Raw genomic sequence first — 115,343 nt, forward strand, 5'->3', positions numbered from 1 at the left:
TTTTCGGTCCGGAATTACCATACTTTCGATCTTCAATATACCTTCCCGGAGGGCGCCGATACCCTCGCTCCGCGTTTCGCCGAAAGCAAGCGACTGACTACGAAACTGATCACGGCCAATTTGGCTCAAAAAGGTTTGGTCAAAAGCCAGAGTCCGGAACTAATGGTAAACCTGTCGGTACAATTGCAGGAAAAAACGCAGACCCGCACCACCGATTTCCGGACGGACGGTTTACCAAAATACATGGGGCAGCGGCGCTACTCCTGGAAGAGCGAGGAAATCGAGGTAGGAAAGTACCAGGAGGGCACGCTGATCCTCGACATCATCGACACTAAAAACGACAAGCTCGTGTGGCGGAGCGGCGTGAAGGGCATTCTGCCCGAGAATACCGCCAAAGCCGAAGCCGGCCTTAAAGCGGCGATTAACGATCTCCTGGGCAAGCTCCAATAGCACGATCCCCAGGTCAATTCAGGCCCGGACACCAGATAGGTGTTCCGGGGGCCTGATGTCGGCGGTTACTTCCTCACACAATGTACCACCAAGTTTCCGAGGGCATAAAAAAACCCGGACTCAAGTATCAGCACCTTGGCGTCCGGGTAGAAATCAACAACAAAAAACCAAATCTCTCGACCGAAGCTACTAAGTAAGGAACGAGGTCGTGAAATTTTATAATCCTGCGGCACGAATGGGATTTCTAACGGCAAAGGCACTATATTGGTGCAATCCGCGACCTTGTTATGTTTATGAAGAAAATCGCATTGTTCCTTGCTTTGGCCGTGGCCGGGGCCGCCTGCCGCCAAACATCCGGAAAGAAAACCGAGATTGCCGTACGCGATACCACTATTACGGTCGAAAACTCTTTCACCGAGCTCTTTATCGACACGACGGCCCTCGCTTCCTACATCACCGCCCACTCGCTCGGTGATAGCCTGAATGCCAAGCTGCGAAGCTTTTATAACCACCGGAATTACCAATATGCCTGGTTTTTCCCTGACGGCATGGCCGAATTTGTGCCGATTTTCCAGAGCCTGCGGAACGACTATATCCATTACTCGGGAGATAGCACACTCTACAATCCGACGCTCGACAAGACCATCGACTCGCTTTCGCACCTGAAAAAAATCAGCCCGGATAATGCGCTGGTCGTCGATGCGGAGCTTGCTCTGACGGAACAGTTTTTCCGCTATACCGACCTCGCCTATTCCGGCGACCACAAAATCAATACGCAGGAACTCAACTGGTTTATTCCCCGCCGGAAGCTGAACCCGGAGGTCTTCCTGGATTCACTTTTGAAGAATAAGGGGCAGAACGTCGCGGCATACGAGCCTGTCAACAGGCATTACAATTTATTGAAACAGAAAGTATTAGAATATTATGCACTGACAAAAAATGGCGAACCGGATACGGTCGCAAGCGCCCGAAAATTCCGCGAGGGTGACCGCGATACGCTACTCGTAGCACTGAAAAGCCGCCTGCATTTGCTCGGCGATCTTCCGGAGCCGGACAGCACCCCGACCTTCGACTCCACACTGGCTAACGCCGTTAGGCATTTTCAGCAGCGCGTAGGTCAAAAACAGACGGGTGTTACCGGCCCTGCATTTTTCAAAGAGCTGAATGTTCCCATAGCGAGTCGCATCCGCCAGATGCTGATCAACATGGAACGCATTCGCTGGATGCCGGCCGCTCCGCCTACCGATTACATTCTCGTAAACATTCCAGAATTCACTTTGCACGCTTATGAAGATGGCAAATTGTCATTCGACATGGTGATAGTAGTAGGTTCCGAGGCCAATAACACTGTCATTTTTTCAGGCACATTAAATCAGATCGTTTTCAGCCCTTACTGGAACGTTCCAACGAGCATTTTGAAAAAGGAAGTTTTACCGGGAATCAAGAAAAACCCGAACTACCTGGCGCGGCATAATATGGAATGGAACGGCGGCTCGGTGCGGCAGAAACCGGGCAAATCCAATTCGCTGGGACTTGTAAAATTCCTCTTTCCGAACAGTTACAGCATTTATTTCCACGATACCCCGAGCAAAAGTTTATTCAACGAAAGCCAGCGGGCTTTCAGCCACGGGTGCATCCGCCTTGCTGAACCTAAAAAATTGGCGGAGTGGCTCCTGCGCCGCGACAGCACCTGGACGAGCGAAAAAATCACCGCAGCCATGCATGCCGGAAAGGAGAAATATGTGCGGCTCCGCGGCAAAAATGAGGTCCCCGTTTTCATAGGCTATTTCACCTCCTGGGTAGATCAGCATGGTAATTTACAATTCCGCAAGGATGTATACGGTCATGACCGCAAGATGGAGGAAAGGCTGTTCGGCCACACGGAAACGCCTCTCGCCCAGGTTGTAGCTCGCTGACACATTGCCCGGGACAGGCGCTCCGGGCACGGTTTTAGTCTTTGAAATTTCCGGAAGCAGAGGTTACCTGCAGGTAAGCGGGTGGTGGTTGATATTCTGAAAAAGCCGCCTTACCTTTGCTAACATCGTTAGGTAAATCTTGAATTACCATGGGAATCCTCGAGCGAAAAATTCGGCAAAAAGAAAATATGCGGACCAATATCCTGGCGGTAGCTATGCAATTGGTCAAAGAAGAAGGCTGGCAGTCCCTGTCAATCAGGAAAATAGCTGATGCCATCGAGTACAGTGTACCGGTGATCTACGATCACTTCGAAAATAAAGAAGCGATCCTCTTTGAACTTTCTATGGACGGTTTCCGGTTACTCGATAGATTACTGGAAAAAGACAAGCGCAAATATCCGGATCCGGAAGAACGGCTGAGGGCCCACGCCGAAACTTACTGGAACTTTGCTTTCAAAAATCCCGAATACTATCAGCTCATGTACGGTTTGGGAATGCCCTGTTCAAGCCCGGGCAAAGCGAAGCCGGAGTTCAATAGCTTCCGTGATCACATCGGCGAGGCCATTGAGGGAATCGTTAAAGATAAAAAATCTTCCGATGAGGAAACTTGCTTTAAAATTCATGCGTTCTGGTCAGTACTCCACGGCCTGATTTCGATCGTAATGATGCGCTGCTCGGATATCGACGACTCTCAAATGAACAAAAAAGTAATGGACGATTCTGTAAACGCTTTCATTAAGAACCTGTAATTTTTTTTCATTTTTGGTTAACACCGTTAGTATTAATAACTTCACTACCTATTCACAAACAACTGATTATCACCGCAAAAAGTCCACATCCATGAAAACCGTTCAACTAAAAAAAGCAAAAGGGCTAGCCGCATTCCTGCTACTAGCCGCGGGCTCCGCAGTCCTATATAGCTGTGGTTCCTCTACCGCCAACGCACCCGCTTCAGCACCGCCCGCTCAGGCACTGCCGGTTATCACCGTTAGCGATCACCAAGTGACCGCACACCGTGAATTCACCGCATCCATCCAGGGCAGCCGCGATATCGAAATCCGCCCGCAGGTGGATGGTTACCTCGACCGCATCTCCGTAGACGAAGGCGCATACGTACGCAAGGGACAGGTTCTGTTCCATATCGACGCCCGCCCGTACACCGAGCAACTCAACACCGCAAAAGCCAGTCTGCAATCGGCGAAGGCCGCATTGGAAAGCGCATCGATCAACGTTGAGAAACTGACGCCGCTCGTTGCCAACAAAGTGGTTTCCGACGTTCAGTTGAAAACCGCGAAAGCGGCTTACGACGCGGCGAAAGCCAATGTAGCGCAAGCGCAGGCAGCCGTAGACGCAGCGAAGATCAACCTCGGATACACTTCGGTAACGGCCCCGGCCGATGGTTATATCGGCATTATCCCTTTCAAAACGGGTAGCCTAGTGGGTAAGAATACCGTAGAAGCACTGACCGTCCTCTCGGAAACGAAAGACATTCACGTGTACTTTTCGATGAGCGAGCTCGATTTCCTGGATTTCAAGCAGGAATTTGAAGGGAATACCATTGAGCAGAAGATCAAGAACATCCCGCCGGTGGAACTCGTCCTGGCCGATAACAGCATTTATCCTCAAAAAGGAAAGGTACAAGTTGTTGAAGGGCAATTTGATAAAACGATGGGCGCTATCAACTTCCGCGCGACGTTCCCGAACGGAAACGGATTACTGCGCTCGGGTAACACGGGTAAGATCCGCATCCCGCGCCAGCTCGCGAAATCGGTGCTGATCCCGCAGGAAGCTACCTTCGAGTTGCAGGACAAGGTGTTGGTATACACCGTGCTCGACAGCAACAAGGTGGAAGGCCGCCCTGTGACCGTTGCCGATCGCAGCGGACGTTACTATCTGATTTCCAAAGGCCTGAAACCCGGAGAGAAGATCGTATACTCAGGACTTGACAGGTTGCGCGACGGAATGGCCATTGCTCCGCAGAAAATGTCTATGGACAGTCTGCTGCACGCCAATCCGATCTGACCAGCCGGGTGTAAAAGGTTCACGAATTCCACACCAACGAGCAGAGCACCATCGCATTACCCAATGCGATGGACAGCTCCCGCTTTGCCAAAACACTCGATCATGAGCCCCGTGAACGGGGACAAACTCTAATAATATGTTTCAGAAATTTATAGAAAGGCCCGTCCTTTCGACGGTAATATCCATCCTGATATTGCTCCTGGGGATCATATCGCTCACTACGCTACCGATTACGAAATTCCCCGACATCGCGCCGCCGACGGTCCAGGTGACCGCCGTATATCCGGGAGCGAACGCCGAAGTAGTTGCCCGCGCAGTGGCAACACCCATCGAAGAAGCCGTGAACGGGGTTGAGAACATGACATACATGACCTCCTCGTCCAACAATGACGGTACCATGGCCCTGAATGTGTATTTCAAACAGGGTACCGACCCGGATATCGCGGCGGTGAACGTGCAGAACCGCGTTTCCAAAGCCGTAAGCCAGATTCCGCAGGAAGTTGTACAAGCCGGTATCTCCACGCAAAAGCAACAGAACTCGATCATCATGTTCGTGGCGCTTTCGAGCGAGGACAGCACTTACGACGAGACGTTCCTTTTGAACTACATTAAAATTAACCTGGTACCCCAGCTGCAACGTATACCGGGGGTCGGTCAGGCACAACCATTCGGTACACGTGATTATTCGATGCGCATCTGGCTCAAACCCGACCGCCTTGCAGCCTATGGACTTTCACCTCAGGAAGTAACAGGGGCCATTCGCGAGCAAAGCCTTGAAGCGGCCCCGGGTCGTTTGGGTGAAGCAAGCAAGGAGGTTTTTGAGTATGTTTTGAAATACAAAGGAAAACTCACGCAGAACAAGGAATACGAGGACATTATCATCAAAGCCAATAGTGATGGCTCTGTAATCCGCCTCAAAGACGTAGCACGGGTTGAATTCGGTTCTTATACTTATTCTTCCAATGGTAAACTGAATGGCAATGCGTCGTCCGGTGTGGCTGTGTTCCAGACTGCCGGTACAAATGCGAACGACATTCTGATCCAGGCCGAGAAACTGGTGGAGGACTTTTCCAAAACACTACCCAAAGGGCTGAAAACGACCATTATGTACAACTCGAAGGACTTCCTCGACGAGTCGATCAACCAGGTGCGTTCGACGCTTTTCGAGGCATTCATCCTCGTGTTTATCGTCGTGTTCATCTTCTTGCAGGATTTCCGTTCTACATTGATCCCGGCCATTGCGGTTCCGGTGGCGATCATCGGTACGTTCTTCTTCATGCAGCTTTTCGGCTTCACGATCAACTTCCTCACGCTCTTTGCCTTGGTACTCGCGATCGGTATTGTGGTCGACGACGCCATTGTGGTCGTCGAGGCGGTGCACTCGAAGATGGAACGAACGCGCCTCGGAGCCAAGAGCGCGACGATCGAGTCCATGAATGAGATCTCCGGCGCGATCATTTCGATCACCCTTGTGATGGCGGCGGTATTCGTACCGGTCGGATTTATGCAAGGTCCCGCGGGGGTATTCTACCGGCAGTTTGCATTTACATTAGCCATAGCCATTTTGATTTCCGCTCTTAATGCGTTGACGCTCAGTCCCGCGCTGACCGCACTTTTCCTGAAAAACCCGCATGCCGAAGAAGGTCATGACGGCAAACGGAAAGGTTTTGGCGCGCGCTTCTTCGCCGCTTTCAATGCGGGTTTCGAGTCGATGACCGGCCGTTATGTAAAAAGCCTTCAATTCCTGATCCGCCAGAAATGGGTAACCATCATCGGGCTGATCGTGATCTCGGGAACGACCTTCTGGCTGACCAAGACGACGCCTACCGGCTTCATCCCGACCGAAGACCAGGGCTTCCTCCTGTACGCGCTCAACACGCCTCCGGGCAGCTCGCTCGATCGTACGTCGAGAGCGATGGCGCAGGTAGACAGCATTGTGAAAAAGTCGCCTATCGCCGACCAGCGCTATATTGTAGAGGGGATGAACATCATTTCGAACTCCAACGCATCGCCTTACGGGGTAGGATTCATCCGCATGAAACCGAAAGAACAACGCGGGGAGGTGCAGGATTTCAACCAGATCGTGGGCATGATGTCGCAGCAGGTACGTTCGGTGAACGATGCGAATGCGTTCTTCTTCACCTTCCCTACCGTGGATGGTTTCGGTAACGTCAGTGGTTTCGAGTTTATGTTGCAAGACCGTGGAAACGGCTCTTTGGAAAAACTCAGCACTACTACCAATGCATTCATCGGCGCATTGATGCAACGGCCTGAAATCGCCTATGCATTCACCACATTCGCGACGGGTAACCCGCAATTCCAGCTTGAAATCGACAATGCGAAGGCGAAGCAGCTGAATGTACCCGTAAACGAATTGCTGCAAACGCTGCAAATCTATTACGGTTCCAGTTTCGTGTCGGATTTCAACCGGTTCGGTAAATACTACCGCGTGATGGCGCAGGCCGATCCGCTGTACCGTCAGAACCCGGCTTCGCTCGATGGTATTTATGTTAAAAACACCGAAGGCGAAATGGTACCGGCCAACCAGCTGGTGACCTTGAAACGTGTGTTCGGACCTGAAACCGTGACCCGCAACAACCTGTACAATGCGGTAATGATCAACGGAACGCCAAAGCCGGGTTACAGTACTGGTGATGCCATCCGCGCCGTGCAGGAAACTGCGGAGAAGGTCCTTCCGAACAATTACAAAACCGAATGGACCGGTATGACACGTGAAGAAATCAACTCGGGCTCGCAGATCATCCTGATCTTCGTATTGAGTTTGGTGTTCGTATACTTCCTGCTGGCCGCTCAATATGAAAGCTACATCCTGCCGCTGGCCGTGATCCTGACGATCCCGCTGGGTGTGTTCGGGTCGATGGTGTTCATTAACTGGATGGGTATTGAAAACAATATCTACGTGCAGGTGGGCTTGATCATGCTTGTGGGGCTCCTCGCGAAAAACGCGATCCTGATCATCGAGTATGCCGTTCAGCGGCGCGAGGCGGGGATGAGCATTGTCGAATCGGCATTGGAAGCTTCACGCCTGCGTCTGCGCCCGATCCTGATGACCTCGTTCGCATTCATCGTCGGTCTGTTGCCGCTGATGCGCGCCACCGGTGGTTCAGCGCTCGGAAACCGTTCGATCGGTACCGGGGCGGTAGGTGGAATGCTCACGGGGGTAATCTTCGGGGTATTCGTGATCCCGGTGCTGTACGTGATCTTCCAGTATTTGCAGGAAAAAGTCGTCAAAAAGCCCGCTAAGCCGGAGCTCGTTGAAGCAGAAGCCTGATAGTGGCACCTGCTTCGGCACCGAATTGCGATGACTATTTTATTTAAGATTAACATCATGAAAAATACATTCAGATTAACGCAAATACCCGTTCTGATCCTGCTGGTAACTTTGCTCGCCTCTTGCAAGGTGAGCAAGGACTACCAGCGCCCGGAACTGGCACTGCCCACCGGGTACCGCAGTGTGCCTTACGGCGACACCGCCACCATTGCGGACATGGGCTGGAAGGAATTCTTCCCCGATACCACGCTGCAGCGGCTCATCGAGCGCGGCATTGCCTACAATTATGACCTGCAAATTGCCCTGAAACGCATCGATATTGCACAGCAGCAAGTAAAACAGGCCAAAATGCTGCAACTCCCGCGCCTTGACCTGCGCATTGCAGGCACGTACAACCGTCCTTCGAGCAATAGCTTGAACGGGATCAGCGCAAGCAGTTTCCTGGGAGCTAAACACATCGAGAACTATATCACAGCGGTGGATCTGTCGTGGGAAGCCGATATCTGGGGCAAGATCCGCCGCCAGCAGCAGGCGACCATGGGCCAATACCTGCAAACTTATGAAGCCACCAAAGCCGTACAAACGCGCCTGGTAGCCGATATTGCCAGAGGCTTTTTCAATCTGCTGATGCTGGACAAACAGCTCGAAGTAGCGAAACACAACCTCGAACTAAGCAACAATACGCTGAAACTGACGACCCTGCTCAAAGACGCCGGCGAAGTCACTTCGCTCTCGGTGCAACAGGCGGAAGCGCAGCGCGAGGCCATTGCATTGCTCATTCCACAGCTCGAACAGGATATTGCCATTCAGGAAAACGCATTGCAGGTCCTGACCGGCCAAATGCCGAACGCGATCGAGCGTAAAGTGAAACTGGCGGATTTCAAAGCGAACGACAGCCTGGCTACCGGTGTACCGGCTGCCTTGGTAAGCCGCCGTCCCGATGTACGGGCGGCCGAAATGTCGGTACTTGTCGCGAACGCGCAACTGGGCGTGGCGCAGGCGAGCATGTACCCGTCGCTTATTATCTCGGCGAGCGGAGGGATTGAATCGTTCAAATCGAGCAACTGGTTCAATATTCCAGGCTCATTGTTCGGCATCGCGGCCGGTACCATTGCCCGCCCGATCTTCGCGAGACGCCAGTTGAAAACCAACCTGGAAGTAGCCAAAATCGAGCGTGAGCAATCGGTATTGGAATTCCGTCAGTCGGTTTTGAATGCGGTAGGAGAAGTTTCGAACTCGCTCGTTCAAACCCAGAAACTGAAAGAACAGGAAGCCATCGCCAGCAATCAGGTCAACATTCTGACACAAGCCATTTCCAATGCGCAGCTGCTTTACCAAAGTGATATGGCCAATTATTTGGAAGTGATCACCGCACAAGGCAATGCGTTGCAGGCGGAACTCAACCTCGCATTCATCCGCAGCCAGTCGCTCGTAGCGCGCGTAGACCTCTATCGCAGCCTCGGCGGCGGCTGGAAATAAGATTCCAATCAGACCTACATACACTATGGTTAGCGTCTTTGTTAAGTGTAGTTAAGCACAAAAAGCCGTTGGACTCGATCCGACGGCTTTTGTATTTTCAATTAAGTGCGGTTCAGGACTTCGTGAATATCTCGGTAGTTTCATCCACGCCCATAATCACTGTCGTTGCGATATCAATAAACAACCCGTGCTCCACTACCCCGACAATTCGGGTCAGTTGGTCAGCCAGCGATGCCGGATCCTGAATTAATCCAAAATCGCCGTCGATCAACACATTACCTTGCTCGGTGATCAACGGCTTGCCATCCACCAAGCGTATTTTCCCCGAGCCATTCAGCTTCCTGATCTGTGCTAAAACATAGTTTTGCGCATAAGGGATCACCTCGATCGGCACTGTAAACTTGCCCAGGAGCTCCACTTTTTTGGTTGAATCCGTGATAATGACCTCCTGCTTCGAGAGCGAAGCGACCACCTTTTCTTTCAGCAGGAAGCTCCCGCCGCCTTTGATCAGCTGCAAATCGGTGGTGAATTCGTCGGCACCGTCGATGGTAACGTCTATTGAATCTACATCTTCAATTTTAAGCAGAGGAATATTCAATGACTCGGCCAACTCGCGGGTCTTTTCCGAGGTAGGCACGCCTTTAATATTCAATCCATTCTTCACCAGTTCGCCAATTTCGGCAATGGCAATATAGGCCGAGCTCCCGGAGCCGAGGCCTACAATCTGGCCATTGGAAAGGTATTTAACCGCTTCTCTGGCGGCTAATGTTTTTTCGTGTTTGAGGTCTTTCATATGTGTCGTCTACCTTAACGGCAAAGAAAATCTATTTTTCTGATAGGGAAACCCAATTATAGGGCAAGGTTTTTGCATAAAAGCTGGCAAAGGGAGTCCCTTTACCAGCTTACGGACACATTTTTTAGATAAATCACATATAACAACAGCCTTATGCCCAAATATATGCTCACCATATCGGCGAAAAAAGATGGGGTAATTTTAACCAATTCGTACAATTTCGAAGCAAAAATGCGCTTCTCCGAAGATACGCTGATCAACGATTTTCATGAATTTCATCCGGGCCACGAAGATATTCGTGTAATCTCTTACATTGAAATTGCCACCGACCTTCGGATGACGCCCATCATCGATAATTCGTCCATCCTGGGCAAGCTCGCTTACGCGTAAGGCAGTGACCGGAAAGTGATCAATGCGAAGGTACGTTTCACCACTTCGCCCGCTCATACTGCACCGGCCATGCAATGCTTTCTTTCAAGTCTCGCGCAGCCTCCAGCGGAAAGTAAGGATTCCGCAAAATCTCCCGTGCCATGATAACCATATCCGCATCGCCATTGACCAGGATAGTTTCTGCTTGAATAGAATTGGTAATCATCCCCACTGTGCCCGTCAGAATGCCGGTCTCACGTTTGATGCGAGTGGCGAATGGTAATTGATAGGCCGGGCCTACGGGAATTTGCTGGTGCGCCGCCAAACCACCTGTCGATACGTCGATCAGGTCGATGCCTTTCTCTTTAAGAATATGGGCGAGTTGTACCGATTCATCGGCATTCCAGCCGCCTTCGGCCCAGTCGGTGGCGGAAATGCGGGTAAATAGCGGTAAGTCAGCCGGCCATACAGTTTGGATGCTGTCGATAATGCGGAGCAGGAGACGAATGCGGTTTTCGAAGCTGCCGCCATATTCGTCGGTGCGGTGATTGCTGAGCGGCGACAGGAACTGATGCACCAGGTAACCGTGCGCGGCGTGGATTTCGATCACTTTGAAACCGGCCTGCAATGCGCGTTTGGCAGCAGCGGTGAAGTCCGTAACCACTTTATCAATACCAATCAGATCCAGGGCGACGGGTTTGGGATAAGTATCCGAAAAAGGAATAGCCGATGGCGCTACCGTTTGCCATCCACCTTGGCTTTGAGGCACTTCGACACGCCCTTTCCACGGAACCGCCGTACTCGCCTTCCTGCCCGCGTGGGCGAGCTGTACGCCCGGTACACATCCCTGAGCACTGATAAATGCGGTGATTTGCGAAAGTTTTTCAATATGCTCGTCCTTCCAGATACCCAGATCTTCGGACGAAATCCGGCCCTCGGGCGATACGCCGGTAGCTTCGGTGATGATCAGCCCCGCTCCACCCACAGCACGACTGCCGAGATGGACCAGATGCCAGTCGGTAGCAAAACCGTCGACCGACGAGTACTGGCACATGGGCGAAACTACGATCCGGTTTTTGAACTGGACACTTTTAATAGTAACAGGTGAAAATAGCTTTGACATGCTTGCAAGATTAGAATAGCCTAATATAGGATATCAACCCACATTATCCTGCAAACGTGCGATATTCCTGAACAGGATTGCCTTATCCGACTCCGAATGTGCTAGCTGGATGGCCGTTTCGTAATGTGCCACGGCCTGCACCTTGTCAATGCCGGTGTAGAGGTTACCAAGCAGCGAATAGTAAAAATGGTTGCCGGTCAGGTTCAAATGCTTCGCTTCGGCAATCCCGGCTTCCTTCCCGTGGACTTTGGCAAAGGCATAAATGCGGTTCAATGCCGCAACGGGTGAATATTCGATAGCCAGCAAATGGTTATACAGGTCGAGAATGCTCTCCCACTTTTCAGACGAATCTTCCTTATGTGTATGCCAATAGGCAATGCCGGCTTCGAGATGGTAGCGGCTGAGTTTTTCGCCGGCAGAAGCACGACTGAGATAATAGGCCCCGCGTTCGATAAGCTCCCGATTCCATAGCGATTCGTCCTGGTCTTCATAAAGCACCATTTCACCGTTCTGATTCGTACGGGCTTCGAACCGCGACGAATGGAAGCACATCAACGAAAGCAACGCGCTCACTTCCGGGCGGTCGGTCAGCTCGCTTTCCATTAAAAGAAAATTCAGCCGCATGGCCTCCGCGCAAAGTTCCTTGCGTAACGTGGTATTCTGGGAAATGGAATAGTAGCCTTCGGAATAAAGCAAATAAATGGTCGTCAGCACGGTTTCCAGCCGGTCGGTGATTTCGGTCGCGCTCGGCGGCGCGATGCTGATCTCCCCTTCTTTCAGTTTTTCCTTGGCGCGCTGAATGCGCTTGTACACTACCTCCTTATTCAGCAAAAACGCGTCTGCAATTTCCTGGACACCAAAACCGCAAAGCAGGTTCAACGCGAGCGCCACCTGTGAATCGGCCGGGATCAGCGGGTTGCAAACGGCGAAAATCATGGCCAACTGGCTGTCTGTAATGTTCCTGGGCGACATATCGATCTCTATTTCCGCCTCTTTGTCAGACGAATAGCGGATCTCCTCCGCCACTTTCTGCTCGAACAGCGCATTACGCTTCAAATGGTTCTTTGTCCGATTTTTAGCAACGGTATACAGCCAGGCAGCCGGGTTTTCGGGGACGCCCTTGATAGCCCACGTTTCCGCAGCGGCCAGAAATGTGTCGCTCGCAATGTCCTCGGCAATCTCGACATGCTCGATCCCGAACAGGTAGCACAGCACGGCAACGATTTTACGGTATTCGGTCCTGAAAAGGTGTGGCAGCAGTTCGTTTTCCCCCATGATAGTAAGGCCCGGCGGGAAAGCCGGACCTTGCAAATATCAAAAAGGATCAGCAAACTGCCATCAGAGCGCCTTCCGGATTTCCACATTTCCACCGAATTCCAGAATAGGCACAGCCTTGGCCAATTCGGCTGCCTCTTGATAATCCGCCGCGCGGATGATCACCGCCCCGCCGATCGTCTCCTTGATCTCGGCATAAGGGCCATTCAGCACGGTCTTTTGCGCATTCACCACCAGGCCTTCTCCATCCCACCGCCTCCGGAGCACAATCCGGTCTTCGGCGGTCATTTTATCATACCACGCATGCCATTTTTCAAAATGCGCCTGCAACTGTTCGGGGGATGGCTGAATTTCCTTGTTCTTGAAATCGCGCCGGAATACCAATAAGAACTCGTCCATAATGCGGTAATGTGTTAAAGTGTCTGAATCCGAAAGCTAATCAGTTTTGGGCAAAATCAACCAAACTGGCCGACGCGATAAGTTCCAATTGCTGCGGGGAATGCAATATTGATGCTGTTCCAGCTCCTGATTGCCGAAACGACCATCGTCAGGTCTACGATTTCCTCTTCTGTGAACTGCGACGCAACTTCTCTGTACACTTCGTCGGTTACGTGCAATGCATTCACAGCTTCGGCCCATGCAAATGCGGCGCGCTCACGGTCGGTGTAGTAAGGAGCCTCGCGCCATGCGCTCAACCCGTACAGGCGTTGCTCGGTTTCACCCATCGCCCGCAGCTCTTTGGAGTGCATATCCAGGCAGTAAGCGCATCCGTTGATTTGAGAAATACGGAAGTCGATCAATTCCACCAACTGGCGTCCAAGCGTCGATTTTTTGATATAGCCGTTAAGATTGAAAAGCGGCTTCACTGCATTTTGTCCTTTTTCGAAAAAACTAAGTCTGGTTTCCATTTCTGAGATTTTTTTGAGTTAAAAAACCTAATGACAACCGGGTTTTCAGATCTGGACAGAAATTGGAAAAAATTTTTAAAAAAAATCTCCGGCCTCTATTCCAGCCAGAGAAAACAACTCACTATCAATTAATTAAGTCACAGAATAGCAATCCTTTGTTTTTGCACCAATCCATTCTGCCTCGTAATCTGAACCTGATAAGTGCCCGCAGGCAGGCCTTTTATGGGGACCGCTTCTGGTACTTTGGCCGCCTCGTACACCTTTCTCCCCTCTGCGTTGAGAATCCGGAACAGGACAATTTCTTTGCTATTTTCAACAATCAGCACATCTGAAACCGGATTGGGATAGACCGCAGCGCGAGCTTTGCCGTCAAATGCGAGACTTGCAATCTGGCTGTAAGAATAGGAACCATCGAGGTCTTTCATTTTAAGACGATAGTAGTTCCGTCCAGCGGCAGGCGTGAGATGCACCCATTGATATTGTACGAGGGCATTGCTCTCTCCTACCGCATTCTGTTCGCCTGCCTTATACCAAGTTACTGCGTCAAAGCTATGCTCCACTTCAAAAACGGCAACACTGCGTTCCTCCGCAGTTGTCCACACCAAAACAGCAGTACCTACCTCCGCCTTGGCCGTAAAATGAGAAAGCGTCACCGGCAGCGCAGAGCAGCCCGCTTGCACTGCCGTCTGGCTACCACAGCCAGCGCCGTTTCCACTGATGGTGGCAGTGTTGGTATTCACAAAATCACACACAGCAGCAATGGAACAGCTAGTCAGCTGGATATTATCCCTGATAACCAACCCTCCCAGTGTAAGTGCGGCCACTCTTCCGCCGGCACTAACCCGTCCGGCGTTCGTGCCCGTTCCCAGGCCTGAAAGGCTCGTCAATGCCGGATTATCGCTGATCTGCAACCAACCGACGCTGGTAAGGCCCTCCAATCCCGACAAATCGGGCAACAGGTCATTGCCCCGTATGATAAAATTGGTTGCCGAAGTAAGGTTGTGCAATCCTGCCAGACTGGTAAGACCGCTATTTTCGCCCACCACGAGCCAGTAGACAGAGCTTATGTTGTCTAAGCCGGACAAGTCGGTTAGCAGATCATTATTGCTAATGTAGGCCTCACTTAAATAATTGAGGCTCGTCAGGCCATTCAGGCTTGTCAGGTTTTTGTTGGAAGTGATATTCATCTGATAGCTGACAGACGTTAATTGCTCTAATCCCGAGAGGTCTACCAATCCATCGTTTTCGCCGATATTGATCCGACTGACAGCATTTAATTTGGTCAATCCGTTCAGGCTGGCAAGGCTCTTGTTCGAGCCGATCGCCAAAATATCACTCACTGTTTCGAGGCTGCCCAACCCCGACAGGCTGGTCAGCGAATCATTGTTGGTAATGTAAAATGTGCTCGCATTGGCCAGGCTATCCAGGCCTTTCAGATTAACCAGCCCCTTATTATAGCGGATATGAGTCGTTCCCCAAATCGACTTCAATTTCTCCAATCCGGTCAGGTCGTTCAGCAGATCATTATAGTAAATCAACACGTGCTGCGCTACGGCCAGGTTTTTCAATCCGCTAAGACTCGCCAAAGCCGGATTATTCTGTATCGTCAGCCTTCCATTCATGGTTTCGATATTCTGCAAAGGGGTAAGGTCCGTAATATCCGCGCCTGAAACAGTGATATTTCCATTGATCGTCTTACAGGAAGAACTGAATGAATTAACGGCCGATTGGGAGTTCAGGCGCAGGTCTGTAAAGGAGCATGTCTGGGCTTTCAGCGCGGGAAAAATAAGGGAATTGAGCAGACAAATCTGCAAAAACCTGCATAGAGCTGTTTTCATGAGTAGTAGTGATTAACGTTGAGTATACTGAGATGAATATAGTTGATTGATAGGGAAATAGCCATACCAAATAGTAAAATTCCCAGTTTCCGAAAATGGGGCGAAACAATAAAAGACAAAAAACTCCTTTATCAATTCCTCAGTGCTTACCTTTGCAGCTGGTAAGCGGCGAAATACCTGAATCAATCCATGGGAATATTTTCAAAAACATGCGAGTATGCGATGCGGGCGGTGTTTTACATCGCTCAAAAGTCGGAGGAAGGCCAGAAAGTCGGAATCCGCGAGATTGCTTTGCATATCAACTCGCCTGAGCCATTCCTGGCCAAAATCCTGCAAAAGCTAAGTAAAGACGGGCTTATCCTGTCCTCGAAAGGCCCAAACGGGGGATTTTATGTGGATTCGGGAGGCTTGCAACGCCCGCTGGCCGACATTGTCCAGGCCATTGAAGGCGACAGCATTTTCACCGGCTGCGGAATGGGCCTCAGCTATTGCTCGGAGGCCAATCCGTGTCCACTGCACAACGATTTCAAAAAAATCAGGAGCCAGATCGTGGTCATGCTGCAAAACACTTCGATCGGTAAGTTCAATGAAGGGCTCCTCGCCGGGCATCTTACCCTCAACAAATAATATTTTTTTACCTAAATAAAGGACAAAAATATCCTTTATTTTTAAACTTCAAATCTATGTCCCCACTACAAAAAGAGCTCGTACAAGCCACAGTACCAGTCCTGAAAGAGCATGGCGTATTACTTACCACCCATTTTTACAACCGGATGTTTACGCACAACCCCGAGTTGAAGCACCTTTTCAACATGGGTAACCAACAAAATAAACGTCAGCAAACCGCCCTTGCCATGGCCGTACTGGCCTACGCAGAACATATCGAGGACCCGTCGGTGCTCCTGCCGGTGATCGACACCATCGGGCACAAGCATGCGAGCCTGCACATACGCCCTGAGCATTACGCGATTGTGGGCCGGCACCTCATCGCCTCCATTGCCGAAGTGCTCGGCGAGGCGGCCACGCCCGAGCTCCTCGACGCGTGGACCGTCGCCTATGCCCAACTGGCAACGCTCATGAGCGGGCACGAGCAGAAGCTGTACGACGAAAAAGTGAACGTGCCGGGCGGCTGGTCGGGCTGGCGCCCATTTGTGGTGCGCAAGAAAGTGAGGGAATCGGATGAGATCACTTCTTTCTACCTCTACCCGGTCGATGGCGGCACGGTGGGCGATTTCAAGCCGGGCCAATACATCAGCATACGCCTGTTTCTTCCCGAAATCAACCTGCAACAGCCAAGGCAATACAGTCTTTCGAGCGCGCCGAATGGTGAATACTACCGCATTTCGGTGAAGCGTGAAGCCGGTAGCCAGCACCCCGACGGCATGATCAGCAACCGCCTGCACGATTTCGTAGAGCCGGGCGATGTGGTCGACCTTTCTGCACCGTCCGGAAATTTCACCTTGCAGGCGGAGGATGGCAAACCGCAGGTATTCATCAGCGGCGGCGTGGGCCAGACCCCGTTAATATCCATGCTCGAAACTCTCGTGCGCACCGAGGCGACCGTGCCTATCACTTGGGTACACGGGTGCCGCAACGAGCAGGTACACGCATTCAAGGCCGACTTGCATGCCATTTCCGAAGCCGTGGCCAATGTCGAAAAACATTTCTTCTACGACTCCGCCGATAAATTGGCCGCGAACGAATACCTGGGCTGGGTATCCCTCGACCAGCTTCCCGAAAACGCGCTGCATCCCGACGCCAAATACTACATCTGCGGGCCCGGTCCGTTCATTCGCCAGCACTACCGCTACCTGATCGACCGCGGCATCGAGCAATCGAACATTCATTTTGAAGAATTCGGCCCGCTTTCATTGTCGGTCAACTAACCAGCAAAGGGAGGCGGCCCCTTCCTGCCTCCCCCACGCTACCCATGCGGCAAGCGCACCGAAAACAATGCTGAATACGGGCGACTCACCTCTAGAAAGGTGAAAAACCATCGCACAGACCATGAGGAGAACTACGCCGGCCGCTGCAACAAAAGTTAATGCCGGCCGGATATTCGTCAATGCGGGTAGTACCAGCCCGATGCCGCCCAGCAAATCGGCAACGCCCGTCAACTTCACCACCAACGGCGGTACCTGCCCCGTCCACGGCCACATAGCCGACAGCGCTTCTGCGGGTTGAAACAGTTTCATCCAGGCAGCCCAGACAAGTGTTACCGATAACAGTACCTGCGTCAGCCACAATGTGATATGCAGCCCCTTCGAAAATTTCCTGATTGCCATAAAAATGATGTTTTGTGAGGAAGCAAAAGTATTTATCTTCGCTTTCCGTTCGATAGTACTTTCCCGATCGGATAGTACTTTCCAATCGGATAGTAATGCAACCTATCACCCACAAATACCTGAAATGCTGACAGGAAACGGCTGCCCTAAAACCGCACTATCGATCCGCGATGCGCTCGAAGCGCTGGAAGGACGATGGAAACTGCTGATACTCTTTGCGCTATCGTCGGGGCCTAAGCGATTCAGGCAACTCTCCGCCGAAGTTACCGGCATTACCGACAAGGTTTTATCCAAAGAACTGAAGGCATTGGAGATGAACCAACTTATAAACCGGCGCGTATTTGATACCTTCCCTCCTACGGTGGAATACTCCATTACCGAGCATGGCGCTTCACTTGAAAAAGTGCTGGAAGAGCTGCATTACTGGGGTTTGGCGCATCGGGCGAAGATTATCGAGGGCAATTAAAAGGCGTCCGCGAACCTCGCGAACGCCTTTTGCATTACATGTAAACCAAATGTATGAGGTCTTGTGCAATTATCTGCGTATCAGTATTTGACGGGTGGTATGGGAGCCGTCCATTTTCGTGATGATCAGGAAGTAAGTGCCTTCGGAAAATTGGCTCACATCGACGACTGACCGGAATCCGTTTGATTGATATACCTCCGACCCGCTTGCTGTGAGGATTTTCAAATTCAGCACCCGGTCATTGTCCTTGAAATCGATATTCAACCGGTTGGAAACGGGGTTGGGATAAATAGTAGCCAGCTCCGATGCTTTACCCTCATCTAAACGGATTGCTTTCTTTTCGATAGTTTCTGATAAATCACCTCTTTCTTCCTCTGGCACGGGCGCAGTGCTATTTCCCATCAGATAGGCCGGTAAATAGCGCCATGGCCCATAGCGTTGCCCGGTTAATGCTAAAACGGGATCATATTTGACACGCACCCGCACCTTGGTGCTCGGCCCTTGCTTGTCAATCACATTTTTCAGTTCCAAACCAGTGGTACCCAAGTTCGAATAGGAACTTTGTGAATTTGTGGATTGGGTACTGTTGGTAATGCGGTTGTTGCTGCCTTTGGAAAAGCCTTGTCCTGTCGGCTTGGTTTCCCATACCAGCTTGCCTTTGTTTCGCCCGGTGAAGGATTTGGCGAACAAGCCCGCGCCGAAGTTGGTTTGGGGGAATTGGGAATGGTTGATGGGGGTTGTGAGGTCGGTGTTGTAGAGGCGGAGGTTGTTGCGGGTATTAAGACTACCACCTGCGTCATAACAAACAAACGCGATTCCCTCATTTGATTGACCATTATTGTATCCATACGCCCCGATGATTATATCGCCATAACCATCGCCATTGACATCACCGGCACTAGCTACTCCGCTGCCTAGATATGCGCTATCCTGATTTGCTTCGATTTTGATGTCATAGCCGTTTGCAATCCCGATAGCAGAGCCAAGATACACATTATAGATTCCCTCTTTATTTTGACCATTAGAGTATGCGGAACCTCCAACTAATAGATCACTGTATCCATCGCCGTTAACGTCACCGGCTGATGAAACGTGGGCAAAGTAAGCCGCCCAGTTGCCAATATTACCTTCTAAGACTTTCGGGTTATCTATAATACCGAAAGTTGAGCCATAGTAGATATGAGCTGCCCGTTTTTGCCCATTTTGATTGTAATATAGACCAGCTGCAATGTCGCCAAATCCGTCTCCATTGACATCGCCTGCACTAGCAACAGTCATGCCAAGCCAGGAAATCGCAATATTACTCTGCAAAATGAGGGGGTTTGTCGGATTTATTCCGTTCGCCGTTCCGTAGAAGACAAATACCGCGCCTTCCCATGTTTCGACGTCGCTGTAGTAAGGGTCACCCACGATGACATCGTCATAACCATCTGCATTAAAATCTCCGCCCCCTGAGACTGAGGCACCAAAATAAAACCCAGTTTGTGGTCCATCAATTGTTAATGCCATATTCTTGATCCCATTAGACGTCCCATACAATACGTGCGCACGACCTTCATTTTCATTGGATGGATCCCAATCATATTCGGGCTCACCGATGATAATATCGTCATATCCGTCACCATCAACGTCTCCCGCAGATGCAACATCTGAACCAAATTTTGCTTTGGCTTGCGTTCCGTTAATTATTAAGTTAGGAATCTTCGAAACACCTTGGGACGAACCATGAAATATCATGACGGCGCCCTCGTCTGCGGCTGGTTGTGCTACGTCGTAAAGCGGTATACCGACAACTATATCATCATATCCGTCACTATTAACATCTCCCGCGGAAGACACGGAGCTCAACTGCGCCAAGTTTTGGTTACTTTCTAGAATTGTTGCGGCAACTGCCGATATTCCATCGGGCGAACCGTGGTATATAAATGCCGCTCCCTCATCAGACTGACCATTGTCAAATTTGTTTGCTGCGACAATTACATCATCAAACCCATCAGCATTCACATCTCCCGCACCTGCTACCGAGTAACCAAATTGAATTTCTGCTTGATTGATCTCCAAAACATTTGTTGCGTATTGTTTAACACCTCCCGCTTCTCCCATCCAAACAAACACGCTCCCCTCATCCTTCTGCCCATGATCAAATGCATAACTTCCCACCAATACATCGCTAAACCCATCCCCATTCACATCACCGGCCGGTGCCACCGCGCTGCCGAGCCATGCATCGCCCTGATCGCCTTCCAGCGTTGAAACAGGCATTGCACTTAAACCATCTTTCGATCCCTGATAGATGAATGCCGCCCCTTCATTATTCTGCCCTTTGTCGAAGTATCGCGCGCCAACGAGCAAATCTGCAAATCCATCCGCATTCACGTCACCTGCGCAGGCGACCGAAATGCCAAATTGCGCTTCCGTCTGGTCGCTTTCCAGCGTTTGAGAAGGGATGGTATTAACGCCATTGGCCGAGCCGAGATATATCATAACAACACCTTCATTGCTGCTGCCCTTGTCATATTGATACGCACCGAGGGCAATGTCAGAAAACCCATCCCCGTTCACATCACCTGCGGACGAGAGCGCATGCCCGAGCCGGGCATCCACTTGATTGCTTTCAATAATTGTCGGATTAGCCGCTATCAACCCATTTGCCGAGCCTTTGAAAACAAAAGCGGCACCTTCCAGGACTTGCCCATTGCTGTAAAGCCGTGCACCGGCCATTACGTCACTGAATCCATCTCCATCCACATCACCCGCACCAGCCACCGCAAAGCCCATCATGGCATTGGCCTGGTTGCATTCCAGGAACGTTACCGACCCCAAGCCATTTGGGGCACCCGGGATCAGCACGCCTACGCCTTCATTGGACTGACCATTATCAAACTGATGGGCACCGGCCAGCATGTCCGAGTAGCCGTCCCCGTTGACATCGCCTGCCATGGCTACGGAAATGCCCAAGTTGGCTTCTGCCTGATCGAGCTTGAAAACATAAGGGCTGTTCGTGACCAATCCGTTTGCAGAACCCTTGTAGAGCATTACAACACCCTCATTGGACTTGGAAGCGTCGTAGTAAGGTGCGCCTACCATAATGTCGGAGAAACCATCGTTGTTGATGTCCCCGGCATTGCTCACCGAATATCCCATTTGCGCATTGGCCTGGTTGCATTCCAGAACAGTTGCCGCCAGACTGATTCCGCCGGCTGTGCCGGGGTATAAGAAAGCCGCGCCTTCGTCGGCCTGGCCGTTGTCGTATTTGGGAGCGCCTACCAACACATCGCTGTATCCATCGCCGTTTACATCGCCTGCGGTCGATACCGAAAAGCCCAGCCATGCAGAGGTCTGGTTGATTTCCAGTGTCTTGTCGGCATTGGCGGGACTTCCGTTGGCGATGATCGGGTCGATGGTAATCGGGTAGGCTGCATTAGCCACGTCGACGTTGATTTCAATTTGTTTTCCAAGGAGCGCCATGCTCGCAGTAAGAGGCTTGCCTTCTGCATCCCAGCATTTCAAATCGCTGTATGTGAGGCGATCGGTTTGCTTGCCTCCGTTACCGGAATAGAATACTAAATGATCGGTATCCTGCTGTCGCGCATGCAGCCCGTATAATGACAGACGTACGGACAATTCCCGCGTATGCGCAGGTGCCTGGGTGACGATGAAGTTCTGCCGGATACCCGCCTGGTTGTTAATGAATTCTTCGGTAAAACCCTCGTGTGTGATTGTCAGCGTGTCGTTACTGTTGTGGGGAACAGCGTCCGACCCGGCTTCGGCGATCAGGGATCCGTCGGCATAGATCCCTTCATTGATCAGCGCCATTCGGAAATTCTGACCTGCCGAGTCGATCCGGTTTTGAATGGAAAGTTTACCGGGATGGTAATAAGCCCGAAGGTTATGCTGTCGGTTTGGGCTTTGCAGCACGTGATGCGCCGAATCGTAGGTAATGTGGTACTCCCTCCTGGCAATTTCGTTTTGAATGCTGGTCAATGTGTTGCCCGTTGGGGTGTTTATCAATAAAGGCTTAGCCGTCTCCGGCGGCATGGAAGGAGTCTGTTTCTCCTGATTGCGGATTATCATTGCCAGAATCACAAGGATTGTAAGGGCGGCCATTCTTACCTCGCTTCCAATGATCGTGTAGTGCTTTTTCATAGAATCATCGTGTCTTATTTGAAGGGATATTATGCTGATTCAAACTACAAGTTGATGCCGAGCAGGTTACGAAGAAGAAAGCAATGTCCGATCGGTTGGGATTCATTGACCTTTCGGAATAAAAAATGCTTCCCGGAATTTCAGGGAAGCATTTGAAACATGATACTGGTATTAAATGGGACATTCGGTAAGCGGTAACGCACCGCTACCAACGCTCCTCAGCAATCTCATCCGCTATTCTTCGATTAATATCAATCCGCGCGTTACGAAAGACGAAAACCGTCGTGCCCCATTCCCTCGAATAGCGATTGCTCACCGAATCCGCAGCGAAACCGGTGGTAAACAAAGGGCCCGTTTCTTTCAGTTCGGTTCCGCTATTGTGCCATTCTTTGACGCGGATCACGTGTCTGTATTTTCGGGTCAGGTCGAACCAGTTTAAGTAATCGGCGTTGAATGCGACCGCGCTGACGCCTTCCTTGGTATAGTAATTAATGGCCCCGGCCTGGCCATAGTTGTCGCAAAGCACCAGCGTGACGGCACGGTCGGGCATGGAGGCGTAGGCAGCGTCTACTTTGGCAGCCAGCTCGCGCCAGCCGAGCATATCGGCAAAATCCTGCGGCAGCTGATGATCCCTGCCATCCTCCCAGCGCAGCATGCCCAGCTTCCGGTAAGGCTCCGGATCGGCGATGATCTGCTCAGGGGTTTTATTGGGGAACGCCACATTGAACAGCGGAATGAATAGCACCACGGGGATCAGCACAAATACTGTCCGCAGCCAGACCGCACTGACTTTTTCGGCAATGTAAACAGCCCCGAATGCAATGTAAACAGGGTAAATACCAATGGCATAATAGCCTTTCGCACGCAGGTAGGTAAAAACAGCCAGGGTAATAATGATGGCAAAAAAGAACAAACGGTAGGGTGCAAACGGCCGGTAAGTGAGTAGCCCGTAAAGCCCCGCGACGATCACAAACAGCGCGCCCATGAAGTAGAGCAATTGCTCCTTCAGGAAATCCGCGCGGTTCATATTGACGAGCTGCGTTTCGGCCAGCAATTTCATGTGGTGAAAAACGGGAAAATTGTTTTGGTACTGCCAGATCAGATTAGGCGAAATGAGCAGTAATGCAAGCAGCAGGGCAAAATAAACATGCTTGTTCAGCAGCAGCTTGCGCTGAGGCGTCAGCAAAATGGCGGGCAGCAGCCCCACGACGGCAAACACAATGTTGTATTTATTCAAAAAACCAATAGCAAACACCACCGCCAAACCATAAAGCCACCGTTGTTTTTGGGTACTAATATAACCGATCAGACAGAAATAGAGTGTCGTCCAGCAAAGCACATCGACGGAATTGGGCTGAAAAAGCTGGTTCAACCGCAGCAAAACCGAAAACAGCACGCAGGAACCGGCTAATATGCAGGCAAATAAGCTCCCTCCAAGCCTTTCCACGGCCCTCCATACGACCAGGAGCGTCAGCGCTCCGAACAGCACCGGGAAGAACCGCACGGCCCATTCCCCGTTACCCAACGCACGGATCACCCAGGCGATCCAGGAAGTAACGGGCGGCACCGACATGAACCCCCAGGCCAGGTGATTACCCTGGTCGAGGTGCAGGTACTCATCCCTGTGAAGGTCATAGCCGGGGATGATAAGAAAATATTGGAGCAGGAATTTCAGGACGATAAAAGTCAGCAGCAGGGTGGTTCTCCGGTTCATAGATGTTTGTGATGTGCTAGGAAAAGAATGGGTAATTAAGCCATTTACTTTATTTTCTGAAACCCATTTTCACAGCAGCGTTGTCCGCCAGCCTCCTGCACCTGTCCGAAATCGGACATAGCGCCTCATTAAAACCAACATCAAAATATTGATTCACAATTAAATACATCAAAATCACAAACATGGAACGTATTTTTAGACAACACCCGTTCGACCTTTAACTGTCTTAATCCGGCCTGCCATGCTTCGCAACTATTTTAACATCGCCATCCGCAGCCTGCTCAAAAACAAGCTGTTCTCCTTCATCAATATCTTCGGCCTCGCGCTCGGTATGGCTTGCAGCCTGCTGATTTGGCTGTGGGTTAAAGACGAGTTATCTTTCAACCGCTTCTATCCCGGGATTGCGGATATCTATTACGTCCGCTCTGCCTATAATGAACACGGCCAGACCGGCGTGAGCGACGTTACACCAAGCCCATGGCAGGAAACCCTGGAAAAGAATGTTACCGATGTCCGGGCCGTCACCAAAATCACTTTCGAGCGCGAACTCCTGGTACAGGTCGGGGAAAAATCCACAAAAGAAACCGGCATTTACGCAAGCAGCAGCTTTTTCAAGGTGTTCCAGACACCATTCATCGAAGGCTCAGCCAGCAAGGCGATCGAGCAACCAACGTCCATTGCCATCTCGCGAAAAATGGCCGAAAAGTATTTCGGGAAAAGCAGTGCGGTGGGTAAAGCACTGAGGCTGAATAATGCCTCGGACATGATCGTCAGCGCAGTGTTTGAGGACATTCCGCATAACTCGTCCGTCCGCTTCAACTGGATCGTCAACTTCAAGGCCCAGGAAGCCGACTGGATGAAGTGGTGGGGCAATTCCAGCTTCAAAACGTATGCATTATTGGCTCCGGGCGCGGATCCGGCGAAGGTAGAAAAAGTCATGCGACAGGTCATCAAAAAAGCCGCTCCGCCTCAGCTCACGTCTTTCCCGTTGCTGCAAAAGATGGCCGATACTTACCTCTACACCGAGTACGCTAACCTGAAACCCTCCGGCGGGCGGATCGAATATGTACGCATCTTTTCTGTCGTGGCGGTGTTCATTCTGCTGATAGCCTGCGTAAACTTCATGAACCTGGCTACCGCCCGCTCGCTCAAACGCGCCCGCGAAGTGGGCGTTCGCAAAGTAGTGGGGGCCGAAAAGAAATTCCTGGTGATGCAGTTTCTGGGTGAATCACTGATCGTCAGCACATTGGCTTCGATATTGGCGACATTCCTGGTGTTGCTTGTGCTCCCGGTATTCAACAAAATCGTCCTGAAAAACATCGAACTGCATTGGAACGACCCGTTCCTGTGGAGTTCCATTATCGGTTTGACACTCATTACCGGGATCGTTGCAGGCAGCTATCCGGCGCTGTACCTCTCGGCGATGCAGCCGGTGCGGATATTGAAAGGCAAAATGACGTTTTCAAACAGCAGCCTCCATTTGCGGAAAGGACTTGTCGTATTCCAGTTCAGCCTCTCCATTTTCCTGATCGTCGGCACGCTGGTCATCGGCAATCAGATGAATTATATCCAGAATAAACGGCTTGGCCTCGACAAGGAAAATATCGTATATATTCCATTGGAAGGTGAATTGAATAACCGGCTGGAAACCTTTCGCCAGGAAATCCTCGCATCCCCGACAGTCTCCGCAGCCACTACCGTCGGTGAAATACCTACCAATATCTACGGCAACTCTGGCGATCTCGACTGGACCGGTCGCGACCCGGACACCGACAATACCGTATTTGCCACTTATGTGGGTTATGATTTTACCAAAACTATGAATATCCGCATGGCTGCGGGAAGGGATTTCTCCAAAGAATTCGCTGCCGACACTACCAATTACATCATCAATGAGGCAGCGGCCCGCCTGATGAAAATGCAGGATCCCGTGGGAAAACAGGTGAAATTCTGGATGGGTAAAGGCACTATTGTGGGTGTTATGAAAGACTTTCACATTACCTCCCTGCACACGGCAATCAAGCCGCTGATCCTGGTCCACTACAAGGGACTCAATACCGAACACATGATGATCCGCATCAAGGCGGGCGAGACCTCGCGCGCATTGGCACACATCGAGCAGGTAACACACGCATTCAACCCGAACTATCCTTTTACTTATCATTTCCTCGACGAATCTTTCGAGAAAATGTACCGTTCCGAGCTGATCGTGGGCATTCTAATTCGCTATTTCGGGATCATGGCGATTATCATATCCTGCCTCGGGTTGCTCGGACTGGCCGCATTCACGGCCGAGCAGCGCACGAAAGAAATCGGCATCAGAAAGGTTCTTGGTGCCAATGTCGCCAGTGTGGTGACGCTCTTGTCGCGGGATTTTATCAAACTGGTGTTAATCGCCATTATGCTGGCTACCCCGCCCTCCTGGTATGTGATGGATCGCTGGCTGAGCGACTTTGCTTACCGCACCGAGCTTTCCTGGCAAATATTTTTGCTCGCCGGACTTATCGCTACCGGCATTGCATTGCTTACAGTCAGCTTCCAGAGCATTAAAGCTGCGCTGACCGATCCCGTCCAATCGCTGAAGACCGAATAAACGGCATCAAAATAAAGGCGGTCCGGTTTTCCGGACCGCCACACACAAACCCATGCAAGGCGATAACGCTACTGAGCCGCCGATGCCAGCACTGCCTGTGCACTCATAACAACCATCAGACTGCCGGAAGATTTCGAAGGGTTTACAAAAATCATATATACGTCATGCGGCTTGCCGTCCGATGCCGGAAGTTTCACAGGAATATCGAGGGTCGATGGCTTAAAATCCAGCTTATCCGACGGTTCGAGGTACGCCGACTCCCCTATCACCTTGCCGGTAGGGCTATCAAGCCGAAGTTCTACCTTGCCCCCCAATGCATTCAGCTGCGGCTTCGGTGCCATCGCCATGACGCGGAATGCCGAAACGCCATTCAGATCGACTTGCTTCAAGCCCATATAAGCCCCCGTTTTCGATGGAATAGCAAGGTTGTTGCCACCATAGGACATTTTATTGACATTGTCATACACGTCGAAGCCGTGCACGTCCAGGTTCGAATTACGCAAGACGAACGTCTGCTCGGAACGTAGCGCAGGCAGGCCTTTCGCGCCCTTGTCCTCGTACGCTGCGCGCACCACGAACACCCCCTTGCCTTTATCGCCGCTAGGCAATGCGGCTGTGTAGCTGCCTTTGACCGGCAAGGCGGCATTTGCCGCGGCGTCTCCCGAAAGGTTCAGGATATATTTAACCATTTCCGAAGCATCCGCTGCCGAAAGCTGCGGGTGTGCGGCCATAGCCGTTTCGCCCCAAACGCCTCCCCCGCCATTGATCACCTTCTTCGTCAGAGTCTCCACCGCCGAGCTGTTGCCTTTGTATTTACGGGCAACATCGGTATAGGCCGGCCCTATCGATTTCTTGCTGATGGCGTGGCAAGCCTTGCAATCGCTCGCTTCTATCAGCTTCTTGCCGGTCGCAAACTGGGCAGCCGCATCGGCGGACCGGTGTCCCTGGGCAATGGCCACCTTGTCGAAGCCTTCGGGTAGATAGTCGATATTAACCGCGACGCGATCCTCGTCAATTCCGCTTCCCAAAGTACCATCTTCCTTATCCTTCACTTTCACATCATACTGGAACGGCTTGCCCGGCACGAAAAACGACTTGTTAGCACCCGGCATATCCAGGCTCAGCACCGGCGCTTCATTACCGACCGTCACATCCACCGATTGCGTCGAAATACCACCTTTGCCGTCGTTTACAGTCAATGTTGCTTTGTAAACGCCCGTTTTGGCGAGTGTCAACTGTGCATCCTGGGAATTGATGGTTTTGGTAAAACCGTTTTTGGAAGTGATTTTCCAGGAATAGGTCAATGCATCCCCATCTGCGTCGTCGGTACCGGCCGCTGTAAGTTTCAATGCAAGTGGGGCGGAACCACCCTGTTTGTTGGCGGCCATTTCGATCTTTGGCTTGCGGTTACCGCCATTGTATTCAATGCGGATCAGGCGGGCGTCGTCATTGGCAGAGAACCAGCCAGAGCCATATTCGAGCATGTACAGGTCACCATTTTGTGCAAATTCCATATCCATCGGATTCGAGAACTTGTAACTCGGCATAAAGCGCTCCATCGACGTGTAATTGCCTTCCTTATCCATCGAAACGGCCATAATCCAGCCGCGCATCCACTCATAGGCAAGCAGCTTTCCATTGTAGTATGCGGGAAAGGCGCGGGACGCATTCTTGAAATCATCCGAATAGAACACCGGGCCGGCCATGGCGTTACGTCCGCCTGCCCCCACGAGCGGAAACTCGGGCGAAGCGTCATAAGGATACCAGATAAATGCTTTCTGTGCCGGCGGCAACACTTTCAAACCGGTATTGCTGGGTGAATTGTTGGTGGGAGCAGCCGCGTCCCATTTCTCTCCCGACTGGTTGGCCGTGAAATCGTATTTATTGTAAGCCTTGTTGTCGCCCACAAAATGCGGCCAGCCAAAGTTTCCTGGTTTCCGGGCCTGTCCCACCTCGTCGTGCCCTGCCGGGCCGCGGTTAGGGTCCGGCTTGGCGGCATCAGGACCAACCTCTCCCCAGTATACGTAGCCGGTGTGCTGGTCTACCGAAATGCGGAACGGGTTGCGGTGGCCCATCGTGTAAATTTCCGGGCGCGTCTGCGCCGTGCCTTTCGGGAACAGGTTGCCATCCGGAATGGTATAAGTGCCATCCGGCTGTGGTTTGATGCGGATAATCTTGCCGCGCAAGTCGTTCGTATTCGCCGATGACTTTTGCGCATCCCATGCCTCACGGCCTGCACGTTCGTCACTCGGGCTGTAACCGTTGGAGCCGTGCGGGTTGGTATTGTCGCCGGTCGAGAGATACAGGTTACCGTCCTTATCCCAGGCAATAGAGCCGGCAGTATGGCAGCATTCTTCGCGCTGCGTAGGCACATCCAGCAATACTTTTCGCGAAGCCAGATCCAGCTCGTCACCTTTCAGCTCAAAGCGCGCCAGTACGTTCTTCGATTCGCTCGGGTCGGAATAGTAGAGGTAAATCCAGTGGTTTTGTGCAAAATTCGGGTCTTTGTTCAACCCCAGCAGCCCATCCTCTCCCATCGACTCCTTACCTTCCTTGCTCACATACTTTGTGCTCACAGGCAGCTTCGCAATGGTTTTGAGTTCTTTGGTTTTGATATTGTAAAGCAAGATCTCGCCTTTTCGCTGGATAAACAGGATTCGACCGTCGCCCAGTACACTCAACTCCATCGGTTCGTCCAGTTTTTCAGCCAATATGACCTTCGAAAAACGGTTTTCCTCAGGACGCGCCTTGGCAAAATCGACCGGTTTGGGCGTGTCGCCACCCGTGGTGTAGCGAATGCCCGCCCAGAGGTGATTCAGGAAGAGCGGCTCTTCGAAAGTTTCGTCGGTATGCCCCATTGCCGTATAAAACGACCGGCCTCCATCGAACTCCTGGTACCAGCTCATTGGGTGAAAATCCGGGTTTTTACCGCCGGTATAGCTTTTCTCGTCGATTTTCAGGACGACGTTGATTCTCGGGGAAATATTTTTGAAACTGTAAAATTCATCGCTCCGCTCAAACTCGTCGGGCATTCCCTGTGTCGCCCAATGGTTTTTCTGGGTCACGATAAACTTCCCTTTCTGTACATTGTTGGGCATTGGATGGTCTAGAAACCACGCACCGGCCAATGCGCCGTACCACGGCCATTCGTATTCCGTGTCGGAGGCGGCGTGAATGCCCACATAGCCGCCACCCGCCTGGATATACCGCTCGAATGCGCTCTGCTGCTCCGCATCGAGGATATCCCCGGTAGTATTCAGGAAGATCACCGCATTGTATTTTTTCAGGTTGCTTTCTTTAAACTGTGCGGCATCCTCCGTAAAGCTGACGCCAAAGCCTTTCTCAGTCGCCATTTTGCTCAATGCCTTTTTCCCCGCCTCGATCGACGAGTGCCTGAAAGCCGCGGTCTTGCTGAAAACCAGCACCTGCATTTTGGGCGCCTGCGCCATTACGTGGCCGACGAGGAGCCACGCACAGCCAAGCAGCACCCCCTGTAATTTTTTCTTCATCTGGTTAGGTCGTTTGAATTAGTGACCATCAAATGTACAGTAAAAAGCACTATTGTCTATCTTTGAGACAATAAATTTCATTCTATTAATTATTTCAACAATACAATAAATAGTCCTACCCGCACCTACGGAGGTATTGTGCTAAACGGCTTGGAAAATGTTTCTCTCCGTAACTTTGGGAGGGAAACCCTTATCAGCGATATTGCCGGGCTGAAATCGGGCAGCGATTTCAAAGCAATTATTCCATAGCGACTATTCCTAGCGATTACCACATGAAGGACATCCATTCACCCAGCGAACAGAACTATATCCAGCAACTTTCCATCGACTGCGTCATTTTTGGCTATCAGGATTCGCAGCTCAGCGTTTTGGTACCCAAATTGAACTTTCGGGGTGATTTTTGGGCTTTGCCGAGTGGCTTCATTTACCAGAACGAGGGTATCGATCAGGCTGCCCGCCGGATCCTGGAAGACCGCACGGGCATCAAAGACATTTACCTTGAACAGTTCAGGGTGTTTGGCGATGCGCCGCGGTCCAATATCCGTTTTCTCGAACGGCTCATCGAACTGAATGGCGACAAGCTTGGCGACAAACGATTTGACCGAAAGGAGTTCGACTGGATTACCCGGCGGTTCGTTTCGATCGGATATTACGCTTTAGTGGATATTAACAAGGTAATACCCCGGAAAACCGAGCTCGACGAATCCATCGACTGGTACCCGGTCCGGGATCTGCCGCCAATGATCATGGACCATCATGAAATGGTCAACTGTGCGTTGAAAACCCTCCAACTGAACCTCGATCAGAAGCTCATTGCATTCAATCTCCTGCCCGAAACTTTCACCATGCGCGAAGTACAGGAGCTTTACGAGTCCATTTTCGACCGCGCCTTTGCCCGCAATAACTTTCAGAAAAAGATCCTCGACCTGAACGTGCTCGAACGGCTGGAAAAGAAGTTCACCGGGGCTGCCAACAAAGCGCCGTTCTTGTACCGTTTCCGGAGTGAGGGTACCCGGGCCTTGTAATAGAACCATGTGGCTGTAAAGCTACAAACGGGTCGGCGGAGAGCCACCGCAAAACATCCGCGGTTGGTGAATCTTTGCACTGTGAAAACAGACCGCCCCGTTACAATGAAACAAGAGAGTACCCTGAAAGTATTAGTATTCGATTTACACCCGATTTCGCGTAAGGGAATCCGGCTCATGCTGGATACGATGGAGCTGCGCATGAAAGTGACCGAAGCCGCCCGCGAGCGCCAGTTCTACAAATTAATCACCTCGCAACGCTTCGACCTTGTGATACTGAGCGTCAACGATGTCGACAACCTTAGCAACGACGTGATCTGCCCGATACTCCCTAAAACCGCGGTACTTTACACCGAAGAAGGCGCCGAAATCGCGATGGACCTGATGGCCCTCGGCGGCGGCGCGTGCATGTCGAAGAAATGTAACGATACCGCATTGAAGGAAGGTATTTCGGCCGTGCTGCAGCAGCGGCGCTATGTGTGCGCTACGACGCAGGCGCACGTGAACGCGGAGTACTGGCGGTTCAGGGCAATCCGGAATGGCGCCGGAGCCTATCGTCCGCGCGTACGCCAGCTCACCAGCCGGGAGTCGGAAGTAGCATCATTGCTCAAAAACGGCCTGAAAACGGGTGAAATCGCCGACCGTCTTCAGATCCAGCATAGCACCGTGAGCACCCTGAAAGCCCGTGCATTCCGCAAGCTTTCTGTGACCAATCTCGTGCAGGCCATTCAAACCCTGGACTAACGTATACCAAACACCGCATTGCCGGGATACCCTTCGCAGAACCGCATCATTATGCTCCACGTAATTTTATACGACTCCCACCCGATTATCCTGAGAGGTCTTAAAGAGTTTTTCAAAAACCTCGGAAATGAGTTTACATTTTTAGAAACCAGTACAGTTGCCGGCGTTTCGAAATATCTCACAAGCCACAAAATTGATCTGGTAGTGGTGGGGGTGAATGAAAAGACCGGGATAGATGCGAAAATCATACAGAGACACAACACCATTCCGTGGGTGATCATGTACAACGACAATCTTTACAAAAAGGCATTGTCACTCGTACTTTCGGGGGCGAGCGCGTGCATTTCTAAAGGATGCTCCGACCAGGAAACAGAAAAATGTCTGCGAGAGGTACTGGCCTCGCGCAGATACATATGCGAAAGCACGCTGCAAAAATTCGGTTATGAATTCCTGTTCGATCCCGGCAATCAGTCGCAGATACGCAACTTCCTCAAATATAACCTGCAACGAAAACCTAACAAGCTATCCCCGCGCGAACAGCAGGTGGCCGGGCTGTTGGTGAGCGGGATGAAGACTTCTGAAATAGCGGCGACGCTCAACGTAAGGCACAGTACGGTGAGTACCATCAAGCGGACCGTCATGTTAAAGAAAAACGTCATCAATATCATCGAATTAGCTTCGGTTTTATCAAACTAATGCCCCGCCGCTGTTTTGTAATTCAGGTTGAAATGCGTTAATTTCAGTCATTACGATCAAAACAGTAGTACTGAAAGGACCCGTTGCCCATATGCCACTCTCTATTCTCATAGCCGACGATCACCAGCTTGTCCGGAAAGGACTTCAGATGGTCGTCAAAGAAGTCCTGGGATTCAGCGTGGCCGTAGAATTTGCCGAAACAGGGCGGGAAGTGATCGAGAAGATCACCCAGCAGGAGTTCGATATGCTCATTACCGACCTGAACATGCCCGAGACCAATGAACTCGCGCTGATCCCCGATATTTTACGCATCCGGCCGAAGCTCAAAATCCTGGTCGTCACCATGAAGCCCGACAAGGTATTTGCCGCTCGCTTCTTTCGCGAGGGTGCGCTCGGGTATGTAAACAAAACCGAGCCAGACCAGGTCCTCGCCGAGGCAATCCAGGTAGTAAGCCAGGGGCGGAGGTACATTTCAAGGTCCCAGAGCGAAATTTTCTCCAATGCATTGATCGGCAATGCCGCCAACACGCCGTTCGACAAGCTCTCGAAACGGGAATTCGAAGTAGCCCTACTCCTGCTCAAAGGATACGGCGCCCTGGAAGTGGCTAATGCACTGTCCATCAGCGCCTCCACAGCCAGCAGTTTCCGCTGCCGCGTTTTCGACAAGCTGGAAATCAAGAACCTGCTGGAACTGAACCATCTTGCACAGATGTATCAGATTGAACCAGATTTTGAAGGAGAATCGTAAACGTGCTGCCCTTCCCGGGTCGGCTCTCGATCGAAATGCGGCCGTGAATGTAATCGAGCATCGTGTGGATCAGCAGACTGCCCGTACCTCGATTGCCTGTTTGCCGGTCGCGGCTCATAAACAGGGCAATCTGCTCCTCGTTCAACCCCTGGCCGGTGTCGCTGATCGAGATCAGTAGTTGCCCGTTCTCCTCCCGGCATGAGAGGGTGATTTCCCCGTCGGTTGTATTTTTGTTGGCATTATCGATCAGGTTGCGGATGATCACCGAAAGAATCTGATAATCCGAAATGCATTCCAGATCGGTTCGCACAATAGTGAGCCGGTTATGGTTTACTTTGAAGAGCTCCTTGTAAAGCGAAGCAATCTCCTCGAACAACGCATACAGCGGAAACAGGTTCTTGCTGATCTTGAACCCTTGCTGCTGTGTGCTGATCCACATGAAAAACTGCTCGGTAAAGCCCAGCAGATTTTGTGTACCCATATGCAGGTCGCCAAGGTAAGCGTCGAGGTCCGACGACGTAATATCTTTATGGTTTTTCAAAAGATTGCCGCTGATGAGCGAAATAAACCGCAACGGCGACCGCATATCATGAAGCACCATCGTTATCACATGGTCCTTGAACCGGTTGCTTTCCAACAAAGCCATTTCCGATTTGGCCAGGTCATCAACCGCGCTTTTCAGCTCGCGTGTCCGTGCGGAAATGATATTTTCAAGCTCCTGGGCTTCCTTTTGCAACTTGGTGAGCCTTCGTTTAAACAGCAGATAGCCAATCCCAACCGACAGGCAGATACAGAATACGTAAAACCACCAGGTGTTATAGAACCACGGCTGCACCTCAACAGGTAAAATCAACTGCGCCTTACTGTCAGGGGTATATGCGCCGTTCCTCCTTACCAATAGCTTGTAATCTCCGGGTGGGAGGCTTGCGATCGTTACCTCCCCATTCTTCTCTACTTTATGCCAGTCGGCGTCCAATCCGGCGACCTGGTATTCAAGGTCAAGATTCTCCGCGTTGCCGAAATATGGGGATGAAACATGAATGGAGAGTCGCTTAAAGTCGGGCGACAGGGTGATACCATTGACATTGAACGGGATCGAACGGCCTTTTACCGTCAGGCTATCGGCAAAAATAGCCTTGTCCGGATAATAGGGTTTGATTTTATGGGGATAAAACCAGACAAGCCCTTTGATGGAAGGAAGCGACAGGAGGCTATCCTTTAACCAAAGGTAGGAAGGGTCGCAACCGCCGTTGAACTCATTCGTAGGAAGGCCGTCGGTACGGTCGAAGCGGAAAAAATTGACCTTGTCCAGCCGCCTTTCAGCGAATGCTTGCAACTCGGTTTTCCTTACTTTAAAGAGACCATTATTGCTCGGCAACCAGAAAAACCCGAGGCCATCTTCGATAAATGAATGAACCGTGGTAAGCGCCTGCCGCGGCCCGGCCGGCATGTGATAAAGCTTTTTGTTTTGTAAAAGATAAAACCCCTTTCCATAACTGGATATCCATATTTTATCGCCCGTTTCCGCGTGCACCGTCCGTATGGGCATGGATTCCAGCACCGACTTATCGATCCGGTTCCGCTCGTAATCATACCATTTCAGCCCTTTTTCAGTACAAACCAGGAAATAGGACGGGCGGATCTGTTTGGCAAACAGGATATTGGCCTTTTTTTGAGGAAATTTCTTGTACCCCACGGCATGGTCGTTCACGAGCTTGCCAAATCCATTGGCCGTCGCAAAAAAATACTGCCCTCCCGAGGCATGGCTCATATGGATCACCGAGTGTTCTGACGCAACGACCTGGCTTCGTCCGCTTGCAATGTCCAGCTTGCGAAGTTTATAATCTTGCTCAAAATATAATTGCCCGTTACCCGGAGCGAAAAACCAGGAGCCAATACCAGGATCGAATGGCAATACCCGGGGCGGACGCTCGGTCGATATCAGCATATTTTTGACAATGAGCTGGTCATCGCCCACCCGGGCCTGGGCATACAGGCTCTGGTCGAGGACCTCAGACGAAAACGGTGGTGCAATAAACTGCTTTTTACGGACGACAAACAGTCCGTCGGTTATCGAACCGAGGTAATAGGCTCCTTGCTCAGGCACAAAACGAACACAACTCAGAAAGGGGACATGTATGCCTTCCAGCTGGATTTCTGAATTGAGGTGGCCATTTCGAAGAACTACCTTATAGAGGGTCTTCCCGGCGTAGGCGTAAAATCCATCAGGACAAGGAAAGGTGACAAAATCGCCGGCAAGAAAGCGGTCATCCGAAGCCAGTGGCCCGCTAATGGAGGTGTAACGTGGCATCAGACGGCCATCCTTCCACGCCTCAACCTGATTCCCCGTCAAAATGCACGCCAGAAATTTTCCGGCAAACAAAGCATATTGCGGTTTCCGACCGGTGTAATCCCGGATCTTCGACGGCGCTTTCAGATTTGCCGACAAATAAAGCAGGCTTTCCTCATTCCTGAGGTAAACTTCGTTGTTCGAAATGCTCGATGAAAAAAGGAACAGTTTAGGCCCCAGATGATTATAAAAGTGGGCCAACTTGCGGCACATCTCGTTATCCGTCACCGCCACCCCTTGCCGCCCTACATGCACCGACCATGCCGGGCGTAAAACGGGTGCCGGTCCCATGTGATTGGCCAAAACCGCTACCTTGACAATCTGACCTCCATATAGTCTCGCAAAGAGTGTGCCGCGTGCGTCGCTCGTGAGCCCTTCTACCCGGGCTGATTTCGATCCCGGCAACTCGGAGGTACCGTATGTGACAAAACGCTGCCCATCGTAGCGCACCATCCCCATTTCCGTCGCAAGCCAGCAATAGCCCCATTCATCGAAAGCAACGTCCTTGACGCTGTTTTGGGGAAGACCATTGTCCGTATTATACTGTAAAACAATGTAGTCGTCCTGCTGCGCGAAGGCGGGAAAATCATGCAGTATGAGAGAAATCAACGCGATCAGGAGGATTCTCATAGTTCAATTGTTGCGGGTCGAGGGCTGACAACCCTTTAAATTACTAAAATATACGTTTTCCTGACAATTACTACTTTTATCCATAGAAGTACTACGTCACTCCATTGTTTGTCTTCAATAGAACAATATCCATATTGAATCCACAGCTGCAAAAAACTATCACATGTTTTTTGTAGAAATTTTTCTAGTCTCGCCATCTTCATCGGGTACCGCAAATCCATCCCCAAGTCCTGACCTTTCGGTTAAGGAATATTTCGATTGCCTCTTCACCTCGGCCGTTGGTCGAGGCCGCCTTTTTCAGCGTTACCTTCTAAATATTCTTACCTATGAAAATCAAACTATTACAAATTGCAAAATTATGCCCCGCGTCCGTATTCGGGCTGAGCCTCCTGGCCACAGCTCGACAAGTACGGAGGCAACCAGCCGGTTCTTCCTTAGGAAATAAAACAAAAGAGGTCTGTAAGCAATCTTGCAGACCTCTTTGATATGACCGTTTTAACCTACTGCCAATTAATTTTTACTGAATCGGGTGTTTTGCACCACACCGTCGGCCGATTCTACTTCCACCACATACATTCCCGCACGCAACGGGCGGATCCCGGGCACCGAAATCACTTCCGCCGGATTGGTGTAGCTTCTGGAAAGCAGGCATTTGCCATTCATATCCACGAGCCGTACCATCACTTTTCCTTCCACCGACTCGCCGAGTTTGATATTCAGCTCATCCGCGCCCGGGTTGGGGTAAATGTTAATACGCGATTTGGCATCGTCCGCATCCCGGTAATTCACGGTTCTAATGGCCGACCTCTCACTTCTGCCATCAAAATCGACCTGTTTCAAACGGTAATAATTAATAGCCCCCATCACCGGCGCGAGGTCATGATAAGTATAAGATTGTTCTTTGGAAGAATCCCCCGCGCCAGCCACTTTCCCAATCGACTTGAATGTCTTCCCGTCGGTGCTGCGCTCGATCACAAACTCCTTGTTGTTGGTTTCATCGGAAGTTTTCCATTGCAGTAATGTGCCTGTATTCGACTTTTCGGCCATAAAACCGATGAGCGTCACAGGCAGGGTGGTGTTGCTAAACTCGACAATGGCGGCATCCGCGGCTGGTATGGTGATTGAAAATGTGCCTTGCACCCGGGTAGCCATTTGGCGAGCGCTCTGGGCGCCACTGAAAAGTTCACGGGCCGAATAGTTATCGGACCCGCTCATGCCCGCCCGCTGCAAATCGATATTGAACGTTTTAGCTGAACCGCCGTAATTGAAAATAGCCAGATATGATTTATTTCCCATATTTTTCACAAACACCTCATTGGCCTGATTGCCAGTGTTGCCTTCCAAAGGCGTAAATACGGTACCGCTGGCCGCCAGACTGAGCAAGTCGTCGTTTTGCAGGAGCGTTTGTGCCTTGGTCGTCCATGCACCGGAGGTCGAGAAATCGTCGCCGGTAATGAGCGTGCCCGTCACGATGCCGGATGCAAAGCGGGCGCGGTTTTCACCGTCGGTCTGTGTCCCGAACACCAGGTGATCGGCGTCGAGGTAATTGTAGATGTGCTTCTGCCACCAACCGTAAGTGGTGCTGTTCAACGTGTAGGCGGTTTCGTTAATGTCCTTGTACGCATCGCACGCGATCCTGCGCATATGTGCGTAGCGCCCGGTGGCGAGGTTAGGCGAAATGGCGGCATACACGAGCATTTTACCGTCGAGCTGGTCGGTCAGGTACTCCATTCCTTTGCGGTAGGCCTCCATACCGGTATGAATGGTGTTATCATAGTAGCTGTCCGCTTCGAGCGACGCGTGTCCGAGGAAATCGATTTTAATCATTTCGAAACCACAGGCAATGAACTTCCCGATCACCATTTGCAGACGCGCTTTGGTACCCGGGTGGGTAGGGTCCAATGCATAGGCCCCGTCCAGTTCGACGGGACTGCCATTCACTTTCGTCCAGGCGTCCTGGTAGTTGTAGGTACTGCCTTCCATTTGCCGTGCAAATTTGCCCCAATCCACAAACGGGGCCCAGTAAATGCCTGGTTTAAAACCCTTGCTTTTGCAGTAATTGGCAAATTCGGTCAGTTCCGAAAAGTTGCCGTTCAGGCCGCCGCCGGACATATTATCCCAATACGAATCGAGGTCGATGTAAAGCGTATTGTCGCTGTTTCGGAAATCGGGCACACCCGTAGAGAAGAAATCCACGACGGATTTGGCCTTTGGTAAATTAATCGACGACTGAATGGCGCCCCAGCTGTTCCAGCCGAAAGGCGTGCCGGCGGTCCAGTTGAAAATGTAGCGCGGCTCCGCCAATGCATTCGCTTGCCCATAGACATCGAAACCTGCACGCCAGTCGGCGCCGTAGCTTACGAGAATGCGCGGCGAACGGCAGGCGATTTGCCCTACCGATACCCATCCGTGGCCCCGTTTGTCGCGGGTAACGCTCTCCTGCGTCCAGCCTGCCACCACCGCCACATAGTTGGTCGTGCCCCTGCCCTCACCCACCAGATTCACGCCCGTTTTCCAAACCGAATGCTCCACCGAGCCGATTACCAGGCCCTTCCGGTTGGCATTATCATAAATTGCTCCGGCTTCGGAGCTGAAAAAGTTGGCATACCGGACTTCTTTCGCATCATAGCGCACCCACGCATCGTTATCGAACGGCACAAATAATGCGCGGCGGTCGATATTCGACTGAATATCCACATAATTGGACACCAGCGGGGCCATTTTGTAAGAATTGGACCCGTTCCCGGTCAGTACCAGCTCGGTAAAGAAATGCTCCTTGCCGGGATAAGTATAAAACACCTGCTGCATGCCAATCGCGCCGCTTTTAGTCATCGTAATCACGTGTTTCGTCCCGCTGCCGAACGCGTCGGTTACGGGCGTAGACGAATAGGTACGCCCCGTAAAGCCGGTGCTCTGATGCACCTGGTCCGAATAGGCCATGGCAGTAGCTTCGCCGATCACCTTATTGTTATTAAAATACACGGTATAATGCCCGTTCGCCAGGTCGTAATCGATCCGGTTGTTAGTACCGAATGCTATGCTCTGGATATTAGGCGTATTGATCGGCGAGAATGCGATCTTGTCGATATTCGGACCGTAGTTATTCGGATTATCGAGGCGGATGCTGTTGCTGCCTGCATTCAATACGATACTTACGGTAATGTCCGCGGGGATAGACCACCCTCCCGACGCCGGGCAGGAAACCGCAATAGCCGTGCCTCCATTCGGAGTGACGTTGATCGTGCGCGGATCACCCGTGCTGTAAGTGACAGTAAGGTTGTAGGTACCCGCCGCGGGCACATTCACCGGGATCACCACAGCCCCTTTGCCGAGGTTACCCACCTGGCTTCCGCCCGAGCAGCTTCCGCAACTCTGAACGTCGGCGCCATTGGATAGCACGCCGCTTTCCGCTTCAAAGCTTTGCGCGGACGCAGTCGCCTGCACGAGCAGCCATGCACCGAGGCAAAGTGCCAGCCCGCTGCCGAAGGGGCGGCGTAGCGCCGTCCCGTTCAGCATTGAAAATAATTTTCTCATACTGAATATTTTTCAGGTTAATATTTTTCAAAAACAGCGGTTAATACCCGGCATTCTGCTTCAATGCCCCGCCCGAAGCCTGGATTTCACTTTGCGGGATAGGCTGCCAGTAGTTTTTGTCCTGGAACTTCCTCCCCTCCAATGCGATGATCTTCACATACTCAATGGAGCCGTCGGGCTTCTTCTCAGGCCGCACGCCGTAAGCAGGCACGTTTTCCGTCACATTAGCGATTTTCCAGCGGCGGACGTCGAAGAACCGGTGCTCCTCGAATGCCAGCTCCACGCGGCGCTCGTTGCGGATGCGTTCGCGCATGGCCGCCTGCGTGAGACCGGCCGGCAAATCGGGCATCCCGGCACGCTTGCGGATCTGGTTAATGGCACTGTAAACGGTCGCGTCCGGGCCGGACGCTTCGTTGCGGGCTTCGGCATAGTTCAGCAAGACTTCGCCATAGCGAATGTACTTCCAGGGCTGGGTGGCCGTCTGGTTCGCATTACGGATCGGATTTTGGTCATTGATAAATTTGTATACATAATAACCTGTCTTGCTCGTATTCCAGTTTTCGTTACCATCCTTGCTATCCTGGCCTCCCGGTACGAATGTCTCCACTTTGCGCTCACGATAAGCTGCGCCATTGTACAACACGGTCATAGTCAGACGCGGGTCGCGGTTTTTGTAAGGATCTTTCGGGTTATATCCCGATTTCGGATCGGTGATTTTCGTACCGTCCATCATCTCATAATCGTCCACGAGGTTCTGTAAAGGCGTGTTACCCGCCCAGCCGCCATAGCCGTTCGGGCCGTTCACGAGTTCTAGGTTGGTGTGCTCGTTGGTCGGGGAATAAAGGCGGATGAAAATGTCCTCCGAAGTATTGTTGGTAATAAAAAGCTTGCGATAGTCATTATACAGCGAGAATGCATTCTTGTCCATCACCGCCTTGGCGGCGTCGGCAGCCTTCTGCCATTTCGCGGCATCGTTCTGGCCGTTGTTGTACAACGGGCTTGCCGCATAAAGCAGTAACCGCGCTTTCAATGCCAATGCGGCATTCTCTGAACCACGGCCGGGCGTTACAGTGGCCCCAGCCAGACCAGCGGCAGCAGCATCCAGCTCGGTAACGGCGTAAGTAATGCTTTCCTCAATACTTTTGCGCTGGTAGAGTTCGGTATAATCACGGTCTTCCAGGGTATATACTTTGTCGCCGATCACCGGAATACCGCCGAAATTGCGGATCAGGTCATGGTAGCGATAAGCCCGGATAAAGCGCAGTTCGGCTTTCAGCCGCTTCTTGCCCGCTTCGCTCATAGGCACTTTGTCGAGGTTTGCGAGGCCGTAGTTGCACTCACGGATGCTGCGGTAGCTGCGCGTCCAGGTGTTCGAAATCCAGCCGGTGCGGTCGGGAGCGGCATTGCCCTGTTGCACGAAATAGGTGTCATTATCAAAATTACAGATCGACTCGTCGGTCACGGAGCTCATCCAGGCATCCTCGAAACCACGCCCGAAGCCTGGTTTATCCCCTTCGGTCGAAAGCTGCACGCCCACGTAACGGCCTACTACATACGCATCGGCCAATGCGGAGTCGGCCCAGATGGCCTGGTCAGAAATAATATCGGTCGGTTTGGTATCCAGGAATGCGTCGTCGCAGGCGATAATGCACGCCGCGACGCCGGCGAACAAGGTTAGTATCAGTTTATTCAATCTCATGTCTTTGTCAGTTTTAGAATGTCACGTTCACGCCCACATTATAGATCTTCTGCTGCGGATAAAAGAATGCATTGCCATTGTCCCCTTCCGGATCGAAGTCCTTCACTTTGGTGAATGTGAGCAGGTTAAATCCATTGGTGTAAATCCGCAAACCGCCCAGCCCGATTCTTGAAATAATCTTCTGCGGCACATTGTAGGCCAGCTCCACGTTTTTCAGACGAAGAAAAGCGGTATTCTGAAACCAGAACGTGTTTTTATAGCTGCCATTCACGCCCGTTCCCGTGCGCGAATCGATGCGCGGCGAATTGCCGTTCGGGTTGGAGGGGCTCCACGCATCCTCGGCGCGCGACTGCATCACACTACTGAACTCGCCCGCTTCCACTACCACATATTGCGCTACACGCGCCTGGCCTTGCAACAAGACATTCAAAGTGAGATTTTTCCAACCTCCGCCCAGATTCACGCCATAGGTAATCTGAGGCACATTGCTGTACTGCGAGCGGATTCGGTCGGCGGCGTCGATCTTGCCGTCGCCATTGTAATCTTCATATTTGAGATCACCCATTCCTGCGCCCGAAACGTGCGGATAGGCATCAAGCTCCTGCTGCGTTTTGAACACGCCGATAGCACGGTACATCAGGTCGGCATTCGGATTACCAAGGTCCGAACCGAGCGGCATGCCGGTGGCGCGCTGGTAATCGAGCGTGTTAGGGGCCTCGTCAATGAAAACCACCTCGCTTTTCGCGAATGCGAAGTTACCACCGATGTTGTAACTGAAATTGTTGTGGCTGCCTGCGTACTGGATCTGCGTTTCCAGACCGCGGTTATGCACCTCGGCAATGTTCTCTTTCGGGATTTGCGAGCTGCTGATCCCCGTCAGCGCAGGGATGCTCACATTGCGGCTGGCGAGGATATTGGTACGGTTCTCGAAAAACAGGTCGAGATCGAAGGTCAGCTTTTTGAAGAGCGTCGAATTGAGCCCCAAATTGTATTTCTTGGCCACTTCCCAGGTAATGTTCGGATTGGCGAGCAACGAGTACTGAATGAGCGGCACGTTGTCGGCATTGTTACCGGTTGAGAATGCGCCATTGCGCACCTGGAAATTGTCGCGGAACTGATTGGGATTCACGCGGTCGTTACCCAGCTCACCATACGAAGCCCTGATTTTGAGGTCGTTGATGGCATTACCTGTCTGAAACCAGGGCTCCTGCGACACCCGCCAGCCCAACGATATGCCCGGAAAAAAACCATAGCGATTGCCCTTCGGAAACACCGACGACCCGTCGTAACGCAGCTGTACTTCCGCCAGGTACCGTCCCAGGTAGTTGTAATTTACCCGTCCGAACACATTCCTGCGCGAGGTACGGTAGCTGCTTCCGCTGTTGCCGAAATCCACCGGCTGCGCGCCGCCCTGGCTCAGGTCGGGTAGTTGCGTGGTGATGAAGTTGTTCCTCGACGCGCTGAAAAACTCCTGCGTCTCCCGGCTCTGCTCGTAGGCAATGAATGAAGACAATGCGTGGTCGCCGAAGTTCTTTACGTAATTCAGTTTGATATTCCCCGTCAACAAAGCCTTATTTGTCTGGCTTTCGTACATCTGCGCCTTGGCGGGTCCCCCCAGCACGGTGTTGTATTGCTGGGTGGTCTTGTTGTATTGATAAACGATCCAGTTGGTTCTCATTTCCTTGGTAAATGCGAAACTCTGATCGGCGGAAAAGAAGCCGTCGACCGAAAGCCCGTCGATCGGCAACTGGTAACTTGCCCGCAGAATACCGTTCGAAACCGTGGTAGGACTGTTGTTCGTCCCCGCCAATGTCGCCATGGCGATCGGGTTCTTACCTTGCTCCACCCCTGCTCCGAGCTTTCCATCAGGATAGCGTGCAGGAAGTGTGGGATAGGTTCTGTACAAAAACTCGAACACATTGCTCGCCCCGAAACCGGCAATATAGCTGCGGTTCTCACGGCGCGTCGCGAGCTGGATCCCAAAGCTCAGTTTCTCATTTACATTTACATTGATATTCGACCGGACGCTGTACTGGCGGTATTTATTCACGCCGTCGCGGTAGAGGCCGTCCTGGTACAATGTCCCGGCCGACACGAAGTAGTTGATCTTTTCAGTCCCGCCGGAAACGGAGAGATTATGCTGGTTCTGGCGCGCAACCGGCTTCATCAATTCCTTCACCCAGTTGGTGTTGGGATAGTTGATCGGGTCGGAGCCGTCGCGGAATTTCTGGATCTCGGCATCGCTGTACCGCTGGTTCATCCCTCCCGATGGGTTACGGTAATAATCGATCGTATTCAGGATTCCCGCATACGTAGGCGCGTCCACGAACCTGGGCAGGCGCGTGGGCTGCACGAAGCCCTGATTGAAGGAATAGTCAAAGCGCGGCTTGCCTGCGAGGCCCTTTTTGGTAGTAATCAAAATAACCCCGTTCGCAGCCTGTGCCCCGTAAATGGCTGCGGAAGCGTCTTTGAGTACCGAAATACTTTCAATGTCGTTCGGATTAAGGCGATCCAACCCTCCTATTGCATTGGCGATACCGTCGATGACGATGAGCGGGTTACTGTTGCCTGTCGTAGCGCGGCCGCGGATCAATATACTCGACCCGTCCGACCCAGGCTCGCCGGACCGGTTATTGGCGATCAGGCCAGGCAAACGGCCGGCAAAAGAGTTGGAGATGTTGGCCTGCGGGCTGCGGGTTATTTCCGATCCCTGCACGGTCGCCACCGAGCCGGTAATATTCTTTTTAGACTGCGTACCATATCCTACCACTACCACCTCTTCCAGCGACTTCGAATCCACTTTCAAAGTCACATCCACCACAGTTTGCGTGCCGACCGTCACTTCCTGCGAAAGGTAACCTACGAAGGAAAATATCAGCACCGCCGGTCCGGCGGCAGACTTATCATCCGGAATATCCAGCACATAGCTACCCTGTTCGTCGGTAACCGTGCCCCGCTGGCTGCCTTTCAGCACCACGCTCACGCCGGGCAGCTTATCGCCCTTGTCGTCGGCGACCGTGCCCGTGAGCCGGATGTCGGCAGTACTCGCCGCGCCGATCGTCTGTGCTTCGCCGGGAACCAGCGGTTCCTGTAAAAACGACACTTTGCGGCTGCGTTTGAGGATAATCTGGCCATCGCCGGGCTGGTATTCGATCTGCAAAGGCAGCAGAAGCCGGTCAAGCACGGCGGAAAGTTTCTCATTGCTGGCGTTCAGGCTTACGCGGGTACGTACGGGGATAATGCTGCGGCTGTACGCGAAACGCACGCCGGCGAGGTTCTCCAACCGGTCGAGGGCAGTGCCGAGCGGGATATTTTCCGCCTGGATGCTCACGTTTTTGGCCAGCAGGTCCTGCGCATTGATGTCCCTCGCATAACCGCCCGCCGTGATCATTCCAATCAGGAAAAGCTGTAAAATCGATAACCGCATAATATGGTATGCCGTCTTGCTTTTTAGGAAAAAATACATAAGTTTGAAATGGTTAATATGAACAATAGGAAGCCTTGCATCACCGGCCAGTGATGTTCCATCAAGGTCTTCGTTCAGGATCAGGGGTGGCTCCAACACTCCTGATTTTCTTTTGAAGCAGGTATTATTTCGGTTGGTTGAATTTCGTCATAGGGCGGCTGTTAGGTGTCTGTTTTAATTGATATTGAATAGAATCGCATTTACTCCGAAACGGCGCATCCTTCCCCTCGGATCACGATCTCGTCATTTTGCATCACATAGTTCGCATCCACGATCTGCATTGTCATTTCAAGTATTTCTGAAAGCCGGTTCTGGTCGAACGTGGCTTTTACCCGGCAATTTTCAAGATTAGGATTTTCAAGACGGATCTTTACATCGAATTTATCTTCAAGCCTTTTCATCACTTCTCCCAGCTTCGCATCGGTGAATGTAAGTGAAACAGGCTGCCATAACGGCGCTTTCTCGGCCACGTCGGGTACCTCTTCGCTGACGAGCTCCCCGGAGGCCACTTTGAAAACCGCCTGCTGGTGCGGAAGGAGCATTACTTCTTTGCCTTTGTCAGCCGTTACGGAAACCTTGCCTGTCACCACCGAAACTGCATACTCCGCCTCGCCCTTGTTGGCACGCACATTGAAACTTGTACCCAGCACTTTCACCTGCACCGACTCCCCATGCACGAAGAACGGCCTTGAAGGGTCGTGGGTTACCTCAAAAAATGCCTCGCCTTCGAGGGAAACCTCGCGGGAATCTTCATTGAAATCTTCCTTCGCATAGGTAATGCGCGTACCTGGATTCAACCACGCCTCGCTGCCATCGGGAAATACATGCTTCCGCACCTGGCGGGTCTTGTTGATGGTAGAATAAGTGTGCTTTCCGAACCTGAAAACCGATTTATTCTGGGATAAAAAATACCTCATACCCAGTCCGGCAACCAGCAGGATCATCGCCGCGGCGGCGTAGCGCAGGTATTGGCCGAGGGTCCGGTGCCGCAATGGTACCGTACGCGACACGCCGGGCGTGTCCACGCGGGACGTATCCACGCCGGACGACAGTCTCCGGATTTCGTCCTGCACTTTGCCTAAATGCCGGGCTTGGTCGAATGCAGCTTTCTCACCAGTCTCCTCCGACAACGACGCGTACCATTCGTCGACCTGAAACGCTTCCTCAGGAGTACATAGTCCTTCGACATAGCGTTTCAAAAGCTCCGGCGAAATGTTGTGATTGTTCATAATGTGTTTGTAGTGACCTATTATTTCAGTCCCTATAAACAGGACGCGCCGTACGCCGGTATCCCTAGTGACTTTTGAAGAAATTTTATGACAAATACTATTTGAATCCTTATTACTTTTGATCGAAGTTGAAGAATGCACCTCATGAGTAAGGATTACCGCGGTAACGACGACCTGGAATTATGGCAGCTTGCAAAGGTTTCGGACGATTCGCTGGCCTTTGCCGAGCTGCATCGCAGGTATTCGCCCCGGCTTTACGCACTCGCATTACGGAAGACGGGCAGCAGTGAGGTGTCGGAAGATCTCGTTCAGGATCTCTTTGTGCATTTATGGCTGCAGCGGACGGGCATCGCCATTGAAAAAGCATTCAATTTCTACGTTTTTTCCGCGCTTAAAAACCGCATTATCTCCCATTTACGGAAACAGCTCGTTCACCACACAGTGTCGTTGAACGACATCGACCTGGAAACATTGTCGTCGCAGTCGGCCAACCTGGTGCAGGAATGGCTGTCGTTGAAAGAAGTGCAGGAGATTTACTCGCGCGAGCTCGCGAACCTCCCCGAGAAGAGCAAACAGGTATTTGAAATGAGCCGCAGCGGCGTCCCCAACAAGGAAATTGCCCAAATGCTCGATCTCTCCGAGAAAACGGTCGAGTTCCACATCAGTAAATGCCTGCGGGTACTGCGGGCGAAGTTCGGCTATGTGGTGAGCGTCCTGGTGTGGGTGCTGGCAGCCGGAATGTAGGCGTCATCTACCGGCACGCATTTTGCACGTATAGTGATAAAATGCTCTTCCCATGTTTGAAGTTTCTGAATTAAGAAAAATCCTCATGCACGATCATCCGTTCGGCTTCCTCCTGGAAGTGGTGCTGCGGACAGTCGTTATGTTTATGATCATACTGGTTGCGCTGCGAGCGTCCGGCCGGCGCGGGATCAAACAACTTTCGATCTTTGAACTTGTCCTTATTATCGGATTGGGCTCCGCCGCCGGCGATCCGATGTTTTACGACGATGTAGGCATTTTGCCCGCATTCGTCGTTTTTCTCGTCGTCATTACACTCTATATTACCGTTACACGACTTTCGGACAGGTTTGTCAAGATCGAAAAACTGCTGGAAGGCGAGCCATTGTACGTGATCCGCGACGGCAATCTGCTGATGGACGCATTCCGGGAATCGGGCCTGTCGCAGGACGAATTCTTCGCCGAACTCCGCCTGCGTAATGTGGAACATCTAGGCCAGGTACGCACTGTACTCATCGAAACCTCCGGCGAATTCAGTGTATTGTTTTATGCGGAAAAAGACGTCCGTTACGGCCTGCCCATTTTCCCCAGCGAGCTGCAAAACAAACTCTCCGGAACAACTCATGAAAACTGCGAGTACATCGCTTGCGCGAAATGCGGCAGCGTGCGCAACGCCAGGGACTTCGACCAGCTACCGACATGCCCCGAATGCGATGCCTGCGAATGGATCGAAGCTTCGAATGCGAAGCGGGTAGGGTGAGTTGCTGCGTATTGGTATACCTGACAGCTTAATTCTCCGGTGCTATCGGCAACGGCAGATAATCCCGGTTCAAAATCATCCATTCCTGCAAGCGCGTTTTCAGATCGTGCTCAATCGCAGCTATTTCCGCTTTGCCGGATAGGTTGTTTGTTTCGTCGGGATCGGCCTGTAAATCGTAAATTTCGAACATTTTGCGACGCTCGGCGAACAGCAGCTTGTCGTATTTCTCGTCCAACCTACCCTCAGCATGCTGCTGTTTCAAATCGAGCCAGAAAGGTTGTCCGGCGAAATCGACCGGATGGTAGGGAATCTGCCAGATCGCATTGTAGATCAGCTTGTACTTTTTATTAAAAATAGTCCTGCCCAAATCGAAATTGGAAGAATTGGTAGGCAAGCCCTGCCCGTGCGCACCACGGACGGCAAAAATGTATTCGTGGCCGCCATGCTGTGGATCGGTAAATGCAGGAGTGAGGCTTTTGCCGGTGATCTCTTTCGGCACAGGTATACCCGCAACGGCAAGAAATGTGGGTGCGATATCGATACCGGAAACAAGCGCATCGCTTACCTGCCCGCCCTTGATCAGCCTGGGATGGCGGATGATCAGCGGCACGTGGATGCCCAGGTCGTACAATGTTCCTTTACCACGCAGCAATGCGCCGCCGTTATCCCCGATGAAGACAACAAGCGTATTTTCTTCCAGCCCACGCTTTTTCAGGTCATCCAACACACGGCCCACGTCGCTGTCGAGGCGTTGGATTTCGCCGAGATAGGCGGCGAAATCAGCCCGCACACCTTTGGTATCGGGCCAATGCCCTGGCAATGTGAGCGATTGCGGGTCGGGTTCAAAATCTTTGGCATTGAAGATCCGGTGCGGATCGCTATACCCGACTTGTACGAAGAACGGCTTGTTTTTAGGCGCTTTGTCCAGGAACTCGGTGTACTGCTGGAAGATACTGTCGCGGTTACCGGTCGTTTTCAGGTAGTCGACCCGGTTTTTAAAGGTTTCCAGGCCATATTTCTCCAAAACCGCTACCGTTTCGGGCACTCGGCGGTTGCCGTCGAGGTGGAAGCTCCGGCCGAGAATACCGGTATGGTAGCCGCCTTTGCGAAGCAGCTCGGGATAGGTCGTCACGGAGGCATCGAGCGGGGCCGAAAAGCGGGTCATCTGCACGTCGAGCGTATTACGCCCGGTCATGATCGCCGCCCGCGAAAGCACGCATTGCGGCGCGGTGGTGTAGGCACGCGTGAAGCGGATACCTTCCTGCGCGAGTCGGTCAATATTTGGTGTTTTGATCTGGGGATAGCCATAGCTGCTCAAAAACGGCGCACTGTGGTCGTCGGACACGATGAGTACGATGTTGGGACGTTTCTGCTGGCCGGAGGCAGTCGATGCAATAAATGCATGAACAATCAGAAGAAGAGTGATCCGGTGTTTCATTTCGCGTCCTGCTTTTTAGGATACACCTTGTCGATAGACGCCCCTTCATCCCCCTGCTGCCTCATCCAGGCCTCGAGTTCTCCGCGCAAGGTGGCAATGCGTTGCGCATATTGCGGGTCTGCCGCCAGGTTTTTCAGTTCAAAAGGATCTTTTTCGGTATCATAAAACTCGACGGCAGGCCGGTGCTCGAAACGGTCGGTGATCTTTTTGGCATTCGCATCAGCCTTGTCATCTACCCATGAAAACCACACAGTATTGCGGTCTTTGCGGTTGCGGTCCATCATGAAGCGGTTGTAATATGGCTTGTCGGACGCGAGGTTGAGGATCAGCTTATAGCGGTGGTCGCGGATGCTGCGGATGGGGTAAGGATCACCCTCCGGAATATTGTTATGAATTCCGTAGGCGTAGTTTCTCGCCTCTTTGTTCTTGCCTGAAATGACGGACAAAAAGCTGCGCCCGTCGAGACCGGCAACGGGCTTCCCACCGGCAATGTCGATCAGCGTCGGCGTAATATCTTCATATTGTACCAAGGCGTGCGTCTCAGTCGAAGGCTTTACTTTCCCCGGCCAGCGGACGAGCATCGAGCTCCGCTGACCTGTATCGTACAGGTTCCACTTCGCTCCCGGAAACTGCGCACCCTGCTCACCGAGGAAAATCAGGATGGTGTTTTTGTCCTGACCCGTCTCTTTCAGCAATTCACGGATCTGCCCCACCTGATCGTCCAGCCGGCGTACCTCGGCGAGGTATTTCACAAATTGCCTGCGGGTAATGGGCGTATCCACCCAGTTGGCCGGCAGTTTCAGCTTTGCCGCGTCGAATTCGGTGGTATCTCCCACAGTCCAGGGTGCGTGGGGATTAATGCTCATTACAAAAAGACAGTACGGCTTGTCGCTGCCCGTGATGTATTTCTTAATATCGTCGAGGCGGTAATCGTCCGTCGGGGCCACACAGTTAGGCTCAAAACCTTCGATGATATCGAACGGAAACACGCTTTTAGGCTTCGTCACATGATCTTTTCCCGTCAGCCCTACGCGATAGCCGAGGTCGGCCAGGTAATGGCCGACGCTTTTCAGATGGTCGTACACCGGCTTGTGGTTTTGGAACGAACCGTGGCGCACCGGATACAAACCTGTAAAAAGCGACGCCCGCGTTGGTACGCACATCGCTTCCGAAGTGAACAGGTTATGGAATTTCAGCCCATCCTTCGCCAATGCATCGATATGCGTGGTTTTGAGGTTTTGACCGCCATAGCAACTCAGCTGCCGACTGTCGAGGTCGTCGGCCATGATGAGGATGATGTTGGGGCGTTTTGCGCCGGCGTTTTTTTGACCGCCGGCTGGAAATGCCTGGCCACAGCTGGCGCAAAGCGGTAATAATACGTTGAGAATAATGCAGATTCCGAATGCTTTAAACATACACCTGTGGTTGTCATTGTTACCGGTTCGACACAAATCATTTCCGGATTCAATAAGCTAATAACCAATCCCTTCTAATGATTGATAAGGAGAAAGAAGTCGTCAAAGCGGCACAACCTCCGGTTCATCGAGCAACACTTCCCGGCGCGAACGCAGCCGTTCCACAAGCGAATCGTAATGCAGCAGCCCCGCCGCTTCCACCACGAGCACGCCCACAAACTCGCGCCCGCGCCCGATGATATTCAATCGTTGGATCCGTACGCCTTTTACCGATTCCACCAACGATGTGATGTGGTGCACACTCAACGTTTCGGGATATGTGAGTTTGAGTTGATAGGTCTTCATATAGCTTGCATTTAGTCGTTCATGAGTATTAGTTTATTACTTTATAGATCCGGAGTCAGATCAGTGGTCTCCGTAGCGCTTCTCACCTGCTGAGACGGCTAGCGTCAGCTTGTTTTGCTTGGGGGGAAGCGGACAGGTCGCGTACGGAGAGAATGCACAAGGCGGGTTGATGGCTTTATTGAAATCCAGCCATGCGGTACCATCAGCCTCGACGGAAGAATACAGGAAGCGGCCCGAGCCGTAAGTCTCGTGCTTGTTGGTTTGGTCGGCGAAAATAATGAACAGGTTTTCAGGCTTACCGACGGCGTCGAGGCTGTATTCCTTGCCATCGACATTAAAAACGAGTTTACCGGGCGAGACCTGGTTATCGATACGGCCCGTAATGTCGGTAATCGACACCGTGCGGCCCTGTGTTGGCACAAAACGCGCTTTAACCCGCCATTTTTCCTGCACAGGGTACCTTTCAATACCTGTAAAATCTTTCAGGTATTCGCTTTCCAGGTCGCGCAGGCGGATCGCATATTTCTCACCACGCTTGATCACAAACCACCTCAGCGGACCATGTTTCAATGTAACGGGCTTGCCGTCGGGGAAAATATCCAGCTTGGTGACCGGCTGGTCGCCATTGAAGATTTGCGCGCCCGGCTTCGCTCTGAGCGTGATTTTGTCGTTTTGAAGCACAAATTCACCCAAGAACGCATTGCTTTTACCTTCCGGAAAGAGGATATCGTTTTCCGCCGCGCTACCGAATGTGTTTTTGCCCTCCTTCAACCAGAACAGCCCGGCCAGGTTCAGCCAGCCCGATTCCGCTTTCAGGCTCTCGACACGTTTCTGGTGCCAATCGCGGATCTGCTCTTCGTAAGTATTGTCGGTTGCCGCAAATGCAGACAAAACCCATGCCGCCGCCAGCCCCACTAATTGATAAACATGCCTTTTCATTTCAGGTGTTTGTTAAATGATACATACCCATTCCTGCACCGGCGGATCTCCGTGGCGCATCAGAATTCGCAATTTGTTGGTGGCTGGTACACAAAATTAGTTAAACTATTTAATCTACCAATTTAATAGTTTAATATTTCAGAGAAATTTAACCGCAAACAGTTCCCCGGACCGGCGTCATCTGCAAACCCTCCTTTGACCTTACAATAAGAAGCGGGAACCCCCTAGCGCCATTTTTTGTAATTTCAACCTATGAATACTAAACCGGCGTTTCCGACTCTTGGCATCGATGCTTTCGACTCTTCCACGGAGTCGGGTTACAAGCTTTTGCGCCATGAGATCGATGGTAAAAGCCGGATCGATAAACCGCACAAGCACGATTTCTTCATGCTTTTTGTCGTGAAGCAGGGCGGCGGGACGCATTCGATCGACTTCGTCGATTACCCGGTTGCCAATGGACAGGTGCATTTGCTGTTTCCTGGCCAGGTCCATCGCTGGGAACTCGATGAAGCCACATCTGGATTTCAGCTGATGGTAGGGCGACGTGCTTTCGAGACTTCTTCTAACTTTCTGCGACTGTCGTTTATATCCTACCGGAACCACCAGGTGATCGATCTGCCGCGAGCTGTTTTCCAGGCATTGTGCTATGAGCTGGAAACTCTGGAAGGCGAGCTGGGCATGCCTTTGGTAGACTGGGATATGGTACAACTTCGCAGCCGGGTGGCCTTGCAACTTGTAAGCCGAGAAGCCGAACGCATTTACGAGGATATCGGCACCTACCGGGCCAATCCGATCCTTTTCAAATACCACGCACTGGTGGATACCCATTTCAAGACCCACAAGACCGTCGCATTCTATGCTGACCAGCTCAACATCTCCCCCAACTATCTTAATATTCTCTGCAAAAGGCACTTGCATGTACCCGCCACGTATCTGATTCACAACCGCGTGGGTTTGGAGGCGAAGCGCTTGCTGCTGGTTTCGGGGCAATCGGCCAAGGAGATTGCTTTTGAACTGGGTTTCAGTGATCTTCCTCATTTCTCCAATTTCTTCAAAGCCCAGACAGGTTCTTCGCCCCGCGCCTTTCGGAATTCGTTATAAATCCTACAAGTTTTGGCATAAATAGCGCATCGTTCGAACGCGCCACCGGGGTTAACTTTGCTTAAACCTTAACCCCAGGCATATGGAGTCTATTTCCCGCAAAACGTTCATTCAAAGTTCAGGTCTATTGTTGGCAGGCGAAATACTCGTCAAGAAAGCAGGAGCATTCGCATCCGGTGCGGCGCAACCGGCAGAAACAGCCAGTAAACCTGCGAAGAAATGGATGCTGAAAAACGTGCGCCTGGAAACGGGTTTTGTGTATGAGGACGGTGAGGTGATCGCCACCGAAACCGGACTTTTCCGGGTAGAGATCGAAGGCGGGAAGATCAAAGCCGTGCTGCCCAACGATCCCAAAGCCGATGCTACCGATGCCAAAGGGCAACTGATGCTGCCGGCGTTCAGGGATATGCATATTCATTTGGACAAAACCTATTATGGCGGCCCCTGGAAAGCGCGGCTGGCGAAAAACCGTTCGGTGAAGGATATGATTGCGTTCGAGCAGAAAACTTTGCCCGAACTCCTGAAAACGTCCACCTACCGGGCCGAAAAGATCATTGAACTACTGCAATCCAAAGGAACGAATTTCGCCCGAAGCCACGTCAATATCGAACCGACCTCGAAGCTGGATTCGTTAAAGAACCTGCAAAAAGCCATTGAAAATAAGAAAGATAGTTTCGGAACAGAGCTCGTCGCTTTTCCGCAGCACGGGGTTTTCTATTCGCATTCAGAGCAATGGATGAAGGAAGCCGCCGCGATGGATATCGACTTCATCGGCGGTCTCGATCCGAACGCCATCGATGGCAGCGTCGAGAAACAGATCGACTTCATCGTCCAACTAGCCCTCGATCACGGTAAAGGCATTGATATCCACCTGCATGAAGGTGGTGAGCCGGGTTTAAAGACGGTCGAATACCTGACGCAGAAAGTTATTGAAAACCCGGCGCTCGCCGGCAAAACATTCCTCAGCCACTGCTTCGTACTTGCCCGGCTCGAAAAACCAAAACTGGAAGAAGTATCAGAAAAGCTCGCGCATGCACGTGTGGGCGTGATCTCGACTATTCCGTTTGGCAGCACCATTATGCCCATCCCGACCCTTTACCGCCATGGCGTGACGGTTATGACCGGCAACGACAGCATTGTGGACCATTGGAACACATTCGGGTCCGGGAGCGTGTTGCAAAAATCGAATTTGATGGCACAGCTTTACGGCCAATCGACGGAACTCGACCTGTCGCGCTGCCTCAAACTGGCAACCTGCGGTATTCTTCCGCTCGACGAAAAAGGAAAGCAGCAATGGCCCAAGGCTGGCGACGAAGCGAGTGTGGTGTTGGTAGATGCGAGTTGTTCCGCCGAGGCTGTTGCGCGCATTTCACCCGTGAAAGCGCTTGTGCACCGCGGGAATCCGGTTTATCGGAACTGAATCGTGGTTCGGGGGCGGTCAGGGGTGGTCATTGATAGTCATTTGTGGTCAGGTGTTGTCATTGATTGATCATCCATGAGCAAGCGTGAAGAGAACCCAATACACTAGGTAGGATCGATGCCACCTATGTTACATCGCCATGCGATTCCGATGACGCATTTAACTATTCTTGACTAAATCTGACTATACCTGACCACTCATGACCATTCCTGACCACAAATGACCACACCTGACAAAACCTGGCTACACCTGACCAAAAATGACTATCAATATCCATACATGACTGCACTTGCCACCCTTGACTACACCTGACCACAAATGACAATCAATGACCAGGCCTGGCTAATCAAGCCAACGGTTCCTTTCGCATTTACCACTTATCAAGCGTAACCTGCTACATTTCATCCAATTAAATTCATCCCGGTTTCCGGCGCCGCGATAGTTTCGTGCTCAGTTAGTTTAAACACTGAACACTTAAAAATCATCGCTATGAAACACAGCATCTGGAAAATTGGAACGGGCCTTGCCATGTTAGGATTATTGGCGCTGCCAGCCTGTCATCGGCAGATGTCGGACACAGCCCTGGAGCGCGAAAAGGCAGCGATCCGGGATGTCATTGTCCAGGAAACGACTGCCTATTACAAGCAGGATTACGCTGCATGGAAAAGTACGTATGTTACCAAACCCTATTTCCGCGAACATGGTTATTGGGACGGTTTCCCGGAAAAAGTACGGATCTATAACAGCTTCGCCCAGCTCGACAGTTTGAAGAAAAAGCAGTTCGACGAGAACAAAACCGTTTGGCAAACGGCCGTCGTCGCGCGGAGCAACGAAAATTTCCGTATTTACGGCGATGTGGCCTGGTACACCTCCGACCAGATCTCTTCCGACAAAAATACGGGCAAGCTGCTCGGTCGCTCGGTGGATATCCGGATTTTGGAAAAGGAGAAAGGAAAATGGAAGATCGCCTATCTTGGCTTCTACTACTTACCTGAAAAGGGTAACTGATTTCCCAGGCGGCACTCCGAATTTCTTTCGGAAAGCATTGCTGAAATGCTGTACCGAAGAATACCCCAGCGCTTCCGCCACGTTTTTGATCGGTACACCTTCGAGCAGTTGCTGCTTTGCTTTGTGCAGCTTCACGTCACTCAGATAACCGAAAACCGTGGTTTGGTAGAGCTCTTTGAAGCCATTTTTCAGTTTGAATTCGTTGATTCCGACCTGCCTGGCCAGCTCCTGTAACGACAGGGGCTGATCGGTGTTGGCTAGCAACAGGTCCTTCGCGTGGTGAATGGAATCAACGTCGTATTGGGACTTTAGTACCGATTGTCCCCGCTCTCTTCCAAACGCCTGGCTCGCCCTGGCCTGCAATGTGAGGAGTTCCAGACACTTCGCATTGAGGAAAAGCGATTTCAAGCCTCCTTTGAAATTACAGTTGATAATATCCGACACACATTGCCGGATTTCGGACGTTATGGCCATGTTATACTCGGACAAAGTCGCGAAACGCCCGGCGGCCACGTGCTCGCAGAACCGGTCGATCATCTCGCCGTTTCCGGAAAGGGCGCTGATAAAGTACTCTTTCCGGAAATGGAGTTCCAGGAATTTATATCCGCCACTCTCGTTGAACTGCCCCGTGCCGTCGAATGCCGGCTCGTAGATGATATTGTGTTCCTGAGAACTGAACCGGTAGGAGCGTCCGCTGATGAAGTTCTCGAGTCGTCCGCCGCCTGAAATGCTGAAATGCAACTCCACGAAATCAGGTGCATCTGTTGTCCGGAACCGAAGACGGTGCTTTTGTAAGGCAATATCCCCGTATATAATGTAGATATCCGGCAGAGTGATCTCAACAATCTCCGCGTCGCCGAAGAAAAAGCTGTGTTTTTGCCTGTGCTCTGTGACCAGTGCCGGGCCGGGGCCGACGCTCGGCTGCTCCAGATGTTCCGCGCCATCCAACGCCCGCAGTTCCACCCATGGTCCTTCGTTGTGACAAATACTCATTCCCATAATAATCCCTTTCGTGTTAAAAGCTATCCGGATTATGTAAAAATGCTTCCGCTGAATGGCCGCACCTTTGACCAAAACTACAACGGTTTAAGCCACTTTATCAACAAGCTTCCATTTTAATTCAGTTCTATGAGCCATGAAAATCAACCAAAAAGCGGGATTGCCCGGCTTTTGGAAATTGCAGGCACCAAACGCAACCTGCTGATCATCGCCGGTGTACTGGCGGTGGCGCACGCGCTGCTTTCCATCGTTCCCTACGCATTGGTCTATTCCATTATCGATGCGTTGCTGTCGACACCGATGGAAATAGGGTTGGTGAAACTTTACATTTACCGGTCGGTATTTGCGGCAATCGCCGCCTACGTGCTGCTGTACGCGTCGGGCATGGTTTCGCACGTGGCGGCGTTCAACATCCTGTACGAGCTGCGCCGGCAAATGGCGGATAAACTCGGGAGGCTGCCGCTGGGTTTCATCAATCAGTCGAATTCAGGCGCATTGAAAAAAATCCTCGCCGACGATGTGGAGCGTATCGAAAACTTCATCGCCCACAGCATTCCCGATCTCGTCAAAGGCGTGGCGTTGCCGGTGGTTACGCTCGGCTATTTGTTTACGGTGAACTGGCAACTGGCACTCACAAGCTGCATTCCCATCATTATGCTGGCCGTAATGATGCCTTTTATGTTCGGCAAGAAATTCAAAGCCCTGCTCACGGAGTATCATAGTTCGCTGGAATCGATGAATGCCGGGATTGTGGAGTTCGTCAGGGCGATGCCCGTGATCAAGATATTCGGGCACAATGCCGAGCGCTTCGATAAATACAGCCAGGTCGTGCTCCGCTTCAAGCAAATGGTGATTGCCTACAACAGCACGGCATCGCCTGCATTCGGGGTGTTTATCAGCTTTATCAGCAACGCCACGCTGCCGGTGCTTGCTGTGGGGCTCTACCTGTATTTCTCCCATGGCATTACGTTGTCGACGCTTTTCCTGTTCCTCATTCTCGGCGTCGGTTATATCCGCCCGCTTTTTGCGCTCAGCACACTGGGCCCTCAAATTTCGGTGATCAACCACGGCGTGAAACGGCTCGATGAAATACTCTTTGCCCAGGAACAGGAAGCAGAGGGGGATGCATATCTGGATAACGATTTCAGCATACGGTTCAAAAACGTCTCATTCGGTTATCAAAAACACCAGTATGCATTGGATAACGTCAGTTTCGACGTTCCGCAAGGCACTATTACCGCACTGGTTGGACCTTCGGGCTCGGGCAAATCTACGGCCGCACAATTGGTCGCGCGTTTCTGGGATGTCGATAGCGGTGCGATCCTGATCGGCCGGCAGAATATCCGCAATGTCAGACCGGAAGAGCTCATGCGAAACATTGCATTTGTATTCCAGGACAGCTTTATGTTCGAGCAAAGCATTTTTGAAAACATCCGTATGGGGATGGACAAAACGAAAGAAGAGGTGATCCAGGCCGCCAAAGCCGCCCAGTGCCACACTTTTATCGAAAAAATGCCATTCGGTTATTACACGCCATGGGGGCATTCGGGTGCACACCTCAGCGGCGGCGAGCAGCAGCGCATCCAGCTCGCGAGGGCCATCCTCAAAGACGCACCGATTCTCGTACTCGACGAAGCCACGGCGTTCAGCGACCCCGAGAACGAGTCCCTCATTCAAACCGCCCTCAATAAATTGATTTCCAACAAAACGGTAATCGTAATCGCTCACCGGCTCAGTACCATTACCGCCTGCGATCAGGTCGTGGTCATGCGGCAAGGAACGATAGTGGCCAAAGGGACTCACGAAGAACTCCTCGCCGAATGCCCTATGTACACGGGGATGTGGCACGCGCACACCCGGGCAGGCGAGTTTGCACTGAATTCATGAACGACCATTCCAAAATAGGAAAACCAATATCAGAGAAATGATCCGAAACCTCATTTATACATTCAGGACCGCACCGGCTATTGTGCGGAAAAGCATTTTGCTAGAACTCCTGCACAGCCTCTTCATAGCCGTACCGACGGGCTTCCTACTGCTCATTATCCAGGAATTGTTCTCCCCCACGCCTGATCCGCAGAAGCTCTGGACTTATGTGGGTATCATGATGGTATTCATTGCCGGGCAATTTTTTGTTTCGGTCAAAAACATTGTCCGCAGCAACGATATGACCTATACACTCTCCACCAACTTGCGAATGGCCTTGGGCAGTCACTTGCAACGGATTTCGATGGGTACCTTCAAGCAGCGGGATCCGGGAGAACTGGCTTCGGTCGTCTTACAGGATGTGGCCAATTTTGAGCTGATTTTTGGTCACACCGTCGGCAATATGGCCGGGGCTGTGTTCGCAACGGTGATTGTATCGGCCTTTTTGCTTGCCACCGACTGGCGCCTCGCGCTGGTACTGCTCGCGGCATTGCCCCTGGCCTGGGTGCTGATCCGCATTTCGGACTATCTCGTTGTGAAACAGGGCCATCGTCACGTGCAAGCCCGCAACGAAACCGGAGCCCGCTTTCTGGAATACGTGCAGGGGATCAGGCATATAAAGTCATTTGGCATGACGGGCCAGCGGTTCTCCACGCTGCAAAGAGCGCTGGACGATTTCCGCAAAGCAAGCATTAAAACAGAAGCTATCCCGGGCCCATTCGTCCTCACAGCCGGGCTCGTGCTCGAACTGAGTTTCCTGCTGATGGTCAGCCTCGCGCTCACCTACCTGGTCGCTGGCAACCTGCCTGTTCCGGTACTCATTACATTTCTGATCGTCGGTTACCGGCTGTTCGAACCCATCAAAATACTGCTTGTCGACTATGTAATCCTGCGCTACATGAATATCAGCCTCGACCGGATCGTCACGCTCTTGCGCACGCCCGTGCAGGCATCCGGACGGGAACTACGGCCAGTGAACTTCGATATTGAATTCGAAAATGTCAGTTTCGCGTACCGTGACGGCCGGAATGTGCTCCAAAATCTCTCGTTCACGGTGGCGGAAAAGAGCATGACCGCGCTGGTAGGGCCGTCGGGTTCCGGAAAGACGACCATTACCTCGCTAATCGCGCGCTTCTGGGACGTGCAATCGGGCAGCATCCGCATTGGCGGTGTGAATGTGCAGGATATGCGCCCCGACGACGTATGTGCGCTCGTGAGCGAGGTATTCCAGGAGGTGTATTTATTTGATGACACAATTTATAACAATATCCGCTTCGGTCGCTTGGACGCCACGGAGGAGGAAGTGCTCGACGCGGCAGAGAAGGCCCGGGTAATGGATTTTGCCTGGGAAATGCCCGACGGATTGAATGCCCGCGTCGGCGAAGGCGGCAACCAGCTATCCGGTGGACAAAAGCAGCGGATCAGTATTGCCCGTGCGCTGCTCAAAGACGCTCCGATCGTTTTACTGGATGAAGCTACCGCCTCGCTGGACCCGGAGAACGAAATTTACATTCAGCAGGCAATCCAGGAATTGGTGAAGAACAAAACGGTAATCGTCGTCGCGCACAAACTGGCGACAATCCGCAATGCAACCCAGATCATCGTGCTCAGCGAAGGCCGCATTGAAGAACAGGGCAGTCACGAGGCGCTCATGCAAAAGCAAGGCCTGTATCATCGGCTGCATCGAATCCAGCAGCAAAGCGGCGGGTGGCGGATCGAAAGCAAGGCCCCCTATTTCCAGGCCGATTCGGCACTGTAAATTTTCCAGGCTCCTGACATCCGTCCTATGTTCAGGAAGTTGGTGTCTCATTAGGCGATCAGCCCGTCGACCACCTTGCCATGAACATCGGTAAGCCGGTACCGCCGTCCCTGATGTTTGAATACCAGTTTCTCGTGATCGAGCCCGAAGAGGTGCAGCAATGTCGCCTGGAAATCATGCACATGCACGCCATCTTTGACGACATTATAGCTGAATTCATCGGTTTCGCCGTAGACCTGCCCGGTTTTAATGCCGCCGCCGGTCATCCACATCGAAAAGCAGCCGGGGTGATGGTCGCGACCGTAATTATCAGCGGTGAGTTTCCCTTGCGAAAAGCTCGTACGGCCGAATTCCCCGCCCCAAACCACGAGCGTGTCTTCCAGCAATCCGCGCTGTTTGAGATCTTTTACCAATGCAGCCGACGCCTGGTCGACGTCCCTGGCCTGTTTCGCGATGTTTCGAGGCAAATCGCCGTGCTGGTCCCAGCCCATGTGATAGAGCTGGATGAATTTCACATCGCGCTCGGCCATACGACGCGCGAGGAGGCAATTGGCGGCGAACGTTCCCGGCCTCCGGGCATCTTCACCGTACATTTTGTAGATATAATCGGGCTCGTCGGAGGTATTTACCGCATCCGGCACGGATGTCTGCATTTTGTAAGCCATTTCGTACTGGCTGATCTTCGACTGTATTTCCGGATCGCCCCAGAGCGTAAACTGGTGCTCGTTCAGTTCTTTAATGCGGTCCAAAGCACGCCGCCGGTCCTCCTTATGTACGCCATACGGATTTTGCAAATACAGCACCGGGTCCTTACCGGCCCTCAGCTGCACTCCCTGGTGGTGCGACGCCAGGAAACCATTCGCCCAGGCGGCCGTACTTAAAGGCTGGTCACCGGTGACGCCCTTGGAAATCAATACCATAAAATGCGGGAGGTTCTGATTATCGGATCCGAGCCCATAGCTCAGCCACGACCCCATCGACGGCCGACCGCTTTGCTGCGAACCGGTTTGCACGAACATCACTGCCGGTTCGTGATTGATGGCCTCCGTAAATACCGATTTGACAATGCATAAATCATCGACAATACCCGCGGTGTAAGGCAGAAGCTCGCTCACCCACGCGCCCGACTGCCCGTATTGTTTAAAATCATAAATCGATTTGACCAACGGGAAAGTCGATTGCCCTGCTACCATCCCCGAATTCCGCTGCGTAGACTTGATCGAATCCGGGATTTCCTGCCCGTGCCATTTGGCCAATGCAGGCTTGTAGTCAAATGTTTCGAGTTGCGACGGCCCGCCGCTTTGAAACAGATAAATAATGCGCTTCGCTTTGGGAGAAAAATGCGGCCCGCGGACAAACGGCGCCACAGCCGACTCAGCGCCTCCTCCCTCCTCTCTGCGGGCGCCGGGGGAAGTACCTGCCTGCAAAATGCTCGAAAGCGCGATGGAACCGAAGCCAAGTCCCGCCTTCGTGAGAAAGTCCCGGCGGTTGAGTTGTGTCAATACCTTTTTCAGATCTTCCATAGCTATATTATTTGCGGGTATGCCCCTCGTCGGTATTCATCATCGAACTGGAAACGGTCGCGAGGGCGGCTATTTCCTCTGGTTGCAAAGTCGTGTCCCACTTGCGCTCGCCTGTACGCAGGTATTCGAGTGCCTGCGCGGGCTTCGCGCGGAAACGTTTCAATTCGTCGGCGTAAAATGCCCCGAGTATCCGTTGCTCCGTTTCGTCAGGCTTCCTACCCGTTATCAGTCTGAATGCCAAAGCCGTTGCATCCTGTCCGCCTGTTTTACACGTATGCAAAACTTTCTCGGCCAATGCCCTGGCAGCCTCCACATACTGCGGGTCATTGAGTAATACCAATGCCTGTAAAGGGGTAGCGGTAGCGCGGCGTTTCACCACGCATTCGCCGCGTTCGGGCGCATCGAAGATCAGCATGGATGGTGGCGGGGAGGTTCGTTTCCAGATCGTGTAAAGGCTACGGCGGTACAATCCTTCACCGGGCTCCTGCCGGTATTTGTAGCGCCATACCTTATCGCTCAGCTCATCCCAGAGCCCGGCGGGCTGGTAGGGATAAACGCTTTTCCCGCCAATCTTGTTCACCAGCAATCCACTGATAGCAAGCGAGTTATCCCGTATCATTTCAGCCGTAAAACGAAACCGCGCGCCTCTTGCGAGCAATGCATTATCCGGGTCTTTTTCAAGCAGTTGCGGTGTGGCTTTGGAGGTCTGCCGATAGGTTGCCGAAAGCATAATGAGTTTGTGCAGCCTTTTGATATTCCAACCGGATTCCATGAAATCGACGGCCAGCCAATCGAGGAGTTCGGGATGCGACGGAAGGTTACCCTGGTTGCCAAAATCGGCCGAGGAACGTACAATACCGTTTCCGAAATGCATTTGCCAGATGCGGTTCGCGAACACCCGCGCGGTGAGCGGGTTATTTTTGTCGAAAAGCCAGTGCGCGAGACCCAGTCTGTTCGGGGGAAATTCCCCTTCGAACGGCATAACCGCATCCAGCGCACCGGGAGTCACCCGCTTGCCGGGCGCATTGTACGCGCCGCGCATGAGCAGGTAAGTCGGTCGCGGCTTGGGGAGGTCGCCCATTACCATCAGTTCCGGAACGCTGTTGATCAGCTTGTTTTGCTCGTCCATCCGGGTTTTCAGGCTGTCTCTCAGCATTTGCGCTTCCGCATTGAAATGCGCATTGTAAAACTCCTTCACCATCGACTTCTGATCCGCCGAAACCTGCATTTTCAGCATTTCAGCAGCTTTTTTGGGGTTATGGTTATATAAAACTTCAAGAGCGGTCAGCGATTTGTCGTAGATTTTCAGCTCATCGATCCCGCCGTCTTTGAAAGGAATGAGCAGGTTACGCTGCCCGACCATAAACCCCTGAAAACCATAAGTATGAATATCCTTTTCATACAAAATACCTTTGTACAGATTATCAAAATCGACCCCGGTCTTTGCGGCCTCCCCATTTACATAAATCTTCGCCCCGGACGCCTTGCTGGAACCGTCGTAAGTGACGGTAACCCTGGTCCATTGCTTCACAGGTACGGGGGCGAGGGTGCTTACCTGGATAGCATTTTGCGGGTAGGAGTGCGCAATGATAAACTGTAACTTGTTGTCGGCGAGCCTCAACGAGTAGCCTTTGTAACCCAGTCGCAAGTCTTCGCAATGGTAAAAAATACCTGCATCCGGATAAACCGTATTCGGATTGATCCATAGTTCAACCGAAAAAGGCTCGGTCCGTTCATGCCAGCCGATATTGTTCCCGAGTTTGATGGAATTATAGTCCGATACAAAATAGGCATTACCCTTCACGCCGGGTTTCAGAATGATTTCGTTGCATTGCGCCAGCTGTTTCGCATTGAGCGCATTCGGCATGACCACTTTGCCATCGGCAGTTTTCACGGCCTTTTCGAAAGGATAATAGGCGACCATTCCCTCGCGGATCTTCTGACCCAGCAGTTTTTCGGATAACCCGCCCGCTTCCTGCCATTTCCGCAGCTCTTCCTCCGAATTGTCTTTAATCCGGGCGAGCCGGTTGCTGAGTCCCGTGATTTTCCGGTCGAAAAAACGGAGCATTTCTTCATTTTCTTTGCTCGTCAGCAACAGGGCAGGGCCCGGCGTCTGATCGGGGCCGTAAACGGGGCTTCCTGTTTCGTTGGTGCTATTGAAAAGCCCGAACATTTTATAATAGGCCTCCTGGCTGATGGGGTCGTACTTGTGGTCGTGGCAGCGGGCGCATTGCACCGAAAGGCCCAGTATCCCCTGCCCCAGCGTCTGCACGCGATCGGCATTGTACTCCACCCGGTATTCTTCAAAAACGATCCCAGCTTCCGAGCTTTTCTTATGCAAGCGGTTGAATGCCGTGGCCAGGATGGTCTCTTTGGTTTTATCAGGCAACAGGTCGCCCGCCAGCTGCATCGTCACGAACCGGTTGTAAGGGATATTACGGTTGAATGCGCTGATCACCCAGTCGCGCCAGGGTGAAAAATCGCGGTGTTTGTCATCGAGGTACCCATCACTATCGGCATACCGCGACACGTCCATCCATTCGCTGGCCATCCGCTCGCCGTAAGCAGGCGATTGCAGCAGGCGGTCGATCAGTTTCGCATACGCATCGGGCGACTGATCCGCTACAAATGCGTCAATTTCGGTGAGCGTCGGCGGCAAGCCTGTCAGATCGAAGCTTGCCCGGCGGATCAGGTCTTCGCGACTGGCCTCGGAAGAAGGCGACAGCTTTTCCTTATCCAGCCTTGCCAGAATGAAATGGTCGATCGGTGTGCGAGCCCATCCGGCCTGCTTTGTTGCCGGTACCGCCGGCTTTTCGGGTTTGATGAATGACCAATGCGGCTTGTATTTAGCCCCCTCCTCGATCCAGCGTGCGAGTATCGCTATTTCTTTTGCGGATAATGTGAGATTGGAGGCGGGCGGCGGCATCTTTAAATTCGGGTCCTGTGAAACAAGCCGGTTGTAAACCTCGCTGGCTGCCAGGTCACCTGGGACGATCGCGTGGTGCTTACTACCCTGTCCGTTTTTGGCGTTTTTTAGCGCTTTGTAAGCCCCTTCCTCGGTATCCAGCCGCAACCCACCTTTTTGCTTTTTAGCGTCCGGCCCGTGGCAGGCGAAGCATTTATCCGAGAGAATCGGTTTGACATCATAATTAAAATCCAGCTCCGAGGGTATTTCCTTCAATGCGAGTTTCACCTCTTCCGGCTTTTCAACGCCACAGCGCGCCAGGACGAGCATGCCCGCACAGGTCGCGGCCACCCATTTTCCCCACTTCAAAAAGGCAAAGTTCTTCGCTCGTAACTTCATGGTTTTCCTGTCTTTACGCACCTTTCAGAAGTTAAAAGCCGGGACACCCTAATTCTTAGTCATATATTGTGATTAAAGTTTTTAATTTAATTTTTCCGATATCACCACGGGCGACAATCATCGCCTCCCTATCTTTTTTGCAACACCCAAACGTCTCCTTTCCAAGCCGGGTTGGCGCCTGTGTGCTTGCCGCTGAAAACCCACAGCTGATCATGGAATACGACGCTGCTACCACCGCTCCGGGGGCTCCATGGCGCATGATCGACGTGGCGGAACCAGTCGGTACCGTTCGAAGAAAACCATACGTCGTTTAATGCGCCTTTGTAGTGATCGGGATTGAGATCACGGCCTCCGTATACCCATAGCCTGCTGTCGAATACGCGCACGCCCATGTCGTATCGCTTTTTCCAGCCGGCTTCGTTTGTGAGCTGCGTCCAGCTTTTACCGTCTGCCGAACGCCACACATCGGCCATTCCCTGCGCGCCTACCATGTACAATGTGTCTCGCATGACCACTACCTGCGGGAAATCGCGCGGTGACCATGGTGCCTGCGCCACTTCCTGCGTCCACTTCAGGCCATCGGGCGACGACCATATGTCATTTTTCATTTCGAGTGATTCGAAATCCCGCGATATTCTGGAAGTACCGCCGAAAAGCCACAATTTGTCTTTGAAAACAACCAATGCATGGCCTTTGCGCGGCCCCCATTTGCCATTGGCCACTTTCTGCCAATCAGAGCCATTTTCCGAATTCCAGATTTCATCCGTGAGCTCTCTTTCCTGGTAGCGCATTCCGCCGGTTTGCCAGAGCTTGCCGGCGAAGTAAATACCCGACAGCCAGATGCGTTCGCCCCAGTCGTTTTTCCCGTGGCGCGTCCAGGTAATGCCGTCTGTCGACGACCAAGACGCTTTCTGGCCTACCATCCAGAGGTTGCCGTTAAATGCGACGTGCGGTACGAGCCCCATGGGGAATGTGCCGGATTGCCATTCGTACTGATGCGAACCATTTCCGGCCGGGAGGATTTCTTTCCAGGCGTACGTGGGTTTGCAGAGCATGGACTCGCGGTGGCGGGTAAAGCAGACCAAAGCCAACACCAGAACGGTGATTATGAGCAAGTTTCTGAGCGTTTTCATAACAAAGCATTTGATGTTACCCAAAGGAAATCAAATACCTGCACCCGGAAAAATAATGTAGACGAACCGTAGAAAACGTAGACCAACACGCCGTTAGAACCCGCGGACGCGTTGCAGGCTATCAGCTATTTCTCCAATATACCTTTTTCTACACTTTCATTGATCACGCCTTCCGCATACGCCCACAGCGCCTCCGACCCTTCTTTGATCACCTTCTTTTTCTCGTACACTTTTTCGTATTTCACCCCGAACTCGCGCCAGGTGCCGCCGTTGTTGGAGCTGTTTTGCAGGAGCGGTTCCAGACGGTCCATGGCCCGGGCAAATTTGGCTTCGCTCGTCTCGCCCGCCTCGAACTCTTCCCAGACGGCGATTAAGTCGCTAGCCTGTTCCGCGGGGAGCATCCCGAAAATCCGGTTCGCCGCGAGCCGCTCGTTATCCGTATTGATATGGCTTTTTTGTGTGTCGTAAATGAATGTATCACCGGCGTCGATCTCCACGATGTCGTGGATCAGGACCATTTTCACGACTTTGAGGACATCGACCGGCACATCGGAATGCCCGGCCAGCACAATAGCCATTACCGCCAGGTGCCAGCTGTGTTCTGCGTCGTTTTCGTTCCGGTCGCTGTTTAAAAGCCTGGTTTTCCTCTGAATGTATTTGAGTTTGTCAATTTCCTTGATAAACTCAATCTGTTTCAACACATTACCTAAATCCATCACCTCCGTATTTATAGTTTCAAAAGGTGAAATTACAAGGCATTCGGGTAAAACAGAAACCGCGCATTATGCATAAATGCAAAGTGCTATCAGTTGTAAAGCAAGTTTACAACTTTACAACTGAATCGTTATCTCCTCAAACAGTAGATCATGCCTCATAGCCGGTTTCATCGAATTTCGGTATGGCAGCTCGGCGGCATTCGGGGCGGGAACAGGATACTGGTGATCAATCCCATCCATAGCCGTATTAACCCATCAATTTCACTTTCAATTTGATCAATGTGTTTCTGATCTGATGTTTGGTTCTGATGGCTTGCCGCTCCAATTTTAAAGCAAAAGGAATGTCCTTCGGAATCAGGTTGCGGGATAATAAATAGGCTTTCGCTCCGTCCTCGGAGTTTTTATACAAATCAAATTCAGTATCCGCGCGGTGTCCGCTTCCGTTGTTCGAGAATGGGGCGTGCTGCATGTGCGGCTCGAAAGGGAAATTGATAAACTTGTAACCCCGGTTGAACAGCGAATGGAACCAGATTGCGCCCCAATCAGTGCCATGCCAGCTTCCGCCAAAAGGCAGGATATCGCCAGTGGGAACTACGTTTTTCCGATAAACGGGCACGTTGACCAGGCAGGCGTACTCGTTCAACCGGCATTCGGGTAGGGGGTGGATGATTTCCCTGTCGATCAGTTTGTAATGTATATGCGCGCGCGGCGGATTGTACGTATCCACCAATTCCTTCAATTCCGCTTTGGTCGGCACAAAAGTTTCGAACCGACTGCCGTCGCACAGTTTGGCGGAAAATGCAGGGCAATTCCAGCATTGGCCAACCATTCCTATTCCCGCAACGGCTCTCTCGCCATCCCCCGGGTTAGTTTCATTTTTTACTCTCGTCAGCATTTTCCCCAACAAATCGTCTTCGTAAAGACAGTCATTGTGTGAGAGAAACAAAAACTCCTTATCGGACTTTTCGAGCGCATACTGGTATTTGAGACCATACCGCTTTTCAGGATCTGAAAGCCACGATTCATCGGGATTACCGGCATAGTAAAAGTATTGCGGATAGACGTATTCGATGGGCAGGTCTTTGAGGTAATATTTTAACAATGGAATAGCATCGTACTGGTAATACGGCTGTATTTTCTCAATGACCAGGTAAATCTTGTGAATGTGCCTGGAAGAATGTTTCCAAAGTGTCAGCAGGGTTACGGCAGTGTGGTACGGCTTTCCGTAGTAATTAATACAAACGTCAATTTGATTCATGCATGCGATTTTTATCACCCGCCAGAAACCATAAATACGATGGTTCGCAAGGGAGCGCGCGAGGCTGCAAAGAAACAACTTTGAGCTGAATTTATGCCTATTCAGCGCGGGTGGCCTCCGGGGAAAACGCAGTACGTAGCACTTGTACCAAACCACAAACTATTGACAACAAATCAGTTAACCGCTTAATGGATAATTGTACCCTATTCAAAAAAAACGTCTTACAAATGCAGCCCTCCATTTACCCGCTTAATAGGAAGTAGAAGTAGATTGACACCTGGGTCACTTTATGCATTTGAATTAACCTTAAACCTCTCAGTAACTTATGCCTACCTTCACAATCAATTTTGTCAACAATTCGGACTCATCAGGAAATTTTTGTGTTTTCCAGCAAAACCATAACAGCCCGAACCCGGATGTTTTTCCACTGGCGTGGCGCGTGGAAAAAGCCGGCCCGCATTCGCAGTTAGCCATATCCTGGAATATGGAGCTCTATTTCTTCTGGGGCAAGACCGGCGCTTTAAAGCCCGGGGTTGTTTTTAATGCAGGTGAAAATTCGCCTACCAGCCTGACGGAGAATAACGACATAACGCTTACCAAGGAAGACGGTAATTACAAGTTTGTCAACAAGAAGAATGCATTTCCGCAGGGCTCTCTGAACATCATGTCGGACAATACCACGGCCATTAACCAGGCCAGCGTGGGTATCGGCATGTCGGGCGCGGTAGCGTTTGCGGTGCAGGCTCAGCCCAACATGTATTTCCGGTTTTCTCCCCGCTTCGACTATTGGATAACATTCGCGGACGTGCAACAGGGCCAGGTACTGGATCCGTCCCAAATCAATGCCGTGAAGATCGAATTTCCCTATGGTATTTTTTCCATGAATGCTACGCTGAATCCCGACAACACCTGGACGATTACTCAAGGGTTGGACTAAATCGCCCGCAGGCAAGCAACAAAAAAGGCCGGGAGCAACGCCCCCGGCTTTTTTGAAATTCTGACACCAATTATATAAGATCTTAATAGTCTGTATTTTGCGGATCGAAGTTGGTCCAGCTGGCTGTCCAGTCTGTGGTACCGAAAGCTCCGATGTAAGCGTTCGCTTCAAACCCGGCCGGTAATGTAACACCGCCTGTCAGCAAAGGAGAGCCAGCCTGAGGAAGTACTTTCACACCTGCGCCAAGCGTATTGTAGGCCGCATCCAGTTTCAAAGTAGCGAGGTCCGCGCCGAAAATGTTTTTGCGGGCAGCGTCTTTCAGCAAAGTTGTATCACCCGAAACGATCGCTTTCGTCATTCCTGTCAACACCAGTCCGCGGTAATCCGAACGGCCTGCCTTGAAGTTATTTTGTGTAGAGTCACCTTCCAGTTCCAAACCACCCTTAGGGTAAGCAGCTGAAACTACCGAGTTGTAGATGCTTAACGCCGAATTTCTACGAATACGGAACGCTGAACGATACTTCGCATTAGGGGTTCCTGGTCCGATGAAGATACTTACGTTGCTGAATTTAGCGCTTGTTTTAGGAGAAGCACCTGATCCGGAAGCGTCGTTATCCGATTCGAAACCATTGGAATCCGAGCATGAGCATTGGTCAGCAACAGCAGGGTCTCTCAGGGCCATTGCATATTGTACATTTCCACTGAAACCCCAGTCTGTATCGAAATCGTCGTCCAGTGTACGGTATGAGATCAGGTGTTTCGCATTTACATTTCCGCCGAACCACTCATAAGCATCGTCACCGCTGTATGAAACCTGTACATAGTCGATAGTTGTACCTGAACCTACACCGCCCAAAGTCAGACCGTTGATCTCTTTATCGGTTTCAAAAGCGATACCAGCGAACTCGATACGAACGTATTTCAAAGTACCTGAGTTGTCAGCTGCGTCTGTTCCACCGAAAGTCGATACGTTCTCTCCTTCGATTGTTGCCGGAGTCTTATTGACCGGTGCTTTTCCAAGAAGGATCACACCACCCCAGTCGCCGTAGTTACGAGCGCCTTTTGCAGCGGAAGAAGTAAACACGATAGGCTTGGTAGCAGAACCTTCCGCCATGATTTTCGCGCCTGGCTTGATGATCAGCGTACCTTTTGTCAGTTTATCGCCTTTGATGATCGTTCCCGGCTCGATAGTCAACACAGCGCCATTGTCAACATATACAAAACCTTCCAGAATATATTTGTTTGCAGCTTTCCAGGTTGTCGAAGCCGAAATCGTTCCTTTTACGGTAATTGTTTCGCCCACTGGATCCGTTGGTCCCGGATCTTCACCATCATCATCAGTTTTACACGACACAACTACGAACGATGCGGATAATACCAGCATTGCCAATAACCAAGTTGCTAACTTTTTCATTTAACAGGATGTTTAATTGATTTGTTTTTAATTTTTATGATCAAAGTGTGTAGCGCAAGCCAATCATCGAGTAAGTGCCTCTCCGGTATCTCTGATACAAACCATCGGTTTTAGTATCGATTTTGTTATCGTGGTTGGTATCCTGGTACAAGCGGAATGGCTGGTTAAGCAGATCCTGGATACTTGCACGGATTTCGAGGCGTTTGCCGATGGTTTTGATAATGTTCAGGTCAATCACGTTACGTGACATTTCGAAGATATTGGCGCTGATCTGATTGTCGCCGATGATGAAAATCCGCTTGCCGATCACGTTGTACAGCGCATTCACCTGGAAGCCGCGCTCGTCGTCGTTGTAGAACAAACCGGCGTTGATCAGGTAAGGGGATTGCCCTTGCAGGTAACGGTCGGAGCTGCCGGTGGTTACGTTCGTTTTCACATTGCTGGTGATGAGCGATGCATTCAATGTCACGAGCATTTTGCTTAGGAAAGTCGCGTTATCGGGGTTCGACAATGCTTTGCGAACTTCCAACTCAACCCCTCTTGCATAAGCTGTTTTGGCATTGGCTACTGTGAAAGCCACTGTGCTACCGTTGTAGAAGATCGCCGCTTCGATAGGGTCTTTGAATGTCTTGTTGAACAACGACAACGTAATCAGTTCACTCTTGCTCGGGTAGAACTCATAACGCAAGTCGTAGTTCTGGATTGTCGCATTCACCAGGTTCGGGTTTCCTTTACGTGACACATCGAAGTTGAAGTCGTAATAGGTGCTTGGGGAAAGCTCGCGGAACTCAGGTCTGTTGACAGTCGTGCTGTATGCCGCTCTTACCGCGTGCTGATCGTTGAATTTGTAGGTAAGGTTGACAGAAGGCAGCGGAGTGAAAACCGGACGGTCTACATTGACCTCGATACCACCTCCACGCTCGTAACCTTGCAATTGCTGACGGTTATATTCGCCGCGGAAACCCACGGTTGCATTTAAATGCTCGGTGATCGGCCAGTAGAACGATGCGTAGCCGGCTGCGAGCAGATTTTGCGCCGCGTATTTATCGTCGAAGTTGGTTCCTTCGGTGTAGTATACTTTATCGGAAGCCAGGTTCGAATTCTGGAAGAACTGCTCCGGAGCCTGCGTCAGGATCTCGTCACCTACGCGGTTGGGGTTTACGATACCAAACCAGCGGGCAGAATATTTACGGTCTTTGTATTCCACATAGGTACCAATGTTCAATTTCGCCTGTTGCTCCGCCTCATCCTTTTTCGCGCCGATCAGCTGCTCGTAAGAAACGGTTCCAGTACCGACGATCTCTCCCAGACGTGAGTAGAAACGCGCTGCCTGCTGCAAGGTAGGGGATTCAAACTGTTGCAGGTTGATCTGGAACGGCTGGTTGCTACCGGTCTGGCGGGTTGATGTAAATCTTCTGAAATCGGGCTCATTGCGGTAGGTATAACCTGCACCGGCGATCCAGCGGAGTTTCGATTTCGCGCTCAGTTCGTGTGTACCGCTCAGCTGTCCCGAGTAAATACTTCTGGCCTCGTAACGGAATGCACCGTTGCTGTAATCCAGGTTGTTTTCAAGGTTTCCACCGCCACGGACAACCGTTTCCTTGTTACCCATCTGGTTGAACAGGTTACGGAACTCGATCTTGTTTTTAGGATTGAGAATAAATGCCCAGTTCGACATGATCCCCAAACGTGCATTCTCCTGCAAGAACTGATCGTTGAAACCCTCGATTTTCTGCCCCGAGAAATTGTAACGGCTCTGAGTAACGGTATTGTTTATACGTGAGAAAGAATAATTGATATAAGAAGTGTTGGTAACCTCCATATCGCGGACGTAGAACCGGCGGCTGAAATTGATCCCCGCTCTCCAGTCCGGTGATACGTTGATCTGCTTCGGCGCATAGTAATCCGGCAGGTTCTGAAATTTCTGAATAATGGTTGGAGATTGCGCATTCAGGATCACCCCTCTCCTGTTCGGGAAATTATCGGGCAAGGTACGTGTACCGTTCTCGATACCCAGGAATTCCAATGCACCGCCCTTGTGGCTGGTAGCCGAGCTGAAAGTGGTCCCCGCGCGGTAGCCGGTCGAGAAATTCACCGAAAGGCTGTTGCCGTCGGGGATTGTTTTGGTATATATTTTAATGGCGCCACCACTTACATCGCCGGGGAGGTCGGCTGAGGCCGATTTGAATACCAGCATCCGGTCGATGGCCGATGAAGGAATCAAATCAAAGGAAAAGGATTTAGTGTCTACCTCAGTAGAAGGAGTGATAATATCATTGAGCAACACCGTGTTATAACGCTCGTTCAAGCCGCGTACTACAATGAAACGGTCGTCGAAAATCGAGATACCCGGCACGCGGCGGATCACCGCGGAGGCATCACGGTCTTGCGTACGCTGGATTTGTTGTGCTGAAATACCGACCGCAATCTGCTGTACCTGTTTGATTTCCGTGATAACTGAAACTTCCGTGTTGGTCTGACGCTGTCCTTTTACGACCACTTCCTGCAAGGTTTTGTTATCTTCAACCAGCGCAGTAGTGATCAGCGTCGATTTATCTGCTTCAACGCGAACATTATCGATTTCTTTCGTCGCGTACGATACATAACTGATCTGCACTTTGTAAGCACCAGCAGGTACTTTCTGAATTTCGAAGTTACCTTCTACGTCCGTCACGGAGCCGAACGGGGTTGCCGTTCCGATCAGTTGAACGGTCGCTCCAATGATTGCTTCGTTGTTCTTACCGTCTTTGATTGATCCCTTTATGGACCCCAATTGCGCAAGACAAGCGCCTGTTGTTAAAATAAGGAGGGAAATTGCTGTAACCAAATGTCTCATAATCAGTGTCTAATATTTTGACACAAAACTATGGCGGCAAGATTATTCCGATATGTCGTTAATATTAAGTTATTGTTAAGTCCTGTTCTACATAATTGCGTGCTTCAAAGCCATAAGCTCCTTATAAACAGCATGATGCGAACCCAAAACGAACCGCGACCGTTTGCAGATCGCATGACAGCTTTCTTTTATTTGCTCAAAAACCAGCAGCCGCTCTTCGTAAACGACGAATATCTTCTGGACGATCACCGCAATCTCGCGGGTGAGGTTCTCAGCCTGCGCCACGAGCGCCTGCAATGTTGTGACGGAATAAGGGGATGTCCCGGTCAACTCATTGGAAGTCGCCAACCTGGCGGTGAGAAGTCTGAAATTGTCGAGCAACACCTGGTATGACAAATTGAAAGTATCCAGGTCCTTTTCAAAATGAGGCCTTGCCAGATCAAAAGGAGGCGCTAACGGGTTTTGTGCGGAAATCGCGGCATAAATCTCTTTCACCTCTTTCAGGTAGCCGTCTTTCACGCCCTTGCCTTTGGCTGCCGCTGTCTTGATCACATACGCCACATGCTTGATACTCATTTCTTCACCTTTGAAAAGGCGTTTACGTGTGAGGGATACATCTATATAATGTGTGATCACCCGGGCCAGCTCGCTATCCAGCTCCTCAAAAGTGTCGATAAGCCGGCGCAGCTCCCCGGCAGAAGACAGCGCCGAAGCGGGTGTATATTCATTTTCCCTTTCAATCAGCTCCAGCACTGATCCTACCTTAACCAACCTTCTTCGCAAGGATTTCTCAAACGGGGTTTGGTGCAAGACGCTATCATTCAGCGACCTGCCTGACAAGCGTGGCGTAATTCGTTCCATCTAAAACCGTGAATGCAAGCCACAAAGCTAGCATTAATAAGGAAAACTCAATATTGAATCGCTTTTTGCCCCGATAGTACCGGTAAAACTACCGGGGCATACAGTAACGTTAACGGCCGATCGCTACCTTCCTGCTTGTGACTATGTCGTCTCGACCGGTGATCTGCAGAACGTACATTCCGGCAGGCAAATGCCCGACATTGATAACCGGATCCGGCTTGAAGGTTTTCAGTACCGTTTTGCCGCTTTGATCCAGCAATTCTAAGGACGCAGCGTTTTTCAGGGCTGCTTCGGTGAGTTGCAGGCGGTCGGCGGCCGGATTGGGATAGAATGAAAGCAAATCCGGGCTGTCGAAAACTACGCGTGCGATTTTACTGTATAAAAATGTACTGTCATGGTCTACCATTTTCAGCCGATAAAGGTTGTTGCCGGTGAGCGGCGCATTATCCGCGGCCTCATAGTCAATTTTTACCCGACTCGCATTCGCAGCTTCAACGCTTCCGACTACGTGCCAGTTGTCTCCCGCAGCACTGCGCTGTATTTCAAAGTGGCTCGAATTGGTTTCTTCGGCGGTCGACCAGTTGAGCGATACGTGATTCTCCCGCGCGGTTGCTTTGAAGGCGATCAGTGTTACGGGCAATACATCGGTGACGGTTACCGCCATCTCGCTCGTTTTCGCACACCCGCCCTGGCCGGCTGTCACCGAATAGATGTACGTCCCCGGAACTGACGATACTTTGATGTCAGTCAGGTTAGCGGTGTTGCCGATCTGGGTGCCATTCAGCTCCCAGCGATAAGTGAGCCCTGAACAGTCTCCTGTGCAGGCCGACGACAGATTGATCAAAGTCCCTACCCGCGGGTTGCTGACGCTCGGCGATCCGGTAATCGAGAGCTGGCAATTCACCTTCAGATCATTGTTAATCAATATATTGACTGGTGCTCCATTGGCATTGTTTCGCGCGGCCATCCAGATTTTGTAAGCATCACAATCTCCCGAATAGCTATCACGGTTGGTCACGCAGCCATTCTGTTGAATAATGTTCGATAATGTAAAACTGTCCTGATTGCCCGGAGCAGGATTTGTAACGGGCTGACTGACCCACGTATTGGCCAGCTCCTGAACGGCGGGACCGCCACCTGCACTCAACAGGTTTTCAAAAAACATACAACTTACCATCTGCGCGCCATGGGAATAGCTCTCGGTGGCGTAAGCGATGAAATTGTCAATGCCAAGGCTCGCGTTGAATCCGGCTTCATTGATGTACAGCTTTCCGGGAAGATTTGAGCGCAGAAGATCAATAGCGAAGCGGTGATCATAGAGGAAGTCATCGTTGATCTTAATCCCGTCCATTTCGGCGGCAATCTCGTCAAATGAGAAGGTAGTCCTTCCCAGCGACAATTTATCAAACACAGAACCATGATGCGATATGGCTTTGATCCGGCTATCGTGCGCTTTAACGGTATTCTTGAAAATCGTATTCACCTCCTTCAATACCTGTGTCCGGTACAAATACCAGTCGGTGCCGTCGGGCTGGGTGAATGTGGTGGCCGACGGTCTTTTGGGCGACACCTCGTTAAAAGAGTGATAGTTGGTCCCCCACACGAAATTGAGGGACTGGATTTTTTCATATTTGGCCATAAGCCAGGCCCTGTAACCTCTTACCATCGGCTGTGAGTAATCCGAGAGACTGTTGTTATCCCGAAGGTTCGTGGGTTGTTCGTAATGATATTTATCAGTTCCGATCTCGTACTCCCCTTCTCCGTTGCGGGTATAGATCAAGTCGACATACAGCAATTCACCCGTGTCCTGAAGGTAGCCATACCGCTGCAATACTTTGTTGGTAAAATCGACGATCCGGTCGCGCGTGGACTGTGCCGCGAGCGAAGTCATCACGAACTGCACATTGACTCCGTTGATCTGTCCTCCATATTTCTGAAAGACAGCCTCTGTCCCGTCATATCCGACATTCAGGATACGTTCCTCTTTTAGCCAGCCGTCGCCGGTATTAATACCATAACGATCTGAATAGCTGTGGGTAACGTTGTCGCCCGTACTCACGGCGACGTTGAGCCCGATCTTCATGCCCAGCGACCTTGCCTTGGCGATCTGGTCGTCGTACATCTGCCATACATTATAGTCTGCTCCGTATTGTTGCTTCAAAACCCGGGAAATATACCCTTCGATCATCCCCCATTGTACACTCAGAAAAACCGCATTGCAACCCACCGCATGTGCTTGTTCGATCAGTTTCAAACTATTCCAGTTGCCTTCATTTACCAGGCTGAGCCCCAGATAGCGCTGCTGCGCATGTGCCCTGGGCCAAAAACTAATAACATTTAGAAAGATAATCGTCAATAAAAGCTTCTTGGTCAGCACAGGATTGTTTCTGCTGACCCTAATCGTTTGCAACATTTTTTGCATGGCAACAAGGTTTTGTGAGTTTACGGATTGGGGCCAAAAGCCTAAAAAACTGGTGTATCGCCTATCTCTTACCGTGTATTTTGTATAACCAATACCAATACTCAACCAGCCTCCCGCACTGAATACCATTAGAATCCTGATCGATAGTAGATAAAATTCTACAACCAGTAAGCAAACTACTAACTTTTATTCAATTCACAATCGTTATTATTCGCAAGTTACATCTATCCTACTTCTACAAGGGAGAATCTTTTTGATGACAATAAACGCAGCAGACATGAGCAAAGTCAGTTCATAATGCACCATTGATCATCCTTAACCCTGCTATTTGCCAATAACTTGCAGCCGCTCCAAATGATCCGTTTGTACTAAGCAACCTGCATATGAAAAAGATCCTTGTTCCGTTCGACTTCTCCGCGCTTTCCATGTCCGCACTCCGGTTCGCCATCGAGCTGGCCGAAGCGGCCGGGGGTGAGGTGATTGCCGTGCACGTGGTAAATATGACGCCGGTTTACCTGGAAAGCCTTGATCCGAATGGATATGCCGTCGGCTCCGCTTCGATCCTGTCAGAACTGGGCCGGGAGGCGACCGAGAACTTTGCACGGGTAAGAAGTGAGTTGAAAACGCACCTGGAACCCGGCTTTCGGGTCGAGCAGGGATTGCTCCATCAGATTATCATCAAAACTATTCACGAGACCGGGGCCGATCTGGTAGTGATGGGAACAAGCGGCAGCAGCGGGCTTGCCGAAGTAATGGTAGGTTCGAACACAGAAAAGGTTGTCAGAACCGCCCCCGTACCCGTCATTTCCATTCACAAAGGCCAAAAGATCAGCCAGATCCGCAACATCGTTTTCCCGACGACCATCGATTTGCAGCAGCATCGCTTCGTATGGCAGATCCGGGCCCTGCAATCTTTCCTAAGCGCCCATCTGCACCTGCTCTATGTGAAAACGCCCGATTGCAGGGACTCCGATCAAGCTCTTACTCACATGCTCAGCGACCTCGCCGAGTATTATTCTCTTACCGAGTACAGCGTACATGTTACACACGCGTCGAGCGAAGAAAAAGGGGTTCTCAAATTTGCCGCCCGCTTGCCAGGTTCTATGATCGCTATGGCCACACACGGGTATACGGGCCTGACGCACCTGATGCTGGGAAGCGTAGCCGAAAATGTCATCAACCATACCCGTGAAGCTGTCTGGACGTGCAAGCTCTCAGAGCATGTGTAAATGCCAAAGCCCGGCAACAAGCGACTTCCCATTTTACATTTGCTTTGCATGGAGGTGGTAAAAGTGCTATTATTGTTCCAATCGGGCATTTGACCAAGACATACATGTTATGAAGAAGATAGGTTTTTTATCGTTCGGGCATTGGTCTAACCATCCGGCTTACAACGCCCGAACCGCGAGTGATACCTTGCTGCAATCCATTGATCTGGCTGTCGCTGCAGAAGAAATCGGTTTGGACGGGGCTTACTTTCGGGTGCATCATTTCGCGGCCCAACTCGCATCACCATTTCCATTGCTCTCGGCCATCGGCGCCAAAACAAGCCAAATAGAGATTGGTACAGGCGTAATCGACATGCGTTACGAGAACCCGCTGTATATGGTGGAAGATGCCGGCGCCGCGGATTTGATTTCGGAAGGACGATTACAACTGGGGATCAGCAGAGGATCGCCGGAACAGGTGATCGACGGATGGCGCTACTTTGGCTACGAGCCCGCCGAAGGAGAAACCGATGCTGATATGGGACGCCGCAAGGCGCTGGAATTTCTGGATAAATTAAGGGGCGTGGGATTTGCACAGCCCAATCCCTACCCGATGTTTCCGAACCCGCCGGGCCTGCTGCGCCTGGAACCTCACTCAGAAGGGTTGCGTGAACGGATCTGGTGGGGCGCTGCCTCCAATGCAACGGCAGTATGGGCGGCAGAAAACGGGATGCACCTTCAAAGTTCTACGCTGAAATACGACGAAAGCGGCAAGCCCTTTCACGTGCAGCAGGCCGAGCAGATCAGGTTATATAAGGAAGCCTGGAAAAAGGCGGGACATCAGCGCGAACCCAGAGTTTCGGTGAGCCGGTCTATTTTCGCTTTGGTAACCGACCAGGACCGCTATTTCTTCGGGCAGGAAAGTAACCGGACCGACAAAATCGGTATGATCGAGCAGGACAAGCGCGCCATTTTCGGTAGAAGCTACGCCGCTGAGCCAGACCAGCTCATCAAAGAGCTGGCACAGGACGAAGCCATTCAGGAAGCCGACACCATTCTTCTAACAATACCGAATACATTGGGAGTTGACTACAATGTCCATGTACTGTCGTCTATCTTAGAGCATGTGGCACCGGGACTCGGATGGCGCTAAATGGCGATTAAACTTATCTTCCCCGCTCCGGTGGAAGATAAGTTTGTCACTGTCCATTACACCAGCCCCTGTGCAATCATAGCATCAGCCACCCGCACGAAGCCTCCGATATTTGCACCCTGTATATAGCTCATGCGACCGTCTGGTTTGTGGCCATAACGTATGCAGGTTGAATGAATGTTAAACATGATTTCCTTCAACTTCTTATCCACCTCTTCGCGCGACCATGACAGGCGTAGCGAATTTTGTGACATTTCCAGGCCCGACACAGCTACACCGCCGGCATTCGCCGCCTTCCCGGGAGCATACAGTATGTCGCTGTCTTCAAATACCGCAATTGCCTCCGGAGTACAAGGCATATTAGCTCCTTCGGCAACACAGAAACAGCCGTTCTTAATCAACATTCGGGCGTCCTCCACATGAAGTTCGTTTTGAGTAGCATTCGGCAAAGCAATGTCGCAGGGCACTTCCCAGGGAGTTTTGCCAGCCACAAATTGACATCCAAATTTGTCTGCATACATGCTTATCCGGCCCCGCTCTTCATTTTTCAAACGCATGACATAGGCAAGTTTCTCGGAGTCTATACCTTTCTCATCGTAGATATAACCGGATGAATCGGAAAGCGTGACGACCTTTGCACCCAGCTCTACGCACTTTTCGAGCGTGTACTGCGCCACGTTGCCAGATCCTGAAATCACTACCCGCTTGCCTTTAATACTGTCACGTCGTTGACCCAGCATTTGTTCAACAAAATAGACTACCCCATATCCTGTGGCCTCGGGGCGGATCAGGCTGCCACCATAGCTGGCGCCCTTACCCGTTAAAACGCCGGTAAATTCATTCTTGAGCCTCTTATACTGACCAAATAGAAACCCGATTTCCCTGGCCCCTACCCCGATATCCCCGGCAGGGACGTCATTATCGGAACTGATATGCCGGAAAAGCTCTGTCATAAAGCTTTGGCAAAAAAACATTACCTCCCGATCAGAACGTCCTTTGGGGTCGAAATCGGCGCCTCCCTTCCCGCCTCCCATAGGCAGCTGAGTGAGACTGTTTTTAAAAATCTGTTCAAATGCCAGAAATTTGAGTGTGCTCAGATTTACCGATGGGTGAAAACGCAGCCCACCCTTGTAAGGTCCGATCGCACTGTTCATTTGGACCCGATAGCCGCGGTTGACTTCGACTTCCCCGAGGTCGTTCATCCAGGGTACCCTGAAAATAATCACACGCTCAGGTTCGACAATCCGTTCCAGGATCTTAGCTTTCTGATAATGAGGTTTGTCTTCGATAAAAGGGATAATTGTTTCGACGACTTCCCGTACTGCCTGATGAAATTCACTTTCACCGGAATTTCGGTTGACAAGCCGGGTCATAAAAGATTCAACTGAAGTCACTGATTAACATAGTTTAAGACTAAAAATTAACTTGCCCATTCAATTAAGGCGCGCTAATATAAATAGATAAACCACGGGTCACATAAAATATTACCTTGGAGGAACACTTATTACTCGCCGTTTTGAGGAGGAAAGTTTGCTATTCGAGTCCCTTTGTTATCATTAATATCTAATAGTTATGACCGTCGACCAAATTGCTACCCGTTTGCAGATTATTGCCGAAAAGAGCAATTTGCCCAAGCTATTGAGGAGCTGTATACTCGTGCGGTTGTCCCGGGTTCGGCACAATTTTCGCTGCACGGACGCTCCAAAGCGATTAATTTATCCTAATTCAGAACAGGTATGTTTTTCAGATCCATTTTTCGCCTGGCAGGTGCTTCCCTATTCGCTACTTCGGGAATTATATCGAACCGGACCTGCTTTCTAAAATAATAGCCAAGCGGGCCCATCCCGGCCGTAGTGCGACGGCAAAAGGCTGGGCAGCACACTATCTGGTAGGCATTCTGTGGTCGGTAGTGTACGGAATTTCGAATGAACGCCGCAATGACGATTTGTCAATCCCACTCAAAGCGTCGGTATTTGGCATCGCAAGCGGCTTGATCTCCACATTGGCATGGCGGATTATGCTGGAAAGACACCCGCGGACTTTACGAGCTACCAGGCTGTCCTTCTTTTTGCAGCTGGTAGCAGCCCATGTTGTGTATGCGTTCACGCTCACCCACCGAGACATCGGCTCTGTGAAGCCGGCCCGTTTGCGGCAAGACAAAGTACTCCAATCTTCCTTCTGATCTTCATTTCCCTTCCCGGTTATGTCTCCTGCCAAAAGCTTGTCAAAGCTTTTGAAGCAGGCTATTTACCGCGTCCATTATTTGACAAAATTCTACCCATTATTTGACAAGATTATCACCCGTCTGTCTCAGAACATTTTTTGAATATTACAGCACCTACAAAACAAGGTTGAGCTATTCAATCTGGAAAAACAACAATACCCCTCCTGGAAAAATTTGGAAATGCAGACAGGTTCAAACTAAATGATCGCCTGCCAGCATTTAACGGGACACTCCTATTAATTAATTCAACTCTGTCTCAAACCAATTTTTACTAACAGCAAATTAATTCAGGACACGAGCACTCCCATAAACAAGATAAAAGCTATTGATTTTACACGCCATTTAAACTTCGTAGCAAATGAAAAAAATCTATCACAGTAAACCATCATCTAAAACGGCACTTGTAATTGTCAAGTATTTGATAAGTATTTCCCTTGCATGGGCGCAAGAACCTACGCCGTTTGCTTGTTCTAATCTTGCATATCAGGTGAGCGGGCCAAATACAAGCAATTCTTCTCTTTACAGCTACAATGTATCCACAGGCGTCCGAACGCTGATGGGAGCCCTTCCTGCCAGAGTCAATTCCATCGGTTATAATACGCTTGATAATTATATTTGGGGCATCAACGTCCTAACCAACCAGGTCGTCAAAATTGGGGCTAATGCCGCACTTTCAACTTATTCCATACCGAATTTACCTGCCCCGGAAGTCAGCGCATATTACAATGTCGGGGAGGTTTTCGGGGACGGCTATTTATTCATTTATAGCAGGCTGGCCACAAGATACTACGTAGTCGACATCAATCCAGCCAGAACAGCCACGTATCTGCAACTGGTGGATCCAACAGCCTCTTATACGCTGGACGCGGCCCCGTACGGAAATACTTTTATCGGCGCGACCAGTCTGGATATATCAGATATTGTTTATAGCTCTTCAAACGGGCTGTTCAACGGCATCATCGACGCACAAAGTGCAACGAACGCATACCGCAGGTTTACGATAAATCCGGTAACACAACAGGTAACCATCACACCCACAACCATTGCGGGCGGTGGTATACAAAATAATGAAAAGGTGGCCTTTGGCTCTGTTTTTATCGATGAAAAGCCCAATACCTTTTATGTATTTGCCAATACATTGGGAGGCTTCTACAAGGTCGATATGACGACGAATGCGGCTACCCTGATATCGACTGCGCCCACAGGAGGGGCCAACAACAACGACGGAGCGAGTTGCCCCAACACCCTCCTGGTTACGACTATTTCGGGCACGGTATTCCACGATCCGGATGCAGGAAATGTTAATAACAGCACAGGAAACCCGAACGTAGCGCCTTCCGGACTGTATGCCAATCTCATCGGCACCGACGGAAATGTCGTTGCTGTTGCCCCTGTACTTCCATCGGGATTTTATGGCTTTGATGGCATTCCGGCAGGCAATTACCAGGTGGTGCTGAGTACGACAAATGGTACCCCTGGTACGGCTTCCCCTGTGCCGGGCCTTCCGGCAGGTTGGGTAAATACGGGAGAGTTCAATGGCGCGGAGAATACCGGAAACACAGCCCCGGCAGACGGAATCAGTCCGGTGTTTACCGTAGGCGTAAATAGCACAGACATTAACTTTGGCATCCAGCAACCGCCTGTTGCGGACCTTAAAACATACCAGGTGCCCAACGCAGCATTTAGCGTCGCTCCGCCCGCCGGCTATCCCGCATTACCAGGCTATCAATCTATTGCTGCATCGTCGGCAAACCTGACGGGCTATCCTTCCGGCGGTTCCCTTTCGGGCTCTGATCCGGAAGATTGTGCCGGCGCCGGTACATGTAATACGGGCACGGGAACCACCTTCAATATTGAGGCGATCAACGCATCCACTCAACTATACTACGACTTGGGATCAGGACCTGTACCCATAGATGTAACTGGCGGGCCTGTGAGTATTCCTAACTTCGATGTTACCAAACTGGTGATCTACGGGGCAACCGGAAGCGGGACAAGCAGCAATCCTGTTGGTTTTACCTATTCCATTACCGATAATGGCGGAGCCACCAGTTCCGCCGCGGGTTACTCTATTGAGACAGAAAGCCCCATGCCGGTAACTCTGATCCGTTTCGATGTCCGTCCGGAAGGCAACACTGTGAACCTGCAATGGGCTACGTCCAGCGAAGAAAACAGTAAAGGCTTTGAGATCGAGCGAAGTGCAAACGCATCTGCCTGGACTAAGATAGGATTTGTGCCATCTTTATCTTCCGAAACCGTCAGCAGCAGCCGGCTCGACTACCATTTCGCTGATCCAAATCCCCTGCGGCGCAGAAGTTACTACCGCCTGAGGATGGTCGACGTTGATGGTAAATATACTTATAGTCAGATCAGAGTAATGGCATCTGAAAATAGTGCCATGATATATACTTACCCAAATCCCGCGGCGGACGAATTGACCATAAACGGACTAAATGGCTCAGAGGTGATCAAAGTGCTGGATATTTTCGGACGCACATTGATAGAAGGCCGCAACAGCGATGGTAAAAACAAGACGGTGCTTAACATCCGGCCTCTTCCGAATGGAGTATACCTAATCAAAATTCAAATGCCGGATGGCTCATCTGTTTCACAGAAAGTGATTAAGAAAAAGTAGTGCTACAATTCGATTGATGAGCCCCTGAGTGCGGTCCGTCCGCTTCTCAGGGGCTCTTTTTTGTCCGCTATTGCAGTAAAATGTTCACTTTCGGACATCTCAATCCGAGCAACAAAAAGCATAAAAGACTCATAAACAGCAACGTGCAAAAAGCATCTTATTCATGGTACAGTATTTTATCTACAAAAGTTGAACTTATACAGCGATGAAGAGAAACTACCTGGGTGAATTTGAAGAACTTGTACTGCTGACCGTCACTGTCCTGCATCCAGGGGCATACGGGGCGGCAATCGCAGACGAAATGCAAAACCAGACAGGGAGATCGGTCAGCATTAGTGCCGTGCACGCTGCTTTGCAACGACTTGAGGAGAAAGGAATGGTCAGCTCGGCGTTTGGTGAAGCAACCCAGGAACGGGGAGGCCGGCGGAAGCGGCTGTTTGCGGTCACGACGTTGGGAAACCAGACATTGCAAAGCGTGAGGGACATGCGTTCAAAATTGTGGGATTCAATTATGTCCAAAGGTTTGCTCGTACAAGGAATATGAACGGCCCGAAACCACCGAAATTCGCTGAACAGCTGCTATATCTCTTTTGCAGCGCAGCACAAGTCGAAGAAGTTCAAGGTGACCTTCAGGAACGTTTTCAAAAATGCGCATCACGATGGGGGGTGCGTCGGGCGAAACTCAGGTACGTGCTCGAAGTATTGGGCTTTGCCCGGTTTGTTTTCATAAAAAGCCAAAAAACCACGCTGTATTCAACACCAAACTATTCCGTCGGTATGCTTAGTAACTATCTGCGTATTTCGTGGCGAAGCCTGCTGAAATCAAAAGGTTTCGCCTTCATTAACATTGTCGGGCTGGCTGTCGGGATGACGGCCGCGGCATTGATCTTCCTCTGGATTCAAAACGAATTACAATTTGATCGGCAGTATAGTCGAACCGACAGAATCTATCAGATTTATAATCGTGACGTTTTTAATAGCGAAAAGACCGTTTGGTCAACCACCCCCTCGCCACTGGCCCCGGTCCTTAAAGCATCTTATCCTGACATTGAATTGGCGACCCGGTATGCACCGCTGACGCTGCTCTTGTCGGTCGGTGATGTCAACAGCAATGTGAAAGGTGCCCTGGCGGACCCCGATTTCGTCAATATCTTTGACGTTTTCCCACTTTCAGCCACCAAGAATCCGCCACTTGCCGAAGCAGGGAAAATAGTCATATCCAAGCGATTGGCAATGAACTTCTTCGGGACGGAAAACGCCGTTGGAAAAAGAATTCAAATAGACAACAGAGACAATTTCTTAGTGGCGGCAGTAATGGATAATCTGCCTGCGAATAGCCAGTTTCAAGATATTGACTATCTGCTTCCCTGGGAATATATGATAAAGCCAGGCTCTGCCGGTGCCGACTGGACATCCAACAATTTCAGCACATTTGTCTTGCTGCGTCGGGGCGCACAGGAGGCGGCCGTCAACCAAAAAATCAGGAAAGTGACTGCCCATCATCTGAAAGGCAAAGTCGATAACGTGGCGCACCGGGAAATCTTTCTGCATTCGGCCCATAAGTGGCATTTGTATTCCAAAATAGAAAATGGTGAGGTCGTCGGCGGCGGAATCGTCGCAGTGAGGTTATTTGCCGTGGTCGCCGTGTTCATTTTGATGATAGCCTGCGTCAATTTCGTGAACCTGAGTACAGCCAGAGGGGAAATGCGCGCTAGAGAAGTTGGTATCCGCAAGGTTGCCGGAGCGGCGCAAGGCTCGCTTGTAATGCGGTTTATGGGTGAAGCGGTGTTGCTTGCCCTGATAGCAGGCCTGTTTGCGGCCGCCGCAATCTGGTCCCTGACACCCACATTCAACGAATTGATCGGCAGCCATCTTCAACCTGATTTTGGTTCTCCTGTTTTCTGGGCGTCGGGCATCGCATTTGTACTGTTTACGGGCTTTTTGGCGGGGAGCTACCCTGCCATTGTATTATCGTCTTTTCAACCGGCGAGAGTCCTGAAAGGCTCGTACAGTCGCGGACCTGTGGCGGTTCCTGCCCGAAAAGGTCTGGTAGTCATCCAGTTCACTTTCGCTATTGTACTGATAATTTCGACCTTGGTCATCCGCAATCAAATCGATCATGCCGAACAGCGTGACAATGGCTTTAACAAAGAGCACCTGCTTTATGCAGCGTTGCCGGGAAACCTGGAAAAACACTACGCATTGCTGCGTGACGAGCTCCTTGCCAGTGGGGCGGTTGTGTCAGCCACCCGGTCGTTGGGACCTGCGATGAGTCTGAACACGCGCCAATGGGGTGTAAAGTTCCCGGGCAGCGTCGAAACCGATAAAAATGTGGAATTTGACCTTTTCGGGGCCGATCGCGATTTTGTCAAAACGACGGGGGTTGAATTGGTGGCAGGCAGAGATATCGATCTTTCTCAGTATTCCACCGACTCAACGGCCATCGTGCTCAATGAAACAGCCGTCAAAGCCATGCGTTTAAAAACACCGATCGGCTCGATCGTCCACTTTCAAAACACTGACTGGCATATAGTGGGGGTAGTCAAAGATTTTATTTACGAATCTCCCTATTCACCCGTCAAACCTGCTATCATTACAGGGCCGGGCGGTCTGCTTGCTCATCAATGGGTTAATCTCCGCCTCAATCCGGCGAATCCGCTTGACAAAAGCCTGACGGTATTGGAATCTGTCTTTAAAAAGATTGATCCGCGCTATCCTTTCAGTTATTCCTTTGTCGATGATATCTATGAAGCGCGTTTTGCACGCGAAAAACAGATCGGTATCTTGACGAGCACTTTCACCGGCCTGGCCATTTTTATTTCCTGTATGGGTATTTTCGGGTTAGCCACATTCTCCGCACAACAGCGCATAAAGGAAATCGGCGTCAGAAAGGTGCTTGGCGCGTCGGTACCCAGCATTGTCGCGCTGCTTATCGGGGACTTTGTCAGGTTGGTCGCTATGGCATTTCTAATCGCGGCGCCCATTGGCTGGTACATCATGGATCAATGGCTCGGTGACTTCGAGTACCGGGTAAAGATCGGTCCGGGCGTATTCGTGTTTGCTATTTGTTCTACATTGTTCATTGTGGTGGCGACTGTCGTCATGCAGGCAACACGGGCCGCATTAATGAATCCAGTGCGTTCGTTAGCCAACGAATAAATGATATGACGAGGACGATGGGGGAAAAAGGTGGATGGTGCGAGGTGAGGCCCATTGCTCTGTTTCCCAACCAGTCGCGCTGATTCAGGCAAGTTAGCGTGGTCTCCCTGTATATTTTTGCCACAACAAATTGCCACGATGCAGTTCATAAAACACGACCCTTTTTAGCCTCGGTCGGCGTTTTTCCAAAAATCTTTTTTTGAATTCTGCGCTGAAATACTTGCTGTCATCAAAACGATCATTATGCTCACCTCACTGACGTAATAAAGTCCCGAATTGAGCAGCTTTTAGGCTTCATTAAATCGCATCGTTTTCATGAAGTCATTGATGATCAACCCTGTAAGTGATCTCAATTTTCGATACAAAACGAAAAAAAGCTCTGTGTACGCTTCAGTGCTCCCCCACAGGAATCCTGTATATGGTGCATATTCGCTCTAAATGGCTGCTTTTCCTATCTCATCGTCTCAAGTTAACGAATCGGTTAACAGATTGAATGATCTATTTTGGTTCACTTTCATCAATTGTTTTTCACATTCGTTCACAAACGATAAGATTTTCGAATTTAAAAAATCGAACTATTGAATAGTAACCAGAATTACGGTTGCATGGAATAAACTACTTGTAGTAATTCTTCAACTGCCATTAAATTTATTAAAGCGTAACAAATACATTTTGTTAACGGACAATCAAATTTTTTGTGGAGAGATTACCGGTTACATAAAGTACTTTTACCTCGATCTTAGTTGTTCGGACGATGTGCTGACGCAAGCGTTTTCACGCTATTTGGAAGCACGGCGCCGGACAATTTCAGAAACATTGCCCTAAAAGTTTACGTCCGAACCGAAAAAACAGGAAGGTGACAATTGCAAATGAGCCCCGGTATTTCCGTGTGCCTCTATAAAGCCTTGTCAGCTGGCCCCGGATATCAATAGAATCGCATTCTTTTAGAAAAATACCCTCCAACTGGATTACTCAAAGTAATCTTGAAGCGACTGTTTTGTCATTTTTTTTCACAAAATCACCAACATTATGCAACAAATTTGCGTCTTATTAAACTTCTTTAAGCGTTGGCCCAAACGCCTTTTTCCTACCTGGATATTACTTGTCGTGATCAGAACTGCGGCAACTGCCCAGTGTATCAATTTTATCGCAAACGGCAGTATGGAAACCTACACTAACTGCCCAAACTTCAGTACCCGGGGAACAATTAACTACGCGTCAAATTGGAAAACAATCGGAGGACTTAGTAGTACATACGGGCAGCTAATGGTCAACCGGCCTGGCGAATGTGTTTCTAATAAGCCAGCAGCTTCGTGGCCTGCTTCTACGGCGTTAACTGGTGGAAGCGATGGGACTAACTGGCTCGGAGGGCATAATACCGAAAACTGGCAAAACACGCTGGCCCAACCGCTACCGCCTGGAAACTACACATTCTATCTGGATGCGGGTAACGTCATCGCTAGTCCGTACGTAAATACCAATTCTACGTTACTGTTTTACGGCGTAAAGTCTACCGACCCAGACTTTTCCCACATTCCCGCGCAGCTAATCGGTTCTGTTGTTGTGGACAATGTCCTTTCAGCAACCAATCCAACGTGGGTTACAAGAAGTTTCAATATAACGACTACCGAGACCTATGACCGCATTGAAATATTAAATGCCCCTGTTGTCCCGGGAAATACAAGTGCTTACACTTATATCGACAATTTCCGGCTTACTTATACAGTCGACGGTGGCCCGGATACGACCATTTGCGTGGGCGCCACCACTGAAATGGCGGGGACCGGAACCGGCGTTTGGAGTGAAAAATCAGGCAATCCCACACCCACATCCATCGCAAACCCTAGCAGCGGCACAACAACCATTTCCGGGTTTTCGGCTCCGGGGGTTTATTATTTTATCTGGACTTCAAACGGTTGCACCGATGAAGTTGCCGTTACCGTGACCGGGCCTTCTGCTCCTGTAATAGCTGCTACCGACCCAAGTTGTGAGGTTCCGACCGGCAGTATCTCGGTAGAGTCGCCGGCCGCCGGCCTGACTTATACGCTCTCTCCGGGCGGCATGTCCAATACGACGGGGGTTTTTACAGGCTTGGCGCCGGCAACTGGTCCTTACACCGTTACGGCCAGCGACGGCACCTGTAATTCGGCGGCGTCCAATGCGTTGAGTATCGGAGCACTTGAATGTTGTCAGTCCGAAGCGGGAACCATTACGATTATACCATAACGTTACCCGTCAAGAAAGCTATGAAGAAAACATACTTTTCCCCTTTTTCAGCGCACTGGAAATTGACGGCATTGTTGGTCATGTTAGGAGCACTTCCCCGAATGCTCAGCGCACAATGCCTTAATGCTGGTTCGTCTGTCCATTTCTCAGTTGCGGGCAACAATACTACGGCCGGGTACACAACGGTATATCTGCTAACCAATACTGACGGCAGGATACTTAAAACGGTTACCGACGGATTCGCTGCTCCTGACGTTAATGGGACTTACTATCTCTACGCGGTCAACTACAAAACATCCGGAACTGCGCCGAACACAACACCCGGCACGAACATCTCCGCCATTGGAGGCGATTGCGTGGACATAAGTCAGCAACCGGCCCAATTTTGTGTTAGCGGCGGTTGTGTCCCTGCGGGAAGCTCTGTCGCATTTCAGGTGACCGGCCACAATACCTCTGCCGGATATCTCACCCGGTACGCACTCACCGACAGTACCGGGCGCATTGTATCTACGCACACAGAAAGCCCGATTACGTTGCCGTCGGCACCAGGAAAGTACCGGATTTATGCCGTCAACTATTTGGCAGAGGGAGGAAGTTTGGCACCAAACCTTGCGGCAGGAGTGCTTATTGCAGACATCGGAGGTTCTTGCGCATCCGCAAGTCAGACCCCGATCGAAATTTGTGCAGCGCCGTCTATGCCGGTGACATTGCTTTCATTTTCCCTTACCCAGGAAGCCGGAACGGTGCAGGTAAATTGGGTTACAACAGAGGAAATTAATGCTGAGAAATTTGAAATTCAACGGGGCAATGATGCCAAAAATTGGCAGATAATAGGCTCGCATATGGCCGAAGGGGATAGCAAGGCATTGGTTTCCTACCAGTTCACCGATGCGGCTCCACTTTCAGGCCAGGGTTATTACCGGCTGAAAATGATCGATCGTGACAAAACCTTTGCTTACAGCCGTATCCACAGCATCAGGTTGGATAACAAAAGAACATACACGTTTGTATATCCCAATCCAACCCAAGACCGGTTGTTACTAAAAAAGCCGGAGGCTGACGTGCTCAGACACGTCTCACTGACTTCCCAGGCAGGTATCACCGTTTTCGAGGGAGCATCGTTTCCCTCGGCCGGAATTGATGTGAGAAATATTGCAGCAGGTAGTTACCTATTGAAAATTACGTGGCAGAGCGGTCAGGATGAGTTGCACCGGATCATTGTTGCCCCATAAATTGACACATTCATTTTTAGCAGCACTGAAAAAACTGCTGTGTCGAAAAAACACACTGCAAGCTATGCTCTTGCAGTGTGTTTGTAGCCTTAGGTAGTTTCCTCATTTGAATACACTCAAGAATAATAAGGATTTTTTGCCATAAACTTTGCCGTAGTTTCTGAGTTTTCTCATTTAACATAGAATGAGTTACCCGATCGTGAGAGGACTTGCGAGAAAGTGTGATGATCAATTAAGACCTTCCCTGAATTCCACCGGCGTTACCCCGGTCTTGTTTTTAAACAATTTGTTGAAGGACTGCGGATGCTCAAATCCTAGCTCGTAAGCGATTTCTGCTGCGGTCAACTCAGACAGCGAAAGCCTTTGCTTTGCTAAATCGATCAGCTTTGCGTGGATGTGTTGCTGTGTATTTAATCCTGTAAGATTCCTGAGCAAGTCGCTCAGATATCCGGCAGAAACATTCAATTGCTCGGAAAAATATCTTACCGACGGGTCACCGTTTTCCAAAGCCAGCCGGTCACGATAGTAGTTATTGAGCGTTTCTTCGAACCGTTCGATAATGGGCTTGCTCACCGCTTTCCTGGTGATGAACTGCCTTTTGTAATACCGATTGCTGTAATTTAAAAGGACCTCCATATAGGAACTAATCAACTGCTGGCTAGTATCATCGATGGCTGCTTCCAGTTCCTCTTTAATAGCATTAAAGACATTCAGGACTTTATCTCTTTCTTTCTCGGAAAGATGCAGGGCCTCACTAATATTGTAGGCGAAGAATCCATATTTAGCTATGGATCTTGCCAAAGGATGTCCCGCGAAAAAGTCAGGATGAACAAACACACTGTACCCTCTGCACTGTTGATCATCGACCACAGAAAGGGCCTGGCCAGGCGCAACAAACACCAGCCCGCCTTCGTCAAAATCATAATAACCCTGTCCGTATTTCAGCTTTCCGTGTAAATTGCTTTTATAGGAAATCATATAGAAGTCATGCACAAGATACCTGACCTGAGAACTGGCAGCTATGTCGGCGTGATTTATCAGTGCGATCAGCGGATGTGTAGGCTTGGGTATTCCGAGCGCTTTACATAGCCGGGACACCGATTTGAAATAATGCAATTCTTTTTTTTGAGCTGATTTATCTATCATAGCTATCATTATTGAACTAGAAAGACTGTTTATTTAAGCGCGCGTCGCCACATGGTAGCGATTACTTTCCATTTTGATGCGGATAATTTTGCCGTCGCTTTCACCAGCCCGGAAGAAGCATCGGTTAAGAATATGGTTTTCAATTGAGCTATTTTAACGGGCTTGGTAATGCTATCGCTTGTTTTGAGTAAAAATGTTATCAGTAAATTTCTGGTAGGCTTCTTCTGAAGTACTGCGACGGGCGTTCAGTATCGGCTGTATGTCTGTTGTTGGGGCATAGCGGAGACGGCCTGTCGCGTCCGTAGCCGCCTCGTAGATAGCCGCTACTACTTTTTCCACGGCATCCGCATCGGAAGTTTCGGCCATCGCCTGAAACATTTTCCCAGTCTGCTCTAAGAAAGGGAGATAACCGTCAATCATGGACAATCCGGTACTTTCCCCGCCCACGCGGTTAAGAAAACCGGTTTGAGGCGCACCACCCGGTTCAATTACTTTAACCCTGATCCCCAAAGAAGCCAGTTCATACCGGAGCGCTTCCGACCATCCCTCCAGCGCAAATTTTGATGCGCTGTAAACGGAGGCCATTGGAAAACCGATAGCGCCAGCTCCGGAACTGACATTGATAACGACGCCTGAATTGTTTTCACGAAAGTGAGGCAGGATTGCTCTTGTTACATCCATTGCCCCAAACAAATTTACCGCGAACTGATTTTTGACGGCTTCGGCGCTGACACTTTCAAAAACCCCGAATAGCCCATAGCCCGCATTGTTAACCAGCACATCAATTTTTCCGAAGCGGTCAATACCTGCCTTGACAGCATTTCTAATAGACGTTTCATCTTCTACATCCAGTTTAGTAATAAAGATATTCCCGGAATTACTGAGACTTGTTGTTTTACCGGTATCGCGCATTGTGGCGATTACGTTCCAGTCTTTGGCTGCGAAATAGTTGGCTGCTGAGGCACCGAATCCTGAGGATGTTCCTGTAATCAATACTGTTTTGTTCATTTCTGAGATTTTTAATTGTTGGACATTTAACTACTCGACAAATGTCCAGCGAATCAAAAACCTGCAATAAGCCAAATCAGGGCAATGATTAGCCAAAACAAGGGTGATGCTTTAAGTTCGTTTACCCAGATAGCGCTTTGCAATGGTCCTGCGATTTTGTTCATATACACTGTGATCGAAGAGACCACGTCATGAGCAGTACCACTATCCTATCCGCCTTTTAAACAAAGTATATTGCGCCTTTTAAACAAAGCATAATGACGGATTTAAACTGAATTTTGCATCATCAAAACATTAGATGATGGATACAAATTCAAATACAGAAAAATTAGTCCTCGTTACCGGTGGCACGGGCTTTATTGCCGTACACTGCATCCTGCAATTGTTAAATGCCGGATACCGGGTTAGGGCCACTCTTCGCGATCTAAACCGGGGATTGGTGGTAAGGTCAATGCTGTGTGAAGGCGGCATCGAGGTGGGCGAAAAGCTAACGTTTATACGGACGGATCTATCGAGCGATGCGCATTGGGATGAAGCGGTAAAAGATTGCACTTACGTGTTGCATGTCGCATCGCCGACATCAAAACTGAATTTTAAGCATGAGGATGAAATGATCATTCCCGCCCGGGAGGGTGTGCTGCGGGTGTTACGCGCATCCAGGGATGCGGGCGTAAAAAGAGTGGTACTGACCTCGGCGATCGGTGCTATCGTTTATGGCCACCCTAGGCAAACGGTACCTTATGATGAAACAGTTTGGACGGATACTACGGATGCCCCGCCTTACCAGAAATCGAAAACGCTGGCTGAAAGAGCAGCCTGGGAATTTATAGAATGTGAAGGCGGCGACCTGGAACTGTCAGTGGTTAACCCGGCAGCGGTAATGGGGCCGGTACTAGGGCCTGATTATTCGCATTCCATTTACCTTGTCAAAAATCTGCTGACCGGTAAAATGGCGGGCTGCCCGAAGATCAATTCTTGTTTTGTCGACGTGCGGGACGTTGCCGATCTGCACTTGCGCGCTATGGTTAATCCTAAGGCAAATGGTGAGCGCTTTATTGCTACCGGCGGCGAAAGTATCTGGCTGGTGGAAGTAGCAAAGATCCTGAAAGCCAACTTGGGCGATAAAGCAGGCAAGGTGAAAGCCATACAACTACCGAATATTGTTCTGCACATTACTGCGCTAAAAGATCCGATGGTCAAAAGCATGGTGCCATTATTGGGTATTCCGATGAACCTGACCAGTGCCAAAGCGGTTGCGCTGCTGGGCTGGTCGCCCCGTTCGCAGAAAGACGCGATACTGGCCGCTGCGGAAAGCCTGATCCGGTTGAATTTGTTGTAAATTGCCACTATGCAGGAAGTCGCCGAAGTTTTTATATCCTGTAAAAAGGAAGTCCATTATAGCCGGGAGCTTATGCTCCGCTGGCCTGCTCTTGTGCGCGTGCTATCCGGGGAGATCCGGATAGCAGCGGCCGACCGCAGCTATCGTTTCTTTGCCGGTGATACAGTCCTTTTTCCGCGTGACCAACTGGGCCGAATGAGCAAGCTGCCGATGAACGGCGAGCCTTGCGTGGCCATCTCGGTAATCTTCCGCAAAGATAGACTGGAGCAATACTACAAGGGAACTAAACCTACGGCGGAACGCAACCATGAGCCGTTGATCTTCGCTGATCATCCCTTGCTGCAAAGTTTGTTTATTTCTTTGCAGCCCTATTTCGATTTGGCTGATGCGCTACCCGCCGACATTGCCGCATTTAAGGTAGAAGAAGCTATTCGCATTTTAAGAGCGATCAATCCTGCGACGGATGGCTTACTGGGGCACTTTGAAGCACCGGGTAAAGTAGACCTGGTAACGTTTATGGAACAAAACTTCCGGTTTAACCTGCCGCTTGAAAAGTTCGGCTATTTAACCGGCAGAAGCTTGACAACTTTCAAAAAGGATTTTAAAAATGCGTTTAACACGTCGCCCGGGCGTTGGCTGACGCATAAACGCCTGGAACTGGCCCACTATCAAATTGTTGAGCAAAGAAGAAAACCTTCGGCGGTATACCTGGATACGGGCTTTGAGGACCTCTCTCACTTTTCCTTCGCCTTTAAAAAACAATATGGTTATCCACCAAGCCAGTTTTTGGGATCTTAATTGTAGGTGGTTCCCCCTAAATACTTTGCTACTGTTTTCAAAGTTTTAGCGGGTCTCCTACATACGCTGGTCTATGTTATGCATGTTTCAATTATCTGTGTGAGGTCAAGGGGCTAAGAAATAATGGGTGAATTATCTGAAATTGTAAAATATAGCCTTTTGTCAATAGGCTTGGATAAAATATGAAATATTTTATCGGAAACTCTGCCTATCGATATAAATTTTCCGGCATCGCAGCTTCTTTCTAAAGTCGTTGTTGGCTTCCGATGAAGTTGACCAAAACGGTTTATTTTGACTATTATCAAGACGAGTGCCGCTAAAACTCATCAGTTAGACCGGAAGGGAATTACTGCTTGCAGCTCCCACTGTTGATTAGGGTCACCGGAGGTCCCTTTTAAGTAATAAATAATCATTGGGCATTCTCGTCATTCTGCGAACCCGGGTTATCAATCACAAATTGGTTTGACATCGTGCTTCTACGCAACACTGCTAGTGACATTTCCACCTTGTTCCATAAAGATAGGTATCTTCAACAGCATCGTATCCGGAGTTGAAACTCCAATGGTACACCGTTTCTGTTAATATCGCCCGCAGAATGTTTGCGTCGGACCCCACCGCTGGCACAAATTTTGCTTGCTGGCTGGACGTCGAGAATGCTACGGCATTGCCAGGATTTGTTTCACGATAAATTGCTGTCAAATGACGATAATTTCAAAGGCGCCATACCGGCCATACGCCTCTTCCAATGCGGGGGGGATTACAATAGGGAGCTGCAATTCTCCTGAAAATCTCATGGACCGCAAGCCTCCATGGAACCACTTTAAGCAAAACCGGATCTGATCCGATCGGATCCGGTACCGACATGCCTGCTTCGTATGTCGGGTTTTCCGCAATGATCATATGTGTCCCTTACCACAGGACAAAACCGTAGATTTTAACCTGTAAAACGATGTATATGAAAATCGCACAAATAGCACCACTATATGAATCGATGCCGCCGAAACTGTACGGTGGAACAGAGAGAGTAGTCTCCTATCTGACTGAGGAATTGGTTAACCACGGCCACGAGGTCACGCTTTTCGCGGCCGGAGATTCGAAAACCAGGGCAAAGCTGATCAGTCCGGTCAGTTCGGCCTTACGGCTTGACCCGTCGGTGACCGACCCCATCGCGTTTCACATTATTCAAATGCAGGATGTCGCCGATCTGGCCGGAGAATTCGATGTTTTGCATTTTCACACCGATTACTTCCACTTCCCTTTTTCAAGCAGGCTTTCGAAGCCCGTGTTGACAACGCTGCACGGCCGTCTGGATTTGCCCGAGCTGCAACATATATACCGCAGATTCGACCGTCAGCATGTTGTTTCGATTTCCAACCATCAGCGGATACCGTTGCCTGATGCCCACTGGTTTGATACGGTGTACCATGGACTGCCCAAACACCTTTATACGCCGGGCGCCGGCGACGGCGGCTATGTAGCTTTTATCGGAAGGATTTCTCGTGAGAAGAGACCGGACCGCGCCATAGAAATCGCAAGGCGGGCAGGTATGAAGATTAAAATTGCCGCCAAGATCGATAAGGCCGATCGTCAATATTACGAGAGCACGATCCGGCCGCTCTTGCAGCAGCCGCATGTGGAATTCATCGGCGAAATCGGTGAAGACCTGAAAGGACCGTTTCTGGGCGGGGCAAGAGCGCTGCTTTTTCCTATCGACTGGCCGGAGCCATTTGGCATGGTGATGATCGAAGCGATGGCCTGCGGCACACCAGTGATCGCATTCAGGAACGGTTCGGTCCCCGAAGTTCTGCAGGACGGTATCAGCGGTTTCATAGTCGATTCCGTAGACGAAGCTATCTCCGCACTTGGCCGTATCGGTCTGATAGACAGAAGAGAAGTCAGAAGGTGCTTCGAACAAAGGTTTACAGCCGGTGTGATGACGGCTAATTACGAGCGGATTTATGCAAGGCTTCTAGCCCGACAGCGGCAAGCCTCCGACACATCGCACTCGTTAAACAGTACTTTTTCAGCAGAAACCGCGGCGTAATTATGGAAGATCAGATCGCATCATTGAATACCATCGATATTTCATTGCTCGACGACCGGACGCAGGTGCTCAACTATGGGGATACATTCGCCATTCTCAACCGGTCCGGCGATGCCACAAGCTCCCGTGGACAAGCCTTTGGCATTTATCACAGGGATACACGCTATATCAGTGGCTTGTCCCTGTGGATCAACGGCGTGCGCCCGCGGTTGCTGGGGTCCTCGATCAAAGAAGAAAACGAAATTTTGTCCATTGACTTGACGAACCCGACGCTCGCACTCGATAACGGGCTGACGATCGAGCAGGGACAAATCCATGTAAGGAGGAGCCAGTTTCTGCGGTCGGGACACTTTTATGAAAAAATACAATTGCAATCCTTCGCCGGAGAGCCATTGCCCATCAAATTGGCACTCCGGTTCAGCGGTGATTTTCTCGATATCTTCGAAGTAAGGGGAATCAAAAGAGAAAAGAGGGGCTTGACAGGCACACCTGTTGTAAACGGCCGCACGATCGTTCTGTATTACGATGGCCTGGACGGCATCAGAAGGACAGCCAGGGTAAATTTCCCGAGGGTTTTTGAATACGACGACAACATTCCCGCCGCGCATTTCAACTTTGAGCTGTCGCCCGGCCAGGCTGCGGAACTGGATTACTCCATTCATTTTCACGAAGAGTACCAGAAAAACGACGCTGCTCCCGAGCGCTATAAAGAGGCACGGAGCCTTCTCGAACCCGGATTACGCAAGACAAGCGCGATGTTTCCCCGCATCGAGACGTCCAACGAACAGTTTACGCACTGGCTGAACCGTTCCAAAATAGACCTGATATCCCTGCTGGCCGACACTCCGCAAGGTAAATATCCGTATGCCGGCGTTCCATGGTACAACACCGCCTTTGGCCGCGATGGGCTGATAACCGCCCTGCAAACCTTATGGGCAGCCCCGGACCTGGCCAGGGATGTGCTCTTTTTCCTTGCCAGCCGGCAAGCATCGGGATGGGACTCGGCAGCTGACGCCGAACCCGGCAAAATCATGCACGAAACCCGCAACGGCGAAATGGTTGCCCTGAACGAGGTGCCGTTCCGCCAATATTATGGCAGTATCGATTCCACGCCGCTGTTTGTCGTGTTGGCAGGAAAGTACTACGAGCGAACGGCCGATAAAGTCACCATAGAGACATTGTGGCCCAACATCAGGGCCGCGCTGGAATGGATAGACCATTTCGGCGACCTGGATGGTGATGGATTTCTGGAATATCAGCACAAAGCCGAAAACGGGTTGACCAACCAGGCTTGGAAGGACAGCTTCGACTCCGTTTTTTATGATACCGGGGAGCTTGCCGCACCTCCGATTGCCATGTGCGAGGTGCAAGGATATGTTTACGCAGCCAGGATTAAGGCAGCCATCCTGGCCCGGGTAATGCGTGAACCTGAACTTGCGACCCGGCTGGAAGAAAGCGCCCGGAAATTAAAAGCGGAATTCCATAAGCGATTTTGGGACGAAGCCCTTCAATGTTATGTACTGGCCCTGGACGGTGATAAAAAGCCCTGCCGCATTAAATCTTCCAACGCCGGGCAACTGCTATACACGGGAATCGTTCCGAATGAGTTTGCGGCGCCATTGGCTAACACCCTCTTAAAGCCGGATATGTTCAGTGGCTGGGGCCTGCGCACCGTCTCTACCGAATCGCCCCGGTACAATCCGATGTCTTATCACAATGGCTCGGTTTGGCCCCATGACGTCTCGTTGGTGGCGATGGGTATGGCCAATTACGGCCTGTACCGGGAAGCGCAGCAACTGGCCACTTCACTTTTCGATGCGTCGCTGTTCCTGCCGTTGCAGAGGTTGCCGGAGCTATATTGCGGCTTCGAACGACGCAAGGGAGAAGGGCCGACGCCTTACCCGGTCGCATGCTCGCCACAAGCGTGGTCGGTAGCCGCGGCATTTCAGGTTATCGAGGCGCTGTTACTTCCCGGTTTTAGTCCTTCGACAGATTCCCTGACTTTCCATGCGGATGGTTTACCCGATTATCTGGACGATATCCGGATAAATGGCCTCCGGGTTGGTCGCAGTACTTTTCAGATCATATTCAGAAGGGAATCCGGTGCGGAAATCATAAAAATGTAAACAGCCTCATTATCTCCCATCTTTTCCCGGTTGGCCCATCCGTTACGAGCTCACCCGCATAACGGGAGTGCAACGCGACCGATGGGTCTTGCCGCACCGGATGGTGTTCGATAACCAACTATACTATGAAAAAGGTACCTATCTATCGAACACCTTACGTCCTGCCCATCCTCGAAAGCAATTCACTAAAAACCAACCAATTACACGAGTTGATTTTACACAAAAAAGGGGAAAGCACTGCTGCTTTCCCCTCAAGTGGAGATGGAGGGAGTCGAACCCTCGTCCAGAACAGGGAAAACCTGCGCCTTCTACATGCTTATCCGTGATTCGGTTTTCGAGCCTGACAAGGTTCCCGGCGGACCTGCGTCATAGCCTTAGATGCTAGGGTCTCGTTGGTTTTACGCATCAATATACCAACCAGCGCTGCGGTTCGACACCTCTGAACCCACCCGGCAGCACGTTAGGTGGAGAGATGATGGCATTTGGTTAATCCTCCGGATTAAGCAGCCATGGCGTAAGTAGATTCGCCAGTTATTGTTTGAGAATATTATTTCCGGGAGGTACTCTCAACTCCCGACATGCTTACACACAAGCCCTCAGCCCGCTGTCAAAACCAGTCACCCCCATTTGTTAGTGCAGCCTCGGACAAAGCCAAAGTTTGATTGCAGATAAGTTTACAAATTAAAAATCCGGAAAGTTCAGCCACATTCAAAAATTCTCGAATCGCCAGAAACAACCCGTTGAAAAACAAGACCTTCGACCCAAAAAATATTCACTCATTCAATCATTCAATCATTCAATCATTCAATCATTCAATCATTCAATCATTCAATCATTCACTCATTCACTCATTAAAACTAAAACTCCCACCGGTAACTCAGCACGGGGATGAGGCCCAACTGTTTTTGGCGGATAATCTTTTTCTGAAATGCATCGTAGTAACTGAACGCCTCATTTTTAGTCCCGGATACATTCTGTAAATCGAGCGCGAGGGTCGTACTATATGACGTCCGGCTCTTTTTGAGGTAAATACGAAGGTCGGGGCGGAAGTAATCTTTCAGCTTTAATGCAAAAGGCTCGTCGTTCTTGTACATCGTTTGCTCTCCGTTTTTTGACGCTTCCAGATCGATGGGCGTTTCGCGGAAACCACCCAGCCAGAGAACTTTGGTATTAATTCCCCAGATACGGGCACCGGACTTAAACTCCTTTCCTCCTGTAAAACTGAATGTATGCCGACCGTCGAAGCGTCCCTTCTTGCGTTCGCTCCGGAACGTCAGATAGGTAGCGCTATACAACGACCCCGAAATCATCATATAAAAGTCATGGTTCAACAACTTCTGATACGTCGCTTCCAAGCCATAATTACGCCCCTTACCACTATTAGTCAGGCTCTCTCCTACTCTCGCTTCGATAAGGTTCAAAGCCGAAAAACCGGAACTGTTAGCCGGCACATCGAAATGTTGCTGCCAGTAAGCTTCTATTTTCAGGTTGTCATTCCTCTTAAAATCACGTTGATAACTGGCCGCAAAATGGTGCGCTTTGGCAGGTCCGAGGTTTGGATTGCCGGACAAATTCGTTGTGGAATAACTAGCCGCATAAAGTTGGGCGAGAGGAAGCTGGCTATGCAGACCGTATGAAATCGTCACTTTCTGATTTTCGGACAGCTGCCAGCGTAACGCCGCGCGAGGTTCGAGCGTGCGATGCGTACGCGCCCGCGGGAGGTCCAGTTTGCTGACGGTGGCGTTCAATCCGATTTCAGCTGTAATACCTGCCGCGAGAGGGACCGTCCATTCCGCAAAGGGCTGAAACAGCCGCGATCTCATTTCCTCATATTCGTACAGGGGGGCAAGACGGTCGTACTGGAACGTCAGGTACCAGCCCACTTTCAACTTGCTCTCTCCCGCAAACCGGTAGTTGAAAATCATGTTCCCGGTAACCTTGCTTTTGGTAAGCGAATCGTCTTCGATCGGATACCAATATTCGGGGGTATTGGTATCCCCTTTGTAAAACGCCCGCGACGTTTGCAGGCCCGACATGACAAATTTCGTGTTGAGCACAGCCCTGTTACCCATAGGAAGCGTGTGCGTGACACCCGCAGCGCCCATTTTGTTTCTGTAAATAATATTATGCGAGTCTTTGAAAAACTCCCATTTTGTGGAGTCGGGCTCAGCCTTGAAGGTATTGCTGCTAATGCCTCCCAAACCGAAAACACTGAGATTACCCCCTTTTTTCATTGGGAAATTCAGATTGAACGAGAGATCCTGAAAACGGATATCCTCGCCCCCGAAATTCACACCCATCGCTCCAAGCAGACCGGTAAATGAATAGCGGTAGTTGATTAGGAAAGAAGCCTTCGACTGCTTTGAAAAAGGTCCCTCGGCCGCCACGTCCAACCCGATCAGTCCGGCTTGTGCAGTAAACTCGCTACGCTCATCATTCCCTTTCCGCAGGCGCATGTCCATAACGCCCGCAATCGCATTACCATATTGTGCGGGAAACGCGCCATTCAAGAAATACGATGTCGCCAGTAGCTGTGTGCTCAGGATGTTCACTCCTCCTCCCGCTTGGGTCGGCCTGTCGCTGAATGTCCCCGCATTCGACAAATGGTTCGGATTTACAATCTCCACGCCTTCCAGGCGCCATTGCATGCTGTTCGGTGAATTGCCGCGTACCACTAGCCCGTTGGCCTGATCGTTGGCGGCGGCCACACCCGCGAAGGAGGTCGCTACACGGGCCGGGTCGAGATAGGTAGCCGCATAGCGCATGGTTTGCTCCGCGGTAATGGCCTGCACACTGTTGAATGCAGGGGGCCTGCTGCCCGACACAGTCGCTTCCTTCAATTGCCGGCCAGTGGCGCTGAGCCGCACGTCCTGCACATTTTCCTTGCCCGATTCGAGCAATATCTCCTGGACTACGAGGGTTTGATAACCGACAAACGATACCGTCAGCGTATGCCGGCCTACTCCTACTCCCTCAAAACGGAACAGCCCTGCCTGGTCGGTTATGCCGCCTTTGTCATCGAGCTGTACGGTCGCTTGGGGCAGCGGCAGTCCGGTATCGGCGTCTTTCACGCTCCCGCGCACAACGGAGGTAAATTCCTGGGCAAACACCAAATTGACAGAAAGAAACAGCAGTAAAATGGTACGTATCATAGATGGACGGTTGACATTCAAAACTATCGGTTACAAAAATAGAGTGAATCGTTGCACCGGACAACTCGCGTGAATACTATCCGCTGGTCGACAAGAAGGATTATTTCTCGAAGCACGTAAATGGTATCATCAAAAACTTCTTCAACAACTCGGTGACACAGTTCGGCTCGTTTTTCGCCCGCGATACGAGCATGAGCACGCAGGAGCTCGAAGAATTGAGGAACATTATCGACGAAGAAATTAAGCGTAAGCAAAAAAGGAAAAATAATGGGGCTTCCGCATAGGGGAAACTAAAAGCTGGGTTGTCAGAAACAAAACGAACACTCAATTTAACTGACAACAATTATGAGAAAACTGGCTTCTTTTCTGGCCCTTCTGCTATTTGTGGCGACGGCCTGCGACAGCGAAAAGGTAGTGGACGAAACCAAGCTGCCGGTCAATGCACAGGATTATATCGAAGCTCATTTTCCCCATGCTCGCATCACGCAGGTGGTACGCGACCGCGACGACCTGGAAACCAGTTATGACGTGATCCTGGATAATCAGGTCAAACTCGAATTTGATAAAAAAGGCGATTGTTACAGCATCGAAAGCCGCCACACGGAGAAGCTGCCCGACACGGTGATCCCCCTGAAAGTGCTCGAATATGTGCATGAGCATTATCCCGATGCATTTATTACAGATTGGGAGAAGGACAAAACCGATCAGGAGGTGCGGCTGTCGAACAATAAGGAGCTGGTATTCAACCTGGCGGGTACTTTCCTTCGCATTGATGACTAGATAGATGTTTATTGAATTGAAAAAGCAGGGCGGATTTGCCCTGCTTTTTTATGCCCCACAGCGCTATTTGTCGTACTTTTGCCGCTCGCAGCATTGACTACCTACTATGAAAGTGGAAGATATAGAATCGTTTTTCAAGGATTTACAAGACCGCATTTGCACAGCCATCGCAACGACGGATGGCGGTGCTACCTTTCATGAAGATTTGTGGCAGCACCATTCCGGCGGCGGCGGCCGCACGCGCCTGATTCAGAACGGTGCAGTGATCGAAAAGGGAGGCGTTAACTTTTCGAGCGTTAAAGGTGAGGTACATCCCAGGCTGCGCGCACAAATGAACCTGCCCGAAGACGCAAACCCTCAGTTCACGGCCACGGGCGTGTCCATCGTGATGCACCCGCGCAACCCGCACGTACCCATCATACACATGAATGTCCGCTATTTCGAACTCGACAATGGCACGTGCTGGTTCGGCGGCGGCATTGATCTTACACCGCATTATGTGGTGGAAGAAGATGCCCGTGCCTTTCACGAAACGTTGAAGGCAGCCTGCGACAAGCATCATCCGGAGTTTTATCCTGGATTCAAAACCTGGGCCGACGACTATTTCTTCATTCAGCACCGCAACGAAACACGGGGCATAGGAGGCATTTTCTTTGATTACCTCAAACCCGACGAGCCAGGGAATGGTCAGGGTCTGTCCAAAACAGAGCTTTTTGAATTTGTAAAGGAGGTAGGTGAAAACTTTGCCCCTATTTACACGGCACTCATGCAGAAATATGCGGACAAGCCATTTACCGAAGCGCAAAAACAATGGCAATACCTGCGCCGGGGCCGTTATGTGGAGTTCAATCTGGTGTGGGACCGTGGTACGAAGTTCGGGCTGGAAACCAATGGCCGCACCGAATCAATTCTGATGAGTCTGCCGCCTCAAGCCAACTGGGAATACAATTTCATACCGGAGCCGGGGACTGCCGAGGCGGAAACCTTAAACTGGCTCCGCAAGGGCGTGGCCTGGTAATTCCCAGGCTATCTCTTTCCGGTAATACAAATGGCCGTTTTCAACCGTCAGCGGGGAATCAAAGTTGTTGGTATAGAGCTGGCCGGTGCCCAATCCCTGCGGTAGCGGATTGTTGAATGACGCGGTGTATTGCGCAATGGCATTAAGACCAATATTGGATTCGAGTGCGGAGGTGATCCACCAGCCGATATGCAGCCGGTTTGCGATTTCAATCCACTCGCTGGTGGCAGTGAAGCCCCCCAGCAATGTTGGTTTAAGGATGACGAAAGGCGGTGCGAGTTTTTTGAGCAACGCAAACTTGTCGCGGTAGTTGGGAATGCCGATCAGCTCCTCATCCAGGGCAACCGGTACCGGCGAAGACGCGCAAAGTTCGGCCATCAGTTCGTGCTGGCCTGCCTTCACAGGCTGTTCGATCGAATGCAGGTCGAATGCGCTCAGCCTTTCAAGTCGTTCCTTCGCATTGTCCGCTGTAAACGCCCCGTTCGCATCGACGCGGAGGGTAATCGTGGCTTTGTCAAATCGTGCGCGAACGGCTTCGAGAATGTGGCATTCCTGTTCGAAATCGATCGCTCCCACTTTCATTTTAAGTGTGGTGAAACCCTGCGAGAGCTTTTCCTCCACCTGCGCGAGCATGTTTTCGTAGGAACCCATCCAAATCAGCCCGTTCATCAGGATACCCTCGCCATTTCCTGAAAAACCATTCTTGAACAGCAGTCGCTGCCCGCCGTTCATAATATCCAGCAAAGCCATTTCAATACCCGCCCGAATGGAAGGCAGGTTTTCGGGGATCAATTGTTCGAGGATAATACCCAGGTTGAACGGAAATACATCCAGGTCGAGCTCATTGAAAATGCTGCATACATCCGCCAGCTGCGCCTCGAAGTCCGGAATATCGTCGATACTCAGCCCGGGTAACGGTCCGCATTCACCATAGCCGGCCACCCCGGGTTTCTCAGAGTCGGTAACGATGATAATCCAGGATGTCTTTTGTGTAAGTACCCCGCGAGAGGTGCCCGCTTCCTTGCGAAAATGAAGCGTATGTGGCTTATACACAATTTTTAACGGCATGATTTTGCGGTGTCAGATTTTAAAAGGGGCACAATATTAGACAAAATTTACGTAATTATGCACCAGGATGAAAGAGCTGCCCTGGATAAAAAATGCATTGCTGCCCCTCTCGTGGATCTACGGCGCCGTCACAGATGTACGTAACTTTCTGTTCGACAACGGCATATTGCAATCCGAAAAAGTACTACAAAAAGTAATCGTGGTAGGGAATCTAACCGTTGGCGGGACAGGCAAAACGCCGGTCATCGAATACCTTGCGCGGCACTTTGCCCCCAAAATCCCGACGGCCATACTAAGTCGCGGATATGGTAGGCTAACCAAAGGTTTCAAGCTCGCAGACAGCTCGTCTTCTGCTGCGACAATCGGCGATGAGCCTTTTCAGTTTTATAGTAAATTTCAAAACGAGGTCATAGTGGCCGTTTGTGAAAAACGGGTCGAGGGCGCAGATAGTATTCTTCATTTTTATCCCGAAAACAAACTACTGCTGCTTGACGACGCATTCCAGCACCGTGCCATTCAGCGGGACGTCAATATCCTGCTGAACGACTACAACCGGCCCTTTTACGAGGACCATCCCTTCCCTGCCGGACGGTTGCGCGAAAGGCGGCATGGTGCGAGGCGTGCAGATGCCCTGATCGTCACCAAATGCCCGGTAAACCTTCCCGTTTCGGAAAAAGAGCATATCGCTGAAAATATCCGTCGCTATACCCGCGCCGGTGTGCCGGTTTTCTTCGCTACCACCCGTTACGATGACCCGCAGTCGTACGAAGGCGGGCCTGTTGCGTTAAAGAATGTTAAAATGGCGGCCGGAATCGCAAATCCGCAGCCATTCGCCGCATATTTGGCTGCCCGATTCAGCGTTACAGATGAAAAGGTTTTTCCGGACCATCACAATTACACGCCAAGTGACGTCGAAGACCTGATTAAGAACCTAAAAAACGATACTTTTGTGGTCACGACTGAAAAGGATATGGTCAAATTAAAACCATTGGTGGTCGCAAAAGGCTGTGCGGAAAGGTTTGCATACGTTCCGGTTTCCGTCGATTTCGGGGACGATGAACAGGTTTTCGCGCAATGGGTCACATCACAGACCACCGACCGGTTTTGAAAACGGCAGAACGAGTTTCCCTCTATGAGAATTGTTTTATATAGCTTCCTGTGTGTTTTATGCAGCTTCATTCTAACCATCCCCACAGCCAGCGGCCAGGTGAAGCTTCCGGGCAATATCCGGATGCCGAGCGGCGGCGGAGGCGGAGGTTCACGCGGGGGCGGAGGACAATCCATTCTCGACGATAGTACCAAGAACGTCTACGGCCCGCATTCGACCCTGCATTTTTACGAGCACGACATTCTCAACAACCGCGATTCGGTACGGTACCGCGTAGATACGGGCATGACCAACTTCCACCGGTGGATGCCGATGGATAAGGCCTGGGGCAAGCTGGTCGACCTCGGCAATAACGTTACAGCCACACGCAACCTGTTTTTCCAGCCTCGCGAAGATATCGGTACACAGCTCGGCCTCCGGGTGTATGACGCCTATGCGATCAAACAGGAAGACGTCGCTTATGTAGATACCAAATCGCAGCATACCGAGCTGGATTTTATGTCGGGTCCCAAAAAGACCTCGCTCGGTACTTTCGCCTACACCCAGAGTGTGCATTCCCGGTTCAACTTCGGGATACGCGCTACACGTCTGACTTCCAACAAAGTATATGGTTTTGCCAATTCCATCGCGTCTGCGGCATTGCTCGGACGGAACTGGACTTTCCTGGCGCACACCAGTTTCTTTTCCAAAAATAAAAAGTACCTCATCCTCGCCCATTACCGGCATTTGAACATGAAGGTGGCAGAACAGGGCGGTGTAATACCCAATGTCGAAAACGGTGTGGTTGACAAATATTCGTACGACGGTGCCGCCAAAATCAGCGACAATGCCAATTCCTGGGAACGACGCCACGTTTTCCACGTTTACCAGCAATACCGGCTGCTCAACGGGTTCCAGCTCTTCCAGCAAGCCGATTTGCAGAGTACCATCGACCATTATACCGATCTGCAAATCGACCGCGGACTTGAAAAAGGGATTTATCCTGCCTCCAAATTCAGCACCGAGCAAACCCGTCAGGATATTTACTACAAGCTGCTGGACAATAAAGTCGGGATCAAAGGTTTTTACGAAGGGTTCAATTACCGCGCCTATGTTCGGCAGCGGTTTTACGGGATGCGCGGCGGGGCGCAATCGAAGAACGAAACGGGCGATCCTTATGCGACTTACCGCACGGGTCTTAAATTCGACAACATCATCGGCGCGTGGCTGGGTTATTACCTGAAAGATTCGGTACAATACCTGACGGCCGAGGCCGATCTGAACCTAGCCAAAAACGTGGAGTACCGTTTGAAAGGCGAGCTGAATACCCGCTGGGGAAAAGCCGGGTTCCAGAGTATCCAAACGGCCCCCGACCTGCTGGTACAGCGCTATCTGAACAACCATTTTGACTGGCGTAACAATTTCGATCCTACCAAGGTCCAGACCATCTTCGCATCGCTCGTGCTGAAAACGAAGAAAATAGAGTTTGTACCCGAAGCGCAGATACATCAGATCAACGACTACATTTACTATGACACCGCGGCCGTGCCCCGGCAGCTTAATGCAGGTTTCCGATTGTTGCGCCTCGGCTTCAATTCCGGTATTCACCTCAACCGCTGGAATTTCACGACCATGGGTTATCTCACCCTGAACGACAACAAAGACGTTATGCGCATCCCGACGGTTTTCGCGAGCGGCGAGGTTACTTTTGATTTTGTGTATGCCAAAGTGCTTTACATCCAGCTCGGTCTCGCGGCACGTTACCGCTCGTCCTATTTAGCGGACGCTTATATGCCCATTACGCAACAATTTCATTTACAAGACAGCACAACGCTAGCCCAGAATGTCGTGGTAGACGGTTTTGCCAATGTGCGGATCAAACGGGTGAGGTTATTCTTTAAAATGTCTTATCTTAACCAGGGCGGCAACTTCGGTCTTTTCCCGAAAGGGTATTATGTGACGCCCGATTACCTGGGCCTTGCAAGATCATTTTCGTTCGGGATCAATTGGCCGATGTTCGACTAGCTGAACAAACTTTTGACCAATATGGCTACATCACTCACAACGCTCGGGCTGGAACTTCCGACCGATCCCCGCTGGACCGACATTGCCTCCATGCAGATCGGCGATGTTTTGATAGACCACGCCTATTGTGAGCAAAAAGCTGCTTCCAGCTGCATTTCGCTCATCGTGCATTATCCCGACAAAGCATTACTGGTTGAAACCCTTACGCCCATCGTAGCCGAAGAATGGGGGCATTTCCAGAGAGTTTTGAAGGAATTGAAGAAAAGAAAAATCCCGCTTGGCCGGCAACGGAAAGATGAGTATGTGAACCAGCTCATGCAACTCGTTACTAAAGGCGACGCCAACAAAATGTTTCTCGACAGATTGCTCATTTGCGGGTTGATCGAAGCACGTAGCTGCGAACGCTTCAAGCTGCTTTCGGAAAACCTGGAAGACGAATCACTGCAAAAGTTCTACCGTGAACTGATGATTTCCGAAGCCGGGCATTACCGCACTTTTCTCGAACTCGCCGAAACTTACGTTCCGGCAGAGAAAGTAAGGGCGCGCTGGAAAGAACTGCTGCACGCCGAAGCCGAAATCATGCAATCGCTCTCACCGCGCGGCGACCGCATTCACTGACATTTAGATCCGCATCCCGATGCCATCATTCCTGAACCACGTCGCCAAACGGATCCTGGCCAATCATACCTCGCTCGATCATGTGCAAATAGTGGTACCGACGCGGCGGGCTGCGTTTTTCCTCATGCAGGAGCTGGCCAGCGAAACCAGCGAGGCAATGATGAGCCCGGGCATTATGGCGATCGACGATTTTGTGGAAAGCATTTGCAGCCTGGAAATAGAGGACCCGGTACACCTGCTGTTCGATTTGTACGAAACTTTCCGGGAAATAGACCCGGATGTGCAGTTCGACCGCTTCATGGGTTGGGCGTCGGTATTGCTGAGCGATCTCGACAAAATCGACCAGTATCTCGTCAAAACCGATTTCCTGTTCGAATACCTCTCGGAAGCGCACGCACTGGCACGCTGGCAGGAAAGCCTGCCGGAAGGCAAGTCGCTGCAAGGAGAAGGCGGTTCCAAACAGTATTTCTCCCTTTTCGAGAATATCAATAAGGTTTACCAGTCATTCAGGCAGCGGCTGATCGCCAAAGGGAAGGCCTACCGCGGAATGGCTTACCGCGAGCTGGCCGAAGACATCGGCAGTCTCACGGAAGCACGACCGGAAAGCGAACGAATTTATTTTGCGGGTTTCAATGCATTTACCGCCTCTGAACGGACGATCGTCACTGCATTAATCAAGGCTAAAAAGGCCGAGGTGCTGTGGGATTCGGACCGGTATTATATGTCGGAGAATACCGTGGTGGAGGCCGGCAAGAGCCTCCGCGAGTACCAGCGGAGCAAGGAGTTCGGGGAATGGAACTGGACCAGCGACGACCTGCTTTCGACCGAAAAGCACATTACCATTTACGGCGTTCCCAATGCGACCCTGCAAACGAAAGTCGCGGGAGAGCTTTACCAGCAGATGAAGCGCTTCGATCCGGACGACGCTCCTATTCCTACCGCTATTGTCCTCGCCGATGAAAACCTGCTCCTGCCTATGTTATATTCGCTGGACCAGGAAGTGCGTGACCTGAACGTCACCATGGGCCTTTCGATGCGCAATTCGCTGCTTTACACATTGGTGGACGGCATTTTTGAATTACAGCAAAACGTGGTGGAGTTCCGGACCCGGAGCGGCAAAATGATCCGTGTTCCGAGATTCGGGCATAAATCCATTGATAAGATTCTCAATCACCCGTTCATCAGGCATTACGAGCACGTTGCGCTCACTCCGCTCGAAGACGGGCAAACGATCATCCAGCGAACGCTTCGCGAGATCACCGAAAGCAACCAGGTATTCCTAAGCTCTGAAGAGCTGATCGCACTGGGCGACAATCATCCATTATTCCAGATCCTTTTCACGCATTGGCAGAAAAACAATGCCCAGCAGGTGATCCGCTCGTTTTACCAGCTGATTGAGCTTTTGCGGGAGGTTTACAAGGATTACAAGAATGCACTGGAAACAGAATATCTCTATCTTTTTTACACACTACTTAAACAATTCGAGCAAACGATCGAAGAGCGGGCGGAACTGATCACGCTGCGAACGCTCAAATCGTTTATGTTCGAGCTGATCCGGCAAACCCGCATTCCTTTCAGCGGCGAGCCGATCAGTAACCTGCAAATCATGGGGATGCTCGAAACCCGCGCGCTCGACTTCGAGCGGATTATTATATTGTCCGTCAATGAAGGCATTATTCCCCAGGCGAAGCGGCAGAACTCGCTGATCCCGTTCGACGCAGCGCAGGCCGTGGGGCTGCCTACGCACCAGCATCAGGAAGCGGTGATGTCTTACCATTTCTACCGGCTGCTGCAACGCGCTTCGGAAGTACATATTCTCTACACGAGCACTAACGACGCCCCTGGCGGAGGAGAAAAAAGCCGGTTTGTAAGGCAAATCGAGTATGAACTGGCGGAGTACAACCCGCTGATCCGCATTGAGAACAAAACCGTCGTTTTCGAGGCACAGCAGCAGCGGGAGCTGAAAGAAGTAGTACATAAGGACGACGCGCTCATAGCAGCCATTCGCGCCTACCTCGACGGCAAGGGCATTTATCCTACACACCTCAATGAGTTTATCCGCTGCTCCATGCAGTTTTATCTCAAACACATTGCCGGGGTAAAAGAGAAAGAGGAGGTCGAGGAAGAGCTCGGTATGGACAAAATCGGCACCTGGCTGCACGCATCTCTGGAACGCCTCGACCATGAATTTTTCCTGCTCGACAACGACCCGTCGGAAGAGCAGATTGCGACCGTGCTCCGCGAAGAATTCGACCGGCTTTTCAAAGGCTACGTAACCGACCTCGGCCTCAACCGCATTTATTATCAGATCGGTGAGCAGCAGATATTGACCTTTCTTCGCCATCATATGGCGCAAAAGCCCCGGAGGAAAATCCTCGCGGCCGAGCAGCCGCTGCACACGCGCATCCAGCTCGTGCTGCAAGGCGCGTACACGCCCGTACGCGTAGGCGGAAAGATCGACCGCATCGAATTGGCGGAAGACGGGACTTTGTATGTAATGGACTACAAGACCGGCAGCGTGGAACTGACCGGCAAACAAAAACTCGCCGATCCCGTTGGCCGCGAAGAAGTCATCCGTTCCGATCCTGACCGCAAAATGGGTTACGTGCGCCAGCTCTGGATTTATGAATACCTGATGTACCGCCGGATGAAGGAAGAAAACGGCCTGAAACTGCGTGGTACGACCTACAATTTCGGCGAGTACGCTGTCAAATCGGGCTTTTATTCGTTCCGTGATCCGAAAAACCTCATTGCAAATCCACTGGAAATTACCGAGCAGCTGGCGCCGCAGGAATTCATCGAAAAATCGGAGGTGATTTTGACGGATATACTCAATGTAATGCTTGACCCGGACGTCCCGTTCAGCAAAACCGACGACCTCACAACCTGCAAATTCTGCGACTTCACCGGCATCTGCGGGCGGTAAATTGCCGCTTGAAAAATACCCGCAAAGCCTTGCAACCATTGTCGTAACAAAGCGGTCATTTTCAAAAAAACGTTTACGGTATGATCGTTGCAGCAAAGTTGACCCTCTTCATTATCTGGCTAATGGCCTTTGTCGTCACCTGCCTCATCGTAGGCATTACGTTCCCGGTGATTGTCCTGTTCGACAAGTTTCAAATGCACTTCAAAGAAGTATCCTTATAATACCAAATCGAAATGCCTCTCAAAAAATAAAGGCGGGTGAGTAATCTCATCCGCCTTTTTGCTGCATTATAGATGCTTTATTTCTTTTTGAATTCCAGGTATTGCTCCGTGTTGGCCGCCCCGGAACTCGATTCCGAAAATTTGAGCGTGATATCAATCTGCGGCACCCCGCCCGAGTTCACTTTTTTGTTACCTATGCCACTTAACCGCACATTCAAAGGGCCGCCGATATTCTGTTCCACATCCACTTTCTCGTTGATTTCAAAAGTATCCTGCGCTGTTACTTTTACGGCCACCAACGGAAACTGCTGTGTCAGATCGAGCGTCGAACCCGGTACGCTCACTTTAGAATTCTTGGTATACTTAATGCTCAACTGGTTTTTCACTTCCGTGGTAACCTCCCACTTGTGATTGCTCGACACCCCTCCTTCTACTGTAGTGGTTTCATACACGCCCACCAGGTCCTTTGCATAATCCACTTCCGGTTCAGGGTCTTTCTTGTCGTCCTTGCAAGCGCCCATCAGAACTACCAGACAGCAAAAAATCAGCTTTTTCATACTTCAATTTTAAGAGTAAACAATATTTCAAATATAAACACGCATCCTAAATTTCCTACTATAACGGCACCGTCCCGGGATACGCATATCGGGGCAATAATTTGTTCATTTCAAACTGATTCAAAACGGCAGCTTTTCTAGGTCGACATTACCTCCAGAAATAATGATACCCACCTTTTTACCTTCAAAAACAGGTCTGTTTTTCAAAACAGCGGCAGTAGATACCGCACCGGAAGGCTCCGCCACGATTTTCATTCGCTCCCACAAATAGCGCATTGCCTGAACAATCTCCTCATCGGAAACTGTAAAAATATCAGTCACCTCAGCCTTGATGATCGGGAAAGTTTTATCGCCCAGGTACGTGAGCAGACCGTCCGCAATGGTGTTCACATAGGGTGCCTTTTCGATCTTATCGCTTCTGAAAGACAGCACGGCGTCCGCAGCGCCCTCGGGCTCGCCTGCGTATACCTTCGTGCGCGGGGAAAAATATTTAGCCGATAGCGCAGTCCCGCTCAGCAGGCCCCCTCCTCCTACCGGCGCAACGATGGCATCCAGCGCCATGGCCAAGTCCTCGATCAACTCCTTCGCAGCGGTTGCCTGTCCGGTAATCACTTCGTAGTTATTGAATGGGTGTATAAAAGTGGCCCCCGTGCGAGCGACGATCTCGTCCACCATCCGTTGCCGGTCTTCCGGTGTGTTTTTACAAAAAGTAATCGTTGCTCCGTAACCCTCCACCGCCGCTATTTTGACTTTCGGCGAATTGTCAGGCATCACGATATAACATTTTGCCCCGACCTTCTGCGCCGAGAACGCGATCGCCTGTGCATGGTTCCCCGATGAATGTGTAATGACGCCATTCCCGAGCTGCTCCTCCGACAGCGAAAGCACCGCATTCAGCCCTCCCCTCGCTTTGAATGCACCGATCTTTTGCAGGTTTTCGCATTTGAAATACAGTTCCGCGCCGGACAGATCATTCAGAAACTGTGAAGTGAAAACGGGAGTGTGATGAATGTAGGGTTTGACGAGCGCGTGCGCCGCCTCAATGGTTGCTCTGGTAGGTACAGTTCCTGTCATATGGGTGTATATTATGAAAATCGTTCCTATAATAAAAAGAAAAAGGCCCGTCTTGTTACCGACGGGCCCTCATCTGAAAAATTCACCAGTTTACCTTATTTACCAGCATTTGGCGTGTAAAGGTTGAAGAACTGATCCAATTTCGGCGTAATGATGATTTCCGTACGACGGTTCAGGCTGCGGTTAGGCGCTGAATCGTTAGCCACTTTGGGGAGATATTCTCCACGGCCGCCAGCGATCATACGAACCGGCTCAACACCGTATTTCTTTTGCAGCGTACGTGCAACAGCGGTTGCGCGCAATACGGAAAGGTCCCAGTTATCAGCTACTTTATCTGTTGAGATAGGTACGTTATCCGTGTGACCTTCGATCAGGATTTCGATTTCTTTGTAGTCGTTCAGGATTTTCGCCACCTTGCTCAACACGTTATCAGCTGCGGAATTGATAACGGAGCTTCCCGAGCGGAAAAGCATTTTGTCGGAAAGGGAAACGTAAACTACGCCCTTTTTAACTTCGATCTGAACGTCTTCATCGCTTACATCAGCCAATGAACGTTTCAGGTTCAGTACGAGCGCCATGTTCAAAGAATCTTTGTGCTGGATGCTTCTGTTCAAATCGCGGATCTGTGCACCTTGCTGGTCCATCATCGCAAGTGACTTCTTGATGCTTTCCGAGCCTTCTTTCGAGATTACCGAAAGGTCCGACATACGGTCAAGAAGGTTGTTGTTGTTCTTTTTAAGGAATTCAACCTGTTCTTCCAGCTCTTTCAATTTCGCGTTTTTGCTGGTCAGTTCGTCGTTTTTTGCCTTCAAATCATTATTCAAGCTAGCAGTTCTGCTATCACAATCATTCAGGTCGGCTCTTGCTTTGTCCAGTTGGATTTGGATCTCATTGGCTTGCTTCTGTGCTGAGAGCAATTTTTTCTTGCTGGCACATGAGCCCAGTACAAAGAGCATAGCAACGGCTAAAAGCGTTTGTTTCATAATCGTCTAGGGTTGTTAAAAATAGATAAACACTGTTAAGTAAAACATTTGGTAACTACACTGATCGCTATCAATAATCGAGCCACAGACATTAATAGTCGCCGCCCGGGGTGCTTTCAAAACGCGAAAGTACAAAAAAAGGGAAGAATGTCGTAGCGACACTTTCCCTTTTTCACAATGTAATATAGTATTTTACCTAATAAGGCATCGACCAGAACGGGTTCCTGCGTGCCTTGATGCTGTCGCGAATGTGTACGGACACAATATCCTCGTATTGTTTGTTGTTAATTTTGCGCCCTTTTATCTTTTTCGGAAGATTAATATCCTCTGCGGCAACCGGTTTCATTTTAATATCGATGGCACTGATAATAATATCGCCGTCATTGATATCTAGTTCGAGAATCATCCCCGGTAAGCCGGTGTACATTTCCGGTCCACCCGAGACCGGCAGATCATTGGCGAACCAGGCCGTGATCTTTTGGTCTTTGATCGTATCCTCCGTAACGGCCATCATACACATGTGCCCCGCCACTTCCTTGATCTTGTTCATCACTTTCCAGCTCGGCGCTTTCAGCGAATCCTCTATCACGTAGGTCTTGCCCAACATGCCAATAATATCCGTTCTGGTCTCTTTCTCGAAATTGCGGTAAATCTTGTAATCCGCCTCGGACCACGACCAGCCGTGTTCATTCTCAATGACCTTGGGATAACCGTAAAAACTCTGTTTCTCATTGAAATACAAGGTCATTTTCTGCTTGTACTCGTCGTTTTTGCCCCAGGTCTGCTTCATCCGGTCCTTTTCTTCATTACTCAGGAAGCTCAGACGGGAGTTGATTTTTGTCCAGTAATACACCCTTTCATAGGTGATTTCGCCTTCCAGGTTTTGTGCAAATAATGGCGCGGATGCAATCGCCATCATGAATATCCATATTCTGATTGTTCTCATGACTTGGTTTATAACTAATTAATAGAATCCACTGCG

At 50.8% G+C, this 115,343-nt stretch carries 82 protein-coding genes and 1 other RNA gene (2 of these 83 cut by a window edge); 42 read left to right on the forward strand and 41 right to left on the reverse strand.

Translation table 11 applies throughout. The features are described from left to right. The 6 genes from AC2YIT_RS00210 to AC2YIT_RS00235 all read left to right on the forward strand — a co-directional run. Nucleotides 1-450, forward strand: the 3' portion of a protein-coding gene (locus AC2YIT_RS00210) for a DUF4136 domain-containing protein (protein WP_487277868.1). It extends 99 nt beyond the left edge of the window; the window shows 450 of its 549 coding nt (coding positions 100-549); its start codon lies off the left edge, out of view; its stop codon occupies nucleotides 448-450. Between the two features lie 287 nt (nucleotides 451-737). Next, nucleotides 738-2,366 carry a L,D-transpeptidase family protein gene (locus AC2YIT_RS00215; protein WP_487277869.1) on the forward strand — a complete coding sequence of 543 codons (1,629 nt, stop codon included), beginning with the start codon at nucleotides 738-740 and terminating at the stop codon, nucleotides 2,364-2,366. 149 nt (nucleotides 2,367-2,515) lie between these two features. Continuing rightward, nucleotides 2,516-3,115 (forward strand): TetR/AcrR family transcriptional regulator, encoded by a 600-nt coding sequence (locus tag AC2YIT_RS00220; protein ID WP_430843514.1) that lies wholly within the window; start codon nucleotides 2,516-2,518, stop codon nucleotides 3,113-3,115. A gap of 91 nt (nucleotides 3,116-3,206) precedes the next feature. Beyond that, the gene (locus tag AC2YIT_RS00225; RefSeq protein ID WP_430843513.1) at nucleotides 3,207-4,388 is read left to right on the forward strand and encodes an efflux RND transporter periplasmic adaptor subunit; all 1,182 of its coding nucleotides are present in this window, start codon (nucleotides 3,207-3,209) and stop codon (nucleotides 4,386-4,388) included. A 136-nt stretch (nucleotides 4,389-4,524) separates the two neighbouring features. After that, on the forward strand, nucleotides 4,525-7,680 hold the full coding sequence (locus AC2YIT_RS00230) for an efflux RND transporter permease subunit (protein ID WP_430843512.1): 3,156 nt from the start codon (nucleotides 4,525-4,527) through the stop codon (nucleotides 7,678-7,680). 57 nt (nucleotides 7,681-7,737) lie between these two features. Then, the gene (locus tag AC2YIT_RS00235) at nucleotides 7,738-9,159 is read left to right on the forward strand and encodes an efflux transporter outer membrane subunit (protein ID WP_487277870.1); all 1,422 of its coding nucleotides are present in this window, start codon (nucleotides 7,738-7,740) and stop codon (nucleotides 9,157-9,159) included. Between the two features lie 112 nt (nucleotides 9,160-9,271). Here AC2YIT_RS00235 and rpiA read toward each other — a convergent pair whose 3' ends face one another. Then, nucleotides 9,272-9,952, reverse strand: a complete 681-nt coding sequence (gene rpiA, locus AC2YIT_RS00240) for a ribose-5-phosphate isomerase RpiA (RefSeq protein ID WP_487277871.1) — start codon at nucleotides 9,950-9,952, stop codon at nucleotides 9,272-9,274. Nucleotides 9,953-10,105: 153 nt separating this feature from the next. Here rpiA and AC2YIT_RS00245 point away from each other — a divergent pair, with 153 nt between their 5' ends. Continuing rightward, the gene (locus AC2YIT_RS00245; protein WP_487277872.1) at nucleotides 10,106-10,342 is read left to right on the forward strand and encodes a hypothetical protein; all 237 of its coding nucleotides are present in this window, start codon (nucleotides 10,106-10,108) and stop codon (nucleotides 10,340-10,342) included. A gap of 37 nt (nucleotides 10,343-10,379) precedes the next feature. Here the strand turns inward: AC2YIT_RS00245 and namA are convergent, their stop codons facing one another. From namA to AC2YIT_RS00270, 5 genes are all read right to left on the reverse strand, one after another. Continuing rightward, nucleotides 10,380-11,444, reverse strand: coding sequence for an NADPH dehydrogenase NamA (gene namA, locus AC2YIT_RS00250; RefSeq protein WP_487277873.1), 1,065 nt, complete (start codon nucleotides 11,442-11,444; stop codon nucleotides 10,380-10,382). 33 nt (nucleotides 11,445-11,477) lie between these two features. Beyond that, nucleotides 11,478-12,719 (reverse strand): RNA polymerase sigma factor, encoded by a 1,242-nt coding sequence (locus tag AC2YIT_RS00255; RefSeq protein ID WP_487277874.1) that lies wholly within the window; start codon nucleotides 12,717-12,719, stop codon nucleotides 11,478-11,480. 63 nt (nucleotides 12,720-12,782) lie between these two features. Next, on the reverse strand, nucleotides 12,783-13,118 hold the full coding sequence (locus AC2YIT_RS00260; RefSeq protein WP_430843506.1) for a YciI family protein: 336 nt from the start codon (nucleotides 13,116-13,118) through the stop codon (nucleotides 12,783-12,785). A gap of 56 nt (nucleotides 13,119-13,174) precedes the next feature. Beyond that, entirely contained in the window at nucleotides 13,175-13,627 is a 453-nt protein-coding gene (locus tag AC2YIT_RS00265; protein WP_430843505.1) for a carboxymuconolactone decarboxylase family protein, read from the reverse strand. A gap of 137 nt (nucleotides 13,628-13,764) precedes the next feature. Then, nucleotides 13,765-15,465, reverse strand: coding sequence for a T9SS type A sorting domain-containing protein (locus AC2YIT_RS00270; RefSeq protein ID WP_487277875.1), 1,701 nt, complete (start codon nucleotides 15,463-15,465; stop codon nucleotides 13,765-13,767). Between the two features lie 189 nt (nucleotides 15,466-15,654). Between AC2YIT_RS00270 and AC2YIT_RS00275 the strand changes: the two genes are divergently transcribed. Both AC2YIT_RS00275 and hmpA read left to right on the forward strand, forming a co-directional pair. Continuing rightward, complete coding sequence (locus AC2YIT_RS00275; RefSeq protein ID WP_430843503.1) at nucleotides 15,655-16,092, forward strand: RrF2 family transcriptional regulator; 438 nt, start codon at nucleotides 15,655-15,657, stop codon at nucleotides 16,090-16,092. 56 nt (nucleotides 16,093-16,148) lie between these two features. After that, nucleotides 16,149-17,351 carry an NO-inducible flavohemoprotein gene (hmpA, locus tag AC2YIT_RS00280; RefSeq protein ID WP_487277876.1) on the forward strand — a complete coding sequence of 401 codons (1,203 nt, stop codon included), beginning with the start codon at nucleotides 16,149-16,151 and terminating at the stop codon, nucleotides 17,349-17,351. Here the strand turns inward: hmpA and AC2YIT_RS00285 are convergent. Next, the gene (locus AC2YIT_RS00285; protein WP_487277877.1) at nucleotides 17,334-17,750 is read right to left on the reverse strand and encodes a DoxX family protein; all 417 of its coding nucleotides are present in this window, start codon (nucleotides 17,748-17,750) and stop codon (nucleotides 17,334-17,336) included. The two genes, hmpA and AC2YIT_RS00285, sit on opposite strands and share 18 nt — an antisense overlap. A gap of 124 nt (nucleotides 17,751-17,874) precedes the next feature. On the opposite strand from AC2YIT_RS00285, the gene AC2YIT_RS00290 reads away from it, so the two are divergent. After that, a complete protein-coding gene (locus AC2YIT_RS00290) occupies nucleotides 17,875-18,216 on the forward strand; it encodes a winged helix-turn-helix transcriptional regulator (protein ID WP_487277878.1) in 342 nt (113 codons plus the stop codon). Nucleotides 18,217-18,285: 69 nt separating this feature from the next. Here AC2YIT_RS00290 and AC2YIT_RS00295 read toward each other — a convergent pair whose 3' ends face one another. Continuing rightward, nucleotides 18,286-22,362 carry an FG-GAP-like repeat-containing protein gene (locus AC2YIT_RS00295; RefSeq protein WP_487277879.1) on the reverse strand — a complete coding sequence of 1,359 codons (4,077 nt, stop codon included), beginning with the start codon at nucleotides 22,360-22,362 and terminating at the stop codon, nucleotides 18,286-18,288. Nucleotides 22,363-22,567: 205 nt separating this feature from the next. Then, nucleotides 22,568-24,076 (reverse strand): glycosyltransferase family 39 protein, encoded by a 1,509-nt coding sequence (locus tag AC2YIT_RS00300; protein ID WP_487277880.1) that lies wholly within the window; start codon nucleotides 24,074-24,076, stop codon nucleotides 22,568-22,570. Nucleotides 24,077-24,317: 241 nt separating this feature from the next. Between AC2YIT_RS00300 and AC2YIT_RS00305 the strand changes: the two genes are divergently transcribed. After that, on the forward strand, nucleotides 24,318-26,669 hold the full coding sequence (locus AC2YIT_RS00305; protein ID WP_487277881.1) for an ABC transporter permease: 2,352 nt from the start codon (nucleotides 24,318-24,320) through the stop codon (nucleotides 26,667-26,669). A gap of 68 nt (nucleotides 26,670-26,737) precedes the next feature. Here AC2YIT_RS00305 and AC2YIT_RS00310 read toward each other — a convergent pair whose 3' ends face one another. Further along, the gene (locus AC2YIT_RS00310) at nucleotides 26,738-30,178 is read right to left on the reverse strand and encodes a ThuA domain-containing protein (protein WP_487277882.1); all 3,441 of its coding nucleotides are present in this window, start codon (nucleotides 30,176-30,178) and stop codon (nucleotides 26,738-26,740) included. Nucleotides 30,179-30,459: 281 nt separating this feature from the next. Here AC2YIT_RS00310 and AC2YIT_RS00315 point away from each other — a divergent pair, with 281 nt between their 5' ends. The 4 genes from AC2YIT_RS00315 (at nucleotide 30,460) to AC2YIT_RS00330 (ending at nucleotide 33,391) form a co-directional block, all read left to right on the forward strand. After that, on the forward strand, nucleotides 30,460-31,203 hold the full coding sequence (locus AC2YIT_RS00315; protein ID WP_430843805.1) for an NUDIX hydrolase: 744 nt from the start codon (nucleotides 30,460-30,462) through the stop codon (nucleotides 31,201-31,203). 105 nt (nucleotides 31,204-31,308) lie between these two features. Beyond that, entirely contained in the window at nucleotides 31,309-31,947 is a 639-nt protein-coding gene (locus AC2YIT_RS00320) for a response regulator transcription factor (protein ID WP_487277883.1), read from the forward strand. A 51-nt stretch (nucleotides 31,948-31,998) separates the two neighbouring features. Continuing rightward, nucleotides 31,999-32,643 (forward strand): response regulator transcription factor, encoded by a 645-nt coding sequence (locus AC2YIT_RS00325; RefSeq protein ID WP_487277884.1) that lies wholly within the window; start codon nucleotides 31,999-32,001, stop codon nucleotides 32,641-32,643. Nucleotides 32,644-32,734: 91 nt separating this feature from the next. Then, nucleotides 32,735-33,391 carry a response regulator gene (locus tag AC2YIT_RS00330; protein WP_487277885.1) on the forward strand — a complete coding sequence of 219 codons (657 nt, stop codon included), beginning with the start codon at nucleotides 32,735-32,737 and terminating at the stop codon, nucleotides 33,389-33,391. On the opposite strand, the gene AC2YIT_RS00335 is transcribed toward AC2YIT_RS00330, so the two are convergent. From AC2YIT_RS00335 to AC2YIT_RS00355, 5 genes are all read right to left on the reverse strand, one after another. Beyond that, entirely contained in the window at nucleotides 33,318-36,371 is a 3,054-nt protein-coding gene (locus tag AC2YIT_RS00335; protein WP_487277886.1) for a sensor histidine kinase, read from the reverse strand. The genes AC2YIT_RS00330 and AC2YIT_RS00335 overlap by 74 nt on opposite strands. A gap of 510 nt (nucleotides 36,372-36,881) precedes the next feature. Next, nucleotides 36,882-39,905, reverse strand: coding sequence for a T9SS type A sorting domain-containing protein (locus tag AC2YIT_RS00340; protein ID WP_487277887.1), 3,024 nt, complete (start codon nucleotides 39,903-39,905; stop codon nucleotides 36,882-36,884). 40 nt (nucleotides 39,906-39,945) lie between these two features. Continuing rightward, nucleotides 39,946-41,604, reverse strand: a complete 1,659-nt coding sequence (locus AC2YIT_RS00345) for a RagB/SusD family nutrient uptake outer membrane protein (protein ID WP_487277888.1) — start codon at nucleotides 41,602-41,604, stop codon at nucleotides 39,946-39,948. Nucleotides 41,605-41,617: 13 nt separating this feature from the next. Continuing rightward, nucleotides 41,618-45,070 (reverse strand): TonB-dependent receptor, encoded by a 3,453-nt coding sequence (locus tag AC2YIT_RS00350; RefSeq protein WP_487277889.1) that lies wholly within the window; start codon nucleotides 45,068-45,070, stop codon nucleotides 41,618-41,620. Nucleotides 45,071-45,270: 200 nt separating this feature from the next. After that, nucleotides 45,271-46,299, reverse strand: a complete 1,029-nt coding sequence (locus tag AC2YIT_RS00355) for a FecR family protein (RefSeq protein WP_487277890.1) — start codon at nucleotides 46,297-46,299, stop codon at nucleotides 45,271-45,273. Nucleotides 46,300-46,443: 144 nt separating this feature from the next. Here AC2YIT_RS00355 and AC2YIT_RS00360 point away from each other — a divergent pair, with 144 nt between their 5' ends. Together AC2YIT_RS00360 and AC2YIT_RS00365 are read left to right on the forward strand one after the other, a co-directional pair. Next, nucleotides 46,444-47,043, forward strand: a complete 600-nt coding sequence (locus AC2YIT_RS00360; RefSeq protein WP_430843487.1) for an RNA polymerase sigma-70 factor — start codon at nucleotides 46,444-46,446, stop codon at nucleotides 47,041-47,043. Nucleotides 47,044-47,095: 52 nt separating this feature from the next. Next, complete coding sequence (locus tag AC2YIT_RS00365; protein WP_487277891.1) at nucleotides 47,096-47,800, forward strand: DUF421 domain-containing protein; 705 nt, start codon at nucleotides 47,096-47,098, stop codon at nucleotides 47,798-47,800. Between the two features lie 28 nt (nucleotides 47,801-47,828). Here the strand turns inward: AC2YIT_RS00365 and AC2YIT_RS00370 are convergent, their stop codons facing one another. The 4 genes from AC2YIT_RS00370 to AC2YIT_RS00385 form a co-directional block, all read right to left on the reverse strand. Further along, nucleotides 47,829-49,238: a sulfatase family protein gene (locus AC2YIT_RS00370; RefSeq protein WP_487277892.1), complete on the reverse strand. Its 1,410-nt coding sequence runs from the start codon at nucleotides 49,236-49,238 to the stop codon at nucleotides 47,829-47,831. Continuing rightward, nucleotides 49,235-50,653: a sulfatase family protein gene (locus tag AC2YIT_RS00375; RefSeq protein WP_487277893.1), complete on the reverse strand. Its 1,419-nt coding sequence runs from the start codon at nucleotides 50,651-50,653 to the stop codon at nucleotides 49,235-49,237. Before AC2YIT_RS00375 ends, AC2YIT_RS00370 begins: the two co-directional genes overlap by 4 nt. 102 nt (nucleotides 50,654-50,755) lie before the next feature. Next, entirely contained in the window at nucleotides 50,756-50,998 is a 243-nt protein-coding gene (locus AC2YIT_RS00380; protein WP_430843483.1) for a hypothetical protein, read from the reverse strand. Between the two features lie 60 nt (nucleotides 50,999-51,058). Further along, nucleotides 51,059-51,937: a DUF1684 domain-containing protein gene (locus AC2YIT_RS00385; protein ID WP_430843482.1), complete on the reverse strand. Its 879-nt coding sequence runs from the start codon at nucleotides 51,935-51,937 to the stop codon at nucleotides 51,059-51,061. 252 nt (nucleotides 51,938-52,189) lie between these two features. Between AC2YIT_RS00385 and AC2YIT_RS00390 the strand changes: the two genes are divergently transcribed. The 3 genes from AC2YIT_RS00390 (at nucleotide 52,190) to AC2YIT_RS00400 (ending at nucleotide 55,466) form a co-directional block, all read left to right on the forward strand. Continuing rightward, a complete protein-coding gene (locus tag AC2YIT_RS00390; RefSeq protein WP_430843481.1) occupies nucleotides 52,190-53,038 on the forward strand; it encodes an AraC family transcriptional regulator in 849 nt (282 codons plus the stop codon). 82 nt (nucleotides 53,039-53,120) lie between these two features. Next, the gene (locus tag AC2YIT_RS00395; RefSeq protein ID WP_487277894.1) at nucleotides 53,121-54,458 is read left to right on the forward strand and encodes an amidohydrolase family protein; all 1,338 of its coding nucleotides are present in this window, start codon (nucleotides 53,121-53,123) and stop codon (nucleotides 54,456-54,458) included. Between the two features lie 489 nt (nucleotides 54,459-54,947). After that, on the forward strand, nucleotides 54,948-55,466 hold the full coding sequence (locus AC2YIT_RS00400) for a hypothetical protein (protein WP_487277895.1): 519 nt from the start codon (nucleotides 54,948-54,950) through the stop codon (nucleotides 55,464-55,466). Here AC2YIT_RS00400 and AC2YIT_RS00405 read toward each other — a convergent pair. Continuing rightward, the gene (locus tag AC2YIT_RS00405) at nucleotides 55,446-56,465 is read right to left on the reverse strand and encodes a helix-turn-helix transcriptional regulator (RefSeq protein WP_487277896.1); all 1,020 of its coding nucleotides are present in this window, start codon (nucleotides 56,463-56,465) and stop codon (nucleotides 55,446-55,448) included. The two genes, AC2YIT_RS00400 and AC2YIT_RS00405, sit on opposite strands and share 21 nt — an antisense overlap. 129 nt (nucleotides 56,466-56,594) lie before the next feature. On the opposite strand from AC2YIT_RS00405, the gene AC2YIT_RS00410 reads away from it, so the two are divergent. Continuing rightward, a complete protein-coding gene (locus AC2YIT_RS00410) occupies nucleotides 56,595-58,352 on the forward strand; it encodes an ABC transporter ATP-binding protein (protein WP_487277897.1) in 1,758 nt (585 codons plus the stop codon). Between the two features lie 37 nt (nucleotides 58,353-58,389). Next, complete coding sequence (locus tag AC2YIT_RS00415; protein WP_487277898.1) at nucleotides 58,390-60,150, forward strand: ABC transporter ATP-binding protein; 1,761 nt, start codon at nucleotides 58,390-58,392, stop codon at nucleotides 60,148-60,150. A 50-nt stretch (nucleotides 60,151-60,200) separates the two neighbouring features. Here AC2YIT_RS00415 and AC2YIT_RS00420 read toward each other — a convergent pair whose 3' ends face one another. From AC2YIT_RS00420 to AC2YIT_RS00440, 5 genes are all read right to left on the reverse strand, one after another. Beyond that, nucleotides 60,201-61,673, reverse strand: coding sequence for a DUF1501 domain-containing protein (locus AC2YIT_RS00420; protein WP_430843475.1), 1,473 nt, complete (start codon nucleotides 61,671-61,673; stop codon nucleotides 60,201-60,203). A gap of 7 nt (nucleotides 61,674-61,680) precedes the next feature. Then, nucleotides 61,681-64,977 carry a DUF1553 domain-containing protein gene (locus tag AC2YIT_RS00425; protein WP_487277899.1) on the reverse strand — a complete coding sequence of 1,099 codons (3,297 nt, stop codon included), beginning with the start codon at nucleotides 64,975-64,977 and terminating at the stop codon, nucleotides 61,681-61,683. A gap of 128 nt (nucleotides 64,978-65,105) precedes the next feature. Further along, entirely contained in the window at nucleotides 65,106-66,110 is a 1,005-nt protein-coding gene (locus tag AC2YIT_RS00430; RefSeq protein WP_487277900.1) for a DUF6242 domain-containing protein, read from the reverse strand. A gap of 125 nt (nucleotides 66,111-66,235) precedes the next feature. Beyond that, entirely contained in the window at nucleotides 66,236-66,826 is a 591-nt protein-coding gene (locus AC2YIT_RS00435; protein WP_487277901.1) for an HD domain-containing protein, read from the reverse strand. Between the two features lie 247 nt (nucleotides 66,827-67,073). Continuing rightward, nucleotides 67,074-68,084: a hypothetical protein gene (locus AC2YIT_RS00440; RefSeq protein WP_430843471.1), complete on the reverse strand. Its 1,011-nt coding sequence runs from the start codon at nucleotides 68,082-68,084 to the stop codon at nucleotides 67,074-67,076. 325 nt (nucleotides 68,085-68,409) lie between these two features. On the opposite strand from AC2YIT_RS00440, the gene AC2YIT_RS00445 reads away from it, so the two are divergent. Further along, entirely contained in the window at nucleotides 68,410-69,021 is a 612-nt protein-coding gene (locus tag AC2YIT_RS00445) for a hypothetical protein (protein ID WP_430843470.1), read from the forward strand. Between the two features lie 82 nt (nucleotides 69,022-69,103). Here the strand turns inward: AC2YIT_RS00445 and AC2YIT_RS00450 are convergent, their stop codons facing one another. The 4 genes from AC2YIT_RS00450 to AC2YIT_RS00465 form a co-directional block, all read right to left on the reverse strand. Next, nucleotides 69,104-70,435 carry a T9SS C-terminal target domain-containing protein gene (locus AC2YIT_RS00450; RefSeq protein WP_430843469.1) on the reverse strand — a complete coding sequence of 444 codons (1,332 nt, stop codon included), beginning with the start codon at nucleotides 70,433-70,435 and terminating at the stop codon, nucleotides 69,104-69,106. Nucleotides 70,436-70,475: 40 nt separating this feature from the next. Continuing rightward, complete coding sequence (locus AC2YIT_RS00455; RefSeq protein ID WP_487277902.1) at nucleotides 70,476-73,271, reverse strand: TonB-dependent receptor; 2,796 nt, start codon at nucleotides 73,269-73,271, stop codon at nucleotides 70,476-70,478. An 87-nt stretch (nucleotides 73,272-73,358) separates the two neighbouring features. Continuing rightward, nucleotides 73,359-74,132 carry a hypothetical protein gene (locus AC2YIT_RS00460; RefSeq protein ID WP_487277903.1) on the reverse strand — a complete coding sequence of 258 codons (774 nt, stop codon included), beginning with the start codon at nucleotides 74,130-74,132 and terminating at the stop codon, nucleotides 73,359-73,361. A 109-nt stretch (nucleotides 74,133-74,241) separates the two neighbouring features. Next, entirely contained in the window at nucleotides 74,242-76,554 is a 2,313-nt protein-coding gene (locus AC2YIT_RS00465; RefSeq protein ID WP_487277904.1) for a T9SS type A sorting domain-containing protein, read from the reverse strand. Nucleotides 76,555-76,937: 383 nt separating this feature from the next. Here AC2YIT_RS00465 and AC2YIT_RS00470 point away from each other — a divergent pair, with 383 nt between their 5' ends. Both AC2YIT_RS00470 and AC2YIT_RS00475 read left to right on the forward strand, forming a co-directional pair. Then, nucleotides 76,938-77,783: a universal stress protein gene (locus AC2YIT_RS00470; protein ID WP_487277905.1), complete on the forward strand. Its 846-nt coding sequence runs from the start codon at nucleotides 76,938-76,940 to the stop codon at nucleotides 77,781-77,783. A gap of 109 nt (nucleotides 77,784-77,892) precedes the next feature. Next, nucleotides 77,893-78,915 (forward strand): LLM class flavin-dependent oxidoreductase, encoded by a 1,023-nt coding sequence (locus tag AC2YIT_RS00475; RefSeq protein ID WP_487277906.1) that lies wholly within the window; start codon nucleotides 77,893-77,895, stop codon nucleotides 78,913-78,915. A gap of 56 nt (nucleotides 78,916-78,971) precedes the next feature. On the opposite strand, the gene gdhA is transcribed toward AC2YIT_RS00475, so the two are convergent. Continuing rightward, nucleotides 78,972-80,309 carry an NADP-specific glutamate dehydrogenase gene (gene gdhA, locus AC2YIT_RS00480; protein ID WP_487277907.1) on the reverse strand — a complete coding sequence of 446 codons (1,338 nt, stop codon included), beginning with the start codon at nucleotides 80,307-80,309 and terminating at the stop codon, nucleotides 78,972-78,974. A gap of 487 nt (nucleotides 80,310-80,796) precedes the next feature. Next, a complete protein-coding gene (locus tag AC2YIT_RS00485; RefSeq protein WP_430843462.1) occupies nucleotides 80,797-81,132 on the reverse strand; it encodes a hypothetical protein in 336 nt (111 codons plus the stop codon). A gap of 365 nt (nucleotides 81,133-81,497) precedes the next feature. Here AC2YIT_RS00485 and AC2YIT_RS00490 point away from each other — a divergent pair, with 365 nt between their 5' ends. The 5 genes from AC2YIT_RS00490 (at nucleotide 81,498) to AC2YIT_RS00510 (ending at nucleotide 90,391) form a co-directional block, all read left to right on the forward strand. Further along, nucleotides 81,498-83,774 carry a DUF6923 family protein gene (locus tag AC2YIT_RS00490; protein ID WP_487277908.1) on the forward strand — a complete coding sequence of 759 codons (2,277 nt, stop codon included), beginning with the start codon at nucleotides 81,498-81,500 and terminating at the stop codon, nucleotides 83,772-83,774. 205 nt (nucleotides 83,775-83,979) lie between these two features. Further along, nucleotides 83,980-84,318, forward strand: coding sequence for a PadR family transcriptional regulator (locus tag AC2YIT_RS00495; RefSeq protein WP_430843460.1), 339 nt, complete (start codon nucleotides 83,980-83,982; stop codon nucleotides 84,316-84,318). Beyond that, on the forward strand, nucleotides 84,315-86,933 hold the full coding sequence (locus tag AC2YIT_RS00500; RefSeq protein ID WP_487277909.1) for an ABC transporter permease: 2,619 nt from the start codon (nucleotides 84,315-84,317) through the stop codon (nucleotides 86,931-86,933). The genes AC2YIT_RS00495 and AC2YIT_RS00500 overlap by 4 nt, the downstream gene beginning before the upstream one ends. 1,266 nt (nucleotides 86,934-88,199) lie before the next feature. Further along, nucleotides 88,200-89,159: a hypothetical protein gene (locus AC2YIT_RS00505; protein WP_430843458.1), complete on the forward strand. Its 960-nt coding sequence runs from the start codon at nucleotides 88,200-88,202 to the stop codon at nucleotides 89,157-89,159. 20 nt (nucleotides 89,160-89,179) lie between these two features. Further along, nucleotides 89,180-90,391 carry a T9SS type A sorting domain-containing protein gene (locus AC2YIT_RS00510; RefSeq protein ID WP_487277910.1) on the forward strand — a complete coding sequence of 404 codons (1,212 nt, stop codon included), beginning with the start codon at nucleotides 89,180-89,182 and terminating at the stop codon, nucleotides 90,389-90,391. A 228-nt stretch (nucleotides 90,392-90,619) separates the two neighbouring features. Here the strand turns inward: AC2YIT_RS00510 and AC2YIT_RS00515 are convergent, their stop codons facing one another. Next, nucleotides 90,620-91,507 carry a helix-turn-helix domain-containing protein gene (locus AC2YIT_RS00515; protein WP_487277911.1) on the reverse strand — a complete coding sequence of 296 codons (888 nt, stop codon included), beginning with the start codon at nucleotides 91,505-91,507 and terminating at the stop codon, nucleotides 90,620-90,622. A 201-nt stretch (nucleotides 91,508-91,708) separates the two neighbouring features. Next, complete coding sequence (locus AC2YIT_RS00520; RefSeq protein ID WP_487277912.1) at nucleotides 91,709-92,545, reverse strand: SDR family oxidoreductase; 837 nt, start codon at nucleotides 92,543-92,545, stop codon at nucleotides 91,709-91,711. A 298-nt stretch (nucleotides 92,546-92,843) separates the two neighbouring features. Between AC2YIT_RS00520 and AC2YIT_RS00525 the strand changes: the two genes are divergently transcribed. The 4 genes from AC2YIT_RS00525 to AC2YIT_RS00540 all read left to right on the forward strand — a co-directional run bounded on the left by AC2YIT_RS00525 (nucleotide 92,844) and on the right by AC2YIT_RS00540 (nucleotide 98,852). Next, complete coding sequence (locus tag AC2YIT_RS00525) at nucleotides 92,844-93,884, forward strand: SDR family oxidoreductase (RefSeq protein WP_487277913.1); 1,041 nt, start codon at nucleotides 92,844-92,846, stop codon at nucleotides 93,882-93,884. A 195-nt stretch (nucleotides 93,885-94,079) separates the two neighbouring features. Beyond that, nucleotides 94,080-94,682 carry a helix-turn-helix domain-containing protein gene (locus AC2YIT_RS00530; protein ID WP_487277914.1) on the forward strand — a complete coding sequence of 201 codons (603 nt, stop codon included), beginning with the start codon at nucleotides 94,080-94,082 and terminating at the stop codon, nucleotides 94,680-94,682. Nucleotides 94,683-95,637: 955 nt separating this feature from the next. After that, complete coding sequence (locus AC2YIT_RS00535; protein ID WP_487277915.1) at nucleotides 95,638-96,726, forward strand: glycosyltransferase family 4 protein; 1,089 nt, start codon at nucleotides 95,638-95,640, stop codon at nucleotides 96,724-96,726. A gap of 2 nt (nucleotides 96,727-96,728) precedes the next feature. After that, entirely contained in the window at nucleotides 96,729-98,852 is a 2,124-nt protein-coding gene (locus AC2YIT_RS00540; RefSeq protein WP_487277916.1) for an amylo-alpha-1,6-glucosidase, read from the forward strand. 253 nt (nucleotides 98,853-99,105) lie between these two features. Here the strand turns inward: AC2YIT_RS00540 and ssrA are convergent. Together ssrA and AC2YIT_RS00550 are read right to left on the reverse strand one after the other, a co-directional pair. After that, nucleotides 99,106-99,477: a transfer-messenger RNA gene (ssrA, locus tag AC2YIT_RS00545) on the reverse strand. A gap of 232 nt (nucleotides 99,478-99,709) precedes the next feature. Continuing rightward, on the reverse strand, nucleotides 99,710-102,004 hold the full coding sequence (locus tag AC2YIT_RS00550; RefSeq protein ID WP_487277917.1) for a TonB-dependent receptor: 2,295 nt from the start codon (nucleotides 102,002-102,004) through the stop codon (nucleotides 99,710-99,712). 47 nt (nucleotides 102,005-102,051) lie between these two features. Between AC2YIT_RS00550 and AC2YIT_RS00555 the strand changes: the two genes are divergently transcribed. The 3 genes from AC2YIT_RS00555 (at nucleotide 102,052) to hemF (ending at nucleotide 103,802) form a co-directional block, all read left to right on the forward strand. Next, a complete protein-coding gene (locus AC2YIT_RS00555) occupies nucleotides 102,052-102,288 on the forward strand; it encodes a BlaI/MecI/CopY family transcriptional regulator (protein WP_487278479.1) in 237 nt (78 codons plus the stop codon). A 61-nt stretch (nucleotides 102,289-102,349) separates the two neighbouring features. Next, nucleotides 102,350-102,784 carry a PepSY-like domain-containing protein gene (locus AC2YIT_RS00560; protein ID WP_487277918.1) on the forward strand — a complete coding sequence of 145 codons (435 nt, stop codon included), beginning with the start codon at nucleotides 102,350-102,352 and terminating at the stop codon, nucleotides 102,782-102,784. A 106-nt stretch (nucleotides 102,785-102,890) separates the two neighbouring features. Then, on the forward strand, nucleotides 102,891-103,802 hold the full coding sequence (gene hemF, locus AC2YIT_RS00565; RefSeq protein ID WP_487277919.1) for an oxygen-dependent coproporphyrinogen oxidase: 912 nt from the start codon (nucleotides 102,891-102,893) through the stop codon (nucleotides 103,800-103,802). Here the strand turns inward: hemF and AC2YIT_RS00570 are convergent. After that, nucleotides 103,770-104,870, reverse strand: coding sequence for an o-succinylbenzoate synthase (locus tag AC2YIT_RS00570; protein WP_487277920.1), 1,101 nt, complete (start codon nucleotides 104,868-104,870; stop codon nucleotides 103,770-103,772). The two genes, hemF and AC2YIT_RS00570, sit on opposite strands and share 33 nt — an antisense overlap. A 67-nt stretch (nucleotides 104,871-104,937) precedes the next feature. Here AC2YIT_RS00570 and lpxK point away from each other — a divergent pair, with 67 nt between their 5' ends. From lpxK to AC2YIT_RS00595, 5 genes are all read left to right on the forward strand, one after another. Further along, entirely contained in the window at nucleotides 104,938-105,978 is a 1,041-nt protein-coding gene (lpxK, locus tag AC2YIT_RS00575; protein ID WP_487277921.1) for a tetraacyldisaccharide 4'-kinase, read from the forward strand. 24 nt (nucleotides 105,979-106,002) lie between these two features. Beyond that, nucleotides 106,003-107,982: a putative porin gene (locus AC2YIT_RS00580; protein ID WP_487277922.1), complete on the forward strand. Its 1,980-nt coding sequence runs from the start codon at nucleotides 106,003-106,005 to the stop codon at nucleotides 107,980-107,982. A gap of 21 nt (nucleotides 107,983-108,003) precedes the next feature. After that, complete coding sequence (locus AC2YIT_RS00585; RefSeq protein WP_487277923.1) at nucleotides 108,004-108,600, forward strand: MiaE family protein; 597 nt, start codon at nucleotides 108,004-108,006, stop codon at nucleotides 108,598-108,600. A gap of 19 nt (nucleotides 108,601-108,619) precedes the next feature. Beyond that, nucleotides 108,620-111,526: a PD-(D/E)XK nuclease family protein gene (locus AC2YIT_RS00590; protein ID WP_487277924.1), complete on the forward strand. Its 2,907-nt coding sequence runs from the start codon at nucleotides 108,620-108,622 to the stop codon at nucleotides 111,524-111,526. An 80-nt stretch (nucleotides 111,527-111,606) separates the two neighbouring features. Then, on the forward strand, nucleotides 111,607-111,747 hold the full coding sequence (locus AC2YIT_RS00595) for a hypothetical protein (protein WP_430843442.1): 141 nt from the start codon (nucleotides 111,607-111,609) through the stop codon (nucleotides 111,745-111,747). 77 nt (nucleotides 111,748-111,824) lie between these two features. Here the strand turns inward: AC2YIT_RS00595 and AC2YIT_RS00600 are convergent, their stop codons facing one another. The 5 genes from AC2YIT_RS00600 to AC2YIT_RS00620 form a co-directional block, all read right to left on the reverse strand. Then, nucleotides 111,825-112,304: a hypothetical protein gene (locus AC2YIT_RS00600; protein ID WP_487277925.1), complete on the reverse strand. Its 480-nt coding sequence runs from the start codon at nucleotides 112,302-112,304 to the stop codon at nucleotides 111,825-111,827. Nucleotides 112,305-112,424: 120 nt separating this feature from the next. Continuing rightward, nucleotides 112,425-113,378, reverse strand: a complete 954-nt coding sequence (locus AC2YIT_RS00605; protein WP_487277926.1) for a threonine ammonia-lyase — start codon at nucleotides 113,376-113,378, stop codon at nucleotides 112,425-112,427. A 95-nt stretch (nucleotides 113,379-113,473) separates the two neighbouring features. After that, nucleotides 113,474-114,361 (reverse strand): OmpA/MotB family protein, encoded by an 888-nt coding sequence (locus AC2YIT_RS00610; protein WP_430843440.1) that lies wholly within the window; start codon nucleotides 114,359-114,361, stop codon nucleotides 113,474-113,476. Between the two features lie 196 nt (nucleotides 114,362-114,557). Further along, the gene (locus tag AC2YIT_RS00615; protein WP_430843439.1) at nucleotides 114,558-115,307 is read right to left on the reverse strand and encodes a GLPGLI family protein; all 750 of its coding nucleotides are present in this window, start codon (nucleotides 115,305-115,307) and stop codon (nucleotides 114,558-114,560) included. 18 nt (nucleotides 115,308-115,325) lie between these two features. Then, on the reverse strand, nucleotides 115,326-115,343 hold the 3' end of the coding sequence (locus tag AC2YIT_RS00620; protein ID WP_487277927.1) for a TonB-dependent receptor domain-containing protein. The gene runs 2,784 nt beyond the window's last position; the window shows 18 of its 2,802 coding nt (coding positions 2,785-2,802); the start codon falls outside the window, past its right edge; it ends in the stop codon at nucleotides 115,326-115,328.

It is taken from the genome of Dyadobacter sp. SRI_021, assembly GCF_057586235.1.

Excerpts from the sequence above, each read along its gene's own strand:
- AC2YIT_RS00215 (WP_487277869.1), top strand. The coding sequence starts at position 738 with ATGTTTATGAAGAAAATCGCATTGTTCCTTGCTTTGGCCGTGGCCGGG.
- AC2YIT_RS00220 (WP_430843514.1), top strand. The coding sequence starts at position 2,516 with ATGGGAATCCTCGAGCGAAAAATTCGGCAAAAAGAAAATATGCGGACC.
- AC2YIT_RS00225 (WP_430843513.1), top strand. The coding sequence starts at position 3,207 with ATGAAAACCGTTCAACTAAAAAAAGCAAAAGGGCTAGCCGCATTCCTG.
- AC2YIT_RS00230 (WP_430843512.1), top strand. The coding sequence starts at position 4,525 with ATGTTTCAGAAATTTATAGAAAGGCCCGTCCTTTCGACGGTAATATCC.
- AC2YIT_RS00235 (WP_487277870.1), top strand. The coding sequence starts at position 7,738 with ATGAAAAATACATTCAGATTAACGCAAATACCCGTTCTGATCCTGCTG.
- rpiA (WP_487277871.1), bottom strand. The coding sequence starts at position 9,952 with ATGAAAGACCTCAAACACGAAAAAACATTAGCCGCCAGAGAAGCGGTT.
- AC2YIT_RS00245 (WP_487277872.1), top strand. The coding sequence starts at position 10,106 with ATGCCCAAATATATGCTCACCATATCGGCGAAAAAAGATGGGGTAATT.
- namA (WP_487277873.1), bottom strand. The coding sequence starts at position 11,444 with ATGTCAAAGCTATTTTCACCTGTTACTATTAAAAGTGTCCAGTTCAAA.
- AC2YIT_RS00255 (WP_487277874.1), bottom strand. The coding sequence starts at position 12,719 with ATGGGGGAAAACGAACTGCTGCCACACCTTTTCAGGACCGAATACCGT.
- AC2YIT_RS00260 (WP_430843506.1), bottom strand. The coding sequence starts at position 13,118 with ATGGACGAGTTCTTATTGGTATTCCGGCGCGATTTCAAGAACAAGGAA.
- AC2YIT_RS00265 (WP_430843505.1), bottom strand. The coding sequence starts at position 13,627 with ATGGAAACCAGACTTAGTTTTTTCGAAAAAGGACAAAATGCAGTGAAG.
- AC2YIT_RS00270 (WP_487277875.1), bottom strand. The coding sequence starts at position 15,465 with ATGAAAACAGCTCTATGCAGGTTTTTGCAGATTTGTCTGCTCAATTCC.
- AC2YIT_RS00275 (WP_430843503.1), top strand. The coding sequence starts at position 15,655 with ATGGGAATATTTTCAAAAACATGCGAGTATGCGATGCGGGCGGTGTTT.
- hmpA (WP_487277876.1), top strand. The coding sequence starts at position 16,149 with ATGTCCCCACTACAAAAAGAGCTCGTACAAGCCACAGTACCAGTCCTG.
- AC2YIT_RS00285 (WP_487277877.1), bottom strand. The coding sequence starts at position 17,750 with ATGGCAATCAGGAAATTTTCGAAGGGGCTGCATATCACATTGTGGCTG.
- AC2YIT_RS00290 (WP_487277878.1), top strand. The coding sequence starts at position 17,875 with ATGCTGACAGGAAACGGCTGCCCTAAAACCGCACTATCGATCCGCGAT.
- AC2YIT_RS00295 (WP_487277879.1), bottom strand. The coding sequence starts at position 22,362 with ATGAAAAAGCACTACACGATCATTGGAAGCGAGGTAAGAATGGCCGCC.
- AC2YIT_RS00300 (WP_487277880.1), bottom strand. The coding sequence starts at position 24,076 with ATGAACCGGAGAACCACCCTGCTGCTGACTTTTATCGTCCTGAAATTC.
- AC2YIT_RS00305 (WP_487277881.1), top strand. The coding sequence starts at position 24,318 with ATGCTTCGCAACTATTTTAACATCGCCATCCGCAGCCTGCTCAAAAAC.
- AC2YIT_RS00310 (WP_487277882.1), bottom strand. The coding sequence starts at position 30,178 with ATGAAGAAAAAATTACAGGGGGTGCTGCTTGGCTGTGCGTGGCTCCTC.
- AC2YIT_RS00320 (WP_487277883.1), top strand. The coding sequence starts at position 31,309 with ATGAAACAAGAGAGTACCCTGAAAGTATTAGTATTCGATTTACACCCG.
- AC2YIT_RS00325 (WP_487277884.1), top strand. The coding sequence starts at position 31,999 with ATGCTCCACGTAATTTTATACGACTCCCACCCGATTATCCTGAGAGGT.
- AC2YIT_RS00330 (WP_487277885.1), top strand. The coding sequence starts at position 32,735 with ATGCCACTCTCTATTCTCATAGCCGACGATCACCAGCTTGTCCGGAAA.
- AC2YIT_RS00335 (WP_487277886.1), bottom strand. The coding sequence starts at position 36,371 with ATGAGAATCCTCCTGATCGCGTTGATTTCTCTCATACTGCATGATTTT.
- AC2YIT_RS00340 (WP_487277887.1), bottom strand. The coding sequence starts at position 39,905 with ATGAGAAAATTATTTTCAATGCTGAACGGGACGGCGCTACGCCGCCCC.
- AC2YIT_RS00345 (WP_487277888.1), bottom strand. The coding sequence starts at position 41,604 with ATGAGATTGAATAAACTGATACTAACCTTGTTCGCCGGCGTCGCGGCG.
- AC2YIT_RS00350 (WP_487277889.1), bottom strand. The coding sequence starts at position 45,070 with ATGTATTTTTTCCTAAAAAGCAAGACGGCATACCATATTATGCGGTTA.
- AC2YIT_RS00355 (WP_487277890.1), bottom strand. The coding sequence starts at position 46,299 with ATGAACAATCACAACATTTCGCCGGAGCTTTTGAAACGCTATGTCGAA.
- AC2YIT_RS00360 (WP_430843487.1), top strand. The coding sequence starts at position 46,444 with ATGAGTAAGGATTACCGCGGTAACGACGACCTGGAATTATGGCAGCTT.
- AC2YIT_RS00365 (WP_487277891.1), top strand. The coding sequence starts at position 47,096 with ATGTTTGAAGTTTCTGAATTAAGAAAAATCCTCATGCACGATCATCCG.
- AC2YIT_RS00370 (WP_487277892.1), bottom strand. The coding sequence starts at position 49,238 with ATGAAACACCGGATCACTCTTCTTCTGATTGTTCATGCATTTATTGCA.
- AC2YIT_RS00375 (WP_487277893.1), bottom strand. The coding sequence starts at position 50,653 with ATGTTTAAAGCATTCGGAATCTGCATTATTCTCAACGTATTATTACCG.
- AC2YIT_RS00380 (WP_430843483.1), bottom strand. The coding sequence starts at position 50,998 with ATGAAGACCTATCAACTCAAACTCACATATCCCGAAACGTTGAGTGTG.
- AC2YIT_RS00385 (WP_430843482.1), bottom strand. The coding sequence starts at position 51,937 with ATGAAAAGGCATGTTTATCAATTAGTGGGGCTGGCGGCGGCATGGGTT.
- AC2YIT_RS00390 (WP_430843481.1), top strand. The coding sequence starts at position 52,190 with ATGAATACTAAACCGGCGTTTCCGACTCTTGGCATCGATGCTTTCGAC.
- AC2YIT_RS00395 (WP_487277894.1), top strand. The coding sequence starts at position 53,121 with ATGGAGTCTATTTCCCGCAAAACGTTCATTCAAAGTTCAGGTCTATTG.
- AC2YIT_RS00400 (WP_487277895.1), top strand. The coding sequence starts at position 54,948 with ATGAAACACAGCATCTGGAAAATTGGAACGGGCCTTGCCATGTTAGGA.
- AC2YIT_RS00405 (WP_487277896.1), bottom strand. The coding sequence starts at position 56,465 with ATGGGAATGAGTATTTGTCACAACGAAGGACCATGGGTGGAACTGCGG.
- AC2YIT_RS00410 (WP_487277897.1), top strand. The coding sequence starts at position 56,595 with ATGAGCCATGAAAATCAACCAAAAAGCGGGATTGCCCGGCTTTTGGAA.
- AC2YIT_RS00415 (WP_487277898.1), top strand. The coding sequence starts at position 58,390 with ATGATCCGAAACCTCATTTATACATTCAGGACCGCACCGGCTATTGTG.
- AC2YIT_RS00420 (WP_430843475.1), bottom strand. The coding sequence starts at position 61,673 with ATGGAAGATCTGAAAAAGGTATTGACACAACTCAACCGCCGGGACTTT.
- AC2YIT_RS00425 (WP_487277899.1), bottom strand. The coding sequence starts at position 64,977 with ATGAAGTTACGAGCGAAGAACTTTGCCTTTTTGAAGTGGGGAAAATGG.
- AC2YIT_RS00430 (WP_487277900.1), bottom strand. The coding sequence starts at position 66,110 with ATGAAAACGCTCAGAAACTTGCTCATAATCACCGTTCTGGTGTTGGCT.
- AC2YIT_RS00435 (WP_487277901.1), bottom strand. The coding sequence starts at position 66,826 with ATGGATTTAGGTAATGTGTTGAAACAGATTGAGTTTATCAAGGAAATT.
- AC2YIT_RS00440 (WP_430843471.1), bottom strand. The coding sequence starts at position 68,084 with ATGAATCAAATTGACGTTTGTATTAATTACTACGGAAAGCCGTACCAC.
- AC2YIT_RS00445 (WP_430843470.1), top strand. The coding sequence starts at position 68,410 with ATGCCTACCTTCACAATCAATTTTGTCAACAATTCGGACTCATCAGGA.
- AC2YIT_RS00450 (WP_430843469.1), bottom strand. The coding sequence starts at position 70,435 with ATGAAAAAGTTAGCAACTTGGTTATTGGCAATGCTGGTATTATCCGCA.
- AC2YIT_RS00455 (WP_487277902.1), bottom strand. The coding sequence starts at position 73,271 with ATGAGACATTTGGTTACAGCAATTTCCCTCCTTATTTTAACAACAGGC.
- AC2YIT_RS00460 (WP_487277903.1), bottom strand. The coding sequence starts at position 74,132 with ATGGAACGAATTACGCCACGCTTGTCAGGCAGGTCGCTGAATGATAGC.
- AC2YIT_RS00465 (WP_487277904.1), bottom strand. The coding sequence starts at position 76,554 with ATGCAAAAAATGTTGCAAACGATTAGGGTCAGCAGAAACAATCCTGTG.
- AC2YIT_RS00470 (WP_487277905.1), top strand. The coding sequence starts at position 76,938 with ATGAAAAAGATCCTTGTTCCGTTCGACTTCTCCGCGCTTTCCATGTCC.
- AC2YIT_RS00475 (WP_487277906.1), top strand. The coding sequence starts at position 77,893 with ATGAAGAAGATAGGTTTTTTATCGTTCGGGCATTGGTCTAACCATCCG.
- AC2YIT_RS00490 (WP_487277908.1), top strand. The coding sequence starts at position 81,498 with ATGAAAAAAATCTATCACAGTAAACCATCATCTAAAACGGCACTTGTA.
- AC2YIT_RS00495 (WP_430843460.1), top strand. The coding sequence starts at position 83,980 with ATGAAGAGAAACTACCTGGGTGAATTTGAAGAACTTGTACTGCTGACC.
- AC2YIT_RS00500 (WP_487277909.1), top strand. The coding sequence starts at position 84,315 with ATGAACGGCCCGAAACCACCGAAATTCGCTGAACAGCTGCTATATCTC.
- AC2YIT_RS00505 (WP_430843458.1), top strand. The coding sequence starts at position 88,200 with ATGGTCAACCGGCCTGGCGAATGTGTTTCTAATAAGCCAGCAGCTTCG.
- AC2YIT_RS00510 (WP_487277910.1), top strand. The coding sequence starts at position 89,180 with ATGAAGAAAACATACTTTTCCCCTTTTTCAGCGCACTGGAAATTGACG.
- AC2YIT_RS00520 (WP_487277912.1), bottom strand. The coding sequence starts at position 92,545 with ATGAACAAAACAGTATTGATTACAGGAACATCCTCAGGATTCGGTGCC.
- AC2YIT_RS00525 (WP_487277913.1), top strand. The coding sequence starts at position 92,844 with ATGATGGATACAAATTCAAATACAGAAAAATTAGTCCTCGTTACCGGT.
- AC2YIT_RS00530 (WP_487277914.1), top strand. The coding sequence starts at position 94,080 with ATGAGCAAGCTGCCGATGAACGGCGAGCCTTGCGTGGCCATCTCGGTA.
- AC2YIT_RS00535 (WP_487277915.1), top strand. The coding sequence starts at position 95,638 with ATGAAAATCGCACAAATAGCACCACTATATGAATCGATGCCGCCGAAA.
- AC2YIT_RS00540 (WP_487277916.1), top strand. The coding sequence starts at position 96,729 with ATGGAAGATCAGATCGCATCATTGAATACCATCGATATTTCATTGCTC.
- AC2YIT_RS00550 (WP_487277917.1), bottom strand. The coding sequence starts at position 102,004 with ATGATACGTACCATTTTACTGCTGTTTCTTTCTGTCAATTTGGTGTTT.
- AC2YIT_RS00560 (WP_487277918.1), top strand. The coding sequence starts at position 102,350 with ATGAGAAAACTGGCTTCTTTTCTGGCCCTTCTGCTATTTGTGGCGACG.
- hemF (WP_487277919.1), top strand. The coding sequence starts at position 102,891 with ATGAAAGTGGAAGATATAGAATCGTTTTTCAAGGATTTACAAGACCGC.
- AC2YIT_RS00570 (WP_487277920.1), bottom strand. The coding sequence starts at position 104,870 with ATGCCGTTAAAAATTGTGTATAAGCCACATACGCTTCATTTTCGCAAG.
- lpxK (WP_487277921.1), top strand. The coding sequence starts at position 104,938 with ATGAAAGAGCTGCCCTGGATAAAAAATGCATTGCTGCCCCTCTCGTGG.
- AC2YIT_RS00580 (WP_487277922.1), top strand. The coding sequence starts at position 106,003 with ATGAGAATTGTTTTATATAGCTTCCTGTGTGTTTTATGCAGCTTCATT.
- AC2YIT_RS00585 (WP_487277923.1), top strand. The coding sequence starts at position 108,004 with ATGGCTACATCACTCACAACGCTCGGGCTGGAACTTCCGACCGATCCC.
- AC2YIT_RS00590 (WP_487277924.1), top strand. The coding sequence starts at position 108,620 with ATGCCATCATTCCTGAACCACGTCGCCAAACGGATCCTGGCCAATCAT.
- AC2YIT_RS00595 (WP_430843442.1), top strand. The coding sequence starts at position 111,607 with ATGATCGTTGCAGCAAAGTTGACCCTCTTCATTATCTGGCTAATGGCC.
- AC2YIT_RS00600 (WP_487277925.1), bottom strand. The coding sequence starts at position 112,304 with ATGAAAAAGCTGATTTTTTGCTGTCTGGTAGTTCTGATGGGCGCTTGC.
- AC2YIT_RS00605 (WP_487277926.1), bottom strand. The coding sequence starts at position 113,378 with ATGACAGGAACTGTACCTACCAGAGCAACCATTGAGGCGGCGCACGCG.
- AC2YIT_RS00610 (WP_430843440.1), bottom strand. The coding sequence starts at position 114,361 with ATGAAACAAACGCTTTTAGCCGTTGCTATGCTCTTTGTACTGGGCTCA.
- AC2YIT_RS00615 (WP_430843439.1), bottom strand. The coding sequence starts at position 115,307 with ATGAGAACAATCAGAATATGGATATTCATGATGGCGATTGCATCCGCG.